Raw genomic sequence first — 115343 nt, forward strand, 5'->3', positions numbered from 1 at the left:
CGTTCGTCGTACGGACGACGTGGCGGGCCACCGGAAGGGCGTACGCGGACAGGCCGTGCACCTTGTTCGCCGGGTTGACGATCACGATGCCGCTGACGGCATCCCCGTGCTTGGCGGCGAGCCGCAGGGCCAGGGCGCCTCCCATGGACAGACCGGCCACGAACACCTGCGCACAGCTCTCGCGCAGGGCCCGCAGCTCGCGGTCCACCTCCGCGTACCAGTCCGGCCAGCCGGTGAGCTGCAGGTCCTCCCAGCGCGTGCCGTGTCCGGGCAGCAGCGGCAGCGAGACGGTGAGGCCGCGCTCGGCGAGATGCTCCGCCCAGGGGCGCAGCGACTGCGGGGAACCGGTGAAGCCATGGCAGAGGAGGACGCCGACCTCCCCGCCGTCGTGGCGGTACGGCTCGGCTCCAGGAAGGACCGGCACGTTCGGTCTCCTGTTCATGGAATGGGGCTGGGCACGTCGATTGCGTGTACTTCACCGTACGCGACGGCACTGACACCGACCAGAGCCGTCGGTCTCTTTGCCGGTGGAGCGGGTTAAGGTCTGTTTCACAGACACAGGAGGCACTCGGGTGTTGTACGGCGCGATGAAGGTATCCATCGGGGGGCCGCTGAAGCTCGCCTTCAGACCCTGGGCGGAAGGTCTGGAGAACGTTCCCGCCGAGGGCCCCGCGATCCTGGCGAGCAATCACCTGTCCTTCTCGGACTCGTTCTTCCTGCCCGTGGTCCTCGACCGCAAGGTGACCTTCATCGCGAAGGCCGAGTACTTCACGACGCCCGGTGTGAAGGGCCGGCTGACCGCCGCCTTCTTCAAGGGCGTCGGACAGCTCCCCGTCGACCGCTCCGGCGCACGCGGCGCGGGGGAGGCCGCCATCAAGAGCGGCATCGAGGTGCTGGAGCGCGGTGAGCTGTTCGGCATCTACCCGGAGGGCACGCGCTCGCCGGACGGCCGACTCTACCGGGGCAAGCCCGGCGGTCTGGCGCGCGTGGCGCTCGCCACCGGCGCGCCCGTCATCCCGGTGGCCATGATCGACACAGAGAAGATCCAGCCGCCCGGGAAGATCATCCCCAAGCTGATGCGCCCGGGCATCCGCATCGGCAAGCCGCTCGACTTCACCCGCTACCAGGGCATGGAGCAGGACCGTTTCGTGCTGCGCGCCGTGACCGACGAGGTCATGTACGAAATCATGAAGCTCTCCGGCCAGGAGTACGTCGACATGTACGCGACCGCCGCCAAGCGGCAGATCGCGGAGGCGGCGAAGGCGGAGAAGCAGGCGCAGAAGGACGCGGAGAAGCAGGCGCAGAAGGACGCGGAGAAGGCAGCCGCGAAGGAAGCCGGAAAGGAAGCCGGGAAGGAACCGGCGGGCTCTTAGGGACGGGTCCCTACGGCTCGGGGGTGGTGGGAGCGAGCCGAAGGGGCGCGACGAAAACAAGGGGGGACATGGCCAAGCGCGAACGGGTCATCAGGATGTCGGTCGAGCAGCCGCTGTGGCGTGCGCTCACCGCGTATCGCGTCCTGACGATGCTGTACGCGATCGGGCTCTTCGCGACCGCCTACGGCACGTTCTCCAGGCCCTGGCTGGCGATCTCGTACTACGTCGTGCTCAGCGTGTGGACGCTGGCCACCCTCCCCAGGGTCGCGAACGCCGCGAGCTGCACCAAGCGGTTCCTCGCCGTCGACCTCGCCGTCGCGCTCGTCGGCATCCTCCTGACGCCCCTCGCCGTCACGCACGAGCGGATCGTCGCGGGCGGCCCCACCCTGCCGTCCATATGGACAGCCGGGTCCGTCCTCGCGTACGCGATCAAGGGCGGCTGGCGGTGGGCGGCCTTGGCCTCCACGACCGTCGCTGCGGCGAACCTGGTCGAACGCGGCGCCCCGGCCCGGGACACCGTCCACAACGTGATCCTCGTCTGGGTCGCCTCCATCGCGATCGGATACGTCGTCGAGGTCGCCCGTGCCTCCGAGCGCACCCTCGCCCGCGCCCTGGAGATCGAGGCCGCGACGCGCGAGCGGGAGCGGCTGGCCCGGGACATCCACGACAGCGTGCTCCAGGTGCTCGCCATGGTGCAGCGGCGCGGTACCGCCCTGGGCGGCGAGGCCGCGGAGCTGGGGCGGCTGGCCGGTGAACAGGAGGTCGCGCTGCGCACCCTGGTCTCCGGGGGCCTGGTGCCCCTCTCCCGGGTGTCGGAGGACGCGGCGCTCGGCGCGGTCGTGCGCGCCGTCGACGAGCCGGATCCCGAGGAGGGCCCCGTCGACCTGCGTTCCGTGCTCGCCCCGTACGCCCGCGCCCGGGTGACACTCTCCGAGCCCGGCTCCCCGGTGCCGCTCGCCCCGGCCGTCGCGCGAGAACTGGCCGCCGCTGTCGGTGCCGCCCTGGACAATGTGCGCAGGCACGCGGGGGACGGGGCGCGTGCCTGGATCCTGGTCGAGGACGAGCCGGACGGGATCGTCGTGACCGTACGGGACGACGGGCCCGGCATCCCGGAAGGGCGGCTCGCCCAGGCCGAGGGCGAGGGGCGCCTGGGGGTGGCCCAGTCCATCCGCGGCCGACTGCGCGACATCGGCGGCACGGCCGAACTGCTCTCGGTCCCGGGCCAGGGCACAGAAGTGGAACTGAAGGTCCCGAAGGACGCGAAGGACCCGGCCTCACGGGGGAAGGCGGAGAAACGATGACGGCGGACACGGTCGACGCACGGCGGGCCCCGGTCAAGGTGATGGTCGTGGACGACCACCCCATGTGGCGGGACGCCGTCGCCCGCGACCTGACCGAGTCGGGGTTCGACGTGGTCGCCACCGCGGGGGACGGCGAGCAGGCGGTGCGCCGCGCCCAGGCGGCCGCGCCCGACGTGCTTGTGCTGGACCTGAACCTGCCCGCGAAGCCGGGCGTCCAGGTCTGCAAGGAACTCGTAGGCGCCAACCCGGCGCTGCGGGTCCTGGTGCTGTCGGCGAGCGGTGAGCACGCGGACGTGCTGGAGGCGGTGAAGTCGGGCGCGACGGGCTATTTGCTGAAGTCGGCGTCCACGGAGGAGCTGATAGACGCGGTACGCCGCACGGCGGTCGGCGACCCGGTGTTCACGCCCGGCCTCGCGGGCCTGGTCCTGGGCGAGTACCGCCGCCTCGCCTCCGAACCGGCCCCCGCCGCGGACGCCGACGAGCCGAAGGCACCGCGGCTGACGGACCGTGAGACCGAGGTGCTGCGGCTGGTCGCCAAGGGTCTGAGCTATAAGCAGATCGCCGAGCGCCTGGTCATCTCGCACCGCACCGTGCAGAACCACGTCCAGAACACCCTGGGCAAGCTCCAGCTGCACAACCGGGTGGAGCTGGTGCGGTACGCGATCGAGCGAGGGCTCGACGGCGAGTGAACCAGTGTTGCCGCATCCCACTTTCGAGTGGATTTGCAGTGATCAACTACCCGACAATTCACCGGAATTGACCTTCCGCACCATGCCGAAGTGACGTGGGTCACCATTAGCGTGACTCGCATCAGGCAACCGCGGCGAAGGGACATTTCCATGCGGGTCGGAGTACTGACCGGAGGCGGCGACTGCCCCGGGCTCAACGCCGTCATCCGGGGCGTCGTGCGCAAGGGCGTGCAGGAGTACGGCTATGACTTCGTCGGCTTCCGCGACGGCTGGCGCGGGCCCCTCGAAGGCGACACCGTCCGGCTGGACATCCCCGCGGTGCGCGGCATCCTGCCCCGCGGCGGTACGATCCTCGGCTCCTCGCGCACCAATCCGCTCAAGCAGGAGAACGGCATCCGCCGCATCAAGGAGAACCTCGCCAAGGAGGAGGTCGACGCGCTCGTCGCGATCGGCGGCGAGGACACCCTGGGGGTCGCGGCGCGCCTGGCCGACGAGTACGGGGTCCATGTCGTCGGCGTACCGAAGACCATCGACAACGACCTGTCCGCCACGGACTACACCTTCGGCTTCGACACCGCGGTCAACATCGCGACCGAGGCGATCGACCGTCTGCACACGACGGCGGAGTCCCACATGCGGGTGCTCGTGGTCGAGGTGATGGGCCGTCATGCGGGCTGGATCGCCATCCACTCGGGGCTGGCCGGCGGGGCCAACGTCATCCTCATCCCCGAGCAGCGCTTCGACGTCGACCAGGTGTGCGGGTGGGTGACGTCCCGGTTCAAGGCGTCGTACGCGCCGATCGTGGTCGTGGCCGAGGGCGCGATGCCGAAGGACGGCGACGTGGTGCTGAAGGACGCGTCGCTGGACTCGTTCGGGCACGTCCGCCTCTCGGGCGTCGGCGAATGGCTGGCGAAGGAGATCGAGAGGCGCACCGGCAAGGAGGCCCGCACGACCGTGCTCGGGCACGTCCAGCGCGGTGGTACGCCCAGTGCCTTCGACCGCTGGCTCGCCACCCGCTTCGGGCTGCACGCCATCGAGGCGGTCCGCGACGGCGACTTCGGCAAGATGGTCGCCCTGCGCGGCACGGACATCGTCCGGGTCCCGATCGCGGAGGCCACGGCCAAGCTGAAGACGGTCGACCCGAAGCTGTACGAGGAGGTCGGCGTCTTCTTCGGCTGACATCTGCGGCCGGTCCCGCAATCCCCCAGCGGTCTCCCTCCGGGGGCGCCCCCGCAGGGGCACCCGCATCCACACCGCCGTATATTCACCGGTATCAGGCGATACCGGCCAAACCCCCGGAGGGCCCCGTGGAGATCCTCGCGTTCGGTGTGCAGGCCGACGAGAAGCCTCTGCTCGAGAGGGCCTTCGCGGGGCACCACGACATCCGCTGTCTCGACGTCTTCCTCAACGAGGACACGGCTCCCATCGCCGTCGGCCACGAGATCGTCTGCACCAGCGTCAACTGCGAGCTCGGCTCAGGCGTCCTGCAGACCCTCGCGGTCGGCGGGACGCAGATGGTCGCCCAGCGCTCCACCGGCTTCAACAACGTCGACCTTCCGGTCGCCGAACGCCTCGGCATGACGGTCGACCGGGTCTCGTACTACTCGCCGTACTCCGTCGCCGAGTTCGCCTGGACCCTCGGCATGGCCGTCAACCGGCGCATCGTCCGCGCCGACAACCGCACCCGTGACTTCGACTTCCGCCTCGACGGCCTGATGGGCCGCGACCTGCACGGGCGCACCGCCGGTGTGCTCGGCACCGGCAAGATCGGCGAGGCGTTCACCCGGATCGCCCACGGCTTCGGCATGCGGCTCCTCGGCTGGGACATGGCCGAGAACCCGGCCTGTGTGGCCCTCGGTATGAAGTACGTCGCCAAGGGCGAGCTGCTCGCCCAGTCCGATCTGATCAGCCTGCATGTTCCGCTGATGCCGGAGACCACCCACCTCATCGATGCGGCCGCCCTGCATACCATGAAGGACGACGCCATCCTCGTGAACTCCAGCCGCGGCGGCCTCATCGACACCCGGGCGCTCGTCGGCGAGCTGCGCGCGGGCCGCTTCACCGGCGTCGGCCTCGACGTGTACGAAGCCGAGGCGGGCCTGTTCTTCCTCGACAAGTCCCTGGAGCCCGTCGAGGACGACACCCTGGCCCGCCTCGTCACCTTCCCGAACGTCCTGGTCACGTCCCACCAGGCGTACTACACCGAGGACGCCGTCACGCAGATCGTCGACGCCACGGTGCGCAACGTCCTCGACTACACGGCCGGGCGCCGCTCCGAGAATGTGCTCGTGCCCACGGCGGCCAGCTGACCGAGCAGCTCCCGTACGACGGCGGCGCCGCCCACCGACAGCACCGACTCCGGGTGGAACTGGACGCCCGCGAACCCCGGCCCGCGCAACGCGTGCACCTCCCCGCTGTCGCTGCGGCTGACCTCGACACCGTGCGCGGCCAGCTCGGCCGCCGCCTCGTCGTCGCAGCGCGCCACGAAGCTGTTGTAGAAGCCGACGGTCTCCTGCCGCCCGAAGAGGTCGATCTCGGTCTGCGCGCCCTGGTACGGAACCTCCTTGCGCACGATCTCCAGGCCCAGCTCGGCCGCGATCAGCTCATGGCCGAGGCACACGCCCAGCACCCCGTGCCGGTGCCCCCGGACGACCTCCGCCGTCAGCTCCCGCAGGAACCGCATCTTGGGGTCGGTCACGTCCGAGGGGTCGCCCGGTCCCGGCCCGAGGACCACCGGGCCCTCGTGCGCGAGCACCGCCTCCCGCAGGCCCGGCTCGTCGTACCGGCGTACGGTCACCTCGAACCCCGACGACTTGAGGACGTGCGCGAGCATCGCCGTGAACGTGTCCTCGCCGTCGACCACGAAGGCGTGCCCCGTGAGGTCCGAGGCCCGCTCCTGCATCCGCAGCCAGAACGGCGCGAGCCGGCCCCGCCGCCCGTCGAGCGCCGCCTGCACCCGCGGGTCGTCCGCCAGCCCCGGCCGTGCCTGTTCCTCACGCGGCCGCGCCGGACGCACTCCGAGCGCCGCCAGCACCCCGGCCGCCTTGGCGTGTGTCTCCGCGACCTCGCCCGCCGGGTCCGAGCCGCGCACGAGGGTGGCGCCGACCGGCACCCGCAGCCGTCCGTCGGCGTCGATGTCGGCCGTGCGGATGAGGATGGGGGAGTCGAGGCTCTGCTCGCCGCCGGCGTCCCGTCCGATCAGCGCGAGCGCGCCCGCGTAGTAGCCGCGGCCACCGGCCTCGTGGCGCTCGATCACACGGCAGGCGTTCTGCACGGGCGAGCCGGTGACGGTCGCCGCGAACATGGTCTCCTTCAGCACCTCGCGCACGTCGAGCGTGGACCTGCCGCGCAACTCGTACTCCGTGTGCGCGAGGTGGGCCATCTCCTTCAGGCGCGGCCCGACGACGACACCGCCCATGTCACCGACCGTGCACATCATCTTGAGCTCCTCGTCGACGACCATCGACAGCTCCTCGGTCTCCTTGCCGTCGGCGAGGAAGGCGAGCAGGCCCTCGGGCGTCGGGCCGCCGGCGGGGTAGCAGTACGTCCCGCTGATCGGGTTCATCACGACGGTCCCTCCGGACATCCGCACGTGCACCTCGGGGCTGGCGCCCACCAGGGTGCGCCCACCCGTCTCCCACCCCCGCCCTTCCGAGGAAGCCCCTTGGGGCTCTTGTCCATTTCCCGTGCACACCACGAAGGTCCAGTACGCGCCCCGCTCGCCGACCAGCAGTCGCCTGAACAGGGCGAGGGCGTCGGCCCGGCCGAATCCGGGGATGCGACCCTCGTACGTCCGCCGGATCACGAAGTTCGCGCCCTCACCCTGCCCGATCTCCTCGCGCAGCACCCGGCCGACGATCCCCGCGTACTCCTCGTCGGCGACGTCGAAGCCGCCGTCCTCGACCCGGACGTCGTGCCCCGGGAGCTGGGCCAGGGCCTGGTCGAGGGGAAGCTCGTACGACTCCTCGGGCGTCAGGGCCAGCAGCGGCGTGCCGTCGTCGCGGACGTCGAAGCCTCGCTCGCGGATCTGGCGGTACGGCACGAGTGCCAGGCCCTCGTCGGGGAGGTCGGCGAGACGTTCGTAGCCGCCGATTCGACCGATCAGCACCTCGACGGTGTCGTGGTCACGCCCGGGTGCGCGGCGGCGCAGCAGGGCGAACGGGCGGACATCGTGCAGGAGTTGTGTGAGCTCCATGGTTCCTCGTCTGTCTGTCAGAGGGAGGAACGACCCTGGTCGCACAAACGCCGAAGGCCGCCCCTCGGGCGGCCTTCGCGAAGTCGTGGGTACGCGCAGTCAGTGGGCCGCCGGAGAAGCGGTCCACCACCAGTTCTGGTGCTGGGTCGAGTGCGCGAACATGCGGCGAACCTTACACCACCCCCACCGATGTGGCTCAAGTTCCTCTTGACGCGTACATGACCTCACCTCGAGTCTTGAGGTCCAACGGGCGGAGGGGGACACATGAAGCGTTTGCGGTCATCCATGGTCAGGGCGGTCGTCCTGGCCCTGTGCTTATCGGGACTCCAGCCGGCGATCGCGCGGGCCGCCACGGAACGGAGCGTGTCCCCGGCGGACGCCGAGAAGTCGGTGACCTCCATCGGCCGCACCGAGGTCCAGGCCGGCGCCGCCTTCGACACCAGACCCACCGACACCCGGGGCAGACCCCTGGCCGGTGCCCGGCCCGCCAAGGTGACCTGGCCCTCGCCCGGCGAGGCGACCGTCGCCGTCGGTGCCGACCCGGTGCGCGCGGCCGGCACCGCTGTCTCGGTGACCGCGTCCCGCACCAGGTCCGCCGCTGCGGACAAGGTCGACGTACGGGCCTACGGGAACACCGAGGCGCGCCGACTCGGCGGCCACGCAACCGCGTTCACTCTGAAGGGCGCCGACTCCACCGACCGCGTCGGTGTGCGCGTCGACACCTCCGGCTTCCGCGAGGCCTATGGCGCCGACTTCGAGTCCCGGCTGCGGCTGATCGCCAAACCCGCCTGCGCCCTGACCACGCCCCGGGCGGCGAAGTGCACCACCAGCACGCCGGTGAGGAGCCGCATCGACCTCACCGCCCACACCCTCTCCGCCGACGTGGCCACCGACCCCGGCACGGTCTTCGTGGTCGCCGCCGCCCCGAGCGGCGAGGCCGGTTCCGCCACCGCGACCACGCTCTCCTCCTCCAGCAAGTGGCAGGTCGGCCTGAGCTCCGGCGACTTCTCCTGGTCACTGCCGCTGCCGCAGGCCCCCGCGATCGCGGGCGACGCTCCCGACATCAGCCTCGGCTACTCCTCACAGGCCGTCGACGGCATGGTCGCCGCCGAGAACAACCAGCCGTCCTGGGTCGGCCAGGGCTGGGACCTCGCACTGCCGTACATCGAGCGCCGCTACAACGGATGCGCCGACGACGGCGGCGACACCGGCGACCTGTGCTGGGCCGGAGACGAGTACCGCATCTCCCTCCAGGGCACCTCGTCCTCGCTGGTCAAGGACACGGCGGCGGGTGGCGACACCTGGCGCGCCCAGGAGGACCCGGGCTGGCGGGTCCAGCGGAAGACGGGCGCCGACAACGGCGACAACGACGGCGAGTACTGGCTCGTGACCACGCCCCAGGGCACCCAGTACTCCTTCGGCCGGGGCAAGCAGGCCACCACGGGCACGGCCACGGACTCCGTCTACACCGTCCCGGTCTTCGGCGACGACGAGGACGAGCCCTGCCACAAGGGCAGCGTCGAGGACTCGTACTGCACCCAGGCCTGGCGCTGGAACCTCGACGGTGTCGTCGACGCGCACGGCAACTCCAACACCTACTTCTACGAGCGGGAGTCCAACCGCTACGCGCGCAACGGCGACCCGGCCAAGTCGACGTCGTACGTCCGCGGCGGCCATCTCAAGGACATCGTCTATTCGCAGCGCTCCGGCGCCGAGAACCAGCAGGCCCCGGCCCGGCTGCACTTCACCACGGGCCTGCGCTGCGTGGAGGCGGCCGACGGCTCCGGTGACTGCCCGGCCTTCGACGCCGACCACGCCTCCTCCTACCCCGACGCGCCGCTGGACTCGCTGTGCGCGAGCGGCGACTGCACGGGCGAGGAGCAGAAGTCTCCGACGTTCTTCACCGACACGCTGCTGCGCAGCGTCACCGCCCAGCGCTCGAACGGTGACGGCGGCTGGAGCGACATCGACCGGCTCGACTTCACCTACGACTACCCCAAGCCGTCGGACGGCACCAGCGCCATGCTGTGGCTGACCAAGGTCCAGCAGACGGGGCTGGCCGGCTCCGGTGAACTGAAGCTGCCCGCTGTCGAGTTCACCGGAAAGGAGTTTCCCAACCGGGCGGACGCCGATCCGGCGGCGGGCGCCCCGGAGATGCGCAAGCTGCGGATCACCTCGTTCGTCGACGAACTGGGCCGCCGGGTCGACGTGACGTACGGACAGCCCCACCCTTGCCCGGTCGACGACCTGCCCGAGGGCCGTTACGACTCCAACTCGCAGGACTGCTTCCCGGGTTGGCGCACCAACGGCACGGACTCCGGCTTCGGTGTCTGGCATAAGTACCTCACCACCAAGGTCACCGTGCGCGACAGCGGCGGCGGCTCACCCCCGCAGACGACCGAGTACCGCTACCGCGGCACACCGGCCTGGCACCACGACGACGACCCGGTCACCAAGGCCGAGCGCCGCTCCTGGAGCGACTGGCGCGGCTACGGCAGCGTGGACGTCGCGAAGATGACCGACCCCGAGTACCGGGGCGAGGCCACGAGCCGCGCCGCCCAGATCACCCGCACCCTGCACTTCCGCGGTATGGACGGCGATCTCAAGTCCGACGGCTCCCACAAGTCCGTCGAGGTCACCGACTCCCAGGGCACCTCCCTGAAGGACCTTCCGTATCTGCGGGGCAAGGAGCGGGAGAGCGTCCAGTTCCAGGTGAGCGCCGACGGCGAGGCCACGTACGAGCTCGGCGGCACGCTGCACGGCTACACCTCCGCACACACCACCCCGGTCAAGGAAGGCGAGAGCGACCCGGACGGCGACGCACACCTGGTCGTCGAGAACAGCTCCGAGAACCGCCAGACCGTCATCGCGGACAACGGCGACCGCTCCCGCCGCACCACCAGTCTGAAAACCGACCACGACACCTACGGCCAGGTCACCTCGGTGCTCGACTCGGCCGGCTCCGACGTCCGTTGCACCAGGACGTCGTACGACCGCTCCGCCGGCACCCTCGACGCCTGGATGCTCGCCTTCCCTTACCGGGTGCGCAGCTACAGCGGCACGTGCGACGACCCGAAGTCGCTGGTCAACGGCAAGGACCAGTACTACGACGGCGCGAGTGCCCTGGGTGAGGCGGTCACGAAGGGGGACGTCACCCGGGCCGTCGCGGCCGTGACCGCGAGCGGGCCGGACACCGTCTCCGACACGGTCACGACGAGCGCCACCTTCGACGCCTACGGCCGCACGCTCACGGAGACCGACGGCAACGGCAACACGGCCAGGACGGCCTACGAACCGGCCGTGGGACGGCCGGCGACGATCACCGAGACCGACGCGCTCGGCCACGCCGAGGTCACCACCCTCGACCCCGACCGCCAGCAGCCGCTGACCGTGAAGGACGCCAACGGCCGGACCACCGTCAACGGCTACGACCAGCTCGGCCGGCTCACCTCGGTGCACGAGCCGGACCAGACCGCGGACGACCCACCCGCACAGACGTTCGCCTACGTACTCGACCCGGAGCACCGCAAGCCGCCCCTGGTGACCACGCGCAGGCTCCAGTCCGGCGACCTGTACGTCACCGGCTGGCAGTACCTCGATGCGCTGGGCCGCGACCGGCAGACCCAGGAACTGTCGCCAGCCGCCACCGACGACAGCCCGAAGACCGTGGTCACCGACCAGCGGTACGACGACCTCGGCAACCCCGCCGTCTCGTCGTTGCCCGTGGTGACCGACGGCGCCCCGGGCACCGCCCTGGTCTCCGTGCCCGCCGACCGGGCGGACGAGACCCGCAACAGTTTCGACGCCCTCGGCCGGGTCGTCCGTGCCGCGCAGTTCGGCGGCGGCAAGGAGCTGTGGGCGACCACGTACACCTACTACGGCGACCGGACCCGCATCGTGCCCCCGAGGGGCGGAGTCACCAAGACCAGCACCACCGACGCCCGCGGCCGCCAGACCGCCCTCCAGGAGGGCACCGGCACCGACGCCGTGACCACCACCTACACCTACACGCCGGCCGACCAGGTGGCCTCCAGCACCGATCCCGCGGGCCACAGGTCGTCCTACGAGTACGACTTGCTGAACCGCAGGACCGCCGCCCAGGACGCCGACTCCGGCCGCTCGCGGGCCCGCTACGACGGCAACGGCAACACCGTCGCCACCTGGGACGCGAAGCACATCGACTCCGCTGCCCCGGCGGTCTCCACCGACTTCGACGCCCTGAACCGTCCGGTCACCCGCTGGGCCGGCGCCTCCGGCAGCGGCGAGAAGACCGCGTCCTGGACGTACGACGACCCCGACGTGCCGAACTCCATCGGGCGCAACACCGCCCAGACCACCTACCAGGACGGCAAGAAATACACGATCGCAGCCGGCGGATTCGATCCGCGAGGCCGGGTCACCGGGCGCACCTGGAGCTTCCCGGCGGGTCTCGGTGGCTCCCTGCACGACCAGAAGTTCACCGTCCGCTACGGCTACGACGCCGCCGATCACGTGGTGAGCAAGGAGTACCCGGACGCGGCCATCGGCACCCCCGCAGAGACGGTGAGCACCGGCTACGACCGGCTCGGCAACCCCGTCACCCTCGACGGCACCGTCACCGACCCGCTCACCGGCAAGGAGATCCGGACGGGCTACGTCAGCGCCACCGGCTATGCCGCCGACGGCAAGCTCGCCAGCCGCGACTACGCCAATCCCCACCTGACGCTGCGCCGCGCCTATGCCTATGAGGACGGCACCCAGCGGCTGTCCCGCATCCAGACCCTCGTCCAAAAGCCGCTCTCCGACGACCTGGAGGCCCGGCAGGACGACACCTACGCCTGGGACGACGCGGGCAACCTCACCTCCGTCACCGACACCTCCCTGCACGAGCCCGTAGCCGGCTGCTTCACGTACGACGCGCTGAACCGGCTCGACCACGCCTGGACGACCGAGCGCACCGACTGCTCCGACGCCGACTCCACCACCACGCACGAGGGGCCGGCCGGATACAACCAGTCCTGGACCTACAGCCCGGACGGCAACATCACCTCCCAGCGCGGTCTTCTGGGCACGACCACCTATGAGTACGACGACCCGGACCACCCGCACGCCGTCACCGAGGCGGGCCACGACCGCTTCACGTACGACGCCGACGGCGCGCTCAGCAAGAAGGTCCAGGGCCTCCTGCCCACCACGTACGACTGGGACGCGCAGCAGCGGCTGGAGAAGGTCACCGCCAAGCTGGTCGAGCACACCCGCTTCGTCCACGCGCCCGACGGCACCCGGCTCGCCCGCATCGACCCGCTGGGCGTGGCCACTCTCTACATCGACGGCCAGGAGATCACCGTCGCGCTGGGGATCGCCAAGGGCACCCGCTACTACAACGTCGAGTCCACGACCGTCGCCGTCCGGCTGCCGAGCGGCGTGCTGAAGTGGCAGCTGAACGACACCCAGGGCTCGGCGCAGATCGCCGTTCCGGCCGGCACGAACCTCGTCGAGCGCACGTACTACAACCCGTTCGGCGAGATCCGGGCCGGCTCGGCCCTTCCGCCGACGGACCACGGCTGGCTCGACAAGACCAGGGACCCCACGACCGGCCTCAACGAACTGGGCGCCCGCTACTACGACGCCGACCTCGGCCGGTTCATCTCCACCGACCCGGCCGTCGACAACTCCTCGGCGCAGGCGGCCAACCCGTACTCCTACGGCGCCAACAACCCGATCCTGTACGTCGACCCGACCGGCCTGTGGTCGCTGTCCGGGGCGTGGAACGCGGTCAAGGAAGGCGCCTCGGCGGCCTGGGACTGGGCCAAGGAGAACAAGGGCCTCATCGCGGATGTCGCCGTCGGCATCGGCGTCGGCATCGCGGTCGGCGCGCTGTGCTCCACCGGCGTGGGCTGCCTGGTGGTGGCCGGTGTCGCGGCGGGCGCGGCCGGTGCGGCCGCCGGGTACGGCGTCGACGTCGCCGAGGGCAAGACCGACTTCTCCTGGGGCGGTCTCGGCATGCGGGTCGGCATCGGCGCGGCGGCCGGTGCGCTCGGCGGCGTCCTCGGCAAGGGCGTGAGCGCGGTCGCCTCCCGCGCGGTCGACGCTGTCGCGGCCACCTCGGTCGGCAAGGCCGTCTCGACCGCGACCAGCAAGGCGGCCTCGGCCCTCACCGGCGCCGCGGCCAAGTCGGGCCGGGCGGTGTCCAACGCGCTCCGGGCCGGCGGCAGCAAGGTCGCCGCCGCCGCGAAGGTGGTGAAGGACACCGTCGGACGGGCTCCGCGCCCGGCCACCCGGCAGCCCATGGGCGGCGGCGGGCGCGTCCTCTCCGACGGCGAGGGCGCGACCGCCAAGGAGATCGCCCTGTCCACCGGGCCGACGGTCCCGGGATCCAGAGCCGGTCAGGATGCCGTACGCCGACAACTGCTCGCCGAGGCCGACGAGGCGGGCGGTGTCTACACCTGCTGGCGCTGCGGACAGACCACCCGGAATCCTGACAACGTCCAGGTGGGGCACCGCAACGTGCCCACGTCCGAGGGCGGTAACCTCTCGCGCTACAACGCCTGTCTCGAGGGCGCTGCCTGCAACAGCAGCGCACAGAACCGCGGCAGGCCAAGTCCGGGCATGTCGTGCTACGAGCGAGGGAGTTGCGGTGCCGGGTTCGGCAGAACCGACTAGCCCGACCAGTGGGGACACCGTGCGGCTGCTGGTCGCGACCGGCCCGTCCGGCCGCCCCGTCAGCGAGGACGTGCCCGCCCGTGAGCTGGGGGCCGGCCGCTGGCGGCTCCTCGGCTCGCCGGGCCTGGCGCGGGGCGCGGCGGCCGGTGACGTCCTCGTCGTTGCCGGTGACGGTTCTTTCACCGTCATCGGCCGGGGCGGGAACGTGGCGGTCCAGGTCAGCGGCCCGGCCGGGGCCGAGGAGCGGCTCGGCGAACTGACCGAGCGGGTCAAGGCACTGGGCGGGTGGCTCGACAGCCGCAGCGCAACCCGGGACGATCGGCACACCTTCTGCGTGTACACGGTCCCGGCGACGGCGGGCTTCCCGGCCATCGAGGGGGCCTTCCACGCCTACGCGGCGGCCGTGCCCGAGGGCCAGTGGACCTACGCCAACGTCTTCGCGGACGACGGCGAACCGCTCAACTGGTGGCTCGAGGACTGAACGTCACCCGGCCGCCTGCGCGAGTGAAGCGCGGGCGGCCTCCGCCACGTCCTCGCGTGGCCCCCGGGCGCATTTCTTGAGGTAGGACCGCGCGCGGCGGCCCGGCCAGCGGGCCGCCGCAACGGCCGGCCAGTAGCGCAGGTGGTGCTCCCGGGGAGTGCGCTCGACGAAGTCGAGGATCGCGTTCCGCACCGGCTCCTCCGGTACGAGCCCCAGGCGGGCCACGCCGCGCAGCGCCCCGTCGGCGAGCATCTCGGGCCCTTGCTCCAGGCACCACAGCGCGGCCTGCGCCGGATCGCCCGCGAGCCGGACGACGGACTCGCCGATGGCGACATACACCATCGTCGCGGCGAAGGGCCGCCCGGCGAGCTCACGCAGGAACGGCAACGCCTCATGATGGCGGCACAGGCCGAGGGCCAGCGCCATCTCGTACTGCGTCTCCCAGGTACGGGCGTCCGCGATCTCGGCGCGCAGCGCGTCGAGGAGAGCGGGGCCCGCGGCGGTGTCACCGGTCTGCCCCAGCCGTTTCGCGGCGGCGCGGCGCCGCGGGGAGCGGCGGTCGGAGAGCTGTTCGAGCAGCGCGTCGGTGTCCGTTCCCATGTCCGCAGAGCGTATCCGTCGTCTCACTTGCTGAGCGCGGGGCGGGAGTCATGACATCACCCCGTAATGTTGACGTCGTGACCGTGAACGCTAAGACCAGCGCGAGCGCTGGCGACACCTGGCGAGACCTGCCCGCGGCGCAGCAGCCCGAGTACCCCGACCCCGAGGCTCTGCGCGCAGTGATCGCGGACCTCGAGTCGTATCCGCCGCTCGTCTTCGCGGGCGAGTGCGACCAGCTGCGTGCCCGGATGGGAGCCGTCGCCAGGGGCGAGGCGTTCCTGCTCCAGGGAGGCGACTGCGCCGAGGCCTTCGACGCCGTCTCCGCCGATCACATCCGCAACAAGCTCAAGACCCTGCTCCAGATGGGCGCCGTGCTCACGTACGCCGCCTCCGTGCCGGTCGTGAAGGTCGGCCGGATCGCCGGCCAGTACTCCAAGCCGCGCTCCAAGCCGATCGAGACCCGCGACGGTGTGACGCTCCCGACCTACCGGGGTGACTCCGTCAACGGCTTCGACTTCACCGAGGAGGCCCGGGTCCCGGACCCGGAGCGCCTGAAGCGGATGTACAACGCGTCCGCCTCGACGCTCAACCTCGTGCGCGCCTTCACCACCGGCGGCTACGCCGACCTGCGCCAGGTGCACGCCTGGAACCAGGACTTCGTGAAGTCGTCGCCGTCCGGTCAGCGCTACGAGCAGCTGGCGCGGGAGATCGACAACGCGCTGAACTTCATGCACGCCTGCGGGGCGGACCCGGAGGAGTTCAAGACCGTCGAGTTCTACGCCTCGCACGAGGCGCTGCTGCTCGACTACGAGTCGGCCCTGACCCGGGTCGACTCGCGCACCGGACAGCTGTACGACGTCTCCGGACACATGGTGTGGATCGGTGAGCGCACCCGGCAGCTGGACGGCGCGCACATCGAGTTCGCCTCCAGGATCCGCAACCCGATCGGCATCAAGCTCGGTCCGACGACCACGGCCGAGGAGGCGCTGCAGTACATCGACCGCCTCGACCCGGAGCGTGAGCCCGGCCGGCTGACCTTCATCGTCCGTATGGGCGCCGACAAGATCCGCGACCGGCTCCCCGAGCTGGTCGAGAAGGTCACCGCGTCGGGTGCGGTGGTGGCCTGGGTGACCGACCCGATGCACGGCAACACCTTCGAGGCGGCCTCCGGCCACAAGACGCGCCGCTTCGACGACGTACTCGACGAGGTCAAGGGCTTCTTCGAGGTCCACAAGGCGCTGGGCACGCACCCGGGTGGCATCCACGTGGAGCTGACCGGTGACGACGTCACCGAGTGCGTGGGCGGCGGCGACGAGATCTTCGTCGACGATCTGCACCAGCGCTACGAGACGGCGTGCGACCCGCGTCTGAACCGCAGCCAGTCCCTCGACCTGGCGTTCCTTGTCGCGGAGATGTACCGGGACCAGTAGCCGCCGCGGCTGTCACGGAGAGACGAACTGGGGCGTGGATCACATACGATCCACGCCCCCTCTCACTTTTGCGGGTCCTGTGCAACAGGTAAGGTTAGGTTTGCCTCACCGATCAGTCGGGATGGCACGACCCATGGATTCCGCCGGGAGGTGAACCGCGTGTATGTCTGCAGTTGCTTCGGCATCACCGAGCAGCAGGTGAAGCGGCACGCGGAGAACGGCGCCTGTACTCCCCGGCAGATAGCGTCGGCCTGCAAGGCGGGCACGGACTGCGGCTCGTGCGTCCGGCGGATCCAGGCGCTGCTGGGTCGAGGCGCCTGCCCTCGCCGTGAGCTCGCCGACCAGGGGAAGCCGGTGCTCGCCGACGTGGGTGGCCTGGAAGGTCTGGAAGAAGCGGCCTAGCTCTCCGGCTGTTCGACGACCTGTGCGATGTAGAGGGCCTCGCCGAGCTTCTCCACGAGTTCCAGCTGGGTGTCCAGATAGTCGATGTGATGCTCCTCGTCCTCGAGGATCGACTCGAAGATGTTCGCGGACGTGATGTCGCCCTTCTCCCGCATGACCTCGATGCCCCGCTTGAGCCGGTCGATCGCCTCGACCTCGATCTGCCGGTCGGCCTCGAACATCTCCTTCACGGTCTGCCCCACCCGCACATGGAAGAGCCGCTGGTAGTTCGGCAGACCCTCCAGGAAGATGATCCGGTCGGTGAGCACCTCCGCGTGCTTCATCTCGTCGAACGACTCGTGCCGCGTGTACTTGGCGAGCTTGTACCAGCCGAAGTTCTCCTGCATCTTCGCGTGCAGGAAGTACTGGTTGATCGCGGTCAGCTCGCCGGTGAGCTGCTCGTTGAGGAATTCGATGACCTCCGGGTCGCCCTGCATCGCGCGGGCTCCTTCCAAGCGGGGGACTGGCCGGTTGCGCCGCATGATTGCACCGGCATGGAGGGGCGTCCAGTAAGTTCACACTTAGTACGAGTTGCCCGATTCAGGCGCTGGCTGGTCATGTGCACCCTCCGCGGTCTGTCAGGATGGAGTCATGGGTCATCCGGTGGAGCGCGAATCTGGAGAAGCAGCACGGTCCGAGCTTCCGCCGGGACAGCGACTGCAGCGGGGCTGGCCGGTCACGCACTACGGTCCGGTACCCAAGTTCCGGCCCGAGCGCTGGGAATTCAGGGTCTTCGGCGCCACCGCGGACGGCGAGAAGCACTGCTGGAACCACGGGGAGTTCACGTCCCTGCCGTACGCGACCGTCGTGGCCGATCTGCACTGCGTCACGAAGTTCAGCATGCTCGGGGCGGAATGGGGCGGTATCCCGGCCCGTACGATCCTGGAGATCGCCCCGCCCGCGCCCACGGTCACCCATGTCATGGTCTGGGCGGAGTACGGATTCAGCTCGAACCTGCGTCTCACCGACTTCGCCTCGGACCGCACCATCTTCGCCACCCACAAGGGCGGCGAGCTGCTCACCGCGGAACACGGCTTCCCGCTGCGCCTGATCGTCCCGCATCTCTACGCCTGGAAGGGTCCCAAGTGGGTCCGCGGCGTGGAGTACATGACCGCCGACCGCCGCGGCTTCTGGGAGGAGCGCGGCTACCACAACATCGGCGACCCGTGGAAGGAACAGCGCTACTCGTACCAGGAGGAGCCCGGGGACGGCCCCGAGCTCTGACTCCCGGTGAACGTGCGGGTCGGCGTGCCCGTCAGTGGTGGTACCGGTGCACCACCGCGTGGCCCTTGCCGCGGCCGATCATCCACTTGTTGACGGGCGTGGTGAGGACGAAGGCGAGGACGAGCGATACCGCGAGCGAGCCCCAGAACAGCGCGTCGTCCAGGTGCGCGTCCATCGCGGACGGCCACAGCGCGATCACGCCGTTGTCGATCAGCTCCATCACGGCGATGGAGAGGGTGTCCGCGGCGAGGGCCACGCGGACGGCGGTCCGGAAGTCCACGCCCGCCCTGAGGACGCCGCGCAGGGTGAGCGAGTAGCCGAAGAAGAAGGCGAGCGCGATCGCCAGGACCATGGTCGGCCAGTTGCCCCATCCGAACGCGGTGCCGAGCACCATGCCGAGCACCTCGCCGATGGCGCACCCGGTGAGGCAGTGGAGGGTGGCCTGGGCTGCCATCGACCAGGTCACCTGGCCGATGCCATGGCCGTGCCCCTGGTCGGCGTGCTCGTGGTGGGCGTGCTCTGTGTGCGATGCGTGGTCGGTGTGCGCCTCGTGCTGCATGGCCGGCCCCCAAATGTCAGGCAGCGGTTCCTGTCACCAGACAGAACCATATACCCCCAGGGGGTATTTCTCCAGGGTCAGCCGTCCCGCAGTTTCTTCAGGCGCTCCACGTCCGCCGCGTGCCCTTCCTTGCCGCCCGGCGTCTCGATGATCAGGGGGACGCCCTCGGTGGCCGGGTGGGTCATCAGCGCGCGGAACGGGTCCTCGCCTATGTGGCCGGAGCCGATGTTCGCGTGCCGGTCCCTGTGGGCGCCGACCACGTCCTTCGAATCGTTCGCGTGGATCAGCTTGAGCCGCCCCTCGCCGACGGTGTCCACCAGGAGGTCCAGCGTCTGATGCATTCCGCTCGGCCCGGTCAGGTCGTGCCCGGCGGCGAAGACATGGCAGGTGTCGAGACAGACGCCCAGCTTGGGATGCGCGTCGAGCGCCTCGAAGTACGGCCCGAACTCCCAGGTGCGCGAGCACAGGGAGGCCCCCTGGCCCGCGGTCGACTCCAGCAGAAGGAAGGGGTCGTCGTCGTGCGTCAACTCGTCCAGCAGGGGCAGTATGTGCGCGCGCACCTGCTTCAACGCGACGGTCCGGTCCCGGCCGCCGGTGGCGCTGCCGGTGTGCACCACTACGCCCAGCGCCCCGATCGCACGGGCCCTGCGCAACGAGTGCCGCAAGGACTCCACGGACCTCTCGACGGTCGCCTCGGTGTGCGAGCCGAAATTGATCAGATACGGCGCGTGGACGTATGCCGGGATCGACTCGGCGGCACAGGCGGCCCGGAACTCCTCGTCCTGCCGTGGACTGCCGATGGGCGTCGCCCAGCCGCGCGGATTGGCGACGAAGACCTGCACGGTCTCGGCCTTGAGAGCACGTGCGTAGGTCAGCCCGACCGAGTTCAGGCCGCCGGCCACGGGGACGTGGCCGCCGATGGGGTTGCGGGAGACACCGGAGGTGCCGAGGGTGCCATGGGACTGCTGGGTTGTCACCCTTCAAGGGTGTCATGTGCACCCGGGCGCCCCTCCGGGCGGTCTTCGGGGCGTGCCCGTCAGCGGATCCGGATGGTGATCGTCGACCCCTTCGGCGCCTTGTGGCCGCCCTTCACCGACTGGTTCTTGACCGTGTCGCCGAACAGGCCCAGCAGGCCGCGGTCCTCCTCGACCTGGAAGCCCGCGTCCTCCAGGGTCTTCTTCGCGTCGTCGACGTTGTCGCCGACCACGTCCGGCACCTCGACCATCTCGCGGCCCTTGGAGATCGTCAGCGTGACCGTGTCGCCCTGGCCGACCTCCTTGCCCGCGCCCGGCGACTGCTGCGCCACCTGTCCGGCGTCGAACTCGGACGTGACCTGGGTGTCGGCGATCTTCACCTGCAGGCCCGCGTCCTGCAGCTCCGCCGTGGCGTCGTCGACGGAGGAGCCCGTGACCTCGGGGACCTCCACCGGGCTGCCCTTGCTCACGGTGAGCGCGATCGCCGAGCCGCTGTGCCGCTCGGTGCCGGCCTCCGGGTCCGTGCCCATCACGAAACCTTTGGGCACGTCCTCGCTGAACTCGCGCGTGACCATGCCCGCGACCAGGCCGTCCTTCGTCAGCAGCGCCTGCGCCTTGTCCAGCCGGTAGCCCTTCAGGTCGGGGACCTCGACCGTCTCGGGGCCGTCCGAGAGGGTCAGCGTCACCGAGTCGTTGGAACGGATCCGGGCGCCCGTCGCCGGGTCGCTGCTGATCACTGTGCCGCGCTTGACCGTGTCGCTGTAGGCGTGCTTGACCTGCTTGACCTCGAGCCCGGCCTGCTTGAGCTGCTCCCGGGCCTGAGCCTCGGTCTTCGCGAGCAGCGGGGGGACCTTGGTGAACTGGCCGGAGTTGATGTACCAGACGCCGGCGCCTATGCCGAACACCACCAGCACGGCGATGACGAGTGCGAGCAGCCCCTGCCGGGGGCGCCGGGAGCGCCCGGCGGGCTCCGGCGGCGCCATCTCCAGCCGGCTCGTGCGGTTGAGCACCACCTCGTCGTCCTCATGGACGGGGTTGACCGGGAGCAGACGCGGGATCACGCTCGTACGGTCCTCGGCGTTGTCGTGCGCCTGGGCGATGGCCCGCGGCGGTACCACGTCGAGTTGCTCGGCGGTGAGCGCGCTGCGCGCCTCGAGGACCTGGCCGAGCAGTGCCACCGCGTCCTGAGGGCGCAGCTCGGGATTGCGGGCGGTCGCCGTCGCGACCAGCTCGTCGAGCTCGAACGGCAGCCCCGGCACGGCGGCCGACGGAGGCGGCACGTCCTCGTTCAGGTGCTGGTAGAGCACCTGGGCGGGGGAGTCGCCGTGATGCGGCTTGAGGCCGGTGAGCGTCTCGTAGAGGACGACCCCGCACGCGTACACGTCGACCCGCGGGTCGGCCGTGCCCTGCTCGATCTGCTCCGGCGCGAGATAGGAGACCGTGCCGAGGACGGCGCCCGTCGTGTTCGTGACGGTGTCCACGGCCCGGACGAGACCGAAGTCGGCCACCTTGACCCGGCCGTCGTCCCCTATGAGGACGTTCTCCGGCTTCATGTCGCGGTGCACGAACCCGGCACGGTGTGCGGCGCCCAGGGCGGCCAGCACCGGCTCCAGGATGTCGAGGGCGGCGCGCGGTTGCAGCGCCCCGCGCTCGCGCAGCACGTCGCGCAGGGTGCACCCGGCGACGTACTCCATCGCGAGGTAGACGTACGACCCGTCGGTGCCCTGGTCGAAGACCTGTACGACGTTGGGATGGGCGAGGCGCGCGACCGACTTGGCCTCGCGGATGAAGCGCTCGACGAACGAACCGTCGGCGGCCAGCGCCGGGTGCATCACCTTGAGCGCGAGTACGCGGTCGAGGCGGGTGTCCACGGCCCGGTAGACCGTGGCCATCCCGCCGACCGCGATGCGCGCGTCGACGCGGTAGCGGCCGTCGAGCACCTGCCCGACGAGGGGGTCCTGAAGGGTCGTGTCCACGCAGGTGAGTCTACGAGGGCACGCCGTCGGACCCGGCCCTTCCGGTGATACCGGGGCCCGACTGCAGCGGACCTGTGACGCACGCCGCACCCGCCCGCGGGCGCGCAGGGTGGCCTCAGAAGGCGGGCCGTTCCGGGTCCAGCCGAGCCATGCCCTCCGTGGGGGACGAGGCCTCCGCGAAGTGCCGGCGGGGGATACGGCCCGAACGCCGCGCGAGCCGGCCCGCCTCGACCGCGTGCCGCATCGCCTCCGCCATCAGCACCGGCTCCTGCGCCCGGGTCACCGCCGAGGCGAGCATGACACCCGCGCACCCCAGTTCCATGGCGAGCGCCACGTCCGACGCCGTACCCGCGCCCGCGTCCAGAATGACCGGCACGCGCGCGTGCTCCACGATCAGCTGGAAGTTGTGCGGGTTGCGGATGCCGAGCCCGGAGCCGATCGGGGAGCCGAGCGGCATGATCGCGGCGCAGCCGACGTCCTCCAGCTTCCGGGCGACGACGGGGTCGTCGTTCGTGTACGGCAGCACCGTGAAACCGTCGTCGACCAGTGTCTCGGCCGCGTCCAGCAGCTCGATCGGGTCGGGCAGCAGGGTCCGCTCGTCGGCGATGACCTCCAGCTTGACGAGGTCCGTGCCGAGAGCCTCGCGCGCGAGGCGGGCGGTGAGCACCGCCTCGCCCGCCGTGAAGCAGCCCGCGGTGTTGGGCAGCACCCGGATGCCCAGCTTGTCGAGCACGGACAGGACCGATCCGTGCACCGAGGCGTCCACACGCCGCATCGCGACCGTCGTCAGCTCCGTGCCGGACGCCACCAGCGCCCGCTCCAGCACATCGAGGCTGGGCGCGCCGCCGGTGCCCATGATCAGCCGGGACGAGAAGGTCGTACCACCGAGGACGAAGGGATCGTCGGCCATGGGTCAGCCTCCTTGGACGGCGGTGAGGACCTCGACGCGGTCCCCCTCGGAGAGGGACGTCGACGGCCACTGCGCGCGCGGGACGACGGTTTCGTTGAGGGCGGCGGCCACGCCCGAGGGGGCCGCGGTGAGGGTCCGCACGACGGCGTCGAGGGCGATACCGGGAGCGACCTGGCGGCGCTCCCCGTTGACCGAGATGTTCATGCGGGCTGCTCCGTGAGTGCGGCGGCGGCGAAGCGCCGGGGAGTGAAGGGGCGGGCCTCGTCCGGGAGCGCGCCGGTGGTCAGTACGTGGGCCATGACGTCGCCGGTGACCGGGGTGAGCAGGACGCCGTTGCGGTAGTGCCCGGTGGCCAGCAGCAGACCGTCCAGCGCCGTCGGACCCAGCAGCGGGGCGTTGTCCGGGGATCCCGGGCGCAGTCCGGCCCGGGTCTCGGTGAGCGGCAGCTCGCTGATCCCGGGGACCAGCTCGTGCGCGTCGCGCAGCAGCTCGTACACCCCGCCGGCGGTGACCGTCGTGTCCCAGCCCAGCTCCTCGCTGGTGGCGCCGACGACCAGCTCGCCGTTCTCGCGCGGCACCAGGTAGACGCTGCCGCCGCGGACGACGGCACGCACGGTACGGCTCAGGAACGGCGCGTACCGCTTCGGCACGGTCAGCCGCAGCACCTGCCCCTTCACCGGGCGTACGGGTGGCAGGACCTCGTCCGGGACGCCCGCGAGCTGCCCGCTGAGGCTGCCCGCGGCCAGGACGACCTGCCCGGCGGCGAGGTCGGTGCCGTCGGCGGTCCTGACCCCGGCGGCCCGCTCCCGTACCACCGCGAGCCGCTCGGCCCACACCCGGTGGAAGACGACTCCGGCGCGTTCGCACGCCGTGACCAGGGCGCAGACGAGGCGCCGCGGGTCGATCTGGTGGTCGCCGTCGACCCTGAGCCCCCCGCGCACGCCCGGCGCGAGCATCGGCTCCAGGCGACGGCATTCGCGCCCGTTCAGCCACTCCGACGTGAGGCCGGACCGCTGCTGCAGGGCGTGCAGCTCGCGCAGGTGGGCGCGGTCGTCGGCGTCGAGTGCGACGGCGAGCGTGCCGCACCGGCGGTAGCCGAGGTCCTGGCCGGTGGCCTCGGTCAGCTCGGCGGCGAAGTCCGGGTAGCGGCGCGCGGACTCCAGGTTGAGGGCGAGCAGTGTCTGCTCCCCGTAGTGCAGTTCGGTGACGGCGGCGAGCATCCCGGCGGCCACCTGGGCCGCTCCGCCGCCGGGTTCGGGATCCACCACGGCCGTGGCGAGCCCGCGCTGCGCAGCCCGCCAGGCGGTCACCAGTCCGATGATCCCGCCCCCGACGACGAGGACGTCTGATGTGGGTACGGTCGACATGGGCGTCCAGCCCCCTCCCTTCGCCGGCATGACCCGGATCAGGTTCGTACGGTCGGAGGCCGCCAGCCTCCCTCTCAGCCCGGTGCGCCCGGGCTCCCGCGAGTGCTTTACGTTGGCCACCCTAGCCCGCGTCCGTTCGTCTCAGTAAGGGAGCCTCTTCGATGCCGCGATCGCTCGACGGTCTGGTCCTGGCCCCTCTCGCGGACCAGGCCCCAGGTCAGGTCGGAACCCGTACCCGGTTCACGTACCACGAGAAGGACGGCGAGATCTGGGCCGAGTACGCGGGCGGCGACGTCGTACGCGGTCATCTGGTGGGTACACGAGAAGGTGACCGCCTCGACTTCCGGTACGTGCAGCTCAAGACGGACGGGACCACGTCGTCCGGGCACTGTGTCTCGCAGGTGGTGGAGCTTCCCGACGGGCGTTTGCGCCTGGAGGAGTCGTGGGAGTGGGAGTCGCAGCCGGGCAGCGGAACGAGTGTTGTGGAACAGATCACTCAGCACGCCCGCTGACTGACAATCTGTCAGTTGTCTATGGTGATCAGGGTGAGCGAGCAGACGCAGGCACGGGGCGGGTCGACACGGCGCGTCGTCGTCGTGGGCGCGGGCATGGCCGGGGTGCAGACCGCTGTGGCGCTCCGGGAACAGGGGTTCCCGGGCAGCGTGACACTGATCGGCGCGGAGCCGCACCAGCCGTACGACAGGCCGCCGCTGTCCAAGGCCGTGCTGCTCGGCAAGGCCGAAGGGTCCGCCTTCGACGTCGACTTCGAGGCCCTGGAGATCGAACTCCGACTGGGCTGCGAGGTGATCGGGCTACGCCCCGACGAGCACGAGCTGGACACCGAGGAGGGGCCCGTCCCCTACGACGTCCTCGTCCTCGCGACCGGTGCCGAGCCGATCCGGTTGCCGGGCGCCGAGGGCGTGCCCGGGGTGCATCTGCTGCGCACGCTGGACGACGCCGAGCGGCTGCGGCCGGTCCTCGCCCAGCAGCACGACATCGTGGTCGTGGGCGCCGGCTGGATCGGCGCCGAGTTCGCCACCGCGGCGCGCGAGGCGGGCTGCGCGGTGACCGTGGTGGAGGCCGCGGACCGCCCCCTCGCGGGGGCGCTGCCCGAGGAGGTGGCCGCGCGCATGACGGCCTGGTACGCGGACAGCGGCGCCGAGCTGCGCACCCACGCGCGCGTGGAGCGCGTCGAGCCGGGGGCGGTGGTGCTCGACGACGGCTCGCGGGTGCCGGCGGGCGCGGTGGTCGTAGGCATCGGAGCGCGTCCGGCCACGGCGTGGCTCGCCGGCTCGGGCATCGCCCTCGGCGTCCACGGTGAGGTGCTGGCCGACGACCATCTGCGTACCTCTGTACCGGACGTGTACGCGGTCGGTGACTGTGCGTCCTTCCCGTCGGGGCGCTACGAGGAGCGCCTGCTGGTCCACCACTGGGACAACGCCCTGCAGGGCCCCCGCACGGTGGCAGCGAACATCATCGGGGAGACGTCGGTGGCGTACGACCCGGTGCCGTACTTCTGGTCGGAGCAGTTCGGCCGCTTCGTCCAGTACGTGGGCCACCATGCGGCCGCCGACACGACGGTATGGCGCGGAGACCCGGAGGGCGCGGCCTGGTCGGTGTGCTGGCTGCGCTCGGACCGCCTGGTCGCCCTCCTGGCGGTGGGCCGGCCCCGGGACCTGGCCCAGGGCCGCCGCCTGATCGAATCAGGCACCCCCATGGATCCGGACCTCCTGTCGGACGCGTCACGCCCTCTGAAGGAGGCGACGGCGTAACGGGCCACTCCGTCACCGACCGCCGCGAGGGTGACCGGCCCGATGGCGCGGTCGGCATCCCGTTCCCGGCGCGTGGGGAGTCAGCCGACGGCGCCTGGGCATGCCACCCCGCGGCTCATGGGACGTGTCCGTCGGAGACACACGGCGGCGCCGGAGGCACCCCCAACCGCCGCTTCCGCTTCCGCCCCGGAGACAACCGTCCCCGCCGGCGCGGCCGACGGCGGGCGACTTGCCTGTCTGGAGGCGCACCGTGGTGCCGGGCGGGGTGCGTTGCGCCGGTTCACTGCTCCCGCCGGAGGACACGGCGCGCCGGTTCACCCGTCCCGCCGGAGGCCCGCGGCGTGCTGGACCGGGGGTGTCGCCGCAGGCGATGGGCTGTGCCCCTGAAGCAGCCGACCCCCGTCGGAGGCACCCCCGTACAGCCGCCATCGCTTCCGCCGCCGGAGGCAACCGTCACCGCGCCGGAGGCGCCCCGCTTCCGACTGTCAGTCCGGGATGGCACGCTTGATCCCGTGACCGAGATTGACGCAAAGATCGATGCTCTCGTCCCTGCCTGGCTCACCCTCCCCGACATCGCCGAAGCGCTCGGCGTCGAGGTGACCCGCGTGCGGCAGCTGGTCAAGGAGGGCCAGCTCATCGCCGTACGCCGTGGTGAGAACCGGGCGCTGCACGTCCCCGCCGCCTTCATCGACGGGGACAAGGTCGTCAAGGGCCTGTCCGGCACCCTGACGCTCCTGCGGGACGACGGCTTCACGGTCGAAGAGATGATCGAGTGGCTCTTCACCCCGGACCCGACCCTGCCCGGCACCCCCGCGCAGGCCCTCAGCGAGAATCGCGGCACGGAGGTGAAGCGCCGCGCGCAGGCGCTCGCCGTCTGATCCGATCCGAGAACAACCGTCCCGGTGTACGGGCCGCGGTCCACGGGCCACGGCCTTCGGGCCACCGCGCCCGCCGCGGCCCGTACGCCACCGACCCCCGGGGGACCCACCGTGCCCGACACCGCCCGCACCGCCCGGCTCGCCGACGCCCGCGTCTATCTGTGCACGGACGCCCGCAAGCGCCAGGGCGACCTCGTCGCGTTCCTCGACGCGGTCCTGGCCGGCGGCGTCGACATCGTGCAGCTGCGTGACAAGGGCATGGAGGCCGCCGAGGAGCTGGAGCACCTCCAGGTCTTCGCCGACGCCTGCGCCCGCCACGGCAAGCTGCTGGCGGTGAACGACCGCGCCGACGTCGCCCACGCCGCCGCCTCCGACGTCCTGCACCTCGGCCAGGGCGACCTTCCCGTCCCGGCGGCCCGCGCCGTCCTCGGCGACGACGTCCTCATAGGGCGCTCCACGCACTCCGAGACGGAGGCGGAGGCCGCCGCCGTCCAGCAGGGCGTGGACTACTTCTGCACGGGTCCCTGCTGGCCCACCCCCACCAAGCCCGGCCGCCCCGCCCCCGGCCTCGGCCTGGTCCGCCACACCGCCGCCCTCGGCACCGACCGCCCCTGGTTCGCCATCGGCGGCATCGACCTGGGCAACCTGGACGAGGTCCTGGAGGCCGGTGCTCGCCGCGTCGTGGTCGTGCGCGCGATCACGGCGGCGGACGACCCGGGCGCGGCGGCGGCCGAGTTCGCGAAGCGGCTGCGCGCTGCCTGAGACCCCGTCGTCGAACTCCCGCCTGCCGGGCGACGACAGGGCCCAGCGCGACCGGTTCTGTCCGATAGGTGGACAGCAAGTCGACAATTCGGGCAAATTTCCGGCATCCGGTTGGGGGACCGCCGCCCCCTGGCTAACCTGCGACTATGGCCCTCGGAACCGCATCGACCAGGACTGATCGCGCACGGACCGTGCGTGACATCCTTGCCACCGGCAAGACGACGTACTCGTTCGAGTTCTCGGCGCCGAAGACCCCCAAGGGCGAGCGGAACCTGTGGAGCGCGCTGAGGAGGGTCGAGGCGGTCGCCCCGGACTTCGTCTCCGTGACGTACGGCGCGGGTGGCTCCACCCGCGCGGGCACGGTCAAGGAGACCGAGCAGATCGTCGCCGACACGACGCTCACCCCGGTCGCCCACCTCACCGCGGTCAACCACTCCGTCGCGGAGCTGCGCAACATCATCGGCCAGTACGCGGACGCCGGGATCCGCAACATGCTCGCCGTCCGCGGCGACCCGCCCGGCGATCCCATGGGCGAGTGGGTCGCGCATCCCGACGGTCTGGCCTACGCGGCCGACCTCGTCCGGCTCATCAAGGAGTCGGGCGACTTCTGCGTGGGCGTGGCCGCCTTCCCCGAGATGCACCCGCGCTCCGAGGACTGCGACACGGACGTCGCGCACTTTGTCGACAAGTGCCGGGCCGGCGCCGACTACGCGATCACACAGATGTTCTTCCAGCCGGAGTCGTATCTGCGGCTGCGTGACCGGGTCGCCGCCGCGGGCTGTGCGACCCCGGTCATTCCCGAGGTCATGCCCGTGACCAGCGTGCGGATGCTTCAGCGGCTGCCGCAGCTCAGCAACGCCGCGATCCCCTCCGGCCTGGAAGAGCGGATCCTCACAGCGAAAGACGATCCGGCGGCTGTACGCTCGATCGGGATCGAGTTCGCCACGGAGTTCTGCTCGAGGCTGCTGGCCGAGGGAGTCCCCGGACTTCACTTCATTACACTCAACAACTCCACGGCGACGCTGGAGATCTACGAAAATCTGGGCCTGCACCATCCGCAGCGGGCCTAGACCAGCCGCACCGGCATACGACACACTGCGTAGCGGCCACTGGGAGAGGGGCGTACATGGGCTGGACGGTCCTCTACATCGCGTTCGGCATCGTCGCGCTGTGGCTGCTCGGTGAGGTGCTGCTGCAGTACAAGGCGCGCCTGCGCTGGCGACTGCTCGCCTTCGTCGGCTTCCTCGGCGTCGTGTTCGGCGTGCTGATCCCCTCCGTGGTGGTCATCGGGCTCGGTGCGGCCGCGTTCGCGGTCGGACAGACCTACGTCACCCTGTCGTTCCGCCGCGGCTTCGCGGCCGGCTGGGCGGTCGGCAACCGCGCCCGCGACGAGGACGAGGGCGACAGCAAGCGCCGCCGGGGCGAGTCGGCCCACCAGGAGCCGGAGCCGGAGGTCTCCGACCTCGAGACGACGGCTGCCGGAACGTACCGACAGGACGACGCGTACGACGACCACGACAACGTCTTCGCCCAGCAGCAGCCGATGGAGACCGTGGCCGAGGCGACCGCCGTGTACGCGCCTCAGCCCCTGCCCGAGGACACCGGTTCCTACGGCGTCTACACCGAGGAGACGTACGCCGCCGCGACCGACGCGTCCTACGCCGGCGTCGGCCAGCCCCAGGACCAGCAGGCCTACGCGTACGACGGCTACTCCGGATACGGCCAGCAGCAGTACGGCTACGACAACGGCCAGCAGCAGTACGCCGCCTACTCCGACCAGTACTACGGCGCGCAGACGTACGACAGCGGCTCGTACGACCCCAGCTACGGCGGCCAGCAGCAGTACGGTCAGCAGGCGTACGGCCAGGAGCAGTACGCCACCGGCACCTACGGGGAGACCCCGCCCGGCGGTGTCTGGGTTCCCCAACAGCGCACCACCGAGGACGCGTTCAGCGGTGAACTCCCGCCGGAGCAGCCGTACCCGTACCAGGGCGACGGCACCGCGCAGGGGCACGGCTACGACGAGCAGTACCGCTTCTGAGCGACCGCGCCCACGACGACCGAGAGGCCCGGTGCCGAGCACCGGGCCCTGTCGCATGCCGGCGCGCCTCGCTGCGCTTGCGCGGCCACCGGCTCTCCGGCGCTCTCACTGCGAGCCCCGGAAGTCAGGTCCCTCCACGATCAGTCCGGCCACCAAGGCGCCCGACATGCCGGCGTGAGGGAGACCGCCGCCGGGGTGGGACCAGCCGCCGACCGTGAACAGGCCCGCCACGCGCGTGCTGTTGGACGGCTGCAGCAGACGGCCGCCCGCCGCGGCCAGGGCCGGTGCCGGGACCGCGCCCCCGGGCGCGCCGGTGTCCTCGGCGATGTCGGCCGGGGTGCGCACCTCGTGCCACAGGACACGGTCGCCGAGACCCGGTATCGCGCGCTCGGCGGCCGAGACGATCCGCTCCACGTCCGACTCGGACGCGGTCAGACCCGAAGGCACCGTGACCGTCAGCGTGACCGCCTCATGCCCGGTATCGGGCACCAGCGCGGGGTCGTCAGGGCGCAGCACGGTCACCGTCGGAGCGGCTACAAGCCCGGCGGACTCGCCGAAGAGCCGACCCAACTCGCCCTCGCGGTCGGTGGTGTGGACCACCGTCCGGTGCGCGACACCCTCCGGCCGACTGCCGCGCAGGGCCAGCAGAACCGTCAGCCGGCTCGGCATCGCGCGCTGCGCGGCGACCTCGCCTGCTCTCCGCGCGGCGGCCGTTCCCGGTAGCAGAGCGTCCAGCACACCGGGAGCGACCCCGGCCACCACATGGTCCGCCTCCGTCACGGACCCGTCCGCCAACTCCACCCCCGCCGCCCGGCCGTCCTTCTCGACGATCCCGGTGACCTCGGCTCCGAAGACGAACTCCACCCTCCGGGCCACGCACCGCTCGTACACGGCGCGCGCCAACTCCCGCATCCCGCCGCGCACGTACCAGATGCCGAAGGCGTGCTCCATGTACGGCAACACCGCCGCGCTCGCAGGGACGGTCCGGGGGTCCAGGCCATAGGCCAGGGCGTGACTCTCCAGGAGGGCCGCCAGCCGCGCCTCGCGCAGCTCCCACGCGCCGATCTCGGCGAGCGTGCCGGCCCGCCGAGTGCGCAGCAGCTTCTTGTGCGGCACCGCCGGATACGGCTCGCGCTCGGCGAGTACCTGCCAGTCGGGCCACAGCGGCTCCTCCAGGAGCGGCCGGCGGGTACGGTCCCAGGCCTCGCGGGCGCGCACCAGGAAGTCGCCCCAGCGCTCGCCCGTGCCCGCACCGAGCGCAGCGTTCAGCGCGGACACGGCGCCGGCGCGCGACGCGTTCGGCAGCGACACCTCCGTGCCGTCCGCGAAGACATGCCGTGACGACGGGTCCACCTGGACCAGCTCGACACAGTCCTCCAGCGGCTTCTTGCCGGTCTTGACGAACAGATCGCGGTAGACCGCGGGCAGCGGCAGCAGGCCCGGGCCGGTGTCGAAGGCGAAGCGGTCGCGCGTGAAACGGCGCACCGCGCCGCCGTACGTCTCCGTGCGCTCGTACACCACCACCCGGTGGCCCGCGACGGCCAGCCGGGCAGCGGCCGCCATCGCGCCCGTCCCGGCGCCGATCACCGCAATCCGTGCCATGTCGGTGACTTTATCGGCCGCCGCCGACAATCCGGCCGCGGGCCTGTGACCAGCGCTTCCTCAGGCTGTGGAACCGTCCTCGCCCGGGCGGGGGAGTACCCGCACGGAGGCGATCGTCACCAGGGGGCATCACTGCGCCCTGGGGGTGAGTGCGCAGGAGTGAGTATCCGTACCTAGTCCATGAGATGAGTACCCGCGCGGATGGGGCCCGACCTGCGGAAACGAGAGAGTGGAGACACGGAAAGGGGTACGGCTCCGGCACCGCCGACACGGGGCGGCGGAACGGTGCCCGCCCTTGGCCGCTCCTTCCGTCGGCGTGGTTCGGCGGAAGCGAGTCACGGGGGGACCCGGGGGAATGACCGAACGGGGGTCCGAACGGGGGAGCACGACGGAGCGCCGGTTCCTGGCGGCCCGCGGGGGACGCGGCCGCCACGGACCGGCGCTTTCGTCTGACTGCGACCCTACCGGCTGCCGCTCACACGCCCCTGGAGCAGCCGCGAGAGCGCCGCGTGGACGTCGTCCAGGGAGCGCTCCGGCTGGAACGACTGCCAGTCAAGGGCCGCCACCAGAACCATGCCGACAAGCGCGGCCGCCGTCAGCGGGACGTCGATCTCCTCACTGAACTCGCCGTTCGCCACGCCCTCGCGCAGCACGTCCTCGATGGCCGCGACGACCTGCTGCCGGACCACCATGAGCGTGGACTGCCAGGCCCGGTTGGTGCGCCAGAGCTCGGCCACGTACAGCTGCGTGAAGGCCGGGTAGCGGGCGATGAAGCCGAGGCCCGCGCGGATCATCGCGTCGAGGGCGTCCACCTTGGTGCCGCCGGCCAGATCGGTCTGCTCGGCCGCCTCCCGGAGGGACGCGGTGAGCAGTCCCACGCCGTGCCGCAGCAGCTCCTCGAAGAGAACGGACTTGCTCGCGAAGTTGTAGTAGACCGTGCCCTTGGCGACCCCGGCCCGCTCGGCGATCTCGTCGACGGTGGTGGCGGAGAAGCCCTGCTCCGCGATGAGGGTGACGGCCGCCTCGTAAAGCTTTTGCCGGGTTGCCTCGCGACGGGTCGAGCCGCCTGCCGGGCCGGCGCTGCTGCGTTCCATGACGTTGATTGTCACAGCAGAGAACGGGTCGGACGGCACAGGGCCGACTGCGCCGGTCACAGGTTCAGCTCCGGGTGCAGCCGGTCGAGGGTCCACACCTGCCTGCGGCGGGCCGACAGGGCGGTGAGGGCGAGAGCCCCCGCGGTGAACGCCACGAGCACGGCGCACGCCTGCCACACCGGCCCGAGACCGCCGCCCGTGATGAGCCTCCTGAGGGCCTCGACGACGTAACTCATCGGCAGGAAGGGGTGGATCGCGTTGAAGAAGCCCGGACTGGTCTGTACGGGGTAGGTGCCGCCCGCGGACGTCAGCTGGAACATCAGCAGAGCGAGCACCAGAATGCGGCCCGCTGCTCCGAAGCGCGCGTTCAGCCACTGGACGAGCGCCGCGAAGCACGCCGCCACCAGGAACAGGAAGCCGACCGTCCCGGCCGCGCGTGCCATCTGCAGGCCGATGGCCCAGTGCAGCACCGCCATGAGGGCGGCCGTCTGCAGCACGCCCACGGCGGCCACCGGCAGCCAGCCCGCCAGCGCGATCCGCCAGGCCGAGGCGCCTGCGGCGAGCGCGCGCCGGTTCAGTGGCGGGATCAGCATGTACGCCACCATCGCGCCCACCCAGAGGGACAGCGGGATGAAGTAGGGGGCGAAGCCGGTGCCGTAGTTGGGCGCCTTGTGCAGGTCCCGGGAGGCGAGCTGCACCGGGTCGGACATGACCCGGGTGCGCACGTCGCGGTCCTGCTCGTCGTAGTCGGGGATCTTCCCGGCGCCGCCGTGCAGTTTGCCGGCGAGCTTCCCGGAGCCGTCGCCGAGCTTGTAGATGCCCCCGTTGAGGTCGATCGCACCCGTCGTCAGTTCGCCCATGCCCGTGTTCAGGTCGGCCGCCCCCGTGGCGGAGGTGCCGAGGCCGGTGTGCAGCTTCTCGGCCCCCTTGGCGACCCTGGCGGCGCCCTTGTCGAGCGCGTCCACCTTGGCGACCGCGTCGTCGAGGTCGTCGGAGAGGTGCGGCGCCGCCTCGGCGAGCGCCCTGGCCTGCCGCTGCAGTGTCTTGAGGTCCTGCCTCATGGCGGTCAGGTCGCCGTGGTAGTCCCGCACCACGGTGTTGACGTCCTTGGCGAGCCGCGCCGCCTGCGCCGTCGCGTCCCTCGCCTTCTTGAGGTCCTCGCACGCGAGGTCGGGCACCGGCTGCTCGACGCAGCGCTTCGCGTAGACCGCGTCCAGCGTTTCGGACGCCTCGCGGGTGCCGCTCTCCGCGCGTGGTGCCGTGGTGACGAACGCGTCGAGGTGGTCGCTGATCACGCCCGCCGAGTCGGCCACCAGGGTCGCGGTGTCGGCGATCTGCCTGCCGTTCTTCTTCAGGAAGGGCCCCACTTGGGCGACCGCGCCGTCCACCCGGTCGGCCAGCGCACGGGTGCCGTCCGCGACCTGCTGTGCGCCTTCCTGGAGATCCCCCGCGCCCTTGTCGAGCTTCGTCAGGCCACTCGACAGCTTTCCGCTGCCCTTCCTGGCCTCCTCCAGCCCGTCGGCGAGGTCCTTGGAGCCCTTCTCCGCCTTGCCGATCCCGCTGGTGAGCCGGTCGGCACCCGCGGCGGCCCTGACGGTCGCCCCGTGGATGTCCGAGAACGAGATGAAGATCCTGTCGAGGAAGGACCGTGACGCCTTCGTGGAGGCCGCGGCCCGCACCTCGTTGAACACCGTCTTGGAGATCTGCCCGACGATGTAGTTGTTCCCGTCGTTCGTACGTACCTGGAGAGCGCCCGTCTCGGGGGAGTCGCCGGAACTGGAGGCGATCCGCTCGCTGAAGTCGGACGGCATGGTCAGCGACAGGTAGTACGTGCCGTCCTCGACGCCCTTCCGGGCTTCGGCGGCACTCACCTCGTGCCACTCGAAGGTGTCGTTCTTCCGCAGCCCCGTGACGAGGTCGTCGCCCAAGGCGACCTTCTGGCCGTCCACGGTCGCGCCCCGGTCACTGTTGACGAGCGCCACGGGGATGCGGTCGAGCCGGCCGTACGGGTCCCAGAACGACCACAGGTACAGGGCGCCGTACAGCAGCGGCAGCAGCAGGAGCGCGACCAGCGCGGCGCGCGGCAGCCTGCCCCGGGCGAACCGCCTGAGCTCAAGCGCGGCCAGTTTCGGCGAGCGCATCCGCCTTCTCCTTGTCGTCGTCTCCGCCGTCCTCGGACGGTCGGCCGGGGGTGGCTTCCCGACGGGGGTACCGCTCGTCGGGGGTGGTCTCCTCGCGGGGGTCCTGTCGGCCGCCCTGGGGGTCCGGCAGGGCTTCGTCCCGCCGGGCCCGTACGTCGTCGTCCTGCCAGCCGTCGTCGCCCTGCTCGCCGTCGTCGTCCTGCCCGCCGTGCTCGGGCCGCCCACCGTCTTCGCGCGCCGTCGACACCACGACGGCCCCCTTGGGGGCCTCGGCGCAGACCGCGAGAACCGTGATCCCGGCCTCGGTGAGCGACCTCAAGAGGCCCCAGGCCGCTGTCCGTTCGGAGGTCGACAGTTTGAGGTCGGCGTCGTCGACGGCCAGCAGGCGCGGACGGCCGATCAGGGCCAGTGCCACGGAGAGCCGCAGGGCCTCCACGCGTTCCAGATCGCGCACGGCGGTCCGGGAGCCCTTGGGCAGCCTCGTCAGGTCGAGTCCGGCGGCGGCCAGGGCGACGTCGATGCGCCGCCCCGCCCGCACCCGGGGGCGCAGCAGCGCGCGCAGGGAGTCCCCGAACCGGCTTTCCAGCAGGGCCCGTTCGCGCAGGTGCTCGCCGACGGTGAGCGTCGGGTCGAGATCGGTGACGCCGGGCACATGCGCGAGCGCGCTGATGCGGCGCGCCGCGGACATGTCCTTGGGCAGCCGGTGACCGCCGACCGTGGCCCACCCCTCGCTCGGCTTCATCCGCCCGGTGAGCGCGAGCAGCAGACAGGTCCGGCCGGAGCCGGAAGGCCCCGCGACCGCGATGAGCGAGCCGGGCTCCGCGTCGAAGCCGACGCCCCGGAACGCCCAGCCGCGCGGTCCCTTCAGCCCGAAGTCCACGGCACCGACGGTGACCCCGGCAGCTCCGTCCTGCTCCCGTACGGCCATGTCCCCCTCTTTTCGCTGAGCGGGCCGCCCCGGTCCCGGCGGCCCGCTGTTTGAACTGACTGGTCAGTGCAAAAACTACTCCGAACTCCTGATCGAAGCAAAAGCCCAGGTCAGAACGGATTGTCAGTGCCATACCTCACGATGGGCACATACGGCCACAGTGCCGTCACGCAGACGACAGGAGGTTCGTCATGGCCAGCCACCACGCAGCCGCCGCACGCCGGCGCCGCGGCACCGGCCCTGCCCCCTCACTGACCGGCCCGGCGAGCGACGTGCACCCCGTGCTGCGCCGGGCCACGGCCCCGCCCGCCGCGCTCGACCTGCTCGCCCAGGCCCGCGCCGGACTCGACGAGGCAGCCGCCCTCCCCACGCCCAACGAGCGGTACGCGACGGCCCATCTGGCGGCCCTGCGCACGGCGGCCGCCGTGCTCGCCGCCCGCGGGCGCCCGGAGCCCACGGTGCGACGCCGCGCCAAGATCAGGAGTGCCTGGGAAGTGCTCCCCGAGATCGCGCCCGAACTCACGGAGTGGAGCGCGCTGTTCGCCTCCGGCGCCTCCCGCCGTGCCCGCGCCGAGGCGGGCATACAGGGCGCGGCCAGCACCCGCGACGCGGACGACCTGATGCGCGACGTGGCGATGTTCTTGCGGCTGGTCGAGCGCATGCTGGTGCTCCAGCCGGTCCTGCCTCAGCCACGCCGGGAGGACCGGGAGATGCCGGACGCGGGGTGAGCTCGGGAGGCCGTGGGGCTGAGGACCGGGGCGCGAGATGGGCGTGCGGCGTATGTGACCACAGAACGCGACGTGACGAGGGGTGTGACGCCTCGCGTGGCCCCTTTCCGCCGAACGTCTCCGGGCGGCGCCGAGCGGCGCCGGGCGGGGCGGGCGGCGCGTTGTTCGGGGGGTGGACAGGGCGCCTGTCACGGGGGCGGAGGCAATAGGGTGGAGGCGCCTGAAGCCTTTCGCCCTGGTACCGGGGGTCGAAAAGGCCGCCCGATCGCTCCGCCGTACACCAGGCGGTGCCGCGCCGAGGAGTCAACTGCCGTGTCGGACCCGATGCGCCCCCGCGCTTCTCTCCGTACCGCCGTGGTCTGGGAGGTCCTCAAGGACGCCCTCGACCGCCGCGTCAAGGCCACGGGGCGGGACGTGCTGGACGTCCTCGACACCGGAGGCGGCAGCGGCAACTTCGCGGTGCCCGCCGCCCGCCTCGGCCACCGGGTCACCGTCGTCGACCCCAGCCCTAACGCGCTGTTCGCATTGGAACGCCGGGCCGCCGAGGCCGGTGTCGCCGACCGGGTCCAGGGCGTCCAGGGCGACGCACACGGCCTCTTCGACGTGGTCGAGCGCGGCGGCTACGACGTGGTCCTGTGCCACGGCGTCCTGGAGTACGTGGAGGATCCCGCCGAAGGTGTCCGCAACGTGGTCGCCGCCCTGCGCACCGACGGCGTCCTCAGCCTGCTCGCCGCCGGGCTCGGCGGCGCCGTGCTCGCCCGGGCCCTCGCGGGGCACTTCAAGGAGGCCAAGCAGGCGCTGAAGGACCCGAACGGCCGCTGGGGCGAGAGCGACCCCGTGCCGCACCGTTTCACCGCCGAGCAACTCACGGCGCTCGTCGAGGACGCGGGCCTGCGCGTCGCCGCCGTCCACGGGGTCCGGGTCTTCGCGGATCTCGTGCCCGGGGTACTGGTGGACACCGAGCCCGGGGCACTGGAGGCACTGCTCAAGCTGGAGGCCGCGGCCGCGGAGGTGTCCGCCTTCCACTCCGTCGCCACGCAACTCCACGTCCTCGGTGAGACCCAGGGGGCGGCCGAGGCCTGAGGCGCCTGCTGTGACGCCCCGCTGATCAGCGGCTTGACGGCAGATGGAGTACGCCACAGGACCCCCGATCGAGCGGTCCGCGCCGTATGATCGAGGGAGACCGCCCGGCATGACGGGTCGGCCACTGGGGAATGGAAGCCTCAGTGAGTCGGGTCGGCCATGGCGGGTTCCGGTTGGCCAATTGGCGTAGAGGGGCGGGTTTCAAGGGGGCGATTCCCTGCCTATCCTGAAGGGGACCCCCGGTCGCCCCGGCGACTGCACGATGAGGAGGACTCCGTGCCGCTCTCGGAGCACGAGCAGCGAATGCTCGAGCAGATGGAGCGAGCGCTGTACGCCGAAGATCCCAAGTTCGCGACAGCGCTTGAGGGAAGCGGGCTGCGTACGTACACCCGGCGACGGGTGTACCAGGCGGCCGCGGGCTTCCTGGTGGGTATCGCGCTCCTCATGGCCGGAATGGTCGCGAAGCAGATCTGGATCAGCGTGGTGGGATTCCTCGTCATGCTGGGCTGTGCGGTGCTCGTCGTGACCGGTTGGCGCAAGGTTCCCAAGCCGGGTGAGCAGGCAGCGCCGGGCGCGCGCAGGCAGGCCCGGCAGCGACGCTCCTTCATGGACCGTGTCGAACAGCGCTGGCAGCGACGCCGGGATGAGCAGGGCCACTAACCCTCCGGCCGACAGCCGAAGACATACGTGCAGGGGCGACCACCAGCGAGGTGGTCGCCCTTTTGTACCGTCCTGCTGTGCCGTGTCCGGACGGTTGTGGGGCGTTGTTCCGGGCGGGTCGGCGGGTGTGTGGTCGCCTGAGAGGGCGTGTTTGCGGGGGCTGTGAAGCCTGGGCGGTCGGTGGGTGTGCGGGTCGGCCGAGCGGCACGGCTTGCGGGGTCGTGTTCCGGGTTGACGGGCGGGTGTGCAGCCTGCTGCGCGGGACGGCCTCCGGGGGCTGTGGTCCTGCGCGAGGTGGTGGGTGTCCGGCCCGCCGGGGAAAGCGTGTGCCTCAGGGCGGAGGTCCTGGTCCCATGCGGGCGGGCGTTCTGCCGCCGAGTGGGACGGCCCGCGGCGGCCCTGGTCCCGGGTGAGTCGGTGGGCGGGCGGCACGCCTGGCGGACGGGTTTGCGTCCGCCGGGGGGCCTGCGCCCGGCAGGGGCGAGTCAGCCCCCGCCGAGCCGGTTGCGGTCCCCGAGCCGGCTGTTTGTGTGGCGTGATGCCGGGCTGATCCGCGGGCCTGTCCTGCCTGCCCATCGGATCGGCGTGCGGTCCGGCGAGTTGTTGGCGGTGGGGCGCGGTGGACGCGGCCCTGTCCGCCCCGCTCCCGGGACGGACAGGGCCCTGCGTCAGCCGCCCTGCTGGCCGGAGGGGCGCCGCAGCAGGGTCGCCCAGCGGGCCGACCAGCGGGCCCTGAGATCCACCCAGCGGTCGGCGGCGGCCCACACCGCGCGCACGGCCGAGCGTGGTGCCACAACCGCTCGCACCCGGGTCCGTCGGTCGGCCGTGGACCGCAGCGCCACCCGCAGCTTGCGCACATCGTCGACCAGACCGGCCTGGGAGCGCGGCTGCGGCGCGAAGAGCACCTGCTCCACGGCATCCGCCACCCGGTGCGCGGCCTCGGCCGCCGACGCGTCCAGCCGGCCGACCCGCACGATCCGCTCGGCGGCCTTCCGCGGGGTCAGCGCCTCGTCCGGCGGTATGCCGTAGTCCCACGCCGTGTCCGTGAGCTCACGCCACACCGCCAAGGTGTGGTCCAAGGCCAGCTCGCTCACCCGGCTCGGAGGCGTCCGGCCCGGCAGAACGGTCATCCCGAGCTCATCCGTGTACTGCTCGTCGGCCCTGCGATCCCTGCGGCCCGCGCGGGGCGGCACCAGGGCGGACGACGCGTGCTGGGCGGAGGACAGCCGCACCGACCGGCTCCACAGCCGGTACAGCATCGGCGTCAGCGGCACGGCGATCAGGGCCAGCCCCAGCAGGGTCAAGACCAGGAGCTGGTACCACGGCGGCCCGTCGTCCCCCGAGGCCACCGCGGCGCCGGCGGACTGGCTCGGGCATGCCGCCAGCTTGCGATCCAGCGCCGAGCAGCTCTCGCTCGACGACGGCGCGGTGAAGGGCGCTGTGGACGACGACAGCGACGGTCGGGGCACGACCGGGTTCTCCCCGCTCGGCGCGTCGGACTGCGTGTACGACGGCGCCGACCCGCGGTTCGGGGTCGGCTCGAAGCGGGTCCAGCCCACGCCCTCGAAGTACAGTTCCGGCCACGCGTGCGCGTCGCGCAGTCCCACCGACATCGAACCGTCCGCCTGCGGAGAGCCCGGGGTGAAGCCCACCGCGACCCGTGCCGGTATCCCCAGGGTCCGCGCCATCGCGGCCATCGCGAAGGAGAAGTGCACGCAGAAGCCCTGCTTGTCCTTCAGGAAGCGGGCGATCGCGCCCGACCCGGTGCCGACCTGCACCTGGGTGTTGTAGGTGAAGCCGCCATCGACCGCGAAGTAGTCCTGGAGCTTGACCGCTTCCTCGTAGTGGTTCGACGTCCCTGCTGTCACCTGGCGGGCCGTCTGGGCCACCACCGCGGGCAGGGAACCCGGTACCTTCGTGAACTCGCGTTTGAGCGCCGGCGACGGCTCGGGCGCCGTGGCCAGCTGCTCCGCGGTCGGCTGCAGGATCAGGCTCTTGACGTCGTACTGCAGGCCCCGTGTGTTCTGACCGTGGTCGCCGACGAGCGTCCGGCCCACCGGCTCGTACCGCCAGCTGCCCTTGATCTTCACGCTCGTCGCCGGGTACGGCATCGGCAGCCAGTCCTGGGCGTACCAGTCCGCCGCGGAGACCCGCGTCTCGATCTCGGTCCGCCGGACGCTGCCCGCGAGGCCGGTCGGCGTGGGCAGCGTGTCCGGCACACCCGTGATGTGGCGCTGGGCGGGTTTCCAGGTCGTACCGTCGAAGTCGTCCAGGGCGACGATCCGCAGATACAGGTCCTGGGTGTCCTCCGTGTTGGTGCGGTACGCCATGACCTGGCGGTCCTGGTCCACGTTCAGGCTGTCGCGCAGCGACACCAGCGGATTGACCGCGGAGATGGTGTTGCCGTTGCCGATGCCCGCGCCGACGCCGGTCCCGGTGCCGTCCAGCAGTCCGCCGGAGAGCGAGGGCAGGGGCACCAGGGCGATGGCCAGCGCGACCGCGCCGATGCGCCGCCCGGTGCGGGCCGGGGCGACGGCACCGCCGGAGTCGGCGCCCGGAGCGCGGGGGGCACCGCTGAAGACCCGGCCCCACTGGGAGAGCCGGTCGCGGCCCTCGGCCAGCAGCAGCATCAGATAGCCGCCCGCGGCGACGAGGAACCACAGCCAGTCGGCGCTGCCGCTCGAGAGGCCCGCGGCCACCGAGTACAGCGCGAGCAGCGGCAGTCCGGCCGGGGCCGCCGCACGGAACGTCACGGCCAGTGCGTCCACCAGCAGCCCGATCAGCACGACCCCGCCGACCATCATCAGCCGGATCCCGGGGCTCAGCGGCGCCGGAATCGCGTATCGCCCGACGTCGTCCGCGCCCGACTGCAGCAGCACCCCGAAGTGCTGGAAGGCGTCCGGGCCGGGGATGAACCCGGCGATGGACTGGTCACGGGCGAAGGTCAGTGTGAGCGCCATCAGAGCGACCACCGCCTGAGAGGCGATGGTCAGCGGACGCGCCAGCGGCACCCGCCGGGTCAGCGCGCCCACACCGGTCACGACCGCCACCAGGAACGCCGCTTGGAAGATCCAGGTCGCCGGGGAGACCAGGGGCAGCAAGGCACACGACGCCATCAGCGTCGCCGCCGCGGCACCCAGCGCCAGCCGGGCCCGACCGCTCATGACCGTCCCTCCATACCGCCCATGGCGCCCACACCCGTGCGCTGCCGGTCGGCCTCCTGCCACAGCTCCGCCAGCGAGACGCCCCGCGGCACCATGAGCGCCGTCCAGCCGGCCTTGCGCAGCATACGCAGCCGCTCCTCGCTCCGGTCCAACGGGCCCGGCACGTCGGACGGTTCGCGCCCCCAGGCGTCCCTGTCCAGCAGGAAGGCGAGCGCGCCTCCGCTGCGCCTGCTCATCTTGGCGACCATCGCGGCCTGTTCCTCGTCGAGATCCCCGAAGAAGGCCACCAGCAGCCCCTCGTTGCCGCCGCGCAGCACCTCGTAGGCGCGCGACAGGCCCGCGCCGTCCGAGTGGTCGATCACGGCGAGCGTGTCCATCATCAGACCGGCCGCGTCCGCGGACTCCTGGCTCGTGCCCGCGAAGCCGTCCGAGCCCTCACCGGGCACCGAACTGCCCGTGTCGGTCAACAGCCGTACGGAGAAGCCCCGTTCGAGCATGTGCACCAGCGTGGACGCCGCTCCCGCCACCGCCCACTCGAAGGCCGAGTCCGGGCCGGACCCCTGGAAGGCGACGGCCCGGGTGTCGAGCAGCACCGTGCACCGGGCCCGCTGCGGCTGTTCCTCCCGGCGCACCATCAGTTCGCCGTAGCGCGCGGTGGAGCGCCAGTGCACCCGGCGCAGGTCGTCGCCGTGCCGGTAACCCCGCGGGATCACGTCGTCCTCGCCCGCCAGCGCCAGCGAGCGCTGCCGCCCGTCGCCGTACCCCTTGGCCTCGCCCGTGATGCGCACCGGTGGCAGCGGCTCCACGCGCGGGATGACCGTCAGGGTGTCGTAGGCCGAGAAGGAACGGGTCAGTTCGCACATCCCGAACGGATCGGTCAGGCGCAACTGGAGCGGGCCGAGCGGATAGCGGCCGCGCAGGTCCGAGCGCACGCGGTACGACACCTCGCGCCGGCCGCCCGCCTCCACCCGGTCCAGGACGAAGCGGGGGCGTGGCCCGAGCACGTACGGCACCCGGTCCTGGAGCATCAGCAGCCCCGTGGGCAGCCGCGAGACGTTGTCCATCCGCAGATGGACCCGGGACTCGGAGCCCGCGGGCACGCGCGAGGGGGAGAGCCGACGGCTGCCCGCGACCCGGTAGCGCGTGCGGTAGAGCACGGTCGCGCACACCAGGGGCAGCACGGCCAGCAGGAGCCCGACCCGGAGGAGGTCGCTCTGGCCGAGGACGTACGCGCAGACGGCGGCCGCGACACCGGCGGCCAGGAAGGAGCGCCCGCGCGTGGTCAGCCCGGCGAGCGCGCTGCGCAGCCCGCCCTTGTCCTCCTCGGCGGTGCGCGCCGTCCCCCCGAGCGCCATCACAGTCTCCGGGGCGGCTGCTGGCCGTAGTCGCGGCCCATGGTCAGGCCGGTCTGCTGGTGGGGCGCCGCGGGCACCGGAGTGCGCTGCAGGATCTCCTCGACGACCTGCTCCGCCGTGCGGCGGTTGAGCTGGGCCTGCGCGGTGGGCAGCAGACGGTGGGCCAGGACCGCCACGGCGAGGGCCTGCACGTCGTCGGGCAGCGCGTACTCCCGGCCGCTGAGAGCGGCGGACGCCTTCGCCGCGCGCAGCAGGTGCAGGGTGGCGCGGGGCGAGGCGCCGAGTCTGAGGTCGGGGTGCGTACGCGTGGCGGCGACCAGCTCCACCGCATAGCGCCGGACCGCCTCCGCGACGTGGACGCCCCGGACGGCCTCCACCAGCTTCACGATCTCGTGCGCGTGCGCCACCGGCTGGAGGTCGTCCAGCGGGTTCACGCCTCCGTGGATGTCGAGCATCTGCAGCTCGGCGTCCGCGCTCGGGTAGCCGATGGAGACGCGGGCCATGAAGCGGTCTCGCTGGGCCTCGGGCAGCGGGTAGGTGCCCTCCATCTCCACCGGGTTCTGGGTGGCGACCACCATGAAGGGGCTCGGCAGTTCGTACGTCGTGCCGTCGATGGTCACCTGGCGCTCCTCCATCGACTCGAGGAGCGCGGACTGGGTCTTGGGCGAGGCACGGTTGATCTCGTCGCCGATCACGATCTGGGCGAAGATCGCGCCGGGCTTGAACTCGAAGTCCCGGCGCTGCTGGTCCCAGATGGAGACGCCCGTGATGTCCGAGGGCAGCAGGTCGGGCGTGAACTGGATGCGCCGCACCGAGCAGTCGATGGAGCGCGCCAGTGCCTTGGCGAGCATCGTCTTGCCGACGCCGGGAACATCCTCGATCAGAAGATGCCCCTCGGCGAGCAGCACGGTCAGCGAAAGCCGTACGACCTCGGGCTTGCCCTCGATCACTCCTTCCACCGAGCTGCGGACACGCTCCACAGTGGCGGTCAGATCAGTAAGGCTCGCTCGATCGTCATAGGTCGTCACCCGGCCCTCCTCGGCCCGTTATTGCTCGGGCCGACGCTCTGCGATGCGGACCGGCCCACCCCGAAACACGGACACCACGCGGGAAAAGTTCCGCGTGACGCCACACCCGCATTCTTGTTGCCGTTACCGGTTCGTGTCACTCGCCTGTGGATAACTGGCCGCGACATGTCGGCCTTATGGCCTTTTTGGCACACCGGAGCCGGGATTTTCGTCCGAGTGGACGTTCGCGAGTGGAGGAGCGCGGTGACGGGACGGGTGCCGGACCGCCCCGCTATGCGGGGTCGATCTCCCGCAGCAGGCCCGTCCTCACGTCGAAGACGAAACCGCGTACGTCGTCGGTGTGCACCAGGAACGGGGAGGTGCGCACCCGCTGCATCGACTGCCGTACGTCCTGGTCGACGTCGCGGAAGGCCTCGACCGCCCAGGCGGGCCGCTGGCCGACCTCCATCTCCAGTTCGTGCCGGAACTCCTCGGTCAGGGACTCGAGACCGCAGCCGGTGTGGTGGATGAGGACGATGCTGCGGGTGCCCAGCGCCCGCTGGCTGATGGTGAGGGAGCGGATGACGTCGTCGGTGACGACGCCGCCCGCGTTGCGGATGGTGTGGCAGTCGCCCAGTTCGAGGCCGAGTGCGGCATGCAGGTCCAGCCGGGCGTCCATGCACGCCACGACCGCCACGCGCAGGACGGGACGGGCGTCCATCCCGGGGTCGCTGAACGCGGCGGCGTACCGCTCATTGGCCTCGACCAGGCGATCGGTGACGGTGCCGGCTATGGCGTCTTCGGGACCGGCGGGAACGGATGCGGAAGTCGTCATACCCACGACGTTACTGGTCACAGATGATCCCGGCCTGCTGTGAGAGCGGACAAAGAACGTCACAGCTGCTTGTTGTGACGTAACCCACACATCCCGTGAAACCTCCGCCGGACGAGTGAATCCCCTCGGACCGCGCCGCCGCGGCGGACGCGCACGCGACGCGCAGGGCGGTTGATTGACCGCAAGACAGGGTCGACTAAAGTGACGCGAAGCGGGAGGCGAGACGCTCTCCCTGCGGACTGTTCACCCGGAGACGTCGGCAGCGCCGGTTTCTCCCCGCGTGCGCGGCGCGTACGTACGGCTCGGCCTCCTCCCGCTCCCGGTCGGCTGACGCTTCCGGCGCCGGAAGGGCATCCCCTTCGCTGGGGGCCACCCCGGCGTCAGCCGGGGGAAGGCGGGAACCGGCCGTGCGCACCCGGCCGCGCCGGACCTGAGAGGCCCCCTTGAGCAAGAGTCGACACGTGCCCGTCATGCTCCAGCAGTGTCTGGACATGCTGGCCCCGGCCCTCGCCGAGCCGGGGGCCGTCGTCGTCGACTGCACCCTCGGGCTCGGCGGCCACAGCGAGGCGCTGCTGACGCGCTTCCCCGAGGTCCGGCTGGTGGCGCTCGACCGTGACAAGGAGGCGCTGCGCCTGTCCGGTGAGCGGCTCGCCCCCTACGGGGAGCGCGCCATCTTGGTGCACGCGGTCTACGACGAACTCCCCGTCGTGCTCGACCGGCTGGGCGTTCCGCGCGTCCAGGGTGTGCTCTTCGACCTCGGCGTCTCCTCCATGCAACTCGACGAGGCGGAGCGCGGTTTCGCCTATGCGCAGGACGCCCCGCTCGACATGCGCATGGACCAGACGACGGGCATGAGCGCCGCCGAGGTCCTCAACACCTACCCGGCGGGCGAACTCGTGCGGATCCTGCGGACGTACGGCGAGGAGAAGCAGGCCAAGCGGATCGTGTCCGCGATCGTGCGCGAGCGCGAGAAGGAGCCGTTCACCAACAGCGCGCGGCTCGTGGAACTGATCCGGGACGCGCTGCCGCAGGCGGCCAAGCGGACCGGCGGCAACCCGGCCAAGCGCACGTTCCAGGCACTGCGCATCGAGGTCAACGGAGAACTCGCCGTCCTGGAGAGGGCGATCCCGGCGGCCGTGAAGGCGCTCGCCGTCGGTGGCCGCATCGCCGTCCTCTCCTACCACTCGCTCGAAGACCGTCTGGTCAAGCAGGTGTTCGCGGCCGGAGCCGCGACCACCGCGCCGCCCGGACTGCCGGTCGTCCCCGAGCGCTACCAGCCCCGGCTCAAGCTCCTCACCCGCGGTGCCGAACTTCCGACCGAGGAGGAGGTCGCCGTGAACCGCCGGGCGGCCCCGGCGCGTCTGCGCGGCGCCGAGCGCATCCGCGAGGACGCTGAGTGAGCCGGACGAAAGGGGCGGGCGAGTGACCAGGAGACCCGGCGTGCGCGCGAAACGGCCCCCGGCGTCCACCGGGCCGCCCGGGACGTCCGGGGGCCCGAAGAGGGGGCGCGAGGGCGTGGAAGCACGGCGGGAGGGTGTGTGAGCAGGAAACCCGAACTCAGGGGGCGGGCAGCCCGGCTCGCGCGGTTGATTCCCGTCGGCGGTGCCACAGGCGCCGCCCGTGCCCCCTTCGTACTGCTCGTCGTCCTGTTGCTCGGGGGCGGACTCATCGGGCTCCTCGTGCTGAACTCCGCGCTCAGCGAGGGGGCCTTCAAGCTCGACGACCTGCAGAGGCAGACCAAGAGCCTCACCGACGAGGAGCAGGCCCTCCAGCGGGACGTGGACGCCTACTCGGCCCCCGACGCCCTCCAGCGCCGCGCCCGCGAACTCGGCATGGTCCCCGGCGGCGACCCGGCCTTCCTGAACCCCGACGGCACCGTCAAGGGCGTCCCCTCGGCCGCCGCCCAGCAGTCCACGGCGAGCACCGCGGCCCTGCGCCCGCCCGAGGTGCTCAGCCCGTACCCGGGCACGGCGGTGCCGGCGTCACCGTCACCGAGCACACGCCCGGCGGCCGGCTCCACGACCGTGTCCGGCTCCACAGCCTCCCCGGGCTCCCCGACCAGGCAGTCCGCCCCTCCCGCACGCCCCTCCACGACCACGACCCCCGGCAGGTGACGGAAGTGTCCGACAGGGAACCGCCGCGCCGCCGCGTGCCCGGCCCCGCGCGGCCCGTGCAGCGCCCCGACGCCCGGCGCCGCCCGGGCCCCGGCGCCGGACCCGTGCGCCGCCCGGCCCCGGCCCGCGGGCCCGCCCCGCGCAAGATCCGGCTCGGCAGCCCACGACCCCGGCTGCGCCTGGTCAGCCTCGCTCTGACCCTGGTGCTGCTCGCCTTCGTCGTACGGCTGCTCCAGGTGCAGGCCGTGGACGCGAGCGCGTACGCCGCCAAGGCCGACCAGAACCGGTACGTCGGCCGCACCCTGGCCGCCGTACGCGGCGAGATCACGGACCGCAGCGGCGTCGAGCTGGCGACCAGCGTGGACGCGTACGACATCACGGCCGACCCGACGCTGTTCACGCAGAAGGCGACCGGGACTGCGGACGCCCCCGAGCAGGCCGCCGCGCTCCTCGCGCCGATCATCGGCCAGGACGCGGCCGCGGTCACCAAGAAGCTCAAGACCCCGCACACCCAGTACGTCCTGCTGGCCCAGCGCCGGACCCCCCAGGTCTGGAACCAGATCAAGGACCTGAAGAACACACTGGCGGCCAAGGCCAGGACCGAGAAGGGCACGGTCAACGTCCTCGCCGGCGTCCTCGCCGAGCCCACCAGCAAGCGCGTCTACCCCAACGGCGACCTCGCCGCCGGGATACTGGGCTGGGTCAACGCCGAGGGCAAGGGCGGCGGCGGCATCGAGCAGCAGCTGAACGAGGAGCTGGCCGGCAAGGACGGCAAGATCCGCTACGCCCAGTCGGGCGGTCGGCTGGTGCCCACCGCGGGCTCCGCCGAGACCCCCGCCGTGGCCGGTTCCGACATCGAGCTGACCATCGACCGCGACATCCAGTGGGCCGCCCAGAACGCCATCACCGAGCAGGTGAGGAAGTCCCGGGCGGACCGCGGATACGTGGTGGTGCAGGACACCCGGACCGGCCAGATCCTGGCCATGGCGAACTCACCCGGCTTCGACCCCAACGACCTGTCCAAGGCCAACCCCGCGGCGCTGGGCAACGCGGCCCTCCAGGACGCGTACGAGCCCGGCTCCACGGCCAAGGTCATGTCGATGGCCGCCGTGCTGCAGGAGAACGTCGCCACCCCGACGACGCACGTCACCGTGCCCAACCGGCTGCACCGCGGCGACCGGCTCTTCCAGGACGACGTCGACCACGCGACCTGGTACCTGACGCTCAACGGCGTCCTCGCCAAGTCCAGCAACATCGGCACCATCCTGGCCACCGGTCAGCTCGGCAAGACACAGCCTGAGGCCAACCGGGTCCTCTACTCGTACCTGCGCAAGTTCGGCATCGGCAGCCCCACCGGCCTCGGCTTCCCCGGCGAGACGAAGGGCATCCTCGCGCCCGCCGACAAGTGGTCGACATCGCAGCAGTACACGATTCCTTTCGGCCAGGGTGTGTCGATCAACGCGGTCCAGGCCGCGTCCGTCTACTCGACCATCGCCAACGGCGGCGTACGCATCGAACCGACCCTGGTGCGCGGCACCAAGGGTCCGGACGGCCGCTTCACACCGGCTCCGAAGCCCCGGAAGACCAGGGTCGTCAGTGACAGGACGGCGAAGACCCTCGCCCAGATGCTCGAGTCCGTCGTCGACGACCAGGAGGGCACCGGTGCCAAGGCCCGTATCCCCGGCTACCGGGTCGCGGGCAAGACGGGTACGGCCAACCGCGTGGATCCGGCCACCGGCAAGTACCGCGGTTACACGTCGTCCTTCGCCGGGTTCGCCCCCGCGGACAACCCCCGCGTCACCGTCTACTGCGCCATCCAGAACGCCACCAAGGGCAGCTACTTCGGCGGCCAGATCTGCGGCCCCATCTTCAAGCAGGTCATGGAGTTCGCCCTCAAGACCCTCCAGGTCCCGCCCACCGGGGCAGCGGCCGCGAACCTGCCCGTCACGTTCACGCCATGATCAGCACTACGGGAAAGACCGACCAGGAAACAGCTCGTGACAACGATCACTCCCGACCCCGGGAACCACACCCCGCCCTCGCCCTCACTTCGCTCGGGTGGGGGTGCGCCCGGTACGCTCACCGCCGTGCCACACGCTGATCAGTCCCACCACACCCAGAAGGGCGCTTCCGTGACGTATCCGGGACCGCCGCGACCGGTTCACGTCTCCGCCACACCCCTCGCGGAGCTCGCCGATCAGCTGGGTGTCGCCGCGCCGGAGACCCCGGACAGCGCAGTCGAGGTCACGGGCATCACCCATGACTCGCGCGCCGTCCGCCCCGGTGACCTGTACGCCGCCCTGCCCGGCGCCCGCCTGCACGGCGCCGACTTCGTCACCCAGGCCGCCGGCCTCGGCGCGGTCGCCGTGCTGACCGACCCGACCGGCGCCGAGCGCGCCGCCGCCACCGGGCTCCCGGTCCTGGTGACCGACGATCCACGGGGACGGATGGGCGAGCTGGCGGCCATGATCTACGGCCGCCCGGGCCGGGACCTGCTCCAGATCGGCATCACCGGCACCTCCGGCAAGACCACGACCGCCTACCTCGTCGAGGGCGGTCTCAAGACCGTGCGCAGCACCGGTCTGATCGGCACCGTCGAGACGCGCATCGGCGACGAGCGCATCAAGTCCGAGCGCACCACCCCGGAGGCCACCGATCTGCAGGCCCTGTTCGCCGTCATGCGGGAGCGCGGGGTCGAGGCGGTCGCCATGGAGGTCTCCAGCCACGCGCTGGTGCTCGGCCGCGTCGACGGCTGCGTCTTCGACATCGCCGTCTTCACCAACCTCAGCCCGGAACACATGGAGTTCCACTCCGACATGGAGGACTACTACCGGGCCAAGGCGCAGCTGTTCACGGAGGAACGCAGCCGGGTCGGTGTCGTCAACCTCGACGACGAGTACGGCCGCAGGCTCGCGAAGGACGCCGGCGTTCCGGTCGTCACCTTCTCCGCGGAGGGCCACCCCGACGCGGACTGGCGCGCCGAGGACGTCCGGATCGGCCCGCTGGACTCCGCGTTCACCGTGCTCGGCCCGAAGGGCCGGCGGATCGCCGCGAAGTCGCCGCTCCCGGGCCCCTTCAACGTGGCCAACACCCTCGCCGCGATCGTCGCCCTCGCCGAGGCCGGTATCGACCCGCAGACCGCCGCCGACGGCATCGCCGCCGTGCCGGGCGTCCCGGGCCGCCTGGAGCGCGTGGACGCCGGGCAGCCCTACCTCGCGGTCGTCGACTACGCCCACAAGACCGACGCCGTCGAATCGGTGCTGCGCGCCCTGCGCAAGGTCACCGAGGGCAAGCTGCACGTCGTGCTCGGCTGCGGCGGTGACCGGGACACCACCAAGCGCGCCCCGATGGGGGCCGCCGCGGCCCGGCTCGCCGACACGGCCGTACTGACCTCCGACAACCCGCGCTCCGAGGACCCCCTGGCGATCCTCGCCACCATGCTCGAGGGCGCGGCGTCCGTCCCCGCGCACGAACGCGGTGAGGTGCAGGTCTTCGAGGACAGGGCAGCCGCCGTCGCCGCCGCCGTCGCCCGCGCGCGGCCCGGGGACACCGTGCTGGTCGCGGGCAAGGGCCATGAGCAGGGCCAGGACATCGCCGGAGTGGTCCGTCCCTTCGACGACCGCCAGGTGCTTCGCGAAGCTATCCAGAAGACCCAGGGATGAACTTGTGATCGCCCTCTCCCTCGCCGAGATCGCAACAGTCGTCGGCGGGCAGATGCATGACATACCGGACCCGTCCGTCCAGGTCACCGGGCCGGTCGTCCGGGACTCCCGCGAGGTGGAGCCCGGCAGCCTCTTCGTCGCCTTCGTCGGTGAGCGCGTGGACGGACACGACTTCGCACCAGCCGTCGTCGAGGCGGGCGCCGCAGCCGTGCTGGCGTCCCGCCCCGTCGGCGTGCCCGCGATCGTCGTGGACGACGTACAGGCCGCCCTCGGCGCCCTCGCCCGCCACGTCGTCCAGCGGCTCGGGGCGACCCTGGTGGCCCTCACCGGCTCCGCGGGCAAGACCAGCACCAAGGACCTCATCGCCCAGGTGCTCCAGCGCAAGGCGCCGACCGTGTGGACGCCCGGCTCGCTCAACAACGAGATCGGGCTGCCGCTCACGGCCCTCAGCGCCACCGAGGCGACGAAGTTCCTCGTCCTGGAGATGGGCGCGCGGGGTATCGGTCACATCCGCTACCTCACCGGCCTTACCCCCCCACGGATCGGGCTCGTGCTCAACGTCGGCACCGCCCACATCGGCGAGTTCGGCGGTCGCGAGCAGATCGCGCTGGCGAAGGGCGAACTCGTCGAGAGTCTTCCCTCCAAGGACGAGGGCGGCGTCGCGGTCCTCAACGCCGACGATCCGCTCGTACGGGCCATGGCGTCCCGTACGACGGCGAAGGTGATCCTTTTCGGAGAGTCCGACGAAGCGGACGTACGCGCCGAGAACGTGAGACTCACGGACAGCGGACAGCCCGCCTTCAGCCTTCACACACCCTCCGGGTGCAGCGATGTGACCATGCGCCTGTACGGTGAGCACCACGTGTCGAACGCGCTCGCCGCGGCCGCCGTCGCCCATGAGCTGGGCATGTCCGCGGAAGAGATCGCCACCGCGCTCTGTGAGGCGGGCTCCCTCTCCCGCTGGCGGATGGAGGTCACCGAGCGCCCGGACGGCGTGACGGTCGTCAACGACGCCTACAACGCAAACCCCGAGTCCATGAGGGCCGCACTGCGCGCTCTCGTGGCCATGGGCAAGGGGCGGCGCACGTGGGCGGTGCTCGGCAAGATGGCCGAGCTCGGGGACGAGGCGCTCGCCGAGCACGACGCGGTCGGGCGGCTCGCCGTCCGGCTCAACGTCAGCAAGCTCGTCGCGGTCGGGGGCAGGGAAGCGTCCTGGCTGCAACTGGGCGCATATAACGAGGGTTCGTGGGGTGAGGAGTCGGTGCACGTGTCCGACGCACAGGCGGCGGTCGACCTGTTGCGCAGCGAGTTGCGCCCGGGAGACGTCGTTCTCGTGAAGGCGTCCCGGTCGGTCGGGCTCGAGAGTGTGGCGCAGGCGCTGCTCGAGACCGGTGCCGAGGGTGAGGTTGCCGCCCGATGATGAAGCAGATCCTGTTCGCAGGAGTCATTGGTCTGTTCTTCACCCTGATCGGCACCCCGTTGCTGATCAAGGTGCTGGCCCGTAAGGGATACGGCCAGTACATCCGCGACGACGGCCCGCGCGAGCACCACAGCAAGCGCGGTACGCCGACGATGGGCGGCATCGCCTTCATCCTGGCCACGATCGCCGCGTACTTCCTCAGCAAGGTGATCACCGGCAAGCCGCCGACGTTCTCCGGGGTGCTGGTGCTCGGCCTGATGGCCGGCATGGGCCTGGTCGGCTTCCTCGACGACTACATCAAGATCGTCAAGCGGCGTTCGCTCGGCCTGCGGGCCAAGGCGAAAATGGCCGGCCAGCTGATCGTCGGCATCGCCTTCGCGGTGCTGGCCCTGCAGTTCGCCGACGCCCGGGGCAACACCCCGGCCTCCACCAAGCTCTCCTTCGTGCAGGACTTCGGCTGGACCATCGGACCGGTGCTGTTCGTGGTCTGGGCGATCTTCATGATCCTCGCCATGTCGAACGGCGTGAACCTCACCGACGGTCTCGACGGCCTCGCCACCGGTGCCTCCGTGCTCGTCTTCGGCGCGTACACGTTCATCGGCGTCTGGCAGTTCCAGGAGTCCTGTGCCAACGCGCAGACCCTGACCAACCCGGCCGCCTGCTACGAGGTACGCGACCCGCTCGACCTGGCGGTGGTCTCCTCCGCGTTGATGGGCGCCTGCCTCGGCTTCCTGTGGTGGAACACGTCGCCCGCCAAGATCTTCATGGGCGACACCGGCTCGCTGGCCCTGGGCGGCGCGCTCGCCGGTCTTGCGATCTGCTCCCGCACCGAGCTGCTGCTCGCCCTGCTCGGCGGCCTCTTCGTCCTGATCACCATGTCGGTCGTCATCCAGGTCGGCTCGTTCCGCCTCACCGGCCGGCGCGTCTTCCGGATGGCCCCGCTCCAGCACCACTTCGAACTCAAGGGCTGGTCCGAGGTCCTCGTCGTGGTCCGCTTCTGGATCATTCAGGGAATCTGCGTGATCGTGGGTCTTGGCATCTTCTACGCGGGATGGGCAGCGGAAAAGTGACCGAGTGGCAGGGCAAGCACGTCACCGTCGCGGGGCTCGGCGTCTCCGGCGTCCCGGCGGCCAAGGTGTTGCACGGGCTCGGCTCGGTCGTGACCGTCGTCAACGACGGCGACGACGAGCGGGCCCGGGCACAGGCCGCGGAGCTGGAGGCGATCGGCATCACGGTCCGCCTCGGCGACGGCGCCACCCTGCCCGAGGGCACCGAGCTGATCGTCACCGCGCCCGGCTGGAAGCCGGACAAGCCGCTGTTCGCGGCGGCCGGGAAGGCGGGCGTCCCGGTCTGGGGCGACGTCGAGCTGGCCTGGCAGCTGAGGCGCCCCGACGCGGCGCCCTGGCTCGCGGTCACGGGCACCAACGGCAAGACCACGACCGTGCAGATGCTCGCCTCGATCCTGAGGGCCGCGGGCCTGCGCACGGCCGCCGTCGGCAACATCGGGGTCTCGCTCCTGGACGTCGTACTCGGCGAGGAGCAGTACGACGTCCTGGCGGTGGAGTTGTCGAGCTACCAGCTCCACTGGGCGCCGTCGCTTCGCGCCCACTCCGCCGCCGTGCTCAATCTGGCGCCCGACCACCTCGACTGGCACGGTTCGATGGAGGCGTACGCCGCCGACAAGGGCCGTATCTACGAGGGCAACAGGGTCGCCTGCGTCTACAACGTCGCCGACAAGGCGACCGAGGACCTGGTGCGCGAGGCGGACGTCGAGGAGGGCTGCCGGGCCGTCGGCTTCACGCTGGGCACGCCCGCCCCGTCCCAACTCGGCGTCGTGGACGGCATCCTGGTCGACCGCGCCTTCGTCGAGGGCCGGCAGAAGAACGCGCAGGAGCTGGCGGAGGTCTCCGACGTCAACCCGCCGGCCCCGCACAACATCGCCAACGCCCTTGCCGCGGCGGCCCTCGCGCGCGCCTTCGGGGTGCCGGCCGGGGCCGTACGTGACGGGCTGCGGGCCTTCACCCCGGACGCCCACCGCATCGCACACGTGGCGGAGGTGGACGGGGTCGCGTACGTCGACGACTCCAAGGCCACCAACACGCATGCGGCGGAAGCCTCGTTGGCGGCGTACGAGTCGATCGTGTGGGTCGCGGGCGGGCTCGCCAAGGGCGCGACCTTCGACGAGCTGGTCGCGAAGTCGGCGAAGAGGCTTCGGGGTGCGGTGCTCATCGGCGCGGACCGCGCGCTGATCCGTGAAGCCCTCGCGCGACACGCACCGGAAGTACCCGTCGTCGACCTCGATCGGACCGACACTGGGGCGATGCGTGCGGCTGTGCGGGAGGCGCGGGGGCTCGCTCGCGCGGGCGACACGGTGTTGCTGGCACCGGCCTGTGCCTCCATGGACATGTTCGCGAACTACAACAAGCGCGGGGACGCGTTCGCGGAGGCCGTACGCGAACTCGGCGCCGCGGGCGCCTGACGGCGGGCCCCGGTCACTCCGGGCGCGCCCGGGATCCCTGGGAGGGACGCGTGACGACGCCATCGTGGTCGGTGTTTCGCGGGCGGCTGCCCGCCGGCGGCACCGCTCCGTGCAGCGAGGTGACCGGTGGCATCCAGTAGCCGTGCGGTGCAGCGGTCGGCCGGGCGGCCCACCGGTCCCCGTTTCTCGCGCGACAACCCCGCGGTCCGTCTCGTCGCCCGGGCCCGGCGGGCCTGGGACCGCCCGCTCACGGCCTACTACCTGATCCTCGGTGGAAGCCTGCTGATCACCGTGCTGGGTCTGGTGATGGTCTACTCGGCCTCGCAGATCACCGCGCTGCAGATGTCGCTGCCGGGGTCGTACTTCTTCCGGAAGCAGTTCCTCGCCGCATCCATCGGCGCCGTGCTGCTGTTCGTCGCGTCGCGGATGCCCGTGAAACTCCACCGGGCGCTGGCCTACCCGATCCTGGCGGGTGCCGTCTTCCTGATGGCACTGGTGCAGGTGCCCGGGATAGGGATGTCGGTCAACGGCAACCAGAACTGGATCTCGCTCGGCGGCTCCTTCCAGATCCAGCCCAGTGAGTTCGGTAAGCTCGCCCTCGTGCTGTGGGGCGCCGACCTGATCGCCCGCAAGCAGGACAAGCGGCTCCTCGGACAGTGGAAGCACATGCTCGTGCCGCTGGTCCCGGTGGCGTTCCTGCTGCTCGGGCTGATCATGCTCGGCGGCGACATGGGCACGGCCATCATCCTGACCGCGATCCTCTTCGGGCTGCTGTGGCTGGCCGGGGCCCCGACCCGGATGTTCGTCGCGGTGCTGTCCATCGCGGCCACGATCGGCGTGATCCTGATCAAGACCAGCCCCAACCGCATGGCCCGGCTCTCCTGCATCGGGGCGACCGAACCCCAGTCGGGCCCGGTCGACTGCTGGCAGGCCGTGCACGGCATCTACGCTCTGGCGTCCGGCGGAATCTTCGGTTCCGGACTTGGTGCGAGTGTGGAGAAATGGGGCCAACTCCCCGAAGCGCACACCGACTTCATCTTCGCCGTCACCGGGGAGGAACTTGGCCTCGCGGGCACGGTGTCGGTGCTCGCCCTCTTCGCGGCTCTAGGCTATGCGGGTATCCGCGTGGCCGGACGCACGGAGGACCCCTTCGTGAGGTACGCCGCGGGAGGCGTGACGACCTGGATCACCGCTCAGGCGGTGATCAACATCGGTGCGGTGCTCGGCCTGCTGCCGATCGCCGGTGTCCCGCTCCCGCTGTTCTCCTACGGAGGGTCCGCCCTGCTGCCGACCATGTTCGCCATCGGACTGCTGATCGCCTTCGCGCGCGACGAGCCCGCTGCGCGGGCGGCGCTTGCGATGCGGCAACCCCGCTTTGGTAGAAAGCGGGCGGGAGGCCCTGTGTCCGAGCGGGGGCCTCGGAGATGGAACACGATGCGACGGCGTGCCTCGGCGGCGCGCTCGTCCGGAGAGCGGTGAATTTCGGTGCATGTCGTACTCGCCGGTGGGGGGACCGCCGGCCACATCGAGCCCGCGCTCGCCCTCGCGGACGCCCTGCGCAGGCAGGACCCGACCGTGGGGATCACGGCCCTGGGCACGGAGCGCGGCCTGGAGACCCGGCTCGTCCCCGAGCGGGGCTATGAACTCGCGCTGATCCCCGCCGTCCCTCTGCCGCGCAAGCCCACCCCTGAGCTGATCACCGTCCCCGGACGGCTGCGCGGCACGATCAAGGCGGCCGAGCAGATCATGGAGCGCACCAAGGCGGACGTCGTCGTCGGCTTCGGCGGCTATGTCGCCCTGCCCGGCTATCTGGCCGCCAAGCGGCTCGGCGTCCCGATCGTCATCCACGAGGCCAACGCGCGCCCCGGTCTGGCCAACAAGATCGGTTCGCGGTACGCCGCCCAGGTCGCCGTCTCCACCCCGGACAGCAAACTGCGAGGCGCCCGCTACATCGGCATCCCACTGCGCCGCGCCATCGCCACCCTGGACCGTGCCGCGGTGCGCCCGGAGGCCCGTGCCGCGTTCGGACTCGACCCGAACCTACCGACGCTGCTGGTCTCCGGCGGCTCGCAGGGCGCCCGCCGGCTCAACGAGGTGATCCAGCAGGTCGCCCCGTACCTCCTGCAGTGCGGCATCCAGATCCTGCACGCGGTGGGCCCGAAGAACGAACTGCCGCAGGTGCACCAGATGCCGGGAATGCCGCCGTATGTCCCGGTACCGTACGTGGACCGGATGGACCTCGCGTACGCCGCGGCCGACATGATGCTCTGCCGCGCGGGCGCGATGACCGTCGCCGAGCTCTCCGCCGTCGGGCTGCCGGCCGCCTACGTTCCGTTGCCCATCGGCAACGGCGAGCAGCGGCTGAACGCCCAGCCGGTGGTCAAGGCCGGCGGCGGACTGCTGGTCGACGACGCGGAGCTGACGCCCGAGTGGGTCCAGCAGAACGTCCTGCCCGTACTCGCCGACCCGCACCGGCTGTACCAGATGTCGCGCGCCGCCAGCGAGTTCGGCCGCCGGGACGCCGACGACCTGCTCGTCGGCATGGTGTACGAGGCGATCGCCTCGCGCCACCACCAGTAACGCATCGGTGGGTGAGCCGAAGGGGCGCGCCGGTGTCGAGAGTCATGGGGTCCCCTGCTCGAGCGAAGCCGAGAGCTTGGGGGAGTGCGGAGGCCCGAAGGGCTGAGTGCGGTCGGGCTCTCGACACCGGCTGAGACGCCCCGGAGGCGAACCGAACCCCGAAATGAGGGAGGCAGGGCGCGTGGCCGGACCGATGACCACCGAGCGCGGCGAACGGCAGCAGCTGAAGTCCGGCCCGCCCCGGCCGCCTCGTCTGCTCCGCCCTCGTATGCTCATCATCCTTTTGATCGCTGTGGTGTTGGTGGGCGGCGGCTCCATCTGGCTGCTGTACGGCTCCCCGTGGCTGCGCGTGCGGCACGTCTCCGTCTCCGGTACGCGTGTCCTGACTCAGGCGCAGGTGCGCGAGGCGGCCGGTGTACCGCTCGGATCGCCCCTGATTTCCCTCGACACCGATGTGATTGAGGCGCGTTTGCGCCGGAAATTGCCCAGGATCGACTCGGTTGACGCCGTTCGCTCCTGGCCCCATGGAATCGGTCTGAAAGTGACCGAACGCACTCCGGTTCTGATTGTCGAAAACGCCGGAAAGTTCGTCGAAGTAGACAAGGAAGGCGTACGGTTCGCCACGGTTTCGAGCCCTCCGAAGGCCGTACCCACGCTGGAATTGACGGTGGGGCGGTCGGCCGCCCAGCGGCGCTTCGGCGCCGATCGGCTGGTGCGTGCGGCCGCCCGCGTGACCCAGGACATTCCCGCCGCCGTCGCCCGGGACGTCCGGACCGTCAAGGTCCGTTCCTACGACTCCATCTCGCTGGAGCTGAGCGGCGGTCGGACCGTCATGTGGGGCAGTAGTGAGAAGGGCCGGGCGAAAGCGGTCACGCTGACCGCGCTGATGAAAGCGGCGTCCAGCGCCAGGCAGTTCGACGTAAGTGTTCCCACCGCCCCTGCGTCATCGGGGAGTTGACGCGCATCCGCGCAGGCCAGCACCCTGGTTGGGCAGTGCTACGGCCGATCACATAGGGTGAAAAGAAAAACGGGAGGTTCGGCGTGTTCGTTGAACGTGCGCCACTTGTCGACTTAGTGTCCTGTTCGGAAGAGTCCAAGGAACAGGCACACTGGTAACCCTAAACTTCAGCGTTAGGGTTCGGGTCGGCGTTCGGACCGTCCCATTCGGCATCAGCCGTCGGGCCGCGGGGCACCCGCGGGACGAGGGCAACGTAATTCGAGGCGAGAGGCCTTCGACGTGGCAGCACCGCAGAACTACCTCGCAGTCATCAAGGTCATCGGTGTCGGCGGCGGTGGTGTCAATGCCATCAACCGGATGATCGAGGTCGGTCTCAAGGGCGTCGAGTTCATCGCCATCAACACCGACGCGCAAGCTCTGTTGATGAGCGACGCCGACGTCAAGCTCGACGTCGGCCGTGAACTCACCCGCGGACTCGGCGCCGGAGCCAACCCGGCCGTCGGGCGCAAGGCCGCAGAGGACCACCGTGAGGAGATCGAGGAGGTCCTCAAGGGGGCCGACATGGTCTTCGTGACGGCCGGTGAAGGCGGCGGCACCGGCACCGGCGGTGCGCCCGTCGTGGCCAACATCGCGCGCTCCCTCGGCGCCCTCACCATCGGTGTGGTCACGCGCCCGTTCACCTTCGAGGGGCGGCGCCGCGCCAACCAGGCCGAGGACGGCATCGCCGAGCTCCGCGAAGAGGTCGACACCCTCATCGTCATCCCGAACGACCGGCTGCTGTCCATCTCGGACCGCCAGGTCTCCGTCCTCGACGCCTTCAAGTCGGCGGACCAGGTCCTGCTCTCCGGTGTTCAGGGCATCACCGACCTCATCACCACGCCCGGCCTGATCAACCTCGACTTCGCCGACGTCAAGTCCGTGATGTCCGAGGCCGGTTCGGCCCTCATGGGCATCGGATCGGCCCGCGGCGACGACCGCGCGGTGGCCGCGGCCGAGATGGCCATCTCCTCGCCGCTGCTCGAGGCGTCCATCGACGGCGCCCGCGGTGTGCTCCTGTCCATCTCCGGCGGCTCCGACCTCGGTCTCTTCGAGATCAACGAGGCCGCCCAGCTGGTGAGCGAGGCCGCGCACCCCGAGGCCAACATCATCTTCGGCGCCGTGATCGACGACGCCCTCGGCGACGAGGTCCGGGTCACCGTGATCGCCGCAGGCTTCGACGGCGGCCAGCCCCCGGCCAAGCGGGACAACGTCCTCGGTTCGTCCTCGGCGCGGCGGGACGAGCCGACGCCGGCGCGTCCGGCCGACAGCCGCCCGTCCTTCGGCTCGCTCGGCAGCGTCACGCCCAAGGATGTGCCGGAGCCCGCGCCGGAGCCCGTGAGCGAGCTCCCCGTCGCCCCGCCGATCCCGCCGTCGCGGACCTACTCGGACAGCGCGGCCGAGGAGCTGGACGTACCGGACTTCCTCAAGTGATAGGACAGCGCGACACCGTGAGCGGCGCGCACTTCGCCTTCACCGACAGGTGGGGCGGGGTGAGCGCCGCTCCGTACGAGGAGCTCAATCTCGGCGGCGCGGTCGGCGACGACCCCGACGCCGTGCGCACCAACCGCGATCTGGCCGCGAAGTCACTGGGACTCGACCCCGCCCAGGTGGTCTGGATGAACCAGGTGCACGGGCGGGACGTGGCTGTGGTCGACGCACCCTGGGGTGGAAATCCGGTACCCGAGGTTGACGCGATCGTCACCGCCGGGCGCGGCCTCGCACTCGCCGTGCTCACCGCCGACTGCACGCCCGTACTGCTCGCCGACCCGGTCGCCGGGATCGCGGCCGCCGCCCACGCGGGCCGGCCCGGGATGGTCGCCGGAGTCGTGCCCGCCGCCCTACGAGCGATGATGGAGCTGGGCGCCGAGCCGTCCCGGATCGTCGCCCGCACGGGACCCGCGGTCTGCGGCAGGTGCTACGAGGTGCCGGAGGTGATGCGCGCCGAGGTGACTGCCGTCGAGCAGGCGGCGCACGCCGAGACCAGCTGGGGCACACCCGCGGTCGACGTGACCGCCGGCGTGCACGCGCAGCTCGAACGGCTCGGGGTGTGCGACCGGGCGCAGTCGCCGGTGTGCACGCTCGAATCGGGCGACCACTTCTCGTATCGCCGCGACCGTACCACCGGGCGACTCGCGGGCTATGTCTGGCTGGACTGATGGGGCATGACGGACCGTAAGCATCAAATCGCCTCCAACCTCGCGAAGGTCGAGGACCGCATCGCGGCCGCGTGCGCCGCCGCGGGGCGCAAGCGGGAGGAGGTGACCCTGATCGTGGTCACCAAGACCTATCCCGCGAGCGATGTGCGGATTCTGTCGGAACTCGGTGTCCGCCACGTCGCCGAGAACCGCGACCAGGACGCCGCGCCCAAGGCGGCCGCTTGCTCGGATCTGCCGCTTTCGTGGCATTTCGTCGGTCAATTGCAGACCAACAAGGTGCGATCCGTGGTCGGTTATGCGGATCACGTGCAGTCTGTCGATCGTTCCAAGCTCGTCACGGCACTTTCGAAGGAGGCCGTGCGGGCCGGGCGCGAGGTGGGGTGTCTCATCCAGGTCGCGCTCGACGCGGACGAGAGCGGGCGGGGGGAGCGCGGAGGTGTGGCACCCGAAGGAATCGAAGAGTTGGGCGACCTCGTCGCTCGCTCTCCAGGGCTGCGGCTGGACGGCCTGATGACCGTCGCGCCGCTCACCGGAGAGTACGCGGGGCGCCAACAGGCGGCGTTCGAGCGGTTGATGGATTTGTCGACCGACCTGCGCCGAGCCCATCCGGCTGCAACCATGGTCTCGGCAGGAATGAGTGCGGACCTCGAACAGGCCGTGGCCGCCGGGGCGACACATGTGCGCGTCGGCACCGCGGTACTCGGAGTCCGCCCCAGGCTCGGGTAACGTCGCCAAGAAGTCGGACCACAGCAGAAAATATGGTCATTACCGCTGATAGCGGGCGTAACGACCTCGTGGATCGCGGGCACTTGGCAGTCGTCAGCCGATCCACCACAGAGCGGAGGACTCAGAGCATGGCCGGCGCGATGCGCAAGATGGCGGTCTACCTCGGCCTCGTGGAGGACGATGGGTACGACGGCCGGGGATTCGACCCCGACGACGACTTCGAGCCCGAACTCGACCCCGAGCCGGAACGGGACCGCAGGCGGCACGAGCCGTCGCACCAATCGCACCAGGCACTTCAGTCCCAACGGGACGAATCGGTGCGAATGGTCCAGCCGCCGGCGCCGCGCGAGCCGGTGCCCCAACCTGCTTCGCTACCCGCGGAATCGGGGCGCCCGGCTCGCATCGCTCCCGTGGCATCCATCACACAAGAACGCCAGACTCTGGAGAAGAACGCGCCGGTGATCATGCCCAAGGTCGTGTCCGAACGAGAGCCGTACCGGATCACCACGCTTCACCCGCGGACCTACAACGAGGCCCGTACCATCGGGGAACACTTCCGTGAGGGCACGCCGGTGATCATGAATCTGACTGAGATGGATGACACAGATGCGAAGCGACTTGTCGACTTTGCGGCCGGATTGGTGTTTGGTCTTCATGGCAGTATCGAGCGGGTGACGCAGAAGGTGTTCCTGTTGTCGCCTGCTAACGTCGATGTCACGGCGGAGGACAAGGCCCGCATCGCAGAGGGCGGGTTCTTCAACCAGAGCTGAGACGCACCACCGGAAAAGGCACGGGAACAGGGGAGAGGGAAGCACGGATCATGGGCGTGTTCCTGGAGGTTGTCTACATCGCGCTGATGTGCTTCCTCGTCGTGCTGATTTTCCGGTTGGTCATGGACTACGTGTTCCAGTTCGCCCGCTCATGGCAACCCGGCAAGGCGATGGTGGTCGTTCTGGAGGCCACCTACACTGTCACTGATCCACCGCTGAAGCTTCTGCGGCGGTTCATCCCGCCGCTGCGTCTCGGGGGCGTGGCGCTCGACCTGTCCTTCTTCGTACTGATGATCATCGTCTACATCCTGATCTCCATCGTGGGCAGTCTCGCGAGGTGAATGTGGACGATACGGTCTTGCCGACTGCCGATGACTACGTTGAGGTGAAGAGATGCCGTTGACCCCCGAGGACGTGCGGAACAAGCAGTTCACGACCGTCCGCCTCCGAGAAGGCTATGACGAGGACGAGGTCGATGCCTTCCTCGACGAGGTCGAAGCCGAACTGACCCGCCTGCTCCGGGAGAACGAGGACCTGCGCGCCAAGCTGGCCGCCGCCACGCGTGCCGCCGCGCAGAACCAGCAGAACATGCGGAAGCCTCCGGAGCCGCAGGACCAGCCGCAGGGCATGCGAGGTCCGGGCGCTCCGGTGCCCGCCGGGATATCGGGCCCGCCGCAGCAGCAGATGGGTGGCCCCATGGGTGGCCCGCCCCAGCTGCCCAGCGGTGCCCCGCAGCTGCCCGCCGGTCCCGGTGGACAGGGCGGTCCGCAGGGTCCCGGCCCGATGGGCCAGGGTCCGATGGGGCAGGGTCCGATGGGGCAAGGCCCCATGGGCCAGGGCCCGATGGGTCAGCCCCCGATGGGTCAGCCCCCGATGCAGCAGCAGATGGGTGGCCCCATGGGCGGTCCGATGGGCGGCCCCATGGGCGGTCCGGGCATGCCCGGTCAGGGCCCCGGTGGCGACAGTGCCGCGCGTGTCCTCTCGCTGGCCCAGCAGACCGCCGACCAGGCGATCGCCGAGGCCCGCTCCGAGGCCAACAAGATCGTCGGCGAGGCCCGCAGCCGCGCCGAGGGTCTGGAGCGCGACGCCCGGGCCAAGGCCGACGCCCTGGAGCGGGACGCGCAGGAGAAGCACCGTGTCGCGATGGGCTCCCTGGAGTCCGCCCGCGCCACGCTGGAGCGCAAGGTCGAGGACCTGCGCGGCTTCGAGCGCGAGTACCGCACGCGGCTGAAGTCGTACCTGGAGTCGCAGCTGCGCCAGCTGGAGACCCAGGCCGACGACTCGCTGGCCCCGCCGCGCACCCCGGCCACGGCCTCCCTGCCGTCGCCGTCGGCGCCGTCGATGGCTCCGGCTGGTGCGGGCGCCCCGTCGTACGGTGGCAACCAGACGATGGGCGGTGCCCCGGCCCCTGCTGCTCCGTCCTTCGGCGGCCAGCAGCAGATGTCCCCGGCGATGACCCAGCCGATGGCGCCGGTGCGTCCGCAGGGCCCGTCGCCGATGGGCCAGGCTCCCTCGCCGATGCGTGGGTTCCTCATCGACGAGGACGACAACTGACGGGAATGAATACGCCGTAGGCGTCGGCAGCGTTCAGGGCGGGGCTCCGGATTCTCATCCGGAGCCCCGCCCTTTTGCTACGCGCGTTCGGCGCTTGTACCCCCTGTGTTCGGGTGTGGGAGCGGTTGTGCGTGCGTACGCAACGCCGAAGGCCCGGGCCCACCAAGATTTTTTGGCGGGCCCGGGCCTTCGCGTCTGCCGTTACGCCTTGCGCAGGCGGAACGTCAGGGTCAGGGACTCGTCGGTGAACGGCTCACCATAGGTGTCGTCCGCCTCGCCCTGGGCGAAGTCCGTGGCGAGGACCTCCTCGGCGATCAGCTCCGAGTGCTGGGTCAGCGCCGCGATGACCGCCGGGTCCGACGCGGTCCAGCGGAGCGCGATGCGGTCGGCCACGTCCAGGCCGCTGTTCTTGCGGGCCTCCTGGATCAGCCGGATCGCGTCACGGGCGAGACCCGCCTGCCGCAGCTCCTCGGTGATTTCCAGATCGAGGGCGACGGTCGCGCCGGAGTCGGACGCCACCGACCAGCCCTCGCGCGGGGTCTCCGTGATGATCACCTCGTCGGCGGCGAGGGTGACCGTCTCCCCGTCGAGCTCCACCGACGCCGTGCCTTCGCGCAGTGCCAGGGACAGCGCCGCCGCGTCGGCGTTGGCGATGGCCTTCGCCACGTCCTGGACACGCTTGCCGAAGCGCTTGCCCAGCGCACGGAAATTGGCCTTCGCCGTCGTGTCGACCAGCGAGCCGCCGACCTCGGAGAGGGACGCGAGCGCCTCGACGTTCAGCTCCTCCGTGATCTGCGTGTGCAGCTCGGCATCCAGCGTCTCGAAGCCGGCCCCCGCGACCAGCGCGCGCCGCAGCGGCTGGCGGGTCTTGACGCCCGACTCCGCGCGCGTGGCGCGACCCAGCTCCACGAGACGGCGCACGAGCACCATCTGCTTCGACAGCTCCGGGTCGATCGCGGACAGGTCCGCCTCCGGCCAGGACGCCAGGTGCACCGATTCGGGGGCGCCCGGGGTCACCGGGACGACCAGGTCCTGCCAGACCCGCTCGGTGATGAACGGCGTGATCGGCGCCATCAGCTTGGTGACCGTCTCGAGGACCTCGTGCAGCGTGCGCAGCGCCGCCTTGTCGCCCTGCCAGAACCGACGACGGGAGCGGCGGACGTACCAGTTCGACAGGTCGTCGACGAACGCCGACAGGAGCTTGCCGGCGCGCTGGGTGTCGTACGACTCCAGGGCCTGGGTCACCTGGTCGGTGAGTGCGTGGAGCTCGGACAGCAGCCAGCGGTCCAGGACCGGACGGTCGGCCGGGGCGGGGTCCGCCTCGCTGGGCGCCCAGTTCGAGGTGCGGGCGTACAGCGCCTGGAAGGCGACCGTGTTCCAGTACGTCAGCAGCGTCTTGCGGACGACCTCCTGGATCGTGCCGTGGCCCACGCGGCGGGCCGCCCACGGCGAGCCGCCCGCCGCCATGAACCAGCGGACCGCGTCCGCGCCGTGCTGGTCCATCAGCGGGATCGGCTGCAGGATGTTGCCCAGGTGCTTGGACATCTTGCGGCCGTCCTCGGCGAGGATGTGGCCCAGGCACACCACGTTCTCGTACGACGACTTGTCGAAGACCAGCGTGCCGACCGCCATCAGCGTGTAGAACCAGCCGCGGGTCTGGTCGATGGCCTCGGAGATGAACTGCGCCGGGTAGCGGGACTCGAACAGCTCCTTGTTCTTGTACGGGTAGCCCCACTGCGCGAACGGCATGGAGCCCGAGTCGTACCAGGCATCGATGACCTCCGGCACCCGCGTGGCCGTCTTGCCGCACTGCGGACAGGCGAAGGTGACCTCGTCGATGAACGGGCGGTGCGGGTCGAGGTCCGACTGGTCGGTTCCGGTCAGCTCGCCGAGCTCGGCGCGGGAGCCGGCGACGGTGAGGTGGTCGTCCTCACAGCGCCAGATCGGCAGTGGGGTGCCCCAGTAGCGGTTGCGGGACAGCGCCCAGTCGATGTTGTTGGTGAGCCAGTCGCCGTACCGGCCGTGCTTGACGGTCTCGGGGAACCAGTTGGTCTTCTCGTTCTCCTCGAGAAGACGGTCCTTGATGGCCGTGGTGCGGATGTACCAGGACGGCTGCGCGTAGTAGAGCAGCGCGGTGTGGCAGCGCCAGCAGTGCGGGTAGCTGTGCTCGTAAGGGAGGTGCTTGAAGAGCAGACCGCGCTGCTGGAGGTCCTCGGTGAGCCGTTCGTCCGCCTTCTTGAAGAAGACGCCGCCGACCAGCGGGACGTCCTCCTCGAAGGTGCCGTCGGGGCGGACCGGGTTGACCACGGGCAGGCCGTACGCGCGGCCGACCTTGAGGTCGTCCTCGCCGAAGGCGGGGGACTGGTGGACCAGACCCGTGCCGTCCTCGGTGGTGACGTACTCCGCGTTCACCACATAGTGGGTGCCGCCCGGGGTCTCCGGGAACTCCACCAGCTCGAACGGACGTCGGTACGTCCAGCGCTCCATCTCGGCGCCGGTGAAGGTCTGGCCCGTCGACTCCCAGCCCTCCCCGAGCGCCTTGCCGACGAGCGGCTCGGCGACGACGAGCTTCTCCGCGCCTTCTGGGCCCTTCGTCGCGACGACGTAGGTGACCTCGGGGTGCGCGGCGACCGCGGTGTTGGAGACCAGGGTCCACGGAGTCGTCGTCCACACCAGGAGCGCGGCCTCACCGGCCAGCGGACCGGAGGTGAGCGGGAAACGGACGTAGACCGACGGGTCGACGACCGTCTCGTAGCCCTGCGCCAGCTCGTGGTCCGACAGACCGGTTCCGCAGCGTGGGCACCAGGGGGCGACGCGGTGGTCCTGGACGAGCAGGCCCTTCTTGAAGATCTCCTTCAGCGACCACCAGACCGACTCGATGTACTCGGGCTCCATCGTGACGTACGCCTCGTCGAGGTCGACCCAGTAGCCCATGCGGGTCGTCAGCTCGGAGAAGGCGTCGGTGTGACGGAGGACGGACTCGCGGCACTTGGCGTTGAACTCCGCGATGCCGTACGCCTCGATGTCCTTCTTGCCGCTGAAGCCGAGTTCCTTCTCCACCGCCAGCTCCACCGGCAGGCCGTGGCAGTCCCAGCCGGCCTTGCGGCCCACGTGGTAGCCGCGCATGGTGCGAAAGCGTGGGAAGACGTCCTTGAAGACGCGGGCCTCGATGTGGTGGGCACCCGGCATGCCGTTGGCGGTGGGCGGGCCCTCGTAGAACACCCACTCGGGGCGGCCCTCGGACTGCTCCAGGCTCTTGGCAAAGATCTTCTGCTCGCGCCAGAAGTCGAGCACCGCGTGCTCGAGCGCGGGCAGGTCGACCTGGGCGGGCACCTGGCGGTACTGCGTCATCGATCTTCCTCCGGCGGACGTTCTGCCTTCCGTCGGAGGGACGAGAGCCGGGAATCGTCTTCATTCCCTGCACGCCGTGTGCGGCGCGCTCCCGCGGTACCACCCTCCTTGGCTCTCCGGTGCGGCGTACGCGCCGGTGAGCCCCCTCATTGGGGTCGCGATGCCGGTTCTACCGGCCCTGGGTGGCCCGTGGGCGGAGCCCACTGTCCAAGGCTTTCTTCCGGCGGCTCCGGGGTGATCTTCACGTCGCGCTCGCCCCCGGGCTTCCACCGTCCCCGGGTCGCTCATGGCTGCGTACGGCGCTACTCGTCCCCATCCACGCTTTTCGCTCCGCCCAGTGTACGGCGCCGCACGGATGGCGGCCGACCTGATTTCCGCCTCCCGTGGCCGGGGGCGCCGAGGGGCTGCCGGTGACCCGAATGGCGCGGCGACCGGTGTCCGGATCCTGGGACGCCGGTTCCGGCGGATTACCCGGCGGAGAGCTGGGCACAACGGATGCAGGCTCGCCGTGCGGCACGCGTGCGGCGGGCGAGTCGTTGGCGTGCCCCGTTGCCGCGGGCCAGAAGTCGATTTATCGTCCCAGCACGATTCGCGCGCGAGATCACAATATGTGAAGGGGCCGCGGCCATGGTGGCGAAAAAGACCGCCGTACAGCAGTCGGCGTGCGGCAGATCCACGGATGCGGCTGCCTCCGGCGGTTCGGAGGCCAAGGACATGCGCGGGAAGAAGAGCGCCCACGCGGCACTGGCGAGCGGGACGGTCGGGCTGGTGAAGAGGCTGGGCGCGGCTGTCGGCGTGGCCTCGAAGCCGGAGGCCGGGTCCGGGCAGAGGGCGGCGCGGCGCCGCCCGGGGGCCGTGGGACGGAGTACTGCAGCCACCCCGGGTGCTGCCGGAAATGACGCGGGGGCCGCGCGGGACCGGGGAGGAGGCCGCAAGGAGGCGGCCGCCGCGAACCCGGCAGGCGGACGCAGGAGGGCGGCTTCCGGGGAGACGGCAGCCAGACGGACGGCTGCCGAGAAGGCCGAGGCCAAGACGCACGCCGCTGAACCTGCGGGCCCTGCGAAGAGGACTTCGACGAGGACGACCGCCAAGGTGGCGGCCTCCACCACGGCGCGGGGCAAGGAGGCGGCCTCAGGGAAGGCGAGCGCCAAGGAGGCAGCGGCCCAGATGGCGGCTTGCGGGAAGGCTGTCGCGAGTGGGGGCGCCTCCCGTGCGACGGCCGCGAAGAAGGCGGCGGCTGCCAAGACGGCCGGTGGAAAGCCGGTCTCCAAGACGGCGGGCAAGGAGACGGCCGCCACCGGGAAGGCGGACGCCGGGAAGCTGGCCCCTGCGCGGGCGGCCGGGAGAGCGGTCCCTTCGAAGAAGGCGGCCAAGGAGAAAGGCGGTCCCGAGCAACCGGCGGCGAAGAAGGCGGCGGCCGGAAAGAAGGCTGTGGCCGACACCGTCGCGAAGAAGCCGGCAGCGAAGAAGTCCGTCGCCAAGGAGGCAGCGGTGACCAGCACCGTCGTGAAGAAGGCGACAGCGGCGAAGAAAGCCGTCGCCAAGAAGGCGGCGGCCGGCACCGTCGCCGAGGAGGCTGCGGCGAAGAAGGCCGTCGCCAAGAAGGCAGCAGGCAAGAAGGGAGCAGGCAAGAAGGCAGCAGCCAAGGAGACCGTCGCCAAGGAGACGACTCCTGCCAAGGCCGCTGCCGCGAAGAGCGCCGCGAAGGGCGGCACCACGAAAAGCACCCCCACAAAGAGTGCGGCCAAGAAGAGCACAGCCAAGAAGACAGGCGCGGGAAAGGCCGCGAAGAAGACGGGAGCCACGACGGTGGTTGCGAAGAAGACTCCTGGCACGGCCACGGCGGCGAAGAATCCCACCGCGGTCCCCAAGGCGCGGCTCGCCGCCGCGAAGCCCGGCGAGCTGGCGGTGCGCCCCGGCGAGGACCCGTGGACCGCCGAAGAGGTGGCCGAGGCACGCACCGAGTTGCAGTCGGAGTCGATGCGGCTGCGCGGTGAGATCGACGCGTCGGAGCGGTCGTTGGTCGGCCTGATGCGGGATTCCGGGGACGGCGCCGGCGACGACCAGGCGGACACCGGCACGAAGAACATCACGCGCGAGCACGAGATGGCGCTCGCCGCCAACGCGCGCGAGATGCTCGAACAGACCGACCGCGCCCTGGACCGCCTCGACTCCGGCACCTACGGCCTGTGCGAGAGCTGCGGCAACCCCATCGGCAAGGCCCGTATGCAGGCCTTTCCCCGCGCCACACTGTGCGTGGAGTGCAAGCAGAAGCAGGAACGCCGCTGACGGCCACCTCCTGAACACCTGGCGGAGCCGGGTGGTGTCGTACTCTCGTCCTCAGTCAGGGCACCTAGGTTGAGGGACTCACGTGGCAGAGGCGGAGCGCATCATCGGTACGCCGGAAATCCCAGACGCGTCGGGGACCGGGCCGGAGCAGTCCGACGGGCAGGTCCCGGCCGAGGGCTCCGGCGCGGAGGGCTCGGGGTCCGGCGCAGCCGAGCGCCCCAGAGGCAAGCGCCGGATCGCGGTCCTGTTCTTGGTCGCCGCGTTCGCCTACGCCCTCGACCTGGTCAGCAAGCTGATCGTGGTCGCGAAGCTGGAGCACCACGCCCCGATCGAGATCGCCGGGGACTGGCTGAAGCTGGAGGCGATCCGCAACCCGGGCGCCGCCTTCGGCTTCGGCGAGGCCTTCACCGTGATCTTCACGGTGATCGCGGCCGCCGTGATCGTGGTGATCGCCCGTCTCGCGCGCAAGCTCTACAGCCTGCCCTGGGCGATCGCGCTCGGCCTGTTGCTCGGCGGCGCCCTGGGCAACCTCACCGACCGCATCTTCCGCTCGCCGGGCGTCTTCGAGGGCGCGGTCGTCGACTTCATCGCGCCGAAGCACTTCGCCGTCTTCAATCTGGCCGACTCGGCCATCGTCTGCGGCGGCATCCTGATCGTGCTGCTGTCCTTCCGCGGTCTGGACCCGGACGGAACGGTCCACAAGGACTGAGCGCCCGGGACTCTCGTACGGCGCTGTCGGACCCGTCCGGCATACTCGACGGGTGAGTACCCTTCCCGAGATCCGCACCCTGCCCGTACCCGACGGCCTGGAGGGCGAGCGCGTCGACGCCGCCATCTCCCGCATGTTCGGCTTCTCCCGTACGAAGGCGGCGGAGTTGGCCGCTGCGGGCAAGGTGCTGGTCGACGGCACGGTGGTAGGCAAGTCGGAGCGGGTGCGAGGCGGGGCCTGGCTCGAAGTAGAGATGCCGCAGGCGCCCGCACCGGTGCAGGTGGTCGCCGAGCCGGTCGAGGGCATGGAGATCGTGCACGACGACGAGGACGTGGTCGTGATCATCAAGCCGATCGGTGTGGCCGCGCACCCCTCGCCCGGCTGGTCGGGCCCGACTGTGATCGGCGGTCTCGCCGCCGCCGGGTACCGCATCTCGACCTCGGGCGCCGCCGAGCGCCAGGGCATCGTGCACCGCCTCGACGTCGGCACGTCCGGCCTGATGGTCGTGGCCAAGTCGGAGTACGCGTACACGTCGCTCAAGCGCCAGTTCAAGGAGCGCACGGTCGACAAGCGCTACCACACGCTCGTCCAGGGCCACCCCGACCCGACCAGCGGCACCATCGACGCGCCCATCGGCCGCCACCCGACCCACGACTACAAGTGGGCGGTCACGGCCGACGGCAAGCCCTCCATCACCCACTACGACCTGGTCGAGGCCTTCCGCTCGGCTTCCCTGCTCGACGTCAAGCTGGAGACCGGCCGCACCCACCAGATCCGTGTCCACATGGCCGCGCACCGGCACCCGTGCGTCGGAGACCTGACGTACGGCGCGGACCCGACGCTTGCCAAGCGGCTCGGTCTGACCCGCCAGTGGCTGCACGCGGTGCGGCTCGGCTTCGAGCACCCGTCGGACGGACAGTGGGTCGAGTTCGAGAGCGCCTACCCCGCCGACCTGCAGAAGGCGCTGGACAAGGTGCGAGAGGAGAGCTGGGCATGACCGCCGCGTACGTGGTGCGGACAGCAGAAGACCCCGCCGACCGCGAGGCGTGCTTCGCGGTCCGCAAGGAGGTCTTCGTCGGCGAGCAGGGCGTCCCCGAGGACATCGAGTACGACGCCTACGACGCCGATGCCGTGCATGTGCTGGCTCTGCGGGAGGACGGCGTGCCGCTCGGGACGGGTCGGCTGCTGTACGGGGAGACGGCCGCGGCGAAGACCGGCGGCGACCCGTCCGTGGGCTCCCTGGGGCGGCTCGCGGTGAAGCGGGAGGCGCGTGGTCTCGGTGTCGGCGTGGCGCTGGTGCGGGCGATCGAGGACGCGGCACGCGCGCGAGGCCTGGCGGCGGTGGACCTGCACGCGCAGACGCAGGCGCTGGGGTTCTACGAGCGGCTGGGGTACGAGGCGTACGGCCCCGAGTTCCCCGACGCGGGTATTCCGCATCAGGCGATGCGGCGTCCGCTGTAGCCGAGGGTGCCGAGGGGCCCGCGAGACGGGTTACATGGCAGGCTTGAGGTCTGCTGTGTGGGCGTCGAACCTCCCGGAGCGCTGACGTGGATCAGTTGGCCCTGTTGCTCCTGCTGCTGCTCGGGGCCGTGGTGAGCGTCCCGGTCGGGGACCGGTTGGGGCTGCCGTCACCGGTGCTGATGACGCTGTTCGGGATCGTGCTGGCGCTGCTCGACTTCGTGCCCGATGTGAACATCCCGCCCGAGCTGATCCTGCCCGCGCTGCTGCCGCCGCTGCTGTACGCCGCGGTGCGCCGGACCTCATGGCGGCAGTTCGCGGCCAACAAACGGCCGATCTTCCTGCTGGCCGTCGCACTGGTGTTCATCACCACCGTGTCGGTGGCTGCCGTGGCCCACACGATCGTGCCGGGGCTGCCGATCGCCGCCGCGGTCGTGCTCGGCGCGCTGGTGGCGCCGCCCGACCCGGTCGCGGCCACGGCCGTCGCGGGACAGCTCGGGCTGCCCCGCCGTCTGGTGTCGATCCTGGAGGGCGAGGGGCTGTTCAACGACGTGACGGCGATCGTGCTGTACCACGTCGCGATCGCCGCCGCCGTCAGCGGGACGTTCTCGCTGCCGCACGCCCTGCTCGAACTGCTGCTCTCCGCGATCGTCGCCCTGGTCGTCGGGCTCGCGATCGGCTGGGCCGCCAACAAGCTGCTGGACCTGCTCGACGACGCCACCCTGCAGGTCGGCCTGACACTTCTGGTGCCCTACGCGTCGTACGTCCTGGCCGAGGAACTGCACGGCTCCGGCGTACTGGCCGTACTCATCACCGCGCTGTTCCTGGCGGAGTACGCAAGCGACCCGGACGACGTGCTGATGCGGCTGGCCGGGCACACCTTCTGGGACGTGGTGGACACCCTGGTCACCGGCATCGCTTTCGGACTGATCGGGCTGGAGCTGCACCACGCGATCCGGACCGCGTCCGGGCGGTGGGGCGAGATGCTCGGCTGGGCCGCCGCGATCGTGGCCGTCGTGGTGCTCGTACGGCTCGTGTGGCTGCTGCCCGCGACCTGGCTGACCAAGCGGCTGCACGCCAAGCGGGACTACGACGAGGACATCCCGATGTCCTGGCGCGAGACCGTCGTGATGTGGTGGTCCGGGATGCGGGGTGTGGCGTCGGTGGCACTGGCCCTGGCCATTCCTCTGACGATGGACGACGGGTCGCCCTTCCCCGACCGGGACGAGATCGTCTTCATCGCGTTCGGGGTGATCATGGCGACGCTCGTGCTCCAGGGACTCACGCTGCCCTGGCTGGTGAAGAAGCTGGGGGTGCGGGCTGACACAGAGCGCGAGAAGGACTTCGAACGTGAACTGGCGGTCCGCGCGGCCAAGGCGGCGAAGCGGAGGCTGAGGGAGATCGAGGACCTCGAGGAGCTGCCGGAGGAGCTGTCCGAACAACTGCTGCGGCGAGTCTCCGACATCGGCGTGCGCATCAGCCCCGACCTCGGGGACGAGGAGCGCCGCGAGGCGCACGCGCAGCGCGCCAGGCGCCTCAAACGGCTCCGCCGGATCCAGGGCGAGATGCTCAGCGCGGCACGGCACGAAGTGCTGGCGGCGCGCAGCGAAGCGGGGGCGGACCCGGAGATCGTCGACCGGGTGCTGCGCCACCTTGACGTGCGCAGCCTGCGCTGACGTTGGTCGGGACACCCAGGGCCCGACGCGCGCGAAGCGCCCGGCGGAAGGCAACCGCCGTGCGCGTGCCCGTCTTTGTACGATCGGATCATGGCGCGCAATGTGGTGATCAGTGGTGGCGGAACGGGAATCGGGCTCGCGGCTGCGCGGGCCTTCGCCGCGGACGGGGACAGGGTGCTGCTCCTCGGCCGGCGGGCAGAGGTGCTCGAGAAGGCCGAAGTGCCCGGCGCACTCACCTGTGCGGCGGATCTGAGCGATCCGCGGGCCGTGCGCGCGGTCGCCCGGGTCGTGGCCGACGAGTTCGGCACCGTGGACGTCCTCGTCAACAGCGCGGGTGGAGCCGGGAATCTGGAGCCCAAGGCCGACACCGAGGACCCGCTCGAAGCCGTCGCGGACACCTGGACCGTCAACTTCCGGCTCAACGTGCTGACCGCGGCCCTGCTCACGGAGGCACTGCGGGACCGGCTCGCCTCGCCCGGCGGGCGCGTGCTGTTCCTCAGCTCCATCGCCGCCTACCGCGGCTCCGGCAGCGGGGCGTACGCCGCGGCCAAGGCCGCACTGCACCCCTACGCCTTCGATCTGGCCCGCGACCTGGGACCGCGCGGTATCACGGTCAACGTGGTCGCGCCCGGCTATGTCGAGGACACGGAGTTCTTCGGTGACGCGATGGACCCGGCACGGCGCGAGCGGCTCGTCGCGGAGACGTCGACCGGCCGCGCCGCGACGCCCGGTGACATCGCCGCGACCCTCCACTGGCTGGCATCCCCCGGATCGCGGCACATCACCGCGCAGGTGATCCAGGTCAACGGTGGCGCGGAGCGCGGGCGCTGACGGACCGGCGTCTCAGCCCTGGCCCGTCCGCGGCGGCTCGTACGCCCTGCGGGCCGAGCCGTCGGGCGACACGTGCCCGTTCCTGCTCGGCGGCGGCACGGCGTCCGCCGTGTTGACCCGCGGCAGCGCGTACGGGTGCTCCTCGGACAGCCAGCGGATCATCTGCTCGCGGACCGTGACCCGTACCGTCCAGATGTCGTCCGCGTCCTTCGCGGTCACCAGCGCCCGCACCTGCATGGTGTTGGGCGTCGTGTCGGTGACCTGGAGGCCGTAGGCGCGGCCGTCCCACGCCGGGCACTCGCGCAGGATGTCGCGGAGCTTCTCGCGCATCGCCTCCACGGGCGCGGCGTGGTCGACGTGGAAGTAGACGATGCCGGTCATCTGGGGGCTGCCCCGCGACCAGTTCTCGAACGGCTTGGAGGTGAAGTACGACACCGGCATGGTGATCCGGCGCTCGTCCCACGTCCGTACCGTCAGGAACGTGAGCGTGATCTCGTCGACGGTGCCCCACTCGCCGTCCACCACCACCGTGTCGCCGAGCCGGACCATGTCGCCGAACGCGATCTGCAGCCCGGCGAACAGGTTGGCGAGCGTGGACTGGGCCGCGACACCGGCGACGATGCCGAGGATGCCGGCCGAGGCCAGCAGCGAGGCGCCGGCCGCGCGCATGGCGGGGAACGTCAGCAGCATGGCGGAGACCGCCATCACGCCGACGACCGCCGCCACCACCCGCATGATCAGCGACACCTGGGTGCGCACGCGCCGGACCCGGGCCGGATCGTGGTGGGCGCGGGCATAGCGGGTGTACGACGTCTCGACCACCGCGGCCGCGATACGGATCACCAGCCAGGCGGCGGAACCGATCAGCACCAGCGTGAGGGTCCGCCCGACGCCGACCCGGTGGGCGTCGAGGAGCTTCGCCTGGTCGTAGGAGCCTCTCAGCAGGGCGGCGCACAGAACGAGCTGGTAGGGGATTCGGCCGCGACGGAGCAGACCCCACAGCGGCGTCTCCGGGTGCCGGCCGTTCGCCTTGCGCAGCAGGAGGTCCGTGCTCCACCCGATCAGCAGTGTGAGCACGACCGAGCCGCCGACGACGATCACCGGGCGCAGTACGTTCTCCATGCCTTCGAACCTAACCGGCCGACGGCATCATGAACATGTGGCCTCGATCCGCCCGGGAACGCGCTGCTTACGGCGCCCGCGGTCCCAGCTGGCACCATGGGCCTCATGAACATCATGCTCTTCCACTCGACGTACGGACTGCGGCCTGCCGTACGGGCCGCCGCCGACCGGCTCCGTGCCGCCGGGCACCAGGTGTGGACCCCGGACCTGTTCGACGGCCGCACCTTTGCGACGGTGGAGGAGGGCATGGCCCACAAGGACGAGATCGGCAAGGAAGAACTGCTCAAGCGGGCCGTTCTGGCCGCCGCCCCGTACTCGGAGCGAGGGCTCGTGTACGCGGGATTCTCCCTCGGCGCCGCCACCGCCCAGACCCTGGCGCTCGGGGACAGCAACGCCCGCGGACTCCTGCTGCTGCACGGCACGTCGGACATCGCGCCGAGCGCCTCGGTGGACGGACTGCCGGTGCAGCTGCACGTCGCCGAGCCGGATCCGTTCGAGACGGACGACTGGCTGAGCGCCTGGTACCTGCAGATGGGCAGGGCGGGCGCGGACGTGGAGATCTACCGTTACCCGGGCGCAGGTCACCTCTACACCGACCCCGGGCTGCCGGACTACGACGAGGAGGCGGCCGAGGCCACCTGGCGGGTGGCGCTCGGCTTCCTCGACAGTCTGTGACCGGCTTCTCGGCGTGGCTCACACCGGGTCGTACGTGCGCTCGACCTTCTGTGTGCCGCTGCGGGTGCGGTACGAACGCGCCCAGGACGAGGTGGCGTTCGCGTCGGTGCGGTCGGACAGGACGTAGTAGTCCATCTGCGCGCGCTCGGCGGTGATGTCCAGCACGCCGTAGCCGTGGCGGTCGGTGTCCACCCAGTGGACATGCCGGTTGGCCGCGCGGATGATCGGCGAGGCCACCGCCGAGACGGTGCCCTCGGGGACCTTGACGATGTCGTCGAGGTTGTCCGAGGTGACCGAGGTGACCACGAACTCGGTGCCGGCCGAGGCGGACAGCGGGTACGTGCCGGTGTCGATCGGCACGTCGTTCGCCCATGCCATGTGGATGTCGCCGGTCAGGAAGACCGTGTTCCTGACGGCGTTGTCGCGCAGATGGGCCAGGAGTTCCCGGCGGTCGTCCGTGTACCCGTCCCACTGGTCGGTGTTGAGGGCGATGCCCTCCTGCGGCAGACCCAGCAGCTTCGCCAGGGGCTTGAGGAGGTCGGCGGTGAGCGAACCGACGGCGAACGGCGAGATCATCACGGAGTTGCCGACCAGACGCCAGGTGGTGTCGGACGCCTTCAGACCCGCCTTCAGCCAGTCGAGTTGGGCGCGTCCGGTGATCGTACGGTCCGGGTCGTCGACCGAACCGCCGGCCGTGGACGCCTGCTGCGACCGGAAGGAGCGCAGGTCCAGCAGGGAGAGGTCGGCGAGCTTGCCGAAGCGCAGCCGGCGGTAGGTGGTGCCCTCGATCGCGGGGCGGACCGGCATCCACTCGAAGTACGCCTGCTTCGCGGCCGCCTTTCGGGCCGTCCATGTGCCTTCGGCGCCCTCGGTGTGGTTGACCGCGCCGCCCGACCAGGCGTTGTCGGCGAACTCGTGGTCGTCCCAGATCGCGACGACCGGCGCCTTGTGGTGCAGGGCCTGCAGGTCGGGGTCGGTCTTGTAACGGGCGTGCCGGGTGCGGTAGTCGGCCAGGGTGATGATCTCGTTCGCCGGGGAGTGCGGGCGGACGACCGTGCCGCGGGTCCCGTACTCGCCGCTCTTGTACTCGTAGATGTAGTCGCCCAGGTGCAGCCATGCGTCGAGGTCGCCGCGGGCGGCCAGGTGGCGGTACGCGGAGAAGTAGCCGGCCTCCCAGTTGGCGCAGGAGACCACGCCGAAGCGCAGTCCGGACACGGCGGCGTCGGCGGCCGGGGCCGTGCGGGTGCGGGCGAGGGGGGAGTCGGTGCCGCCGGCGGAGAAGCGGAACCAGTAGTCCGTTGCGGGTTCGAGACCGCGTATGTCCGCCTTGACGGTGTGGTCGGAGGCGGCGGTCGCCGTGAGGGACCCCTTGGCGACGATGTCGGTGAGCGCCTTGTCCTTGGCGACGATCCAGCTCACCTCGGTGTCCGGGCCGAGCCCGGAGCCGGGCAGCGCCTCGGCGGTGGGCGTCACCCGGGTCCACAGCAGGATGCCGTCGGGCAGGGGGTCGCCGGAGGCCAGGCCGTGCAGGAAGGCGGGGGCGTCGGCGGCCGCGCGGGCCGGGAGGGCGGCGGCGAGCGGAATGCCGAGAACGGCGGTGGCGGCCGCGGCCTTGACGACCGTACGGCGGCGCAGGGAAAGGGAGTTGGCGCTCTCGGATGATCTGTATCGACTGGTCACGGGCGCTCAGATTACTGACCAGTACGCGCAAAGAGCGGGCGAACACGGAAAAGTTCGCCCGCTCTTCGTCTGCCGGACCGCTCAGGCCCGGGCCCCCGATCCGGTCACGCCTTGAGCGCGTTGTCGATCGCCGTGGTGAACTCCGCCACGGTCATGGGTGCGTTCTGGCCGTCGGACCCGGTGATCGTCTTGCCGTCCATCTTCAGCGTCGGGGTGCCCTGCACGCCGCTCTTGTTGAACTGCGCGGACATGTCCAGCGCCCACTTGTCGTAGGTGCCGTCCTTCACGGCCTTCTGGAACGCGGCGTTGCCCTTCAGGGCGGGCACCGTGTCCGCGACCTTGATCAGGTAGTTGTCGTCCTTGAACTTGTCGTCGGTCTCGTCGGGGTGCCACTTCTTCGAGTACAGCGCCGTCTTGTACTCGAGGAAGGCCTCCGGGCTCACGTTCAGCGCGGCGCCCATGGCGCTCAGCGCGTTCTTGGAACCCTCGCCCTGGGTGTTGGTGTCGATGAACGAGGCGCCGACGTACTGGATCTTGAACGTGCCGTCGTCGACGTCCTTCTTGACGGTCGAGCCGACGGTCTGCTCGAACTGGGCGCAGATCGGGCAGCGCGGGTCCTCGTACATCACGAGGGTCTTCTTGGCGGTGCTCTTGCCGATGACGACGGTCATGCCGTCGGTGCCGCTGGTGTTGGCCGGCTTGACGAGCTTGTCGTTCTTCGCCGCCTCCCAGTAACCGGGCTTGTTATTCTGGACGACGGCGTAGCCTATGCCGCCGGCGGCGGCCAGGACCGCGACGACCGAGGCGGCGACGATGACCTGCCGCTTCGCCTTGTCGCGCTTGGCCTGCCGCTCACGCTCCAGACGAAGCCGCTCACGGGCGGCGGTCTTCGCCGTCTGACTGTTCCGCTTGCTCATTGGGTGATCTCCATGGGGACGCGCGCACACGCTGTACGCGGGATACGTAGGGGGACTTCCGGTGCTCGGATGCTTCGGGTACTTCAGGCGAAGGCGAGCGAGCGCGGCGGACCCCGGCGTCCCAGGGAGTGCACGAACAGGCGGGTGCGGGCGGTGGTGACGCGGTGCACGGGGCGCGGCGCCCGGCGCACCGGGGCGAGCCGTATCGCCACCGCGGCGACCGCGATCAGCAGCGGCCGGAACGTGGTCGCGGCCACCGCGCGCAGCAACTGGGCCAGCGCCCGCTCGCCCCGGCGCAGCCAGGCGGCCGCGAGCAGTCCCACGGTCACATGGGCGGCGAGCAGCAGCCAGGCGGTGGCCGGGTCGGCGAGGAGCGCAGCGACCCGGTCGGTGCCGGTGCCGGTGACCCGGGTCAGTGGGGCGCCCACGCTGCCGCCGCTGCACAGGACGTCCAGGCCGACCGAGCGCAGTGGACCGGTGACCGGGCCGCCCGCCCTGCCGTAGCAGGCGTGCTGGCCCGTGGTGAACACCGTGTCCGCGGTCAGCTCCAGCGGGACCAGCAGGGCGGCGATCTTCCCGAAGCCGCGTTCGCGGCCCGCCAGCGCGAACGCGACGACGAAGACGGCGGCGGCGATCGCGGCCACCGTCCCCATCGGCAGCGGGACCTCGGACAGCAGCACGTGCGACGCGGTGCTGAGCGTCACGACCACCGCCGTGAACAGCGCCGCGCGCACGGCTCTGAGCTGGGTCCCGGATATGTCCATAGCGTGGAGAGTCTCCCACGCGCTCCCGTAAGGGTCCCTTAAAGGGTGGCTTTGCGTTACGGGAGCGTTGTGCGGGAGCGGTCGAGGAGCCTCACAGACCCGGAATCCGGCCGTTGCGGAACAGGTCCACGAAGATCTGGTGGTCGGTACGCGCGCGTGCCCCGTACCCGTGCGCGAAGTCCACCAGCAACTCCGGGAAGCCCGGCTCGTCCGCGGCGATCGCCGCGTCGATGGCCCGCTCCGTGGAGAAGGGCACCAGGGACTCGCCGGACTGGTCGTCCGCCGCCGCCTGCATCGTGGCCGTGGCCCGGCCCAGGTCGGCGACGACCGAGGCGATCTCCTCCGGGTCGTCGATGTCGCCCCAGTCGAGGTCCACGGCGTACGGCGACACCTCGGCGACCAGCTGGCCCGCGCCGTCCAGCTCGGTCCAGCCCAGCCACGGGTCGGCGTGCGCCTGCAGGGCGCGCTGGGAGATCACCGTGCGGTGGCCCTCGTGCTGGAAGTACTCGCGGATCGCCGGGTCGGTGATGTGATGGGAGACGGCCGGGGTCTGAGCCTGCTTGATGTAGATCACCACGTCGTTCTCCAGGGCGTCGCTGTTGCCCTCGAGAAGGATGTTGTACGACGGCAGGCCCGCCGAGCCGATGCCGATGCCGCGGCGGCCGACCACGTCCTTCACGCGGTAGGAGTCCGGGCGTGCCAGGGACGACTCCGGCAGCGTCTCCAGGTAGCCGTCGAAGGCCGCGAGCACCTTGTAGCGGGTGGCCGCGTCGAGCTCGATGGAGCCGCCGCCCGGCGCGAAACGGCGCTCGAAGTCGCGGATCTCGGTCATCGAGTCCAGCAGCCCGAAACGGGTCAGCGAGCGGGCGTCGCGCAGCGCGTCCAGGAGGGGGCCCTGGGCGGTGTCCAGGGTGAAGGGTGGCACCTCGTCGCTCTTGGCGCCGGTCGCCAGGGCGTGGATGCGCTCGCGGTAGGCCGTGGCGTAGACCTTGACCAGCTGGGTGATCTGCTCGTCGCTGAGCGCCTTCGCGTACCCGATGAGCGCCACGGAGGCGGCGAAGCGCTTCAGGTCCCAGGTAAAGGGGCCGACGTACGCCTCGTCGAAGTCGTTCACGTTGAAGATCAGGCGACCCGTGGAGTCCATGTACGTGCCGAAGTTCTCGGCGTGCAGGTCGCCGTGGACCCACACCCGCGAGGTGCGGTCGTCCAGGTAGGGGCCGCCCCGCTTCTCGGCGGCCAGGTCGTGGTAGAAGAGGCACGCCGTGCCCCGGTAGAACGCGAAGGCGGAGGCCGCCATCTTGCGGAACTTCACGCGGAACGCGGCCGGGTCGGCGGCGAGCAGCTCGCCGAAGGCGGTGTCGAAGACGGCGAGGATCTCCTCGCCGCGTTGCTCGGCGCTGAGCTGCGGAACCGACATCGCTGGGTGCCTCCAGGTGCAGTGGTGCGTGACGTGTGGGACGGAGCCGTCCGTCCCCTTCCAACGGACGACGGTACGCGGGAGTGCCCGCGATCTTCGTACAAAGACACGGGGGGTGAGGTCCGTGCCCGTCGCACGAAGGTACGGGTGCACGGCCCGTGTCCGGGTCCGGGTGCGCGACCCGAGTCCCCCGGATGAAGGTACGCGGGGAATCCCTCCGAGTGTCAGTACCGAGGCATAGACTTCGACGCTGTCCCCCAGACTGTCCGCAGCCGGTAGGACACCCGTCGAGACCCGTTTCCCTTGGAGGCCGCAGCCGTGTCAAAGCCGCCGTTCACGCACCTGCACGTCCACACCCAGTACTCGCTGCTGGACGGTGCCGCGCGGCTGAAGGACATGTTCAACGCGTGCAACGAGATGGGCATGACGCACATCGCCATGTCCGACCACGGCAACCTCCACGGGGCGTACGACTTCTTCCACTCCGCGAAGAAGGCCGGAGTCACACCGATCATCGGCATCGAGGCGTATGTCGCCCCGGAGTCGCGGCGCAACAAGCGCAAGATCCAGTGGGGCCAGCCGCACCAGAAGCGGGACGACGTCTCCGGTTCCGGTGGTTACACCCACAAGACGATCTGGGCGGCGAACGCGACGGGCCTGCACAACCTCTTCCGCCTCTCCTCGGACGCGTACGCCGAGGGCTGGCTGCAGAAGTGGCCCCGCATGGACAAGGAGACCATCTCCCAGTGGTCCGAGGGCCTGATCGCCTCCACCGGCTGCCCCTCGGGCGAGGTGCAGACCCGTCTGCGCCTCGGTCACTTCGACGAGGCCCTGAAGGCTGCCGCCGACTACCAGGACATCTTCGGCAAGGACAGGTACTTCCTGGAGCTGATGGACCACGGCATCGAGATCGAGCGCCGGGTCCGTGACGGCCTGCTGGAGATCGGCAAGAAGCTCGGCATCCCGCCGCTGGTCACCAACGACTCGCACTACACGTACGCCCATGAGGCGGGCGCCCACGACGCCCTGCTGTGCATCCAGACCGGCAAGAACCTCTCCGACCCGGACCGCTTCAAGTTCGACGGCACCGGCTACTACCTGAAGTCCACCGAGGAGATGTACGCCATCGACTCCTCGGACGCCTGGCAGGAAGGCTGCCGCAACACGCTGCTGGTGGCCGAGCAGGTCGACACCACGGGCATGTTCGAGAAGCGCGACCTCATGCCCAAGTTCGACATCCCGGAGGGCTACACCGAGGTCACCTGGTTCCAGGAGGAGGTCCGCCGCGGCATGGAGCGCCGCTTCCCGGGCGGCATCCCCGAGGACCGCCAGAAGCAGGCCGAGTACGAGATGGACGTCATCATCCAGATGGGGTTCCCGGGTTACTTCCTCGTGGTCGCCGACTTCATCATGTGGGCCAAGAACAACGGCATCGCGGTCGGCCCCGGCCGTGGCTCCGCCGCCGGTTCGATCGTCGCCTACGCCATGGGCATCACCGACCTCGACCCGATCCCGCACGGCCTGATCTTCGAGCGGTTCCTCAACCCCGAGCGCATCTCGATGCCGGACGTCGACATCGACTTCGACGAGCGTCGGCGCGTCGAGGTCATCAGATACGTGACGGAGAAGTACGGCGCCGACAAGGTCGCCATGATCGGCACCTACGGCACCATCAAGGCCAAGAACGCGATCAAGGACTCCGCGCGTGTGCTGGGCTATCCGTACGCGATGGGCGACCGCATCACCAAGGCCATGCCCGCCGACGTCCTCGGCAAGGGCATCCCGCTGTCCGGCATCACCGACTCCGAGCACCCGCGTTACTCGGAGGCGGGTGAGGTCCGCGGGATGTACGAGAACGAGCCGGACGTGAAGAAGGTCATCGACACCGCCAAGGGCGTCGAGGGCCTGGTGCGGCAGATGGGTGTGCACGCGGCCGGCGTGATCATGTCCAGCGAGACCATCACCGAGCACGTGCCCGTCTGGGTCAGGCACACCGACGGCGTGACCATCACCCAGTGGGACTACCCGAGCTGTGAGTCGCTCGGCCTGCTGAAGATGGACTTCCTCGGCCTGCGCAACCTGACGATCATGGACGACGCCGTCAAGATGGTGAAGTCCAACAAGGGCGTCGACATCGACCTGCTGGCGCTGCCGCTGGACGACCCCACGACCTTCGACCTCCTTCAGCGCGGTGACACGCTCGGCGTCTTCCAGTTCGACGGCGGCCCCATGCGCTCGCTGCTGCGTCTGATGAAGCCGGACAACTTCGAAGACATCTCCGCCGTGTCGGCCCTGTACCGCCCGGGCCCGATGGGCATGAACTCCCACACCAACTACGCGCTGCGCAAGAACGGCCAGCAGGAGATCACGCCGATCCACCCGGAGCTGGAGGAGCCGCTCAAGGAGGTTCTGGACGTCACCTACGGCCTGATCGTCTACCAGGAGCAGGTGCAGAAGGCCGCCCAGATCATCGCGGGCTATTCGCTCGGCGAGGCCGACATCCTCCGCCGCGTGATGGGCAAGAAGAAGCCCGAGGAACTGGCGAAGAACTTCACCATCTTCCAGGCCGGCGCGCGCAAGAACGGCTACAGCGACGAGGCCATCCAGGCCCTGTGGGACGTGCTGGTCCCGTTCGCCGGCTACGCGTTCAACAAGGCACACTCCGCGGCGTACGGCCTGGTCTCGTACTGGACCGCCTACCTGAAGGCGAACCACCCCGCCGAGTACATGGCCGCGCTGCTCACCTCGGTCAAGGACGACAAGGACAAGTCGGCCGTCTATCTGAACGAGTGCCGGCGCATGGGCATCAAGGTGCTCCCGCCGAACGTCAACGAGTCGGAGTCGAACTTCGCCGCCCAAGGCGACGACGTGATCCTCTTCGGCCTCTCCGCGGTGCGCAACGTCGGTACGAACGTCGTCGAGTCGATCATCAAGTCCCGCAAGGCCAAGGGGAAGTACGCGTCCTTCCCGGACTACCTCGACAAGGTCGAGGCGGTGGTCTGCAACAAGCGCACCACGGAATCGCTGATCAAGGCGGGCGCCTTCGACACGATGGGGCACACCCGCAAGGGCCTCACCGCGCAGTACGAGCCGATGATCGACAACGTGGTCGCGGTCAAGCGCAAGGAGGCCGAGGGGCAGTTCGACCTCTTCGGCGGCATGGAGGAGGAGAGCAGCGAGCCCGGCTTCGGACTCGACGTCACCTTCACCGACGAGGAGTGGGACAAGACCTATCTGCTCGCGCAGGAGCGGGAGATGCTCGGCCTGTACGTCTCCGACCACCCGCTCTTCGGCCTGGAGCACGTGCTGTCCGACAAGGCCGACGCGGGCATCGCCCAGCTCACCGGAGGTGAGCACGCGGACGGCGCGGTCGTCACCATCGGCGGCATCATCTCGGGCCTGCAGCGCAAGATGACCAAACAGGGCAACGCGTGGGCGATCGCCACGGTCGAAGACCTCGCCGGCTCGATCGAGTGCATGTTCTTCCCGGCGACCTACCAGCTGGTGTCGACCCAACTCGTCGAGGACGCAGTCGTGTTCGTCAAGGGTCGCCTCGACAAGCGCGAGGATGTGCCGCGGCTGGTCGCGATGGAGCTGATGGTCCCCGACCTGTCGGCCGCGGGCACCAACGCGCCGGTGGTGCTCACCATCCCGGCGGTGAAGGTCACCCCGCCGATGGTGAGCCGCCTCGGCGAGATCCTCAGTCAGCACAAGGGCGACAGCGAGGTCCGCATCAAGCTCCAGGGCCCGCGCAGGACGACCGTCCTCAGGCTGGACCGGCACCGGGTCAAGCCGGACCCGGCGCTCTACGGCGACCTCAAGGTCCTGCTCGGACCGTCCTGTCTGGCAGGCTGATCACCTGAGGTGACGACGCACGCGAGGGGCACACCCGGTCACGGGTGCGCCCCTCTGTGCGTACCTGGGCGTGGACGGCCCCACCGGACCTCGACGGCCCGCCGGGCCTCAGGTGCCCTGGCGCCGGCTTCAGTTGTGGCCGAAGCTCTTCTGCTTCTTACGGGCAACATCTGCGGGGCTGCCCTGGGTCTGCGGTATCGGGGACTGGTGCGTCTCCGCCGAGGGCCTGTGCTCCTGTGCCTGCTCGGACTCCGAGGAGCGGTTCTGCGGGCCGGCCTGCTTGCGGTTCTTGTTCTTGGCCATGGTGATGCCTCCTGTGGGGGATCTAGGGGCCAGGGCCGGGACCAGATTCACATAGGCTGATAAAGAACGCATTTCGTGCAATTACCGTGCGTGACAGAGGCGGTGGAGGGGGCATACAGTGCTCCGCCACGCCGAAGATCGAGTTCGGGCCGTTAACCTCCCCGAGGTCGGGCAGACTCGAAGCAAGCCCGAAGCAAACCTCCCGGGAAGAGGGTGGAACGCGTGGACCGCTGCATCGTCCTGGTGGACGCCGGGTATCTGCTCGGGGCTGCCGCCAGTCTGCTCGCCGGGGAGCCCTCGAGATCCCGGATCACCGTCGACCACGCCGCCCTCATCCAGGGGCTGCGCGAACGCGCCGAGTCGGATACGGAACGGCCGCTGCTGCGCATCTACTGGTTCGACGGCGCCCCCGACCGCGTACCGCAGCCCGAGCACCGCAGGCTGCGCGTGATGCCCCGGGTGACCGTGCGCCTCGGCGCGCTGACCCGCAGCGACGGGCGGTGGGCACAGAAGGGTGTCGACGCCGCGATGCACGCCGAACTGACCGAGCTGGCCCGCAACCGCGCCTGCTCCGACGTCGTGCTCGTCACCGGCGACGGGGATCTGCTGCCGGGAATGATGGCCGCGAAGGAGCACGGGGTCGCCGTGCACCTGTGGGCCGTGCAGGCCGCAGACGGCGACTACAACCAGTCCGAGGACCTGGTCGCCGAGGCCGACGAGCGGCGCGTGCTTGACCGGGCCTGGATCACCAAGGCCGTACGGGCCAAGGAACTGGGCGGGGTGTGTGCGCCCCCGCCGGTGCCGCGGCCCGAGATCGCCGCGATCCTGTCGGCGCCGCTGCCCGAGTCGGCACTCGCGGCCGCGACGGAGCGGCCCTCCGCCGAACCGGAGCACTCCTCGGCCGCCGCCGCACAGAACGGCGCTCAGGAGCGCGTACCGGCCTCCAAGGGCGTCCCCACACCGAAGGATCTGGCGGCGCTGCGGGCGCCCGGCGCCCAGGCCGTGCAGCAGCCCGCCGGGGCGACGTTGCGGTGGTCGTCCGACAAGGGCTGGGTGGACCGGCCCGTCGCGGCCGAGTCGCCGGAGGCCGCCTCGCTGCCGACGCTGGCGCAGCTGACGACCGCGGAGCAGCGGTGGGCCGACCGGGAGGAGGACATCACCACCGTCGGCGGCGATCCCTACGAGGTGGGTCAGGTGTTCGCGCGGCGTTGGATCGGACGGCTCGCCGACCAGTTGCATCTGCAGAAGCTGTCGGGCATGTATCCGCGGGTGCCCCACCGCATCGACGGGGAACTGCTGAGGTACGCGGCGCGGTTCGGGCTGCTCGCGCACAAGGACGACCAGATCGACGAGCACGACCGGTACGCCATCCGGGCGGGGTTCTGGCGGGAGATCGACCAGCGCACGGCAACGGAGCACGCCCCCGCCGGGGAGTAGCGCATGAGGGGCCGGTGCCCCGGGAACCGCCCGACGCGCGGGACCCCGTACCCTCGTCCCTTGTGAGTACGCGCACCGCACAGGCACGACGGCAGGGTGGCGATGTCGTGTGCGCCGTGCGCGGGCTGACCAAGACCTATCCGGCGGTCAGAGGCCGGCGCGGGGCACCCGGGACACCCGAGGTGCGGGCCACCGACGAGGTGGGGCTGAACATCCGGCGCGGGGAGATCTTCGGGCTGCTGGGGCCGAACGGAGCCGGCAAGTCCACCCTGGTACGGCAGCTGACCGGGCTGATGCGGCCCGACCGCGGCCGCGTCGAGATCCTCGGGCACGACATCGTGCGCCACCCCGAGCGGGCCGCGCGGATCCTGGCCTACCTGGGGCAGGAGTCAACCGCCCTGGACGAGCTGACCGTCTCGCTCGCCGCCGAGACGACCGGAAGGCTGCGCGGTCTCGATCTGCGGCAGGCGCGCGAGGAGCGGGACGCCGTGCTCGACGAGCTCGGGCTCACACCGGTCGCCTCACGGCCGCTCAAGAAGCTCTCCGGCGGTCAGCGCCGGCTCGCCTGCTTCGCCGCCGCACTCGTGGGGGAGCGGCCGCTGCTTGTGCTCGACGAGCCGACCACCGGTATGGACCCCGTCGCGCGGCGGGCCGTATGGGCCGCCGTGGACCGGCGACGGGCCGAGCGCGGCACGACCGTTCTGCTGGTCACCCACAACGTGATCGAGGCGGAGACCGTCCTCGACCGGGTCGCCGTTCTCGACCGGGGCCGCGTCATCGCCTGTGACACCCCGGCCGGGCTCAAGGAGCGGGTGGGGGGCGAGGTACGGGTCGAACTCGTGTGGCGCGAGCAGGCGCCGCTCGAGGTGCCCGAGGTCGCGGCGCTGCGTGCCCGTGCCGTCGAGTCCGGACGCCGCTGGTCGCTGCGGATGGCCCCGGAGGAGGCGCGCGCGGCCGTCGCCACCGTCACCGGCGGTGCCGCCTTCGCCGCCCTCGACGACTTCACATTGGCCACGCCCAGCCTGGAGGACGTCTATCTGGCGCTCGGCGGCAGCACCCAAGGGCTGGTGAAGACATGAGCGTGCGGGGCGTCGGGTCCGTATGGAGCGGAAGAGGCGTCGTGTCCGTCGGGGGCGGGGCGGCGGCAGGAACGAAGAGGAGCAGCGCGACGTGAGTGTCGTACCCGCCGAGGTTCTGCCCGGCGCCGCGGTGGTGGACGGAGGCTTCGAGGACGAGGCCGCCCTCGGGCCGCGCGCGCGGTTGTGGCCGTCGCTCGCCGCCGTGTACCGGGCGCAGCTGTCCCGGGCGCGGGTCGCGCGGATTCCACTGCTGTTCGTGGCCACGTTCCAGTCGATCGGCATCATGATCATGATGCGCGGCGTCGTGGACGGCGGGGGTGACGCACGGTCCGTGGTCGCCGGGGCGTCCGTTCTGGTCGTCGCCTATGTCGGACTGAACCTGCTGGCGCAGTACTTCGGCCAGCTGCGCGGCAGCGGCGGGCTCGACCACTACGCCACGCTGCCGGTGCCGGCGGCCGCGGTGGTGCTGGGGGCGGCAGGGGCGTATGCGTCCTTCACCGTGCCCGGGACCGTGGTGACGGCCGTCTTCGGGTGTGTGCTCTTCGGGATGCCGCTCGCTCACCTGTGGGTGCTGGTCGCGGTGATCCCGCTCTCCGGGGCCGCGCTGTCCGGGCTCGGCGCCGCGCTCGGGCTGCTCGCGCCGAGACCCGAACTGGCCACGTTGCTGGGGCAGTTGGGGATGTCGACGGCGCTGCTGCTGGGGGTGCTGCCGGCCCACCGGATGCCGGAGATCGTGCAGATCGCGCGGGACCTGCTGCCGTCGACGTACGGTGTGGAGGCGTTCGCGCGGACCTTCGGCCGGCATCCGGACTGGATGCTGGTCCTGGGCGACCTGGGCGTGTGCGCCGCAGTCGGCGTGGCGTCGCTGGCCTTGGCGACCTGGGCGTACCGCCGGGCGGCCGTCCGGTGACGCGTCTGACAGACTCGCCTGACAGGATGTGAAGGTGACCGCTCCGTTGACTCCGCCTCCGCCGCCGCATGAACACTCCCCGCATTCCTCGCACGACGCGTGGCAAGCCGTGTCGGCACCTCAGGACGCCGGACCCGCTCCGCACGGTGCCACGTCCGTGTACGGGTCGGACGGGCCCGGCATGAAGACCGAGGTGCGGGAGGCAGTCGTGATCACGGTGGGCGTTGCGCTCGCCGGGGTGCTGCTCGGGGTGCTGTGGTCGTGGCTGGCGCCGCGTGTGCCGCTGGTGGGGGACCTGGTCGACAACAACTGGGTCGTCTACCTGAAGGACACCGAGGGGGAGCAGGCCATCGGCGTGGACGGGACGTTCACCCTGCTCGCGGTCGGGTTCGGTGTCCTCAGCGCGCTGGTCGTCTTCCTGGTGCGCAAGCGCGGCGGGGTGCCGCTGGTGGTGGCGCTCGCCGTGGGCGGGCTGCTGGGGTCCCTGCTCGCGTGGCGGGTGGGGGTCTGGCTCGGGCCCACGCAGAACGTGATCGCGCACGCCAAGGCCGTGGGCAAGGGCGTGACGTTCTCCGCACCCCTGAAGCTGAGCGCGAAGGGGGCGCTGCTCGCGTGGTCGCTGGCCGCGCTGGTGGTGCACCTCGGGCTGACGGCGCTGTTCGGCCCGCGCGACCCGGATCCGTACGAGACGCCGTACGGCTCGGCCGTGCCGCCGGCGTAGGCCGCCTGCGGGTGAAACGGGGCGCCGGAGCAGCCGACGGAGGCTGCCCGGCGCCGAGGTGAGGGCGTGGCTACGCCGGACGGTGGCCGTGATTCGCGTGGCCCTTCTTCATGCGCCATTTGCGCTTGCGTGTCCTCTTCGACATATTTCCGTACTAGCCGAGGATGGGCGGTTCGTCGAGTGGTCAGGCGCGCGCGATCGGCGCCAGGGTCGCTTCCGTGAGTGTCGCCAGGTCGTCGGGGGTGAGCTCCACCTCAAGGCCTCGGCGGCCCGCCGAGACGCAGATGGTGGCGTGCGAGGACGCCGACTCGTCGAGCACCGTGCGGAGCTTCTTGCGCTGGCCCACCGGAGAGATGCCACCGCGCACGTACCCCGTCGTGCGTTCCGCCAGCGCCGGGTCCGCCATCGCGGCCCGCTTGCCGCCCACAGCCGTCGCCAGCGCCTTCAGGTCCAGCGAGCCCGCCACCGGGACCACCCCGACCACCAGCGCGCCGTCCACGTCCGCGACCAGCGTCTTGAAGACCCGGTCGGGGGACACGCCCATCGCCTCGGCCGCCTCCTCGCCGTAGGAGGGGTGCGACGGGTCGTGATCGTAGGAGTGGACGGTGAACTCCACCCCGGCGGCCGTCAGCGCCACCGTCGCCGGTGTTCCACCCGGCTGCTGCTTCTTCGCCTTCTTAGCCATCCCGGCCTGTTCCCCACATGTCGCGTCAGTTCAGACTCGTCGGACCCCGCGTCAGGTCCGACGCCGGCAACGACGGCAGACTACGGATGATCGCCGTCTCCGAGCGAAGCAGTTTCAGCTCGTCACGGAGCCGGGAAGCGGTGTCCGGGGCCTGGAGCAGTCGCTGCTTCGTCGGCGTGTCCAGCATCACCGCGGCCGCCACCAGGTAGGACACCACCGCTGGTTCGTCAGGCAGGTCCGCGCCTGTCGACAGTGACCTCTCCCGCGCGCCCGCCAGTCGCTTCTGATACTGACGGAACGCCCGCAGCACCCCCTCGGCGAGCGCGCCCGCCTCGTCGCCCTGCTCTTCCGGCAGCTCCTCCAACTCGGCCGTGAGATAGGGGCCCGAGGAGTCCACCGAGAGCAGACGGACGCGCGTGGTCCCCGTCGCCAGCACCTCGAACGTGCCGTCGGCCCGCTCCCGGATCGTCGCCGCGTCCGCGACGCAGCCCACCCCGTGGAACGCCTTGGCCGGATCGGAGCCGAAGCCTGCCGCGGGGCCGCGCGCGGGCAGTGCGGTCGGGTCCGGCATGCCGGGCGCGCTGGGCGCCACCTCGTGGCCGTCGCGGATCGCGACGACGGCGAAGCGGCGCGGTTCGTCCTCGGGGGTCTTCTGGAGGTCGCGCATCATGGCGCGATAGCGCTCCTCGAAGACGTTCAGCGGGAGCACGAGTCCCGGGAACAGCACCGAGTTCAGCGGGAAGAGCGGGAGCCGGACGGTGGTCACGACGGGAAAGCCTAATGGTCGCGGGACGGCGTGCGTCCGGCATGCCCACTCCGTGGAAGGGGGGACCTCGCCGAACACGGGGAGCGCGTTGCCGTCACCTCCAGGCGGATGCGCTCCCGCAGTTCCAGAAACGCACCCAGCGGATCGTCACCGACGCGGTCCCAGGGGAACGACGTTGCGTACGGGCCGATCATGCGCAGTTGTGTCAACGCGTCCTCCCAGCGCTCCAGCCCGGCCAGCACACACGTGAGGAGGTTGCGGACCTCCGCGGGCCACGGATCGGCCGCCGCGTACTGCGCCGACAACGCGGTCGCCCGGTCCGCCGCCGCGTCCAGCCGGTCACGGCCCACCAACGTCCCGCCGTCGTCCGTCAGACAGGCGAAGGCCGCACGCAGGGGCAGCGCCTGCACGAGGGAGCCGGGCAGCGCGTCCTGCGCGGCGGTCTCGGCGAAGTCGAAGCACTCGCTGTGCGATCCGTGCCAGGCGGAGGAGAGGTAGCGCAGGGCCGCCACATGAGCGCCGTAGTGGTGCGAGGAGCGGCCCACCGCCTCGCCCCACAGCCGCTCGAACTCCTTGTGGCCCGCGTCGGTGCCGCGCGCGTGGTCGAGCGCCACGCGCCACGGCACCGGGTCGCGCGGATCGCCCTCGGTGGCCTCCGTGATCAACGGGTCTATCCGGCGGAGGAGTTCGGCCCGTGCGGGCGACTCCCAGGCGCGGGTCAGGGCCAGTTCCGCCTTCACCAGGCGCGCGTCCGGATCGTCCGGGGCCATGGCGCACCAGTCCGCGAACCACTCGCCGCGCGAGCGTGCGAAGCGGGCCAGCCGCATCACATACCGGTCGCGGTCCTCCCACTCGGCGGCCTCCCGCGTGGTCGCGAGCAGTTTGGCCGCCGGGCCGTGGTCGCCGCGGCCCGCCGCGACCAGGGCCGGTGCGAGACGTTCGTCGGGCGCGTCGAGCAGGACCTCGTCGTCCGCGGGCAGCCCGGGGGCGGGGTGGGGGGAGTGACGGGCCATCCGTGCCATACGGATGAACGCGCGGAGCAGTGCCATGGTGTCGACCATTGAAAAGCCGCAGGTCGGGGAAGCGCCAGAGCCAAACCGCAATCCATAATTGGTTGTACTCTCAACAGTCAAGAGTGGGCAAAAGGTGGTTGTTTCGTCGCTGTTGGGCAGCTATGCGTCGGCTGCCCCGGCCGGCTCCGTCAGCCGCGCCGCAGCAGCCTCGTCGCCCCCGCCGCGACCGTCGTCGCCAGGATCCAGCCCAACAGGATCACCACCGCCGACAACCACTGCCAGCCGCCGCTCAGCTGCCACTGGCCCACCTGGCCGAGGTCGATGACCGGCAGCAGCAGGTCGAGGGCGAAGAGGGAGGGGTTCCACGCCGGGTGCCCGTCCTTGTTCACCGGCGGATGACTCGCGTGCGAGAACGCCATCGAGGCCGCTGCCCACAGCACCGCCATCCACACCGCCGCGCGGCCCGGGCGGTAGCCGTAGGCGACCGTCCAGTCCTGCGCGTAGCCCCACAGTTTGGCCGCGAGCGGCAGCGTTTCGCGGCGGCGCCGCTGCTTGGCGAGCAACACCTCGCGGGCGTCCTCGTCCTCGCCGGAGTTGCGCAGCACGGTCGCGAGCCGCTCGTACGGCTCCGGGTTGTACTCGGCGGTCGCCGCCGCCACCCACTCCAGGCGTCTGGCGAGCGGGAAGGCGTCCTGCGGGACCACGTTCTCATAGGCGAAGCCGCCCATGTGCAGGTTTCCGAGAGGCGGCCAGCTCGTCCACCGGTCGACCAGGTTCACGATCCGCGCCCCCGAGAGGACCACCTTGCCGCGCTCGGGCCGCTCGCCCAGGAAGCGCAGCTCGGGCGTCTGGACCCGGCGCAGGGACACCTCCTGGTCGTCCTCGAGTTCGAACCGGGCCTGCTCCAGGTCGACCGCGTCCCCGAACCGTCCATCGTCCAGCCGGACCCCGCCCCGGCACTCGAACCGTTGTACCCGCGTTCCTCGCGCGGGTGTGGTGCCGCTGGTCAGCAGGGGATTGCCGATGCCCGCCGGGGTGAGGTACAGCGTCCGCTCGACCGTCAGCTGAGGGGCGTTCAGGGCCAGCCGGGTGTACGGGTTGGTCAGCTGGGCGCCGCGCAGGCTCAGCGAGACGCCGACGGTGGCGCTGCGCAGGCTCAGCTCGCCGTGCGACTCCAGCATCTCGGCCTGCAGGTCCTGTCCGACGGTCAGCCCGTCCGCGGTGATCGAGCGGCCGCGCCGGTCCCGGTAGACGACGGCCTGGTTGAGCAGCAGATCGGTGCCGATGTGTGCGTCGGTGAGGCGCACTCCGTTGTGGAAGCGGCAGCGCGGCAGGTGCAGATCGCCCTCCGTGTGCACTCGCGCCGCCTCCAGGCGCGGGACCGAACAGTCCACCAGCCGTATGGTCGTGAAGCGGGCCTCCGGCAGCAGGATCTCCTGCTCGAACCGGCAGCCCTTGAACTCCACGTACGGCACGATCGTGCCGCCCGCCAGATCGAGTGTGTCCATGATCTGCACACCGGTCAGCTTGAGCGAGGAGACCCGCCCCGCCAGCGCGGGCGGTCCGTCCAGGAGCAGCCACGCCACGATCCGCGCCCGTACGCTGCGCTCGGGTCCCCAGGGGTGGCCGCCGTGCGGATCGTCCACCGCGGCGTCCCCGCCGCGCAGGTCGTACACGCTGCCGTTGCGGAAGGCCTGCCACATCCCGGCCTCGGCGACGGTCAGGTCCTCCGGCAGGTCTCCTGTGCGGATGCCGGCACCCTCGGTCACGGCATTTCCTTTCTCCCCAGCTACTCGCGGGTTCGGTACGACCGTTCATGCCCGCTGTGTGACGGGCCGAACGCTAATGGTGAAGCTGATCTTCCGGGTCCGCTCTCAGCCATGGAATCCGGCCACCACCCACACCCCCGGCGCGCCGGATCCGGCCACGACCGGCCCGACCATCGCGCGCCGCGGGCAGCCCGTGGGGCCGGGCGGCGACACGCCGCGAGGGGGCCGGGAGCCGGGCGGCGATTCGCGCTCCGCCGTGCTCTCGGCGCCGACGTGCAGCGCCACCACCGGATCAGGTCCGGCCTGCCCGACACCCGTGCCGGTCACGGCGCCGGTTCTGGCCGACGCCGTGCGTATCGCCGGATGCGCGGCCTCTGGAGCGAGTCGTGTCCCGCGCCGCGCCGGGTCCCCGGAGAACAGGCCCCGGCCGGTGGCGTGTCGGTCGGCCCCGGCTTCGACACGCGTCTTACGGCGACTCCGACCCGCCTGTCCCCGCGACTACCGCACGCCTGACCCGGCGGCCGGACACCGGTCGTGCCGGGCATCCGGCCGGGTCAAGGCTTGCGGTCCGACACGCGCGGGTGCGGGTCTCGTCGGTCGGGGCGTTGTGCGGTCCGGCGGGCCCGGCGCCGTCCCCACGAACCGCGGCAGGACCCGCGACGCGTCGGGCATCCGGGCCGGACCCGGCCGGCCACGGAATCCGACCCGCTCGCCCACGCTCTGTATCAGCCATTGATACGGCCGTCCAGGGCGTCGTCGCCGTCTGAGAGAATTGGCCATGTGATCTCCCGAATCGATCTGCGCGGCGACGCCCTCCCCGAGGGTCCCGCCCTGCGTGACCTGTTGCCCCGAGCCGACTTCGACGTTCAGGCCGCCCTGGAGAAGGTGCGTCCCATCTGCGAAGCCGTGCATCATCGGGGCGACGCGGCGCTGATCGACTTCGCCGAGAAGTTCGACGGCGTGCGCCTGGAGTCCGTACGGGTCCCGGCCGAGGCGCTGGACAAGGCGCTCGACCAGCTCGACCCGGCGGTGCGTGCGGCCTTGGAGGAGTCCATCCGCCGCGCCCGGCTGGTCCACCGCGAGCAGCGCCGCTCCGCGCACACCACCCAGGTCGTGCCCGGCGGTTCGGTCACCGAGAAGTGGGTGCCGGTGGAGCGCGTCGGGCTGTACGCGCCGGGAGGCCGCTCCGTCTACCCGTCGTCCGTGATCATGAACGTCGTGCCCGCCCAGGAGGCCGGCGCCGAGTCGATCGCCCTCGCCTCCCCGGCCCAGGCCGAGTTCGACGGCCTGCCGCACCCGACGATCCTCGCCGCCTGCGCCCTGCTCGGCGTCGACGAGGTGTACGCGGCCGGCGGAGCCACCGCCGTCGCGATGTTCGCGTACGGCACCGAGTCCTGCCCGCCCGCCAACATGGTCACCGGCCCCGGCAACATCTGGGTCGCCGCCGCCAAGCGCTATTTCACCGGCAAGATCGGTATCGACACCGAGGCCGGTCCGACCGAGATCGCGATCCTCGCGGACGAGAACGCCGACCCGGTGCACGTGGCCGCGGACCTCATCAGCCAGGCCGAACACGACCCGCTCGCCGCCGCCGTCCTCGTCACCGACTCGGTGCAGCTCGCCGACGCGGTGGAGAAGGAGCTGGAGCCGCAGGTCGCGGCCACCCGGCACGTCGAGGACAGGATCGTCCCGGCCCTCCAGGGCAAGCAGTCCGCGATCGTGCTCGTGGACGGGATCGACGAGGGCCTTCGGGTGGTCGACGCATATGGCGCCGAGCACCTGGAGATCCAGACGGCGGACGCCGCCGCGGTCGCCGATCGGGTACGGAACGCGGGCGCGATCTTCGTCGGTCCCTGGGCGCCGGTCTCGTTGGGCGACTACGCGGCCGGCTCCAACCACGTGCTCCCGACCGGCGGCTGCGCCTGCCACTCCTCGGGGCTGTCCGTCCAGTCCTTCCTGCGCGGCATCCACATCGTCGACTACACGAAGGACGCGCTGGCCGAGGTCGCGCACCACGTGGTGACGCTGGCTGAGGCGGAGGACCTGCCGGCGCACGGCGCGGCGATCAAGGCCAGGTTCGGTTGGAAGGTGCCAGAGAGCAAGTGAGCTTCGGAATCGACGATCTCCCCGTACGGGACGAACTGCGTGGAAAGTCCCCTTACGGCGCGCCCCAGTTGGACGTCCCCGTACGGCTGAACACCAATGAGAACCCGTACCCGCTGCCCGAGCCGCTCGTCGAACGGATCGCCGAGCGCGTGCGCGAGGCCGCCCGTGACCTCAACCGCTACCCGGACCGGGACGCGGTCGAACTGCGCACCCGGCTGGCCGAATACCTGACGAAGACCGGCAGGCACCAGGTAGGCATCGAGAACGTCTGGGCGGCCAACGGCTCCAACGAGGTCATCCAGCAGCTGCTGCAGACCTTCGGCGGACCGGGCCGGACAGCGATCGGCTTCGAGCCGTCGTACTCGATGCACGCGCTGATCGCCCGCGGCACGGGCACCGGCTGGATCTCGGGTCCGCGCAACGAGGACTTCACGATCGACCTCGCCGCCGCCGAGAAGGCGATCGCCGAGAACCGACCGGACGTCGTCTTCATCACGACCCCCAACAACCCCACGGGCAACGCGGTTCCCGCCGGGACGGTCCTCGCCCTGTACGAGGCGGCGCAGGCGGCGAAGCCGTCGATGGTCGTCGTGGACGAGGCGTACATCGAGTTCAGCCACGGCGAGTCGCTGCTGCCGCTCATCGAAGGTCGGCCGAATCTCGTCGTCTCGCGGACGATGTCCAAGGCGTTCGGGGCCGCCGGCCTGCGCCTCGGCTATCTCGCCGCGCACCCGGCGGTCGTGGACGCCGTGCAGCTCGTACGGCTGCCGTACCACTTGTCGGCGGTCACCCAGGCCACCGCCCTGGCCGCCCTGGAGCACACCGGCACGCTGCTGAAGTACGTCGAGCAGCTGAAGGCCGAGCGGGACCGGCTGGTGACCGAACTGCGCGCGATCGGCTACGACGTCACGGAGTCCGACGCCAACTTCGTGCAGTTCGGGCGGTTCCCCGACGCCCACGAGGCCTGGCGGAAGATCCTGGACCGGGGCGTCCTGGTCCGGGACAACGGCGTACCGGGTTGGCTGCGGGTGTCCGCCGGAACCCCGGACGAGAACGACGCGTTCCTCGACGCGGTACGTGAACTGAAGAAGGAGCAGAGCGCATGACTCGCGAGGGACGCCTCGGAAGAATCGAGCGGACGACCAAGGAGACCTCGGTCGTCGTCGAGATCGACCTCGACGGCACCGGGAAGACCGACATCGCGACCGGCGTCGGCTTCTACGACCACATGCTCGACCAGCTCGGCCGGCACGGTCTGTTCGACCTGACCGTGAAGACCGAGGGCGATCTGCACATCGACTCGCACCACACCATCGAGGACACCGCCCTCGCGCTCGGCGCCGCCTTCAAGCAGGCGCTCGGCGACAAGGTGGGGATCTACCGCTTCGGCAACTGCACGGTCCCGCTGGACGAGTCGCTCGCCCAGGTCACCGTCGACCTGTCCGGCCGTCCCTACCTCGTGCACACCGAGCCCGAGAACATGGCGCCGATGATCGGCGAGTACGACACCACGATGACCCGGCACATCCTGGAGTCCTTCGTCGCCCAGGCCCAGATAGCGCTGCATGTGCACGTGCCCTACGGACGCAACGCGCACCACATCGTGGAGTGCCAGTTCAAGGCGCTGGCGCGGGCGCTGCGTTACGCGAGCGAGCGCGACCCGCGCGCAGCGGGCATCCTCCCCTCCACGAAGGGTGCGCTGTAAAGCCATGAACGGGCTGTCCACCGTCCTGATCGTCGTCGGCCTCTTCCTCGTCGGCGGAATCGTCTCCTTCGTCAAGCAGCAGATGCCGAGGAGCCTCGTCGTGCTGCTCTCGATCGGCGCGGCCATGTGCCTCGTCGCGGGCATCCTTCGTCTGGAGGTGTGGAATTGAGCACCCCAAAAAGCGTCGTGGTCTTCGACTACGGCTTCGGCAACATCCGCTCCGCCGAGCGCGCCCTCGCGCGCGCGGGCGCCGATGTCGAGATCACTCGCGACTACGACAAGGCCATGAACGCGGACGGGCTGCTGGTGCCGGGCGTCGGCGCCTTCGCCGCCTGCATGCAGGGCCTGAAGCAGGCCCGCGGCGACTGGATCATCGACCGCCGCCTGTCCGGTGGGCGCCCCGTGATGGGCATCTGCGTCGGCATGCAGATCCTGTTCGCCCGCGGTATCGAGCACGGTGTGGAGAGCGACGGCCTCGACGAGTGGCCCGGCTCGGTCGAGCCGCTGCAGGCCGAGATCGTGCCCCACATGGGCTGGAACACCGTCGAGGCACCGGCCGACTCCGAGCTGTTCGCCGGCCTGGACGCGGACGCGCGCTTCTACTTCGTGCACTCCTACGCCGTCCACGACTGGCGGTTCGAGACGACGAACCCGTTGCTGCACGCCCCCAAGGTGACCTGGTCGACGCACGGCAAGCCCTTCGTGGCGGCCGTCGAGAACGGCGCCCTGTGGGCGACGCAGTTCCACCCCGAGAAGTCCGGCGACGCCGGAGCGCAGCTGCTCACCAACTGGATCGGAACCCTGTAGACCATGGCCAAGCTCGAACTCCTCCCCGCCGTCGACGTCCGCGACGGCCAGGCCGTCCGCCTCGTGCACGGCGAGTCCGGCACGGAGACCTCGTACGGCTCCCCGTTGGAGGCCGCCCTCGCCTGGCAGCGGGCGGGCGCCGAGTGGCTGCACCTGGTCGACCTGGACGCCGCCTTCGGCACCGGTGACAACCGCGCGCTGATCGCAGAGGTCGCCGAGCGCATGAAGGACATGCACATCAAGGTGGAGCTGTCCGGTGGCATCCGGGACGACGACACCCTGGCCGCCGCCCTGGCCACCGGCTGCACGCGCGTGAACCTCGGCACGGCCGCCCTGGAGACGCCGGAGTGGGTCGCCAAGGTCATCGCCGAGCGCGGCGACAAGATCGCGGTCGGTCTCGACGTACGGGGCACGACCCTGCGCGGCCGAGGCTGGACCCGTGACGGCGGCGACCTCTACGAGACGCTGGAGCGCCTCGACAAGGAAGGCTGCGCCCGGTACGTGGTCACCGACATCGCGAAGGACGGCACGCTCCAGGGCCCGAACCTTCAGTTGCTGAGGAACGTCTGCGCCGCCACCGACCGCCCGGTCGTCGCCTCCGGCGGTGTGTCGTCCCTGGACGACCTCCGGGCCATCGCCGACCTCGTCCCCCTCGGTGTCGAGGGGGCGATCGTCGGGAAGGCCCTGTACGCGAAGGCGTTCACCCTGGAAGAGGCCTTGGAGGCTGTGTCGTCATGACGTCCGAAGCCGTACGGCGCGTGCAGAGCGGAAGCCCGTGGGAAGAGACCTTCGGTTTTGCGCGCGCCGTCGCGGCGGGCGACCGTGTCCTGGTGGCCGGTACGTCGGCTTTCAAGGGCCGGGTGCTGTATGGGGAGGGCGACCCGTACGAACAGGCGAAGGTGGCGTTCACCAGCGCGCTGGAGGCGATCGCCGAGTTCGGGCTCGGTCGCGAGTCGGTGCTCCGGACCCGGATGTACCTGACCCATCTGCGGGACGTCGACGAGGTGGGCCGGGCCCACAAGGAGCTCTTCGACTCCGTGCGCCCGGCCTCGACCCTGCTGGTCGTGGAGGGCTTCGTCGACCCGCGCATCCTGGTCGAAGTGGAACTAGAAGCATTCAGAGGACATTCAGAGGAGCCCGATTCATGACCCTGGCGGTCCGAGTCATCCCGTGCCTGGACGTGGACAACGGCCGGGTCGTCAAGGGCGTCAACTTCCAGAACCTGCGCGACGCGGGTGACCCCGTCGAGATGGCCAAGGTGTACGACGCCGAGGGCGCCGACGAGCTGACGTTCCTGGACATCACCGCGTCCTCGGGCAACCGTGAGACGACGTACGACGTGGTGCGCCGCACCGCCGAGCAGGTGTTCATCCCGCTGACGGTCGGCGGCGGTGTGCGCACGGCCGAGGACGTGGACAAGCTGCTGCGGTCGGGCGCCGACAAGGTGGGCGTCAACACGGCCGCGATCGCCCGCCCGGACCTGATCCGCGAGATCGCCGAGCGCTTCGGCCGTCAGGTGCTGGTCCTGTCGGTGGACGCGCGGCGGACCTCGTCCGGAAGCTTCGAGGTGACGACCCACGGCGGGCGCCGGGGCACCGGCATCGACGCCGTCGAGTGGGCCCACCGGGCCGCCGAACTGGGCGCGGGCGAGATCCTGCTCAACTCGATGGACGCGGACGGCACGAAGGACGGCTACGACCTGGAGATGATCGCGGCCGTGCGGAAGCACGTGACCGTGCCCGTCATCGCGTCCGGCGGCGCCGGCAAGCTGGCCGACTTCGCCCCGGCCATCACCGCGGGCGCGGACGCGGTGCTCGCGGCGTCCGTGTTCCACTTCGGGGACCTGCGGATCGGCGAGGTGAAGGGGGCGCTGCGGGAGGCGGGACACCCTGTGAGGTGACGCCGCGCAGGCCGTCTGTCGTCCAGCCCCGGTCGCCCTTGGTGGCCGCGCCTTGATCTGGCCGGATACGAAAGGGAAGTTGCGCAAAATCTGTTGTGCAATTTTTCTTTCGTATCTATGGTGAGGTGCATGCCAAGGAAGGAGAACCGCCGGATCACCGACACGGGCACCCTGAAGGCGCTCGCTCATCCGCTGCGGATGAAGCTCTACCGGGCGCTGTACCTCGAGCGCGTGGCGACCGCCTCACGGCTCGCCGAGCTGGTCGACGAGGCCGTGTCGCTGGTCAGTTACCACCTGCGCAAGCTCGCCGAGCATGGGCTGATCGAAGAGGCCGAGCCGCAGAGCGAGGACGGACGCGAGCGCTGGTGGCAGCCCGCGTCGGACGGCGTCAGCATCCACGACGAGGACTTCCGGGATGCTCCGGAGAAGGTGGCCGCCCACAAGTCGGCCTCCCGGCTCTTCTACGAGCAGCGCAGTGAGCTGTACTACCGCCACCTCGACGAGCGAGCCCACTGGGGCCCCGAGTGGAACAGCGCTTCGTTCGACTCCGAGTACCTGTCGCGGCTGACCCCCGCCGAGCTGGCCGAGCTGGGCCGGGAGCTGCACGCCCTGCTCAAGAAGTACGACGACAAGGGGCGCGCCGCGGACACGGCCGGCGACACCGAGGGGCGCGAGAACGTCGCGCTGCACCTGTACGGATTCCCGTTCCGCCCCTGAGAGAGGCCACCACCTTGACCACCGTGCCCGTGACGTCCTCCGGGCGGCTCGCCGCCGACCGCCCCGCCCACCGCGACGGCAACGTCCTGCGCTGGCTCGCCGCCTACGCCGCGTCGATGATGGGCGACAACGTCTACTACATCGCCCTCTCCTGGGCGGCGGTGCGAGCGGGATCGCCCGCGCAGGCCGGCGCCGTGATGGCGGTGAGCGCCCTGCCGCGGGCGTTGCTGATGCTGGGCGGGGGAGTGGTCGCCGACCGCATCGGCCCACGGAAGGTCGTCATCGGCAGCGACGCCGTGCGCTGCGCGACCGTGCTCGTGGTGGCGGGCCTGCTGTTCGTCACCAGCCCCGGTCTGTGGCCGCTGGCTCTGCTGGCGCTGGTCTTCGGCACGGTCGACGCGGTGTTCGTACCTGCCGTCGGTGCCCTGCCGGCCCGGATCACCGCCAAGGGCCAGCTCGCCCGCGTGCAGGGTCTGCGGGGCCTGGCGTACCGGTTCGCGAGCGTCGCCGGCGCCCCGCTGGGCGGCATCGGGGTGGCGCTCGGCGGCGCGGCGGCCGCGTTCGGGCTCGCCGGCCTGCTGATCGCCGTGTCGGTGCCGCTGCTGGTCTCCGTACGCATGCGCGAGCTGCCCCCGGACGACACTGCGGATGCCCGGGAGAGCACCGCCTGGCGCGACCTGGTGGCGGGCCTGCGCCACATCCGCCACCACCGTGTCCTCGCCCCACTGGTGCTGGCCATCGCCCTCGGCGACCTCGGCTTCGTAGGGCCGTTCAACGTGGGCCTGACCCTGCTGGCCGACGAGCGCGGCTGGGGCGCCCCCGGGATGGGCTGGGTACTGGCCGGCTTCGGGACCGGGGCGGCGGCCGCCTCGCTGCTGCTGGCCGTGCGCGGGCGGCTGCCCCACGCGGGGTACGTGGCCGCGTACGCGATCCTCGCGGGCTCCGTGGCGATCGGTGCCCTCGCCTACGTCCCCGGCGTGGTCGCGGCAGTCGGCGTCGCCCTGCTCGTCGGGCTGTCCGCGGGTCTCAGCGGCGCCATGTGCGGTGCCCTGCTGCAGACCCAGGCCGACCCCGCCTACCTTGGCCGCGTCACCGCCGTGTCCATGCTGGTCAGCCTCGGCTTCGCCCCGCTCAGCATGCCTCTGTCAGCCGCCGCGATCGGAGCGTGGGGGACCGGCCCGGTGTTCGTCGTCAGCGCGGTGGTCTGCGGCCTGGGCGGGGTCCTGGCCCTGTGCGTCCGGGACCTGCGCCGCGCCGAGCTGCCGCGCTGACCACCCGCTCAGATTCCCAGTTCCTTCGCTTCCCGCGCCTTCGCGACCGCGTCCTTGTCGCCCTCCAGCTCCACGTCCGCCACGCGCTGCCGCCCCATGGCGAACATCAGCAGCTCGGCGGGCTCGCCGGTGACCGTCACGACCGGTGTGCCCCGGTGCGCGACGGCCGTCTGCCCGTCGGGACGGCGCAGCACCAGGCCCGTCGGCGCGCCCCGGCCGGTCAGCCGTGCCGTCCGCTCCAGCCGCGACCACAGCGCGTCCTGGAAGACGGGGTCCAGCTCGCGCGGCGTCCAGTCGGGCTGCGCCCGGCGGACGTCCTCGGTGTGGACGTAGAACTCGACGGTGTTCGACATCTCGTCGATCTGCTTCAGCGAGAAGGGTGAGAAACGGGGCGGACCTGTACGGATGAGCTGGATCAGCTCCTCGTACGGCTTCGCGGCGAACTCCTCCATCACCCGGTCCAGGCGTGGCGCGAGCTGCTTGATCAGGATGCCCCCGGCGGCGTCCGGGCGGCGCTCGCGCACCACGACGTGCGCGGCGAGGTCACGGGTGCTCCAGCCCTCGCACAGGGTGGGGGCGTCCGGGCCCGTGGCCTCCAACAGGTCGGCGAGGAGAAGTCGTTCACGCTTCGCATGGGTCGACATGCAGTCAGCGTACGACCGGGGGGACGGTCCGCCCACCGGACGGTGGCCCGGCAGGCCGGCGCGGCGCGGCAAAATGGTCGGCATGACCAGCACGCCTGACCCCAGCAGGCCCAGCGGCCTGGACCCCGAGATCGCCGCGCGCCTCAAGCGCAGCGCCGACGGGCTGCTCCCCGCGATCGCCCAGCAGTACGACACCGGCGAGGTGCTGATGCTCGGCTGGATGGACGACGAGGCGCTGCACCGCACCCTGACGACCGGGCGGTGCACGTACTGGTCGCGCAGCCGCCAGGAGTACTGGGTGAAGGGCGACACCTCGGGCCACGTCCAGCACGTCAAGTCGGTCGCCCTCGACTGCGACGCCGACACCCTGCTGGTCAGGGTCGACCAGGTGGGCGCCGCCTGCCACACCGGCGATCGCACCTGCTTCGACGCCGACGTGCTCCTCAAGGACGCCGGTTCCGGCGTGCCCTCCGCGGATCAGTAAGGTCTGCCGCCATGGACCTCGAGACGTTCCGCAAGCTGGCCACCGACCGCCGCGTCATCCCGGTCACGCGCAAGCTCCTCGCCGACGGCGACACGCCCGTCGCGCTCTACCGCAAACTCGCCGCGGAGCGCCCCGGCACGTTCCTGCTGGAGTCGGCGGAGAACGGCCGCTCCTGGTCCCGCTACTCCTTCGTGGGCGTGCGCTCGGCGGCGACGCTCACCGAGCGGGACGGCCAGGCCCACTGGCTCGGTACCCCGCCCGTCGGCGTCCCCGTCGAGGGCGACCCGCCGGCCGCCCTGCGCGCCACCATCGAGGCCCTGCACACCCCCCGCGACCTCGCCCACGACCTGGGCCTGCCGCCCTTCACCGGTGGCATGGTCGGCTATCTGGGCTACGACATCGTGCGCCGCCTGGAGAAGATCGGTCCCGGCGAACGCGACGACCTCGGGCTTCCCGAGCTCACCATGCTGCTCACCAGCGACCTCGCGGTCATGGACCACTGGGAGGGCTCGGTCCTGCTGATCGCCAACGCGATCAACCACAACGACCTCGACACGGGCGTCGACGAGGCCTACGCGGACGCCGTGGCCCGCCTCGACGCGATGGAGGCCGACCTGTCCCGCCCCGTCGCCCAGCCGCCCGCCGTGCTCCCGCCCTCCGAACTGCCCGAGTACACGGCCCTGTGGGGCGGCGAGGACTTCCGGGAGGCCGTCGAGGACATCAAGGAGCGCATCCGCGCGGGTGAGGCCTTCCAGGTCGTCCCCTCGCAGCGCTTCGAGACACCGTGCAGGGCGAGCGCGTTGGACGTGTACCGGGTGCTGCGGGCCACCAACCCGTCCCCGTACATGTACCTGTTCCGCTTCGAGGGCTTCGACGTCGTCGGGTCCAGCCCGGAAGCGTTGGTGAAGGTCGAGGACGGCCGGGCGATGGTCCACCCCATCGCGGGCACCCGGCACCGCGGCGCGACCCCGCAGGAGGACCAGGCGCTCGCCGAGGAACTGCTGGCCGACCCCAAGGAACGCGCCGAGCACCTCATGCTCGTCGACCTCGGCCGCAACGACCTCGGACGGGTCTGCGAGCCCGGCTCGGTCGAGGTCGTCGACTTCATGTCCATCGAGCGGTACTCGCATGTGATGCACATCGTCTCGACCGTGACCGGCCGGGTCGCCGCGGGCCGCACCGCCTTCGACGTCCTGACGGCCTGCTTCCCGGCCGGCACGCTCTCCGGGGCGCCCAAGCCGCGCGCGATGCAGATCATCGACGAGCTCGAGCCGTCCCGGCGCGGGCTGTACGGCGGCTGTGTCGGCTACCTCGACTTCGCGGGCGACTCCGACACCGCCATCGCGATCCGTACGGCGCTGCTGCGGGACGGCACGGCGTACGTGCAGGCCGGAGCCGGCATCGTGGCCGACTCCGACCCGGTCGCTGAGGACAACGAGTGCCGCAACAAGGCCGCGGCGGTCCTGCGCGCGGTGCACACGGCAAATCGTCTGGGGAAGGCCTGAGATGAACCCCGGGTGACGGTTCGCCCGGGGTTCACGCGATAGTGGAGCACATGACTGCCGTACCCCACCCCCGGTCCGAGGCCGCCGCACCCGTCCGGTCCGGCCGCCGCAGCCTCGCCCTGGCCCTGCTGTGCGGGGCGCTCGGCGCGGCCCTGGCGCTGCTCTCCTCCCGTCGGGGCTGGTCGGCGGGGACCGTGGCGGTGGCCGGCGGCGACTACTCGCTGAGCGCCAAGGGCAGCGATGTCACGGGCGTGCCCGCGGCCCTCGCCATAGTGGGCCTGGCCGCACTCGTCGCTGTCTTCGCGGTCCGCAGGGCCGGACGCCTGCTCGTCGCCGGACTGCTCGCGCTCTCCGGCGCTGGCACCGTCGCCGCGGCGCTGCTCGGCGCCACCGACAACTCGGCGCTCGACGAGAAGGCGGCGCAGGCGGCCGGCGACACTTCCGCGACCGCCACCGCCCTCACGCACACCGCCTGGCCCTATGTCGCGGCTGTCGGTGGCGCGCTCCTCCTTCTCGCCGGACTGCTCGCCATGCTCTACGGCCGGCTGTGGCCCGTGATGTCGGGCCGTTACGAGCGCGACGGGACCCCCCGGCCGCGCAAGGAGAAGCCCGTCGACCCGGACCGCCCCGAGGACCTCTGGAAGGCACTCGACCGGGGTGAGGACCCCACAGGAGCCTGACCGCCGGGCCGCCGCCCACGGCGCGTGGGCGGCGTGCCGAAGGCGAACCGTCCCCTCCGCGGAGCGACCCCGAGCTCACCTCATACGCGCGGGTACGGGACAATGACGCCGAGCGTCCGGCTCACACATGCACATACAGCTAACGAGGAGCAAGTCATGGCGGGCAGCAGCCACGGTCACACCCCGGCCGCCTGGACCGGTGTCATCATCGCCTTCATCGGTTTCTGCGTCTCGGGCGCCTTCACCGTGATGGCCCAGCCCGTCGGCTTCTGGGCGGGCCTCGTGATCGTCGGCGTCGGCGGCGTCGTCGGCGGCCTCATGCGCCAGCTGGGCCTCGGCCAGCCGAAGACGCCGGCGCGGTCGGCGCATCAGCCCGCGAGTGCGACGGAGAGCTGATCCCTCGCCGAGCTGACACGAGAGGCGGCCCCGGGCACGAGCGCGGGGCCTCCCGCGTTTCCGGGTGCGGTGGGCGGTCCGGGCGGGGCAAGGGCAGAATGCGTGGGGTGAACGCCGAATCCCCCAGCGTGACGCCGACCCGTACGGACACCGGAGCCGTCGCCGTGCTCCGGCGGACCGCCGTGCCCTCCGGTGTGCTCGCGGGCGTCCTCGGGGCCTTCGTCTACGTCGGGGCGGTGGACCCCGACCAACCCGGGCACTACCCGGTCTGCCCGCTGCTGCGCTACACGGGCGTGTACTGCCCCGGCTGCGGTGGGCTGCGCAGTGCCCATGCCTTCGCGCACGGGGACTTTTTGACGGCGCTTCAGGACAACGCCCTGGCCGTTGTCGGCTATCTGGTCTTCGCGGTCGGGTGGACCCTCTGGGCGGTCCGCGCGGCGCGGGGGCGGCCACTGCGGATCGACCTCCAGCCGGTGCACCTGTGGAGCCTGGGCGCCCTGCTGCTGGTCTTCACGGTTGTCCGGAACCTGCCGTTCGGTGGCTGGCTGCATCCTTGATCAATCGGTGAATGTCCAGGTAGTGGGACCGCCGTCAACCGGATGCGAGGCCTACGCCCTCCTCCGGATACCATCACAGTGACGATCGGTTTCGCCCGCCGAGGCGGTCCGGTGGTCCGAGGCTCAACCCCGGTGAGCTTCTTGAATCATCAACCGCCAGGAAGGGGGCCGCTCGCGTGAGTGTGCTCGACGAGATCATCGACGGAGTCCGTGCCGACCTCGCGGAGCGGCAGGCGCGCGTCAGCCTCGACGAGCTCAAGGAGCGCGCGGCGAAGGCTCCCGCCGCCAAGGACGGCGTCGCCGCCCTGCGCGGTGAGGGCGTCAAGGTGATCTGTGAGGTCAAGCGCTCCAGCCCGTCCAAGGGCGCGCTCGCCGCGATCGCCGATCCGGCGGGGCTCGCTGCGGACTACGAGGCGGGCGGCGCGGCCGTCATCTCCGTCCTCACCGAGCAGCGCCGCTTCGGCGGTTCGCTGGCCGACCTGGAGGCCGTGCGGGCCCGGGTCGACATCCCGGTGCTGCGCAAGGACTTCATCGTCACCTCGTACCAGCTCTGGGAAGCCCGGGCGTACGGCGCCGACCTCGTGTTGCTGATCGTCGCCGCCCTCGACCAGCCCGCCCTGGAGTCCCTCATCGAACGCGCCGAGTCCATCGGGCTCACGCCGCTCGTCGAGGTGCACGACGAGGAGGAGGCCGAGCGGGCGGTGGATGCCGGCGCCAAGGTGATCGGCATCAACGCGCGCAACCTGAAGACCCTGGAAGTCGACCGCTCGACGTTCGAACGGGTCGCCCCCGAGGTCCCCGAGGGCATCGTGAAGGTCGCCGAGTCCGGGGTCCGCGGGCCGCACGACCTGATCGCGTACGCCAACGAGGGCGCCGACGCGGTGCTCGTCGGCGAGTCGCTGGTGACCGGACGCGACCCGAAGACGGCGGTCGCCGACCTGGTCGCGGCGGGCGCGCACCCGGCGCTGCGGCACGGGCGGGGCTGACGTCCGGTGGGCACGCGAATGGCCGTACGCCGGTAGAGTTGGCGCCGATGATGCTTCCGATCACCGTGGCGACCAGGGATCCGTATGCCCGCCTCGCCCGTGGGTGCCGACCGCGCGGCTGCCGGGCTCCCGCGCGGCGGGTGCACGGGCGACGGGTTCGGTATGTCATCGGTGACGAGCCGGGGCAGGTGAACGGGATGCGATGGCGTCACCCCGCGTGCGCGCCGTCACCTTCGGTGAGCTGAACCCCCGCCGGACTGCCCGAAGCAAGGGCGGGCGGGGAGAGCGGCAGGCGTTGGTCGGCGCGCGCACGCGACCGATGTCACCCTCAGTCCGACCAACCCCGGGGCTTTGCCCCTGCGAGGTGTCCGCATGCCCAGCCAGTTCTTCCTTCCCGACCCGGAGGGTCAGGTTCCCAGCGCCGAGGGGTACTTCGGCGCGTTCGGCGGCAAGTTCATTCCGGAGGCCCTTGTCGCCGCCGTGGACGAGGTCGCCGTCGAGTACGAGAAGGCGAAGGCCGACCCCGAGTTCGCCCGCGAGCTCGACGACCTGCTCGTCCACTACACCGGCCGGCCCAGCGCCCTGACCGAGGTGCCGCGATTCGCCGAACACGCCGGTGGCGCCCGGGTGTTCCTGAAGCGCGAGGACCTCAACCACACCGGCTCCCACAAGATCAACAATGTGCTCGGTCAGGCTCTCCTCACCAAGAGGATGGGCAAGACGCGGGTCATCGCGGAGACCGGTGCCGGCCAGCACGGCGTCGCCACCGCCACCGCCTGCGCCCTCTTCGGGCTCGACTGCACCATCTACATGGGTGAGATCGACACCCGGCGGCAGGCCCTCAACGTCGCCCGCATGCGCATGCTCGGTGCCGAGGTCATCGCCGTGAAGTCCGGCTCCCGCACCCTCAAGGACGCCATCAACGAGGCGTTCCGCGACTGGGTCGCCAACGTCGACCACACCCACTACCTCTTCGGCACGGTGGCGGGGCCGCACCCCTTCCCGGCCATGGTGCGGGACTTCCACCGTGTGATCGGTGTGGAGGCGCGGCGGCAGCTCCTCGAGCGTGCCGGGCGCCTGCCCGACGCGGCCATCGCCTGTGTGGGCGGCGGCTCCAACGCCATCGGGCTGTTCCACGCCTTCATCCCCGACACGTCCGTCCGTCTCATCGGCTGCGAGCCCGCCGGCCACGGCGTCGAGACCGGTGAGCACGCCGCCACCCTCACCGCCGGCGAGCCCGGCATCCTGCACGGATCCCGGTCGTATGTGCTTCAGGACGAGGAAGGCCAGATCACCGAGCCGTACTCGATCTCCGCGGGCCTCGACTACCCGGGCATCGGCCCCGAGCACTCCTACCTCAAGGACATCGGCCGCGGCGAGTACCGGGCCGTCACCGACGACGCGGCCATGCAGGCCCTGCGCCTGTTGTCCCGCACCGAGGGGATCATCCCGGCCATCGAGAGCGCGCACGCGCTCGCCGGCGCCCTGGAGGTCGGCAGGGAGCTGGGCAAGGACGGGCTGATCGTCGTCAATCTGTCCGGGCGCGGCGACAAGGACATGGACACGGCCGCCCGTTACTTCGGCCTGTACGACACCGACGCGTCCGTCGCCGCGGACGCCGACAGCGACGCCGCGGAGATCGAGGGGGACGGCAAGTGAGCGGGAACATTCAGCTGCTGTCCGACACCCTCGCCGCCGCCAGGACGGACGGGCGGTCCGCGCTCATCGCCTACCTGCCGGCGGGCTTCCCGACCGTCGACGGCGGCATCGCGGCGATCAAGGCGGTCCTGGAGGGCGGCGCCGACGTCGTCGAGGTGGGCCTGCCGCACAGCGACCCCGTCCTCGACGGTCCCGTCATCCAGACCGCCGACGACATCGCGCTGCGCGGCGGAGTGAAGATCGCCGATGTCATGCGCACGGTTCGTGAGGTGTACGAGGCGACCGGCAAGCCGGTGCTCGTGATGACGTACTGGAATCCGATCGACCGCTACGGCGTGGAACGCTTCACCGCCGAGTTGGCCGAGGCGGGCGGTGCGGGTTGCATCCTGCCGGACCTGCCCGTGCAGGAGTCGGACCTGTGGAGGGAGCACGCCGAGAAGCACGGGCTCGCCACGGTCTTCGTGGTCGCTCCCAGCAGCAAGGACGAGCGGCTCGCCGAGATCACCGCTGCGGGCTCCGGCTTCGTCTACGCGGCCTCGCTCATGGGCGTCACCGGTACCCGCGAGACGGTCGGAGCGCAGGCCCAGGACCTGGTCCGCCGTACCCGGGCGACCACCGACCTGCCCGTCTGTGTCGGCCTCGGCGTCTCCAACGCGGCGCAGGCCGCCGAGGTGGCCGGCTTCGCCGACGGAGTGATCGTCGGCTCGGCGTTCGTGAAGCGGATGCTGGACGCGAAGGACGAGGCGTCCGCCCTGGACGCCGTACGGGCGCTGGCGGGCGAGCTGGCCGAGGGCGTCCGCGGCAACGCGTGACACCCCACTGTCGCCACTCACAGGGGTGAAGCTCGCGCATAACAGAAAATTCGCTCACCCGAACGGGTGGACCTGGGGCCGGGGAGGCGCGCTGCGCCTCCCCGGTTCGTTCTGCCGGATGTGAGCGAGAAGAACCGTGATGGAAAGCGCACCGCCCGTGAGCGGCTGGTGGTCGAGCGAGAGAAGCGGAAGGCCGCGGAGAAGCGCCGTCGGGCCCTGATCGTGGGCGCCTCGGTCGTCTGCGTTCTGGCCTTGGCGACGGTGGTGGGCGTGCTGGCTGCGAACTCCGGCAAGAGCGGCAAGAGCAGCACCGCCGGCCCGGCCATCGCGCCTTCGGGGGCGACGGGCAAGGACAGTCTCGCGATCCCGCTCGGCAAGGACTCCGCCAAGTCGACCCTCACGGTGTGGGAGGACTTCCGCTGCCCTGCCTGCCAGGCCTTCGAGACCGCCTACCGTCCGACGATCCACCAGCTGGTCGACGCCGGACAGCTGAAGGTCGAGTACCACCTGGTCACGCTCATCGACGGAAACCTGGGCGGCAGCGGCTCGCTGCGCGCGGCCAACGCGGCAGCATGTGCGCAGGACGCCGGCAAGTTCCGGGACTACCACGACGTGCTGTACCAGAACCAGCCCAAGGAAACGCAGGACACCTACGCGGACAACGACAAGCTCATCGAGCTGGCGGGCAAGGTGAGCGGTCTGAACACGCCCACGTTCGAGAAGTGCGTCAAGGACGGCACGCACGACAGCTGGGTGGTGAAGTCGAACGCCGCGTTCCAGAGCAGCGGCTTCACGGGCACGCCGACCGTCCTCCTCGACGGCAAAAACATCTACGCGGACCAGTCGATGACGCCGGCCAAGCTGAAGCAGCTCGTGGAGGCGGCGAACAAGTCCTGAGGCGGTCTGTGGCCAGTGATGCCCCCGGTGCTGACGTGCCGGGGGTGGTCTATGTTATGGACCCGTAGCCAGGTGGGTTGCCACGCTGTGTGTCCGGCAGGGTAGCGTCGTTCCTGCCATGGAACTTGCCTTCATTCCCAGCCCGTCGCGCGGAGTGCTGAATCTCGGCCCCATTCCGCTGCGCGGCTACGCCTTCTGCATCATCATCGGTGTCTTCGTAGCCGTATGGCTCGGCAACAAGCGCTGGGTCGCCCGTGGCGGCCGGTCCGGCACGGTGGCCGACATCGCGGTCTGGGCCGTTCCGTTCGGCCTCGTGGGCGGACGGCTGTACCACGTGATCACGGACTACGAGCTGTACTTCAGCAACGGCCGCAACTGGGTGGACGCCTTCAAGGTCTGGCAGGGCGGGCTCGGCATCTGGGGCGCCATCGCCCTCGGGGCGGTCGGCGCGTGGATCGGCTGCCGACGCAGGGGTATCACGCTGCCCGCCTACGCCGATGCCGTCGCGCCCGGGATCGCCTTCGCGCAGGCGATCGGCCGCTGGGGCAACTGGTTCAACCAGGAGCTGTACGGACGGCCGACGGATCTGCCGTGGGCGCTGCACATCACCTCGTCGACGGACGGGCGGGTTCCGGGGTACTACCATCCGACGTTCCTGTACGAGTCGCTCTGGTGCATCGGGGTCGGGTTCCTGGTGATCTGGGCGGACCGCCGCTTCAAGCTGGGTCACGGGCGGGCGTTCGCCCTGTACGTGGCCGCGTACTGCGTGGGCCGCGGCTGGATCGAGTACATGCGGGTCGACGACGCGCACCACATCCTCGGCCTGCGGCTGAACGACTGGACCGCGATGATCGTGTTCCTGCTCGCCGTGACCTACATCGTGCTGTCGTCGCGGCTGCGGCCAGGGCGGGAGGAAGTCGTGGAACCGGGCGCCTCCGACGAGGCCGCCTCCGAGGAGGTCCCCTCGGACGCGGAGACCGAGGCAGACGGCGACTCCGTGGATCTGGAGAAGAAGCCGGAGCCGGAGGACGACGAGCCGAAGGCCCCGGAGAGCGGGACCGGGCCGTCGGACGACACCGATGCGGTGGACGAGCCCGAGTCGGCGAAGAAGGGCTGACGGGCTTCTCGTACGTGGCCGGGGGCGCCGTGGCCGCGGATGCCGTGGCCGCGGACACGGCGCCCCCGGTGTTCGCAATCCTCAGCGTCTTCTGCGTGCCAGTGACAGGGTGCGCTGCGCCTCCCTCACCACCGCCGTGTCGATGAAGCGGCCGTCGGGGAGGGCCTGGGCGCCCGGTTCCCTGGCCGCCGCCTTCAGGATCTCCTCCGCCCTGGAGATCTCCTCCGCTCTGGGTGCGTAGGCGCGTTCGATGACCGGGAGCTGACGGGGGTGGATGGCCGCGCGGCCCAGGAAGCCGAGGGTGCGCCCGTGGGCACAGGAGTCCGCCAGACCCACGAGGTCCCTTGTGTCCGGGTAGACCGACTGGGCCGGCGGAGGCAGAGCCGCGGCGCGTGCGGCCACCACCACGCGCGCCCGCGACCAGTCCAGGCCCGCGTCCTCCCGCACGCCCAGGTCCGCCCGCAGATCGGACTCGCCCAGCGCGATCCCCCGTACGGCCGGATGGGCCGAGGCGATCGTGAACGCCTGCTCCACGCCCAGGGCCGTCTCCAGGAGCGCGTAGAGGGGGACCGCCCCGCCCTCCGCCGGTGCGGCCCGTTCCGCCACCCGGACCACGTCCGACGGTGACGTCACCTTGGGCATGCGCAGGCCCGAGAGGCCGGGCAGTGCCGTCAGCGCCGCGAGGTCCGCCTCCGCCCAGGGACTGTCCAGCGCGTTCACCCGGACGTGGACCGGTACCGCAGGGCGCTCGGTCAGCCGTTCCGCGGTCGCCGCCCGCGCGTACTCCTTGCGGTCCGGGGCGACCGCGTCCTCCAGGTCGATCAGCACCACGTCCGCCCCGGACGCCAGCGCCTTGCCGACCACCGCCGGGCGGTCCCCCGGAGCGTACAGCCAGGTGAGAGGGGGAAAACCCGGACTAGCGGTCACAGGGCGCCCTCCGCTTCGAGGGCGGCGATCTCCGGGGCGGAAAGGCCCAGCTCGGTCAGGACCGCCGCGGTGTCCGCACCGTGCGGACGGCCCGCCCAGCGGATCACACCGGGCGTGGCGGAGAGGCGGAACAGGACGTTCTGCATGCGCAGCCGTCCCAGTTCGGGGTCGTCGGGGATCGTCGTGATGGTGTCCAGCGCCGTGTACTGGGGGTCGGTCATCACATCCCGTACGTCCTGGACCGGCGCCACCGCGGCCTCCGCCCTCTCGAACGCCTTGAGGACCTCCGCGCGAGGACGACGGGCGATCCACTCGCCGACCGCCTCGTCGAGCACATCGGCGTGCAGGGCGCGGTCCGCGCCCGTCGCGAACCACGGCTCGTCGATCAGCTCCGGACGGCCGACCAGACGCATCACCCGCTCGGCGACGGACTGGGCGGAGGTCGACACCGCGACCCAGCCGCCGTCCGCGGTGCGGTAGGTGTTGCGCGGGGCGTTGTTCTGGGACCGGTTGCCGGCGCGCCGCTGGACGTGACCCAACTGGTCGTACCAGACCGGCTGTGGTCCGAGGACCGTGAGGATCGGTTCGATGATCGCCATGTCCACCACCTGGCCCGCGCCCGTGCGATCCCGGGCCGCGAGCGCCGTCATCACCGCGTACGCCGTCGCCAGGCCCGCGATCGAGTCGGCCAGACCGAACGGCGGAAGAGTCGGCGGTGCGGCCGGCTCCCCGGTGATGGCCGCGAATCCGCTCATCGCCTCCGCGAGCGTGCCGAAGCCCGGGCGGTGCGCGTACGGGCCGAACTGGCCGAAGGCGGTCACCCGGGCGAGGACCAGTCGGGGGTTGGCGGCCGACAGCTCCTCCCAGCCCAGGGCCCACTTCTCCAGGGTGCCCGGGCGGAAGTTCTCCACGATCACGTCGGCGGTGGCGGCGAGGCGCAGCAGCGTCGTACGGCCGCCGGGCTTGGACAGGTCGAGCGTCATCGTGCGCTTGTTGCGGCCCAGCAGCTTCCACCACAGACCCACCCCGTTCTTCGCCGGGCCGTGCCCGCGGGAGGGATCCGGTTTGGCCGGGTGCTCGACCTTGATGACCTCGGCTCCGAAGTCACCGAGCAGGGTGGCGGCGAGGGGACCGGCGAAGAGGGTGGCGAGATCGAGGACTCGCAGGCCGGTGAGGGGTGGGGTCATGAGCGGTGGGTTTCCCGGTGCGTGAGGTGGGCCAGGGCGTCGAAAGCGATGCCGTTGAAGTCGCCGACGGACGTGGTCAGCCGGTTCTTGAGAGGGGCCGTCCAGCGGTCGGGGAGCTCGGTGGGGTGTCCGGCCAGCAGACCCGCGACGCTGCCCGCCGTCGCACCGTTGGAGTCGGTGTCCCAGCCTCCGGACACGGCACGGCAGATGGAGCCGGTGAAGTCGCCGTCGGCGTGGGTGAGGGCGGCGGCGATCAGGGCCGTGTTGGGGACGGCGTGGACCCAGTGGTAGTCGCGGTGCGTGGTGTGGAGCTCGTCGACGACCGCATCGAAGTCCTTAGTGGAGCCGGCCAGTCGAATCGCCTCATGGATGGCGCGGGCGAGTCGGGAGGCGGGTGGGACGACGGTGAGGCCGGTGCGCAGGCAGTGGTGGACGTCGTGCACACCGGTGGCCGCCTCGGCGATGGTGGCCGCGGTGAACATCGCCGCGTAGACGCCGTTCGCGGTGTGCGTGAGAGTGGCGTCGCGGTGCGCCTGTTCGGCCGCGCCCGCCGGGTCGCCCGGGTTCGTCCAGCCGTGTACGTCGGCACGGATGAGGGCGCCGATCCACTCGCGGAACGGGTTGCGGTGGCGGGCCGTGCGCGGGGGTTCGAGGCCGGAGAGGAGGTTGCGGTAGGCGATGCGTTCGGCGGTGAAGGTGCGGCCGGCGGGGAGTTCGTCGAGCCAGAGTCGGGCCACGTCGGTGGTGGTGAACGTCTTGCCGTGGCGACTGAGCAACATGAGGTTGAGGAGGGGGTAGTTGAGGTCGTCGTCCTCGGGCATGCCGTCGATGTTCTCGGCCAGGGAGGTGGGCGCGGAGCGGCGGTTCCAGGGGTGCTCCGCCAGCAGTTCCCGGGGGACTCCCCGAGCCGTGAACCATGTGTTCAGGGGCCAGTTGCCGGTGGCTCGGGCGAGTCGGCGGATACCGTCGAGGGGGAGCCTTTCCACGGGTTTGCCGAGGAGACAGCCGGCGGCCCGGCCGAGCCAGGCGGCTTCCAGGCTGCCTTCGGTGGGCGTTGCCCGTGAGGTGGGTCCGCCGGCCGGCGCCGACCGGGCGGGCCAAGCCGGGCACAGCGCCTTGATCCTCGTCAGGTCCGTCGGCTCGGCATCCGTCAACGCGCCGGGCAGGTCGGCGAGTTCGTCCAACAAGTCCTCCGCCAGCAGGCGCAGGTACCGTGACGCCGACGAGGGTGATGCTCCCGCGCGCGGTGGGAGCTCCGGGCCGCCCGCCGCCCTCCACCTCGCCGCGATCGCCGACGGCTCCCGGCCCTCCTGAGCCGCCTGGCGCAGCTCATGGCCGAGAAGGTCCTCCGGCTGGACCCAGGTCAGTCGGAGCACCTCAGCCTCCGATCCCGGTGAACGCCGCCTCATGGGCTCGGCGGCGGCGGACGTCACGGGCGAAGATCTCCCGTGTGATCTCCGTGAGCGTCCGCGCCGGGGCGTGCAGGTCGAGGCGGCTCGCCTCCGCGACCGCCTTCGCCCAGTACGGCGGGACCTCCGAGCCCAGGGCGCCGGTGATCGCGCCCGTCATCGTCGCGACGGAGTCGCAGTCCCGGCCGTAGTTCACCGCGCCGAGCACCGCGTGGCGGTAGTCGCCGCGCGCCACGATCATCATGCCCAGTGCCACCGGAAGTTCCTCGATCGCATGGACCCGGGAGGGGCGGCGGGCACCCAGGGACGGTGCGCGGTAGTCGGGGCCGACCGTGTCGTAGGGCGCCACCGCCTCCCGCAACGGCCTCAGGGCCGCCTCGAAGTCCGAGTAGCGGGAGGCCGCGTCGCAGACCGTCTCGATGGCGGCCCGCGTCCCGTCCTTCGCGAGGGACAGGCACGCGGCCACGACCGAGTCGGGTGTCGCGCCCGGTTCGCACGCCGCCGCCACCGCCGCCGCGAACACCCCGGCCGCCTCCCTGCCGTACGACGACTGATGCGCCCCCGCCACGTCCAGCGCCTCGGCGTACGCCCCCGCCGGGTTGGCCGCGTTGACCAGGCCGACCGGTGCCATGTACATCGCGGCACCGCAGTTGACGATGTTGCCCACGCCGGCCTCGCGCGGGTCGATGTGGCCGTAGTGCAGCCTGGCCACCAGCCACTTCTCCGCCAGGAAGATCCGTTGGAGGGGGATCGCCTCCGTCTCCAGTTCGGGGATCCAGCGGGGGTTCGTCATCAGGTCGGGGACCAGGTGCGCGGCGACCGCGTACGCGTCGAGGTGGTCGCGGACGGCCGCGTAGACCCGTACCAGGGCATGGGTCATCAACGTGTCGTCGGTGACGTGGCCGTCGCCCTTGTGGTACGGGGCGACGGGGCGGGCCGTACGCCAGGCGTCGCCGTGCCAGGGTCCGACGATCCCGTGCACGCGGCCGCCGTGCCGTTCGACGATCTGCTCGGGGGAGTGACCCTCGACGGGACCGCCGAGGGCGTCGCCGACGGCGGCGCCGACCAGGGCGCCGGTGATGCGTTCGTCGAGAGGGATCGTCTCGTCAGAAGTGGGCGTCATGTCCGAATCATCCACCTGGTCCGGTCAGTTCCGTCGCCTCCAGGAGTTCGGCGAGGTGTACGAGATCCGTGCCGGTCAGACGGGGCAGCACGCAGCCGGAGAGGGTGCGGCAGGCCTCGCGCCAGGCGGGCGGGACGGCCACGCCGCCGCCGAGCGCGCCGGTGAGCGCGCCCGCCAGGGCCGGGGCGGAGTCGGCGACCCTGGACAGGCAGGCGGCGGCGGGCACGGCCTCCGCGATCCGGCCGCGGGCCGCCGTCGCCAGGGCGAGCGCGACCGGGACGGTCTCCGCGGCCGCGATGCCGTAGCTGTAGACGTGGTCGACGATCTGGTGCTCCAGCGACGGGACCACGGCGAAGG

General features: G+C 71.0%; 106 protein-coding genes and 1 riboswitch (2 of these 107 only partly in view). Of the genes, 68 read left to right on the forward strand and 38 right to left on the reverse strand.

Annotated elements, in window-relative coordinates; all coding sequences use genetic code 11:
• On the reverse strand, positions 1-424 hold the 5' portion of the coding sequence (locus ACZ3TS_RS02790) for an alpha/beta hydrolase (protein ID WP_467613143.1). Its footprint begins 356 nt before the window's first position; 424 of the gene's 780 nt are visible here — the first part of the coding sequence; the start codon lies at positions 422-424; its stop codon lies beyond the left edge, outside the window.
• A gap of 163 nt (positions 425-587) precedes the next feature.
• Between ACZ3TS_RS02790 and ACZ3TS_RS02795 the strand changes: the two genes are divergently transcribed.
• From ACZ3TS_RS02795 to ACZ3TS_RS02815, 5 genes are all read left to right on the forward strand, one after another.
• Positions 588-1373: a lysophospholipid acyltransferase family protein gene (locus ACZ3TS_RS02795; RefSeq protein WP_467613146.1), complete on the forward strand. Its 786-nt coding sequence runs from the start codon at positions 588-590 to the stop codon at positions 1371-1373.
• A 68-nt stretch (positions 1374-1441) separates the two neighbouring features.
• Positions 1442-2674, forward strand: a complete 1233-nt coding sequence (gene macS / locus ACZ3TS_RS02800; RefSeq protein WP_467613149.1) for a MacS family sensor histidine kinase — start codon at positions 1442-1444, stop codon at positions 2672-2674.
• 41 nt (positions 2675-2715) lie between these two features.
• On the forward strand, positions 2716-3363 hold the full coding sequence (locus ACZ3TS_RS02805) for a response regulator (RefSeq protein ID WP_467613371.1): 648 nt from the start codon (positions 2716-2718) through the stop codon (positions 3361-3363).
• A gap of 150 nt (positions 3364-3513) precedes the next feature.
• Positions 3514-4542 (forward strand): 6-phosphofructokinase, encoded by a 1029-nt coding sequence (locus tag ACZ3TS_RS02810; RefSeq protein WP_467613152.1) that lies wholly within the window; start codon positions 3514-3516, stop codon positions 4540-4542.
• A gap of 128 nt (positions 4543-4670) precedes the next feature.
• On the forward strand, positions 4671-5672 hold the full coding sequence (locus tag ACZ3TS_RS02815; RefSeq protein WP_467613154.1) for a 2-hydroxyacid dehydrogenase: 1002 nt from the start codon (positions 4671-4673) through the stop codon (positions 5670-5672).
• Here ACZ3TS_RS02815 and ACZ3TS_RS02820 read toward each other — a convergent pair.
• A complete protein-coding gene (locus ACZ3TS_RS02820) occupies positions 5618-7558 on the reverse strand; it encodes an anthranilate synthase family protein (protein WP_467613157.1) in 1941 nt (646 codons plus the stop codon). The genes ACZ3TS_RS02815 and ACZ3TS_RS02820 overlap by 55 nt on opposite strands.
• Positions 7559-7657: 99 nt before the next feature.
• Positions 7658-7720, reverse strand: coding sequence for a trp operon leader peptide (locus ACZ3TS_RS02825; protein WP_467613373.1), 63 nt, complete (start codon positions 7718-7720; stop codon positions 7658-7660).
• A gap of 102 nt (positions 7721-7822) precedes the next feature.
• Between ACZ3TS_RS02825 and ACZ3TS_RS02830 the strand changes: the two genes are divergently transcribed.
• Together ACZ3TS_RS02830 and ACZ3TS_RS02835 are read left to right on the forward strand one after the other, a co-directional pair.
• The gene (locus ACZ3TS_RS02830) at positions 7823-14200 is read left to right on the forward strand and encodes an RHS repeat-associated core domain-containing protein (RefSeq protein WP_467613159.1); all 6378 of its coding nucleotides are present in this window, start codon (positions 7823-7825) and stop codon (positions 14198-14200) included.
• Between the two features lie 19 nt (positions 14201-14219).
• Positions 14220-14681, forward strand: coding sequence for a DUF4265 domain-containing protein (locus ACZ3TS_RS02835; protein WP_467613162.1), 462 nt, complete (start codon positions 14220-14222; stop codon positions 14679-14681).
• A 3-nt stretch (positions 14682-14684) separates the two neighbouring features.
• Here ACZ3TS_RS02835 and ACZ3TS_RS02840 read toward each other — a convergent pair whose 3' ends face one another.
• On the reverse strand, positions 14685-15281 hold the full coding sequence (locus ACZ3TS_RS02840) for a HEAT repeat domain-containing protein (protein ID WP_467613165.1): 597 nt from the start codon (positions 15279-15281) through the stop codon (positions 14685-14687).
• A gap of 77 nt (positions 15282-15358) precedes the next feature.
• On the opposite strand from ACZ3TS_RS02840, the gene ACZ3TS_RS02845 reads away from it, so the two are divergent.
• A complete protein-coding gene (locus tag ACZ3TS_RS02845) occupies positions 15359-16711 on the forward strand; it encodes a class II 3-deoxy-7-phosphoheptulonate synthase (RefSeq protein WP_467613169.1) in 1353 nt (450 codons plus the stop codon).
• A gap of 150 nt (positions 16712-16861) precedes the next feature.
• Positions 16862-17113 carry a (2Fe-2S)-binding protein gene (locus ACZ3TS_RS02850; RefSeq protein ID WP_467613172.1) on the forward strand — a complete coding sequence of 84 codons (252 nt, stop codon included), beginning with the start codon at positions 16862-16864 and terminating at the stop codon, positions 17111-17113.
• Here ACZ3TS_RS02850 and bfr read toward each other — a convergent pair.
• Positions 17110-17589, reverse strand: a complete 480-nt coding sequence (gene bfr, locus ACZ3TS_RS02855) for a bacterioferritin (protein ID WP_467613175.1) — start codon at positions 17587-17589, stop codon at positions 17110-17112. The genes ACZ3TS_RS02850 and bfr overlap by 4 nt on opposite strands.
• Positions 17590-17743: 154 nt before the next feature.
• On the opposite strand from bfr, the gene ACZ3TS_RS02860 reads away from it, so the two are divergent.
• On the forward strand, positions 17744-18376 hold the full coding sequence (locus ACZ3TS_RS02860) for a sulfite oxidase-like oxidoreductase (protein WP_467613178.1): 633 nt from the start codon (positions 17744-17746) through the stop codon (positions 18374-18376).
• A gap of 31 nt (positions 18377-18407) precedes the next feature.
• Here the strand turns inward: ACZ3TS_RS02860 and ACZ3TS_RS02865 are convergent, their stop codons facing one another.
• From ACZ3TS_RS02865 to thiO, 6 genes are all read right to left on the reverse strand, one after another.
• On the reverse strand, positions 18408-18935 hold the full coding sequence (locus ACZ3TS_RS02865) for a DUF4396 domain-containing protein (protein WP_467613181.1): 528 nt from the start codon (positions 18933-18935) through the stop codon (positions 18408-18410).
• Positions 18936-19012: 77 nt separating this feature from the next.
• On the reverse strand, positions 19013-19912 hold the full coding sequence (locus ACZ3TS_RS02870; RefSeq protein ID WP_467613184.1) for a deoxyribonuclease IV: 900 nt from the start codon (positions 19910-19912) through the stop codon (positions 19013-19015).
• A 59-nt stretch (positions 19913-19971) separates the two neighbouring features.
• The gene (gene pknB / locus ACZ3TS_RS02875) at positions 19972-21885 is read right to left on the reverse strand and encodes a Stk1 family PASTA domain-containing Ser/Thr kinase (RefSeq protein WP_467613187.1); all 1914 of its coding nucleotides are present in this window, start codon (positions 21883-21885) and stop codon (positions 19972-19974) included.
• A 115-nt stretch (positions 21886-22000) separates the two neighbouring features.
• Positions 22001-22795 carry a thiazole synthase gene (locus tag ACZ3TS_RS02880; RefSeq protein WP_467613190.1) on the reverse strand — a complete coding sequence of 265 codons (795 nt, stop codon included), beginning with the start codon at positions 22793-22795 and terminating at the stop codon, positions 22001-22003.
• 3 nt (positions 22796-22798) lie between these two features.
• Complete coding sequence (gene thiS / locus ACZ3TS_RS02885; protein ID WP_467613193.1) at positions 22799-22999, reverse strand: sulfur carrier protein ThiS; 201 nt, start codon at positions 22997-22999, stop codon at positions 22799-22801.
• Positions 22996-24162: a glycine oxidase ThiO gene (thiO, locus tag ACZ3TS_RS02890; RefSeq protein ID WP_467613196.1), complete on the reverse strand. Its 1167-nt coding sequence runs from the start codon at positions 24160-24162 to the stop codon at positions 22996-22998. The genes thiS and thiO overlap by 4 nt, the downstream gene beginning before the upstream one ends.
• Positions 24161-24272: riboswitch (TPP riboswitch) on the reverse strand. Its footprint overlaps the gene before it by 2 nt.
• A 51-nt stretch (positions 24273-24323) precedes the next feature.
• Here thiO and ACZ3TS_RS02895 point away from each other — a divergent pair.
• From ACZ3TS_RS02895 to ACZ3TS_RS02920, 6 genes are all read left to right on the forward strand, one after another.
• The gene (locus tag ACZ3TS_RS02895) at positions 24324-24674 is read left to right on the forward strand and encodes an avidin-fold protein (RefSeq protein ID WP_467613199.1); all 351 of its coding nucleotides are present in this window, start codon (positions 24324-24326) and stop codon (positions 24672-24674) included.
• A gap of 33 nt (positions 24675-24707) precedes the next feature.
• Complete coding sequence (locus ACZ3TS_RS02900; protein WP_467613201.1) at positions 24708-25934, forward strand: NAD(P)/FAD-dependent oxidoreductase; 1227 nt, start codon at positions 24708-24710, stop codon at positions 25932-25934.
• A 512-nt stretch (positions 25935-26446) separates the two neighbouring features.
• On the forward strand, positions 26447-26812 hold the full coding sequence (locus ACZ3TS_RS02905) for an Rv2175c family DNA-binding protein (protein ID WP_265566483.1): 366 nt from the start codon (positions 26447-26449) through the stop codon (positions 26810-26812).
• A gap of 111 nt (positions 26813-26923) precedes the next feature.
• A complete protein-coding gene (gene thiE, locus ACZ3TS_RS02910) occupies positions 26924-27574 on the forward strand; it encodes a thiamine phosphate synthase (protein ID WP_467613203.1) in 651 nt (216 codons plus the stop codon).
• 146 nt (positions 27575-27720) lie between these two features.
• The gene (gene metF / locus ACZ3TS_RS02915; RefSeq protein ID WP_467613205.1) at positions 27721-28644 is read left to right on the forward strand and encodes a methylenetetrahydrofolate reductase [NAD(P)H]; all 924 of its coding nucleotides are present in this window, start codon (positions 27721-27723) and stop codon (positions 28642-28644) included.
• Positions 28645-28700: 56 nt separating this feature from the next.
• The gene (locus tag ACZ3TS_RS02920; RefSeq protein WP_467613208.1) at positions 28701-29615 is read left to right on the forward strand and encodes an SCO2102 family sporulation regulator; all 915 of its coding nucleotides are present in this window, start codon (positions 28701-28703) and stop codon (positions 29613-29615) included.
• Between the two features lie 105 nt (positions 29616-29720).
• On the opposite strand, the gene ACZ3TS_RS02925 is transcribed toward ACZ3TS_RS02920, so the two are convergent.
• The 4 genes from ACZ3TS_RS02925 to ACZ3TS_RS02940 form a co-directional block, all read right to left on the reverse strand.
• Positions 29721-31217: a phytoene desaturase family protein gene (locus ACZ3TS_RS02925; RefSeq protein WP_467613210.1), complete on the reverse strand. Its 1497-nt coding sequence runs from the start codon at positions 31215-31217 to the stop codon at positions 29721-29723.
• Between the two features lie 461 nt (positions 31218-31678).
• Positions 31679-32311 carry a TetR/AcrR family transcriptional regulator gene (locus tag ACZ3TS_RS02930; protein ID WP_467613211.1) on the reverse strand — a complete coding sequence of 211 codons (633 nt, stop codon included), beginning with the start codon at positions 32309-32311 and terminating at the stop codon, positions 31679-31681.
• Positions 32312-32367: 56 nt separating this feature from the next.
• Positions 32368-34452, reverse strand: a complete 2085-nt coding sequence (locus tag ACZ3TS_RS02935; RefSeq protein WP_467613213.1) for a YhgE/Pip family protein — start codon at positions 34450-34452, stop codon at positions 32368-32370.
• Entirely contained in the window at positions 34424-35380 is a 957-nt protein-coding gene (locus ACZ3TS_RS02940) for an ATP-binding cassette domain-containing protein (protein ID WP_467613215.1), read from the reverse strand. Before ACZ3TS_RS02940 ends, ACZ3TS_RS02935 begins: the two co-directional genes overlap by 29 nt.
• A gap of 191 nt (positions 35381-35571) precedes the next feature.
• Between ACZ3TS_RS02940 and ACZ3TS_RS02945 the strand changes: the two genes are divergently transcribed.
• From ACZ3TS_RS02945 to ACZ3TS_RS02955, 3 genes are all read left to right on the forward strand, one after another.
• Positions 35572-36108: an SAV_6107 family HEPN domain-containing protein gene (locus ACZ3TS_RS02945; RefSeq protein WP_467613217.1), complete on the forward strand. Its 537-nt coding sequence runs from the start codon at positions 35572-35574 to the stop codon at positions 36106-36108.
• Between the two features lie 312 nt (positions 36109-36420).
• Positions 36421-37191: a methyltransferase gene (locus ACZ3TS_RS02950; RefSeq protein WP_467613219.1), complete on the forward strand. Its 771-nt coding sequence runs from the start codon at positions 36421-36423 to the stop codon at positions 37189-37191.
• A 276-nt stretch (positions 37192-37467) separates the two neighbouring features.
• Positions 37468-37851, forward strand: coding sequence for a DUF3040 domain-containing protein (locus ACZ3TS_RS02955; protein WP_467613221.1), 384 nt, complete (start codon positions 37468-37470; stop codon positions 37849-37851).
• Between the two features lie 668 nt (positions 37852-38519).
• Here ACZ3TS_RS02955 and ACZ3TS_RS02960 read toward each other — a convergent pair.
• The 4 genes from ACZ3TS_RS02960 to ACZ3TS_RS02975 form a co-directional block, all read right to left on the reverse strand.
• Positions 38520-41015 carry a transglutaminase TgpA family protein gene (locus tag ACZ3TS_RS02960; protein WP_467613223.1) on the reverse strand — a complete coding sequence of 832 codons (2496 nt, stop codon included), beginning with the start codon at positions 41013-41015 and terminating at the stop codon, positions 38520-38522.
• Positions 41012-42370 carry a DUF58 domain-containing protein gene (locus ACZ3TS_RS02965; protein WP_467613225.1) on the reverse strand — a complete coding sequence of 453 codons (1359 nt, stop codon included), beginning with the start codon at positions 42368-42370 and terminating at the stop codon, positions 41012-41014. The genes ACZ3TS_RS02960 and ACZ3TS_RS02965 overlap by 4 nt, the downstream gene beginning before the upstream one ends.
• On the reverse strand, positions 42370-43398 hold the full coding sequence (locus ACZ3TS_RS02970; protein WP_467613227.1) for an AAA family ATPase: 1029 nt from the start codon (positions 43396-43398) through the stop codon (positions 42370-42372). Before ACZ3TS_RS02970 ends, ACZ3TS_RS02965 begins: the two co-directional genes overlap by 1 nt.
• Positions 43399-43669: 271 nt before the next feature.
• On the reverse strand, positions 43670-44212 hold the full coding sequence (locus ACZ3TS_RS02975; protein ID WP_467613229.1) for a beta-class carbonic anhydrase: 543 nt from the start codon (positions 44210-44212) through the stop codon (positions 43670-43672).
• Positions 44213-44655: 443 nt separating this feature from the next.
• Between ACZ3TS_RS02975 and rsmH the strand changes: the two genes are divergently transcribed.
• The 16 genes from rsmH to ACZ3TS_RS03055 all read left to right on the forward strand — a co-directional run bounded on the left by rsmH (position 44656) and on the right by ACZ3TS_RS03055 (position 62670).
• Positions 44656-45612: a 16S rRNA (cytosine(1402)-N(4))-methyltransferase RsmH gene (gene rsmH / locus ACZ3TS_RS02980; RefSeq protein WP_467613231.1), complete on the forward strand. Its 957-nt coding sequence runs from the start codon at positions 44656-44658 to the stop codon at positions 45610-45612.
• Between the two features lie 138 nt (positions 45613-45750).
• A complete protein-coding gene (gene ftsL / locus ACZ3TS_RS02985) occupies positions 45751-46326 on the forward strand; it encodes a cell division protein FtsL (RefSeq protein WP_467613233.1) in 576 nt (191 codons plus the stop codon).
• A gap of 5 nt (positions 46327-46331) precedes the next feature.
• Positions 46332-48287: a peptidoglycan D,D-transpeptidase FtsI family protein gene (locus ACZ3TS_RS02990; protein ID WP_467613236.1), complete on the forward strand. Its 1956-nt coding sequence runs from the start codon at positions 46332-46334 to the stop codon at positions 48285-48287.
• A 171-nt stretch (positions 48288-48458) separates the two neighbouring features.
• Entirely contained in the window at positions 48459-49988 is a 1530-nt protein-coding gene (locus ACZ3TS_RS02995; protein ID WP_467613374.1) for a UDP-N-acetylmuramoyl-L-alanyl-D-glutamate--2,6-diaminopimelate ligase, read from the forward strand.
• A gap of 4 nt (positions 49989-49992) precedes the next feature.
• Positions 49993-51408, forward strand: a complete 1416-nt coding sequence (locus ACZ3TS_RS03000) for a UDP-N-acetylmuramoyl-tripeptide--D-alanyl-D-alanine ligase (RefSeq protein WP_467613238.1) — start codon at positions 49993-49995, stop codon at positions 51406-51408.
• Positions 51405-52478, forward strand: a complete 1074-nt coding sequence (gene mraY / locus ACZ3TS_RS03005; RefSeq protein WP_467613240.1) for a phospho-N-acetylmuramoyl-pentapeptide-transferase — start codon at positions 51405-51407, stop codon at positions 52476-52478. Before ACZ3TS_RS03000 ends, mraY begins: the two co-directional genes overlap by 4 nt.
• Positions 52460-53887, forward strand: coding sequence for a UDP-N-acetylmuramoyl-L-alanine--D-glutamate ligase (gene murD, locus ACZ3TS_RS03010; RefSeq protein WP_467613242.1), 1428 nt, complete (start codon positions 52460-52462; stop codon positions 53885-53887). The genes mraY and murD overlap by 19 nt, the downstream gene beginning before the upstream one ends.
• 147 nt (positions 53888-54034) lie before the next feature.
• Positions 54035-55366 (forward strand): putative lipid II flippase FtsW, encoded by a 1332-nt coding sequence (gene ftsW / locus ACZ3TS_RS03015; RefSeq protein ID WP_467613376.1) that lies wholly within the window; start codon positions 54035-54037, stop codon positions 55364-55366.
• 6 nt (positions 55367-55372) lie between these two features.
• Positions 55373-56467, forward strand: a complete 1095-nt coding sequence (gene murG, locus ACZ3TS_RS03020) for an undecaprenyldiphospho-muramoylpentapeptide beta-N-acetylglucosaminyltransferase (RefSeq protein WP_467613244.1) — start codon at positions 55373-55375, stop codon at positions 56465-56467.
• 181 nt (positions 56468-56648) lie between these two features.
• Entirely contained in the window at positions 56649-57425 is a 777-nt protein-coding gene (locus ACZ3TS_RS03025) for a cell division protein FtsQ/DivIB (RefSeq protein ID WP_467613246.1), read from the forward strand.
• A 279-nt stretch (positions 57426-57704) separates the two neighbouring features.
• A complete protein-coding gene (ftsZ, locus tag ACZ3TS_RS03030; RefSeq protein ID WP_467613248.1) occupies positions 57705-58895 on the forward strand; it encodes a cell division protein FtsZ in 1191 nt (396 codons plus the stop codon).
• Positions 58892-59620: a peptidoglycan editing factor PgeF gene (pgeF, locus tag ACZ3TS_RS03035; protein ID WP_467613249.1), complete on the forward strand. Its 729-nt coding sequence runs from the start codon at positions 58892-58894 to the stop codon at positions 59618-59620. Before ftsZ ends, pgeF begins: the two co-directional genes overlap by 4 nt.
• A 6-nt stretch (positions 59621-59626) precedes the next feature.
• Positions 59627-60346, forward strand: coding sequence for a YggS family pyridoxal phosphate-dependent enzyme (locus tag ACZ3TS_RS03040; RefSeq protein ID WP_467613251.1), 720 nt, complete (start codon positions 59627-59629; stop codon positions 60344-60346).
• Positions 60347-60474: 128 nt separating this feature from the next.
• A complete protein-coding gene (locus ACZ3TS_RS03045; protein WP_467613253.1) occupies positions 60475-61116 on the forward strand; it encodes a cell division protein SepF in 642 nt (213 codons plus the stop codon).
• Between the two features lie 50 nt (positions 61117-61166).
• On the forward strand, positions 61167-61457 hold the full coding sequence (locus ACZ3TS_RS03050; RefSeq protein WP_451590333.1) for a YggT family protein: 291 nt from the start codon (positions 61167-61169) through the stop codon (positions 61455-61457).
• Between the two features lie 52 nt (positions 61458-61509).
• Complete coding sequence (locus ACZ3TS_RS03055; RefSeq protein ID WP_467613255.1) at positions 61510-62670, forward strand: DivIVA domain-containing protein; 1161 nt, start codon at positions 61510-61512, stop codon at positions 62668-62670.
• Between the two features lie 201 nt (positions 62671-62871).
• Here the strand turns inward: ACZ3TS_RS03055 and ileS are convergent, their stop codons facing one another.
• A complete protein-coding gene (gene ileS, locus ACZ3TS_RS03060) occupies positions 62872-66021 on the reverse strand; it encodes an isoleucine--tRNA ligase (RefSeq protein WP_467613257.1) in 3150 nt (1049 codons plus the stop codon).
• Positions 66022-66648: 627 nt separating this feature from the next.
• Here ileS and ACZ3TS_RS03065 point away from each other — a divergent pair.
• The 6 genes from ACZ3TS_RS03065 to ACZ3TS_RS03090 all read left to right on the forward strand — a co-directional run bounded on the left by ACZ3TS_RS03065 (position 66649) and on the right by ACZ3TS_RS03090 (position 72984).
• Positions 66649-68310, forward strand: coding sequence for a TraR/DksA family transcriptional regulator (locus ACZ3TS_RS03065; protein WP_467613259.1), 1662 nt, complete (start codon positions 66649-66651; stop codon positions 68308-68310).
• Positions 68311-68392: 82 nt separating this feature from the next.
• The gene (gene lspA, locus ACZ3TS_RS03070; protein WP_467613261.1) at positions 68393-69019 is read left to right on the forward strand and encodes a signal peptidase II; all 627 of its coding nucleotides are present in this window, start codon (positions 68393-68395) and stop codon (positions 69017-69019) included.
• A gap of 52 nt (positions 69020-69071) precedes the next feature.
• Entirely contained in the window at positions 69072-70016 is a 945-nt protein-coding gene (locus ACZ3TS_RS03075) for an RluA family pseudouridine synthase (RefSeq protein WP_467613263.1), read from the forward strand.
• The gene (locus ACZ3TS_RS03080; protein WP_467613265.1) at positions 70013-70480 is read left to right on the forward strand and encodes a GNAT family N-acetyltransferase; all 468 of its coding nucleotides are present in this window, start codon (positions 70013-70015) and stop codon (positions 70478-70480) included. Before ACZ3TS_RS03075 ends, ACZ3TS_RS03080 begins: the two co-directional genes overlap by 4 nt.
• 86 nt (positions 70481-70566) lie before the next feature.
• Positions 70567-72153 (forward strand): Na+/H+ antiporter, encoded by a 1587-nt coding sequence (locus tag ACZ3TS_RS03085; RefSeq protein ID WP_467613267.1) that lies wholly within the window; start codon positions 70567-70569, stop codon positions 72151-72153.
• 90 nt (positions 72154-72243) lie between these two features.
• Positions 72244-72984, forward strand: a complete 741-nt coding sequence (locus ACZ3TS_RS03090) for an SDR family NAD(P)-dependent oxidoreductase (protein WP_467613269.1) — start codon at positions 72244-72246, stop codon at positions 72982-72984.
• A gap of 12 nt (positions 72985-72996) precedes the next feature.
• On the opposite strand, the gene ACZ3TS_RS03095 is transcribed toward ACZ3TS_RS03090, so the two are convergent.
• Positions 72997-74106 carry a mechanosensitive ion channel family protein gene (locus tag ACZ3TS_RS03095; RefSeq protein ID WP_467613270.1) on the reverse strand — a complete coding sequence of 370 codons (1110 nt, stop codon included), beginning with the start codon at positions 74104-74106 and terminating at the stop codon, positions 72997-72999.
• Between the two features lie 105 nt (positions 74107-74211).
• Between ACZ3TS_RS03095 and ACZ3TS_RS03100 the strand changes: the two genes are divergently transcribed.
• Complete coding sequence (locus ACZ3TS_RS03100; protein ID WP_467613272.1) at positions 74212-74781, forward strand: dienelactone hydrolase family protein; 570 nt, start codon at positions 74212-74214, stop codon at positions 74779-74781.
• An 18-nt stretch (positions 74782-74799) separates the two neighbouring features.
• Here the strand turns inward: ACZ3TS_RS03100 and ACZ3TS_RS03105 are convergent, their stop codons facing one another.
• The 4 genes from ACZ3TS_RS03105 to ACZ3TS_RS03120 all read right to left on the reverse strand — a co-directional run bounded on the left by ACZ3TS_RS03105 (position 74800) and on the right by ACZ3TS_RS03120 (position 79559).
• A complete protein-coding gene (locus tag ACZ3TS_RS03105; RefSeq protein ID WP_467613273.1) occupies positions 74800-76461 on the reverse strand; it encodes an alkaline phosphatase D family protein in 1662 nt (553 codons plus the stop codon).
• A 104-nt stretch (positions 76462-76565) separates the two neighbouring features.
• On the reverse strand, positions 76566-77378 hold the full coding sequence (locus ACZ3TS_RS03110; RefSeq protein WP_467613275.1) for a thioredoxin domain-containing protein: 813 nt from the start codon (positions 77376-77378) through the stop codon (positions 76566-76568).
• A gap of 83 nt (positions 77379-77461) precedes the next feature.
• Positions 77462-78142 carry a hypothetical protein gene (locus tag ACZ3TS_RS03115; RefSeq protein ID WP_467613277.1) on the reverse strand — a complete coding sequence of 227 codons (681 nt, stop codon included), beginning with the start codon at positions 78140-78142 and terminating at the stop codon, positions 77462-77464.
• Between the two features lie 91 nt (positions 78143-78233).
• Positions 78234-79559 (reverse strand): DUF2252 domain-containing protein, encoded by a 1326-nt coding sequence (locus tag ACZ3TS_RS03120; protein WP_467613279.1) that lies wholly within the window; start codon positions 79557-79559, stop codon positions 78234-78236.
• A 318-nt stretch (positions 79560-79877) separates the two neighbouring features.
• On the opposite strand from ACZ3TS_RS03120, the gene dnaE reads away from it, so the two are divergent.
• Positions 79878-83414: a DNA polymerase III subunit alpha gene (gene dnaE / locus ACZ3TS_RS03125; RefSeq protein ID WP_467613281.1), complete on the forward strand. Its 3537-nt coding sequence runs from the start codon at positions 79878-79880 to the stop codon at positions 83412-83414.
• 129 nt (positions 83415-83543) lie between these two features.
• Here the strand turns inward: dnaE and ACZ3TS_RS03130 are convergent, their stop codons facing one another.
• Positions 83544-83717 carry a hypothetical protein gene (locus tag ACZ3TS_RS03130; RefSeq protein WP_467613283.1) on the reverse strand — a complete coding sequence of 58 codons (174 nt, stop codon included), beginning with the start codon at positions 83715-83717 and terminating at the stop codon, positions 83544-83546.
• Positions 83718-83939: 222 nt separating this feature from the next.
• Between ACZ3TS_RS03130 and ACZ3TS_RS03135 the strand changes: the two genes are divergently transcribed.
• From ACZ3TS_RS03135 to ACZ3TS_RS03150, 4 genes are all read left to right on the forward strand, one after another.
• Positions 83940-85154 carry an NYN domain-containing protein gene (locus tag ACZ3TS_RS03135; RefSeq protein ID WP_467613285.1) on the forward strand — a complete coding sequence of 405 codons (1215 nt, stop codon included), beginning with the start codon at positions 83940-83942 and terminating at the stop codon, positions 85152-85154.
• Between the two features lie 107 nt (positions 85155-85261).
• Positions 85262-86233, forward strand: a complete 972-nt coding sequence (locus ACZ3TS_RS03140; RefSeq protein ID WP_467613377.1) for an ABC transporter ATP-binding protein — start codon at positions 85262-85264, stop codon at positions 86231-86233.
• Between the two features lie 91 nt (positions 86234-86324).
• Positions 86325-87143: an ABC transporter permease gene (locus ACZ3TS_RS03145; protein ID WP_467613287.1), complete on the forward strand. Its 819-nt coding sequence runs from the start codon at positions 86325-86327 to the stop codon at positions 87141-87143.
• A gap of 34 nt (positions 87144-87177) precedes the next feature.
• Positions 87178-87864 carry an AAA family ATPase gene (locus ACZ3TS_RS03150; protein ID WP_467613289.1) on the forward strand — a complete coding sequence of 229 codons (687 nt, stop codon included), beginning with the start codon at positions 87178-87180 and terminating at the stop codon, positions 87862-87864.
• Between the two features lie 70 nt (positions 87865-87934).
• Here the strand turns inward: ACZ3TS_RS03150 and ACZ3TS_RS03155 are convergent, their stop codons facing one another.
• The 6 genes from ACZ3TS_RS03155 to ACZ3TS_RS03180 form a co-directional block, all read right to left on the reverse strand.
• Complete coding sequence (locus ACZ3TS_RS03155) at positions 87935-88009, reverse strand: hypothetical protein (protein ID WP_465269763.1); 75 nt, start codon at positions 88007-88009, stop codon at positions 87935-87937.
• A gap of 39 nt (positions 88010-88048) precedes the next feature.
• A complete protein-coding gene (ybaK, locus tag ACZ3TS_RS03160) occupies positions 88049-88549 on the reverse strand; it encodes a Cys-tRNA(Pro) deacylase (protein ID WP_467613291.1) in 501 nt (166 codons plus the stop codon).
• Between the two features lie 25 nt (positions 88550-88574).
• The gene (locus ACZ3TS_RS03165) at positions 88575-89315 is read right to left on the reverse strand and encodes an LON peptidase substrate-binding domain-containing protein (protein WP_467613293.1); all 741 of its coding nucleotides are present in this window, start codon (positions 89313-89315) and stop codon (positions 88575-88577) included.
• An 11-nt stretch (positions 89316-89326) separates the two neighbouring features.
• Positions 89327-90364, reverse strand: a complete 1038-nt coding sequence (locus ACZ3TS_RS03170; RefSeq protein WP_467613295.1) for a hypothetical protein — start codon at positions 90362-90364, stop codon at positions 89327-89329.
• 152 nt (positions 90365-90516) lie between these two features.
• Positions 90517-92097, reverse strand: a complete 1581-nt coding sequence (locus ACZ3TS_RS03175; protein ID WP_467613297.1) for an oxidoreductase — start codon at positions 92095-92097, stop codon at positions 90517-90519.
• Positions 92098-92202: 105 nt separating this feature from the next.
• Entirely contained in the window at positions 92203-92424 is a 222-nt protein-coding gene (locus ACZ3TS_RS03180) for a hypothetical protein (protein WP_467613299.1), read from the reverse strand.
• A 453-nt stretch (positions 92425-92877) separates the two neighbouring features.
• Between ACZ3TS_RS03180 and hisD the strand changes: the two genes are divergently transcribed.
• The 10 genes from hisD (at position 92878) to ACZ3TS_RS03230 (ending at position 100603) form a co-directional block, all read left to right on the forward strand.
• Complete coding sequence (gene hisD, locus ACZ3TS_RS03185; protein WP_467613301.1) at positions 92878-94203, forward strand: histidinol dehydrogenase; 1326 nt, start codon at positions 92878-92880, stop codon at positions 94201-94203.
• Positions 94200-95309 (forward strand): histidinol-phosphate transaminase, encoded by a 1110-nt coding sequence (locus tag ACZ3TS_RS03190; RefSeq protein WP_467613303.1) that lies wholly within the window; start codon positions 94200-94202, stop codon positions 95307-95309. The genes hisD and ACZ3TS_RS03190 overlap by 4 nt, the downstream gene beginning before the upstream one ends.
• Entirely contained in the window at positions 95306-95908 is a 603-nt protein-coding gene (gene hisB, locus ACZ3TS_RS03195) for an imidazoleglycerol-phosphate dehydratase HisB (RefSeq protein ID WP_467613305.1), read from the forward strand. Before ACZ3TS_RS03190 ends, hisB begins: the two co-directional genes overlap by 4 nt.
• Positions 95909-95912: 4 nt before the next feature.
• The gene (locus tag ACZ3TS_RS03200; protein ID WP_467613306.1) at positions 95913-96077 is read left to right on the forward strand and encodes a hypothetical protein; all 165 of its coding nucleotides are present in this window, start codon (positions 95913-95915) and stop codon (positions 96075-96077) included.
• Positions 96074-96715 carry an imidazole glycerol phosphate synthase subunit HisH gene (hisH, locus tag ACZ3TS_RS03205; protein WP_467613308.1) on the forward strand — a complete coding sequence of 214 codons (642 nt, stop codon included), beginning with the start codon at positions 96074-96076 and terminating at the stop codon, positions 96713-96715. The genes ACZ3TS_RS03200 and hisH overlap by 4 nt, the downstream gene beginning before the upstream one ends.
• A 3-nt stretch (positions 96716-96718) precedes the next feature.
• Complete coding sequence (priA, locus tag ACZ3TS_RS03210; protein WP_467613310.1) at positions 96719-97453, forward strand: bifunctional 1-(5-phosphoribosyl)-5-((5-phosphoribosylamino)methylideneamino)imidazole-4-carboxamide isomerase/phosphoribosylanthranilate isomerase PriA; 735 nt, start codon at positions 96719-96721, stop codon at positions 97451-97453.
• Entirely contained in the window at positions 97450-97863 is a 414-nt protein-coding gene (locus ACZ3TS_RS03215; protein WP_467613312.1) for a RidA family protein, read from the forward strand. The genes priA and ACZ3TS_RS03215 overlap by 4 nt, the downstream gene beginning before the upstream one ends.
• Entirely contained in the window at positions 97860-98615 is a 756-nt protein-coding gene (gene hisF / locus ACZ3TS_RS03220; RefSeq protein WP_467613314.1) for an imidazole glycerol phosphate synthase subunit HisF, read from the forward strand. The genes ACZ3TS_RS03215 and hisF overlap by 4 nt, the downstream gene beginning before the upstream one ends.
• A gap of 129 nt (positions 98616-98744) precedes the next feature.
• Entirely contained in the window at positions 98745-99332 is a 588-nt protein-coding gene (locus ACZ3TS_RS03225) for an ArsR/SmtB family transcription factor (protein ID WP_467613316.1), read from the forward strand.
• Positions 99333-99346: 14 nt separating this feature from the next.
• Positions 99347-100603 carry an MFS transporter gene (locus ACZ3TS_RS03230; RefSeq protein ID WP_467613318.1) on the forward strand — a complete coding sequence of 419 codons (1257 nt, stop codon included), beginning with the start codon at positions 99347-99349 and terminating at the stop codon, positions 100601-100603.
• An 8-nt stretch (positions 100604-100611) separates the two neighbouring features.
• Here the strand turns inward: ACZ3TS_RS03230 and ACZ3TS_RS03235 are convergent, their stop codons facing one another.
• The gene (locus ACZ3TS_RS03235; protein ID WP_467613320.1) at positions 100612-101247 is read right to left on the reverse strand and encodes a TIGR03085 family metal-binding protein; all 636 of its coding nucleotides are present in this window, start codon (positions 101245-101247) and stop codon (positions 100612-100614) included.
• Positions 101248-101329: 82 nt separating this feature from the next.
• Between ACZ3TS_RS03235 and hisI the strand changes: the two genes are divergently transcribed.
• The 11 genes from hisI (at position 101330) to lgt (ending at position 110340) form a co-directional block, all read left to right on the forward strand.
• Positions 101330-101731, forward strand: a complete 402-nt coding sequence (hisI, locus tag ACZ3TS_RS03240) for a phosphoribosyl-AMP cyclohydrolase (protein WP_467613322.1) — start codon at positions 101330-101332, stop codon at positions 101729-101731.
• Between the two features lie 11 nt (positions 101732-101742).
• Complete coding sequence (locus ACZ3TS_RS03245) at positions 101743-103236, forward strand: anthranilate synthase component I (RefSeq protein WP_467613324.1); 1494 nt, start codon at positions 101743-101745, stop codon at positions 103234-103236.
• A 41-nt stretch (positions 103237-103277) separates the two neighbouring features.
• Entirely contained in the window at positions 103278-103916 is a 639-nt protein-coding gene (locus tag ACZ3TS_RS03250; protein ID WP_467613326.1) for a TIGR02234 family membrane protein, read from the forward strand.
• Positions 103917-104072: 156 nt separating this feature from the next.
• The gene (locus tag ACZ3TS_RS03255; protein WP_467613328.1) at positions 104073-104312 is read left to right on the forward strand and encodes an HGxxPAAW family protein; all 240 of its coding nucleotides are present in this window, start codon (positions 104073-104075) and stop codon (positions 104310-104312) included.
• A gap of 98 nt (positions 104313-104410) precedes the next feature.
• Positions 104411-104869 (forward strand): DUF2752 domain-containing protein, encoded by a 459-nt coding sequence (locus ACZ3TS_RS03260; RefSeq protein ID WP_467613330.1) that lies wholly within the window; start codon positions 104411-104413, stop codon positions 104867-104869.
• A 176-nt stretch (positions 104870-105045) separates the two neighbouring features.
• Complete coding sequence (gene trpC / locus ACZ3TS_RS03265) at positions 105046-105855, forward strand: indole-3-glycerol phosphate synthase TrpC (protein ID WP_467613332.1); 810 nt, start codon at positions 105046-105048, stop codon at positions 105853-105855.
• 47 nt (positions 105856-105902) lie between these two features.
• A complete protein-coding gene (gene trpM / locus ACZ3TS_RS03270) occupies positions 105903-106100 on the forward strand; it encodes a tryptophan biosynthesis modulator TrpM (RefSeq protein ID WP_467613334.1) in 198 nt (65 codons plus the stop codon).
• A gap of 127 nt (positions 106101-106227) precedes the next feature.
• Positions 106228-107514: a tryptophan synthase subunit beta gene (gene trpB, locus ACZ3TS_RS03275; RefSeq protein WP_467613336.1), complete on the forward strand. Its 1287-nt coding sequence runs from the start codon at positions 106228-106230 to the stop codon at positions 107512-107514.
• Complete coding sequence (gene trpA / locus ACZ3TS_RS03280) at positions 107511-108326, forward strand: tryptophan synthase subunit alpha (RefSeq protein WP_467613338.1); 816 nt, start codon at positions 107511-107513, stop codon at positions 108324-108326. Before trpB ends, trpA begins: the two co-directional genes overlap by 4 nt.
• A 120-nt stretch (positions 108327-108446) precedes the next feature.
• Complete coding sequence (locus tag ACZ3TS_RS03285) at positions 108447-109223, forward strand: DsbA family protein (RefSeq protein ID WP_467613340.1); 777 nt, start codon at positions 108447-108449, stop codon at positions 109221-109223.
• Positions 109224-109341: 118 nt separating this feature from the next.
• Positions 109342-110340, forward strand: a complete 999-nt coding sequence (lgt, locus tag ACZ3TS_RS03290; RefSeq protein WP_467613342.1) for a prolipoprotein diacylglyceryl transferase — start codon at positions 109342-109344, stop codon at positions 110338-110340.
• 81 nt (positions 110341-110421) lie between these two features.
• Here the strand turns inward: lgt and ACZ3TS_RS03295 are convergent, their stop codons facing one another.
• The 5 genes in view from ACZ3TS_RS03295 to ACZ3TS_RS03315 are tightly spaced (at most 7 nt apart) and all read right to left on the reverse strand, a layout consistent with a single transcriptional unit that may run on beyond the window.
• Positions 110422-111267 carry an HpcH/HpaI aldolase/citrate lyase family protein gene (locus tag ACZ3TS_RS03295; RefSeq protein WP_467613343.1) on the reverse strand — a complete coding sequence of 282 codons (846 nt, stop codon included), beginning with the start codon at positions 111265-111267 and terminating at the stop codon, positions 110422-110424.
• Entirely contained in the window at positions 111264-112454 is a 1191-nt protein-coding gene (locus ACZ3TS_RS03300; RefSeq protein WP_467613345.1) for a CaiB/BaiF CoA transferase family protein, read from the reverse strand. Before ACZ3TS_RS03300 ends, ACZ3TS_RS03295 begins: the two co-directional genes overlap by 4 nt.
• Positions 112451-113830: an ADP-ribosylglycohydrolase family protein gene (locus ACZ3TS_RS03305; protein ID WP_467613347.1), complete on the reverse strand. Its 1380-nt coding sequence runs from the start codon at positions 113828-113830 to the stop codon at positions 112451-112453. Before ACZ3TS_RS03305 ends, ACZ3TS_RS03300 begins: the two co-directional genes overlap by 4 nt.
• 1 nt (position 113831) lies before the next feature.
• Positions 113832-114986, reverse strand: a complete 1155-nt coding sequence (locus tag ACZ3TS_RS03310) for an ADP-ribosylglycohydrolase family protein (RefSeq protein ID WP_467613349.1) — start codon at positions 114984-114986, stop codon at positions 113832-113834.
• A 7-nt stretch (positions 114987-114993) separates the two neighbouring features.
• Positions 114994-115343 carry the end of an ADP-ribosylglycohydrolase family protein gene (locus tag ACZ3TS_RS03315; RefSeq protein WP_467613351.1) on the reverse strand. It continues 856 nt past the right edge of the window, so 350 of the gene's 1206 nt are visible here — the last part of the coding sequence; its start codon lies off the right edge, out of view; its stop codon occupies positions 114994-114996.

It is taken from the genome of Streptomyces sp. NPDC022910, assembly GCF_055561075.1.

Bases quoted from the DNA above. Each gene is read 5' to 3' on its own strand.
- ACZ3TS_RS02795 (WP_467613146.1), top strand. From the start codon at position 588: ATGAAGGTATCCATCGGGGGGCCGCTGAAGCTCGCCTTCAGACCCTGG.
- macS (WP_467613149.1), top strand. From the start codon at position 1,442: ATGGCCAAGCGCGAACGGGTCATCAGGATGTCGGTCGAGCAGCCGCTG.
- ACZ3TS_RS02805 (WP_467613371.1), top strand. From the start codon at position 2,716: ATGGTCGTGGACGACCACCCCATGTGGCGGGACGCCGTCGCCCGCGAC.
- ACZ3TS_RS02810 (WP_467613152.1), top strand. From the start codon at position 3,514: ATGCGGGTCGGAGTACTGACCGGAGGCGGCGACTGCCCCGGGCTCAAC.
- ACZ3TS_RS02820 (WP_467613157.1), bottom strand. From the start codon at position 7,558: ATGGAGCTCACACAACTCCTGCACGATGTCCGCCCGTTCGCCCTGCTG.
- ACZ3TS_RS02830 (WP_467613159.1), top strand. From the start codon at position 7,823: ATGAAGCGTTTGCGGTCATCCATGGTCAGGGCGGTCGTCCTGGCCCTG.
- ACZ3TS_RS02840 (WP_467613165.1), bottom strand. From the start codon at position 15,281: ATGGGAACGGACACCGACGCGCTGCTCGAACAGCTCTCCGACCGCCGC.
- bfr (WP_467613175.1), bottom strand. From the start codon at position 17,589: ATGCAGGGCGACCCGGAGGTCATCGAATTCCTCAACGAGCAGCTCACC.
- ACZ3TS_RS02860 (WP_467613178.1), top strand. From the start codon at position 17,744: ATGGGTCATCCGGTGGAGCGCGAATCTGGAGAAGCAGCACGGTCCGAG.
- ACZ3TS_RS02865 (WP_467613181.1), bottom strand. From the start codon at position 18,935: ATGCAGCACGAGGCGCACACCGACCACGCATCGCACACAGAGCACGCC.
- ACZ3TS_RS02880 (WP_467613190.1), bottom strand. From the start codon at position 22,795: ATGGCCGACGATCCCTTCGTCCTCGGTGGTACGACCTTCTCGTCCCGG.
- thiS (WP_467613193.1), bottom strand. From the start codon at position 22,999: ATGAACATCTCGGTCAACGGGGAGCGCCGCCAGGTCGCTCCCGGTATC.
- thiO (WP_467613196.1), bottom strand. From the start codon at position 24,162: ATGTCGACCGTACCCACATCAGACGTCCTCGTCGTCGGGGGCGGGATC.
- ACZ3TS_RS02895 (WP_467613199.1), top strand. From the start codon at position 24,324: ATGCCGCGATCGCTCGACGGTCTGGTCCTGGCCCCTCTCGCGGACCAG.
- metF (WP_467613205.1), top strand. From the start codon at position 27,721: ATGGCCCTCGGAACCGCATCGACCAGGACTGATCGCGCACGGACCGTG.
- ACZ3TS_RS02920 (WP_467613208.1), top strand. From the start codon at position 28,701: ATGGGCTGGACGGTCCTCTACATCGCGTTCGGCATCGTCGCGCTGTGG.
- ACZ3TS_RS02925 (WP_467613210.1), bottom strand. From the start codon at position 31,217: ATGGCACGGATTGCGGTGATCGGCGCCGGGACGGGCGCGATGGCGGCC.
- ACZ3TS_RS02930 (WP_467613211.1), bottom strand. From the start codon at position 32,311: ATGGAACGCAGCAGCGCCGGCCCGGCAGGCGGCTCGACCCGTCGCGAG.
- ACZ3TS_RS02935 (WP_467613213.1), bottom strand. From the start codon at position 34,452: ATGCGCTCGCCGAAACTGGCCGCGCTTGAGCTCAGGCGGTTCGCCCGG.
- ACZ3TS_RS02940 (WP_467613215.1), bottom strand. From the start codon at position 35,380: ATGGCCGTACGGGAGCAGGACGGAGCTGCCGGGGTCACCGTCGGTGCC.
- ACZ3TS_RS02945 (WP_467613217.1), top strand. From the start codon at position 35,572: ATGGCCAGCCACCACGCAGCCGCCGCACGCCGGCGCCGCGGCACCGGC.
- ACZ3TS_RS02960 (WP_467613223.1), bottom strand. From the start codon at position 41,015: ATGAGCGGTCGGGCCCGGCTGGCGCTGGGTGCCGCGGCGGCGACGCTG.
- ACZ3TS_RS02965 (WP_467613225.1), bottom strand. From the start codon at position 42,370: ATGGCGCTCGGGGGGACGGCGCGCACCGCCGAGGAGGACAAGGGCGGG.
- ACZ3TS_RS02975 (WP_467613229.1), bottom strand. From the start codon at position 44,212: ATGACGACTTCCGCATCCGTTCCCGCCGGTCCCGAAGACGCCATAGCC.
- mraY (WP_467613240.1), top strand. From the start codon at position 51,405: ATGATGAAGCAGATCCTGTTCGCAGGAGTCATTGGTCTGTTCTTCACC.
- murD (WP_467613242.1), top strand. From the start codon at position 52,460: ATGGGCAGCGGAAAAGTGACCGAGTGGCAGGGCAAGCACGTCACCGTC.
- ACZ3TS_RS03040 (WP_467613251.1), top strand. From the start codon at position 59,627: ATGACGGACCGTAAGCATCAAATCGCCTCCAACCTCGCGAAGGTCGAG.
- ACZ3TS_RS03045 (WP_467613253.1), top strand. From the start codon at position 60,475: ATGGCCGGCGCGATGCGCAAGATGGCGGTCTACCTCGGCCTCGTGGAG.
- ACZ3TS_RS03050 (WP_451590333.1), top strand. From the start codon at position 61,167: ATGGGCGTGTTCCTGGAGGTTGTCTACATCGCGCTGATGTGCTTCCTC.
- ACZ3TS_RS03055 (WP_467613255.1), top strand. From the start codon at position 61,510: ATGCCGTTGACCCCCGAGGACGTGCGGAACAAGCAGTTCACGACCGTC.
- ileS (WP_467613257.1), bottom strand. From the start codon at position 66,021: ATGACGCAGTACCGCCAGGTGCCCGCCCAGGTCGACCTGCCCGCGCTC.
- ACZ3TS_RS03065 (WP_467613259.1), top strand. From the start codon at position 66,649: ATGGTGGCGAAAAAGACCGCCGTACAGCAGTCGGCGTGCGGCAGATCC.
- ACZ3TS_RS03080 (WP_467613265.1), top strand. From the start codon at position 70,013: ATGACCGCCGCGTACGTGGTGCGGACAGCAGAAGACCCCGCCGACCGC.
- ACZ3TS_RS03090 (WP_467613269.1), top strand. From the start codon at position 72,244: ATGGCGCGCAATGTGGTGATCAGTGGTGGCGGAACGGGAATCGGGCTC.
- ACZ3TS_RS03095 (WP_467613270.1), bottom strand. From the start codon at position 74,106: ATGGAGAACGTACTGCGCCCGGTGATCGTCGTCGGCGGCTCGGTCGTG.
- ACZ3TS_RS03100 (WP_467613272.1), top strand. From the start codon at position 74,212: ATGAACATCATGCTCTTCCACTCGACGTACGGACTGCGGCCTGCCGTA.
- ACZ3TS_RS03110 (WP_467613275.1), bottom strand. From the start codon at position 77,378: ATGAGCAAGCGGAACAGTCAGACGGCGAAGACCGCCGCCCGTGAGCGG.
- ACZ3TS_RS03115 (WP_467613277.1), bottom strand. From the start codon at position 78,142: ATGGACATATCCGGGACCCAGCTCAGAGCCGTGCGCGCGGCGCTGTTC.
- ACZ3TS_RS03120 (WP_467613279.1), bottom strand. From the start codon at position 79,559: ATGTCGGTTCCGCAGCTCAGCGCCGAGCAACGCGGCGAGGAGATCCTC.
- ACZ3TS_RS03130 (WP_467613283.1), bottom strand. From the start codon at position 83,717: ATGGCCAAGAACAAGAACCGCAAGCAGGCCGGCCCGCAGAACCGCTCC.
- ybaK (WP_467613291.1), bottom strand. From the start codon at position 88,549: ATGGCTAAGAAGGCGAAGAAGCAGCAGCCGGGTGGAACACCGGCGACG.
- ACZ3TS_RS03170 (WP_467613295.1), bottom strand. From the start codon at position 90,364: ATGGCACTGCTCCGCGCGTTCATCCGTATGGCACGGATGGCCCGTCAC.
- hisB (WP_467613305.1), top strand. From the start codon at position 95,306: ATGACTCGCGAGGGACGCCTCGGAAGAATCGAGCGGACGACCAAGGAG.
- ACZ3TS_RS03200 (WP_467613306.1), top strand. From the start codon at position 95,913: ATGAACGGGCTGTCCACCGTCCTGATCGTCGTCGGCCTCTTCCTCGTC.
- priA (WP_467613310.1), top strand. From the start codon at position 96,719: ATGGCCAAGCTCGAACTCCTCCCCGCCGTCGACGTCCGCGACGGCCAG.
- ACZ3TS_RS03215 (WP_467613312.1), top strand. From the start codon at position 97,450: ATGACGTCCGAAGCCGTACGGCGCGTGCAGAGCGGAAGCCCGTGGGAA.
- hisF (WP_467613314.1), top strand. From the start codon at position 97,860: ATGACCCTGGCGGTCCGAGTCATCCCGTGCCTGGACGTGGACAACGGC.
- ACZ3TS_RS03225 (WP_467613316.1), top strand. From the start codon at position 98,745: ATGCCAAGGAAGGAGAACCGCCGGATCACCGACACGGGCACCCTGAAG.
- ACZ3TS_RS03235 (WP_467613320.1), bottom strand. From the start codon at position 101,247: ATGTCGACCCATGCGAAGCGTGAACGACTTCTCCTCGCCGACCTGTTG.
- hisI (WP_467613322.1), top strand. From the start codon at position 101,330: ATGACCAGCACGCCTGACCCCAGCAGGCCCAGCGGCCTGGACCCCGAG.
- ACZ3TS_RS03245 (WP_467613324.1), top strand. From the start codon at position 101,743: ATGGACCTCGAGACGTTCCGCAAGCTGGCCACCGACCGCCGCGTCATC.
- ACZ3TS_RS03255 (WP_467613328.1), top strand. From the start codon at position 104,073: ATGGCGGGCAGCAGCCACGGTCACACCCCGGCCGCCTGGACCGGTGTC.
- ACZ3TS_RS03260 (WP_467613330.1), top strand. From the start codon at position 104,411: ATGCGTGGGGTGAACGCCGAATCCCCCAGCGTGACGCCGACCCGTACG.
- trpM (WP_467613334.1), top strand. From the start codon at position 105,903: ATGATGCTTCCGATCACCGTGGCGACCAGGGATCCGTATGCCCGCCTC.
- trpB (WP_467613336.1), top strand. From the start codon at position 106,228: ATGCCCAGCCAGTTCTTCCTTCCCGACCCGGAGGGTCAGGTTCCCAGC.
- lgt (WP_467613342.1), top strand. From the start codon at position 109,342: ATGGAACTTGCCTTCATTCCCAGCCCGTCGCGCGGAGTGCTGAATCTC.
- ACZ3TS_RS03300 (WP_467613345.1), bottom strand. From the start codon at position 112,454: ATGACCCCACCCCTCACCGGCCTGCGAGTCCTCGATCTCGCCACCCTC.
- ACZ3TS_RS03310 (WP_467613349.1), bottom strand. From the start codon at position 114,986: ATGACGCCCACTTCTGACGAGACGATCCCTCTCGACGAACGCATCACC.